We start from the raw sequence: 113,747 nt of genomic DNA, 5'->3' as shown, positions 1-113,747 counted from the left end.
CTGCCGGTAATTACGACTGATTTTTGCATATCTTTACCTGCCTGCCCGCTCACAACCGGGTCACTCATGGTTAACTAAGGGGGTCAGTTGCTTCGCCAGCAGATCGGCGATAAACGGCTGCGCGGCAGGAGCCGGGTGGATACCGTCATCCTGCATCCATTCCGGTTTCAGATAGACCTGCTCCATAAAAAACGGCACCAGTGGAATTGAATAGTGCTGCGCCAGCTCAGGGTAAATCGCCGCAAAGGACTCGGTGTAGCGGCGGCCATAGTTGGCGGGCAGGCGCACCTGCATCAGCAGCGGCTCGGCTTTCGCCGCTTTGACCTGGCTAATTACCTGGTCCAGCGTCTGTTTCAGCTGCTGCGGCGGAAAGCCGCGCAGGCCATCGTTGCCACCGAGTTCAATCAGCACCCAGCGCGGCTGATGCTGCTTCAGCAGCGCGGGCAGGCGCGACAGGCCCTGCGCCGCGGTGTCGCCACTTATGCTACCGTTAACCACGGCAGGGGATTTTTGCCACTTATCATTGAGCAGCGCCGGCCATGCGGCACTGGCCGACATCCGGTAACCGGCGCTCAGGCTGTCACCGAGCACCAGCAGGGTATCTGCTGCCGTCGCACGCAGCGACATCAGCGCTATTAACAACAGGACAGGGTAATGCCAGCGGAAAACATTCTTGAAGTTCATCGTCTTAGTAAGTCCGTCGGTTCGGGTGAGCATCAGCTTTCCATCCTTACCGGAGTTGAGCTGGTTGTCAAACCGGCAGAAACGATTGCCCTGATCGGCGAGTCCGGCTCCGGCAAGTCGACCCTGCTGGGAATTATTGCCGGGCTGGATGACGGCAGCGAAGGCGAGGTGCACCTGCTGGGCCAGCCGCTGCACCAGATGGATGAGGAGCAGCGGGCCGAGCTGCGCGCGCAGAACGTCGGTTTTGTCTTCCAGTCGTTTATGCTGGTTCCCACCCTCAACGCCGTAGAAAACGTGCAACTACCGGCCCTGCTGCGCGGCGACAAAGATCGCCAGAGCCGCGAACAGGCGGCGGCGCTGCTGGCCCAGCTGGGGCTTGGTGAGCGCTTAACCCACCTGCCGGCGCAGCTCTCCGGCGGTGAGCAGCAACGCGTGGCGCTGGCCCGCGCCTTTAACGGCCGCCCGGCGCTGCTGTTTGCCGATGAGCCCACCGGCAACCTCGATCGTAAAACCGGCGATCGCATCGCCGACCTGCTGTTCTCCATGAACCGCGACTTCGCCACCACGCTGATCCTGGTGACCCACGACGAGCAGCTGGCGGCGCGCTGCGACCGCCGCCTGCGGCTGCGCGACGGCAAGCTGTGGGAGGAAGCATGATCTGGCGCTGGTTCTGGCGCGAGTGGAAATCCCCCTCGCTGCTGATCGTCTGGCTGGCGCTGACCCTGGCGGTGGCCTGCGTGCTGGCGCTCGGCTCGCTCAGCGACCGCATGGAGAAGGGGCTGACGCAGCAGAGCCGCGACTTTATGGCCGGCGATCGCACCCTGCAGACCGCGAAGCCGGTACCGGACGCGTGGCTGCAGCAGGCGCGTGATGACGGCCTGCAGGTGGCGCGACAGCTCACCTTTATGACCATGACCTTTGCCGGTGACACGCCACAGCTGGCCTCGGTCAAGGCGGTGGACGACGCCTACCCGATGTTTGGCACGCTGGACACGCAGCCAGCCGGGCTGAAACCGGCGGCGGGCACGGTGCTGGCCGCGCCGCGCCTGCTGGCGCTGCTGGGGCGTAAGGCGGGGGATGAGCTCGACGTGGGAGATACCACGCTGCGTATCAGCGGCGAGGTGATTCAGGAGCCGGATGCCGGCTTTAACCCGTTCCAGACCGCGCCGCGCCTGCTGATGAATCTGGCCGACGTGGAGAAGACCGGGGCGATCCAGCCCGGCAGCCGCGTCACCTGGCGTTACAAATTTGCCGGTAATCCCGACCAGCTGGCGCGTTACGACGGCTGGATCGCCAGCCGCCTGACCGCCGATCAGCGCTGGATCAGCGTCGAGAACTCGGAGGATGCGCTGGGTAAATCGATGCAGCGCGCCCAGCAGTTCCTGCTGCTGTCGGCGCTGCTGACGCTGATGCTGGCGATTGCCGCGGTAACGGTAGCGATGAACCACTACTGCCGCAGCCGCTACGACCTGGTGGCGGTGCTGAAAACGCTCGGCGCCAACCGCCGGGCGCTGCGTAAGCTGATCGTCGGCCAGTGGCTGTCGGTGCTGCTGCTGGCGGCCGTCACCGGCAGCGCCATCGGGCTGGGCTTTGAGGCCTTGCTGTTGCGGATGCTGCGCCCGGTGCTGCCGGGGGAACTGCCCGCCGCCAGCGCCTGGCCGTGGCTGTGGGCGGTCGGCTCACTGTTTGTGATTTCGCTGCTGGTGGGTCTGCGCCCCTACCGCCTGCTGCTGGCTACCCAGCCGCTGCGCGTGCTGCGGCGCGATACGGTGGCTAACCTGTGGCCGCTGAAGTTCTACCTGCCGGTAATGGCGCTGGTGGTGATCGGCCTGCTGGCGCTGCTGGTCGGCGGCAGTAAACTGCTGTGGGCGCTGGTGGCGGGCATCGTGCTGCTGTCGCTGCTGCTGGGGGCGATTGGCTGGGGCGGACTGCTGCTGCTGCGTCGCCTGACCGTGCGTAACCTCGCCTTCCGCCTGGCGGTAAACCGCCTCTTGCGCCAGCCGTGGACCACCCTCAGCCAGCTGGCGGCGTTCTCGCTCTCGTTTATGCTGCTGGCGCTGCTGCTGGTAATGCGCGGCGATCTGCTGGACCGCTGGCAGCAGCAGCTGCCGCCGGGCAGCCCGAACTACTTCCTGCTGAACATCACCACGGAGCAGGTGCCGCAGGTGAAAACCTTCCTTGAACAGCATCAGGTGACACCGGAAACGTTTTATCCGGTGGCGCGGGTGCGCCTGACCGGCATCAACGGTCAGCAGGCTGACCCGGAGAAGGACGAATCGCTGAACCGCGAGCTGAACCTGACCTGGCAACAGGATTTACCGGATCACAACCCGCTCACTGCAGGCCAGTGGCCGCCGAAAGCGGGTGAAGTGTCGATTGAGCAGGAGCTGGCCGGACGGCTGGGGGTGAAACTGGGTGATACGGTGACGTTCACCGGCGATACCCAGCCGTTCAGCGCGAAGATCACCAGCATGCGTAAGGTCGACTGGGAGAGCCTGAAACCGAACTTCTTCTTTATCTTCCCGCCGGGCGCGCTGGACGGTCAGCCGCAAAGCTGGCTGACCAGCTTCCGCATGGAGGGCAACGACGCCGCGCTGGTGCAGCTTAACCGCGCGTTCCCGACCCTCAGCCTGCTGGATATCGGCACTATTCTGAAGCAGATTGGTCAGGTGCTGGCGCAGGTCAGCCAGGCGCTGGAAGTTATGGTGATTCTGGTCACCGCCTGCGGCGTGCTGCTGCTGCTGGCGCAGATCCAGGTCGGCATGCGCCAGCGTCGCCAGGAGCTGGTGGTCTACCGCACGCTCGGTGCCGGCAAAAAGCTGCTGCGCGGCACGCTGTGGTGCGAGTTTGCGCTACTCGGCGTGGTCTCCGGCGTGGCCGCCGCCATCGGCGCGGAAGCGGCGCTGTGGGGCCTGCAGCGTAAGGTGTTCGACTTCCCGTGGCAGCCGGACTGGACGCTGTGGCTGGTGCTGCCGCTCAGCGGCGCGCTGCTGCTGTCGCTGTGCGGCGGCTGGCTCGGCGTACGGCTGCTGAAGGGCAAGGCGCTGTTTCGCGGGTATTATGCGGGATGAGGAGGCTTTTGACGTTGGGAGGCTTCTCTGACAAACTGCCCTAATCGGTTTAGCTGCAATGTAACGGAGACGACAATGACTACACGTTATGACAGCGACTTTTATGGCTGGACTCAGGAGCAGGCGGGTTTGCTGCGTTCGGGTAACCTGCACTTGCTGGACACACGGAACCTGCTTGAGGAAATTGAGAGCATGGGTAACAGTGAGCGACGTGAACTGGAATCACGCCTGGAAGTGCTGTTTCAGCATCTGCTGAAGTGGCAGTATCAGCCTTCTCATCGCGGTCGTAGCTTGCAGCTAACTATTGCGGAGCAACGGCGAAAAATAGTGCGTCGCCTCAGCCGTAACCCGAGTCTTAAAAATGAACTGGGGGAGCTGATGGCAGATGCCTACGGGGATGCTATCCTCTCTGCATCAAGAGAGACGGGCCTGGAAGCGCAGACCTTTCCGGCCGACTGCCCGTGGGACTATGAGCAGCTGACGGACAGCCAGTTTTACCCGCAATAGCCTGCTCACTATAAAAAAACACCGCCGTGGCGGTGTTTTTTTGTTAAGCAGAACGGTGGCCGGATTTACCCCAGCTTCTCCACCGCCCACGCAATGCCGCTGGCGTACTCTTCCGGCAGCATCGGCACCAGCGCGTTCAGCGCGTCGGCCAGCGCGGCCGCGCTGCGATCGGCCAGGTTAAGGTGGCCGACCTTACGGCCCGGGCGCACCTCTTTCTCGTACCAGTGCAGATGCACCAGCGGCTGGTTCAGCCAGTCCCGGTTTACGTCGGTGCCGATCAGGTTAACCATCACCGCCGGCGTATTGGCCACCGGCTGCGGCAGCGGCAGGCCAAGGATCGCCCGCAGGTGCAGCTCGAACTGACCGATCGACGCGCCGTTCTGCGTCCAGTGGCCGCTGTTGTGCACGCGCGGTGCCAGCTCGTTGATCAGCAGGCCTTCCGGCACCACAAAGCACTCCATCGCCATCACGCCGACGTAGCTGAGCTCGTTCATGATCGCCGACAGCATCTTCTCAGCCTGCTGCTGGTGCGCCGCATCCACATCCGGCAGCATTACGCTGGTGCGCAGAATGCCGTCCTGATGCAGGTTATGGGTCAGCGGATAGAACACCGTTTTACCGTCGTGGCCGCGTGCGCCCACCAGCGACACTTCACCGGAGAAGTTAATCCCGCGCTCCACGATGCACTCGCCGTAGCACTCGGCGGGCAGGGTGGCGGTATCCGCCGCGCGCAGCCGCCACTGGCCGCGGCCGTCGTAGCCGCCGGTGCGGCGCTTAACGATCGCCAGCTCGCCGAGGGTGGTGAACACCTGCGCCCACTGGTCAGCGTCAGACAGCAGCTGCCACGGTGCGGTCGCCAGGCCCAACTGATCCAGCAGCTGCTTCTGCGTCAGGCGGTCGGCCAGCCGCGGGAAAATATCGCGGTTCACAAAGGCGCTATGGCTGGCCAGCTCGCGGGTCAGCGCGGTTTCCGGCCAGCGCTCGATCTCGGCGGTGATCACGCTGGAAGCGATCGGCAGCGCGGCCGGATCGGCGTCCAGACCCACCGGATACACGGCGATGCCCAGCGGCTCACCGGCCTGGCGCAGCATACGGCCCAGCTGGCCGTTTCCTAATACGCAGACCGGTTTCATGCCTGCACCTGCGGATCCGGGTTGTTCAGCACCTCATCGGTCTGCGCCTGACGCCAGGCCGCCATGCGGGCCGCCAGCTCAGCGTCGTGCAACGCCAGGATCTGCGCCGCCAGCAGGGCCGCGTTGGCCGCGCCCGCTTTGCCGATCGCCAGCGTACCCACCGGAATGCCGCGCGGCATCTGTACGATGGAGTAGAGGCTGTCGACGCCGCTCAGCGCCGCGCTCTGCACCGGCACGCCCAGCACCGGCACCAGCGTTTTTGCCGCCAGCATGCCCGGCAGGTGCGCCGCGCCGCCCGCGCCCGCAATAATCACCTGATAGCCGTTTTCCGCCGCCGTTTCGGCAAAGCTGAACAGCTTATCCGGCGTGCGGTGCGCGGAAACGACTTCGCAGTGGAACGGCACGGCCAGTTCAGTGAGGATATCCGCGGTGAACTGCATAGTAGCCCAGTCACTTTTGGAACCCATAACGATAGCAATGCGGGCCGGAGCGGCGTTGGATGACATGCGGGTAAACTCCTGTGAATGTAAAACGTCACCGGGAGAGCCGAAACAGCGGCTGACCGGGTGGGAAGGGCAGAGAGAATACCATGACTGATGGCGAAGGAGAACGGTTGCGTAGCGCAAAGTGACCGCCGTTCAGCGGCAACTTTATCGGGACGGGGCCGATAATGGCGCTGGGAGGAACGGCCAGTCTTTTCAGCTGGCAGAGCAACCGGTAAGCCGTCTGTTCAGAGCGGGAAGGCGATCTGCGGACGGTCTGAGCGCAGAAGCCACGGCGATCGAAAATCGCCTGCCATGGCATATCAACGGTGAGGCAAACTGCCTGGCGTCGCAAAGGGGATCGCGAATCGTCTGCCTGGTGCGGCTATCCTGTCAGCAGAGGGGCTGCTCAGAAGGGAAAAGCGATCAGCGCGATGTCGTCTGCACTCACTTTAATCATCGACCCCTGCTCGTGCCAGGCTCCCAGCACCAGCCGTTCGGCGGGATGGCCGTCGATCTCAAGCTGATGTACCGCCGGGCGATGGGTGTGGCCGTGGATCAGGTAAGGCACGTTCCGGCGATGCATGGCTTCAGCCACCGCCTGCGGATTGACGTCCATAATAGCCATATCTTTGCCGCTGTTAGCCGCTTTACTGCCGGCCCGCATTTTGCGCGCAATACGCTGGCGCACAAACAGCGGCAGGGCGAGGAACAGCCGCTGTACCCACGGGTTATGCACCTTGCGGCGAAACCTCTGGTAGCCTTCATCGTCGGTGCAGAGCGTATCGCCGTGCATAATCAGCACCCGCTTACCGTACAGCTCCAGCACCTGTTCTTCCGGCAGCAGCCGCATACCGCTGGCCGCCGCAAAGCGTTTACCGAGCAGGAAGTCGCGGTTGCCGTGAATAAAGTAGCAGGGAATGGTCAGCTGGCGCAGGGCGCGGGCCACCTCCGCGTGCAGCGGATTCGGATCGTCGTCGCCGATCCAGGCTTCAAACAAATCGCCGAGAATATACAGCGCGTCGGCGTGCTGTGCTTCACGGCGTAAAAAATGCAGAAAACCGGCAGTGATTGCCGGTTCTTCAGTACACAGATGGATATCTGCGATAAACAGCGTGTGCGACATTATTCGCTGACGGTGACTTTCTGAACGATCACGTCGTCTTTCGGCACGTCCTGGTGCATGCCGCTGCGGCCGGTAGAGACGGCTTTGATTTTCTCAACCACGTCCATACCTTCAACCACTTCAGCGAACACGCAGTAACCCCAGCCCTGCAGGCTTTCGTCACGGAAGTTCAGGAAGTCGTTGTCGGCAACGTTGATGAAGAACTGTGCGGTGGCCGAGTGAGGAGCCTGAGTACGCGCCATCGCCAGGGTGCCTTTGGTGTTCTTCAGGCCGTTGCTGGCTTCGTTACGGATCTCTTCTTTGGTGTCTTTCTGCTTCATGCCCGGCTCAAAGCCGCCGCCCTGAATCATAAACCCGTTGATCACACGGTGGAAAATGGTGTTGTCGTAGAAACCTTCGCGGCAGTATTCCAGGAAGTTCTTAACGGTTGCAGGGGCTTTATCGTCGAAAGTCTTGATGACGATGTCACCATGGTTAGTCTGGAAAGTGACCATATTCTCATCCTGTCAGGGTTGGAGTTTTTAACGATTGGCGCACGAAACGGTCAGGCAAACGCTTCCCGCGTGCGACAGACGGCTCTTATATCACAAAATGTGATGGTGAGTCAGCCCTGCTGCATATCGCCAGTGTCTGTAGCGGTGCTTTGCGTGGCGCTTCGCTAAAAAATACGTCAGAATACCGGATTCACCTTTTTTATCGTTAACCCGCACACGCCTAAAACGGAATGTCTCAATGCTAAAGATTTACAACACCCTGAGTCGTCAAAAAGAGGAATTTAAACCTATCCATGCTGGCCAGGTCGGCATGTACGTGTGCGGCATTACCGTTTATGACCTCTGTCACATTGGACACGGCAGGACCTTTGTCGCGTTTGACGTGGTGTCACGCTACCTGCGTTACCTTGGCTACTCGCTGAAGTACGTGCGCAACATCACCGATATTGATGACAAGATCATCAAACGTGCCAACGAGAACGGTGAAACCATCGAGCAGCTGACCAACCGCATGATCGCGGAGATGCACACCGACTTCGCGGCGCTGAATATCCTGCCGCCGGACCTGGAGCCGCGCGCCACCCGCCATATCGCTGAAATCATTGAGCTGGTGCAGACGCTGATCGCCCGCGAACACGCCTACGTGGCCAGCAACGGCGACGTGATGTTCTCGACAGACAGCGATCCCAACTACGGCTCGCTGTCGCGCCAGGATCTGGAGCAGCTGCAGGCCGGCGCCCGCGTGGCGGAAGTGGCCGACGTCAAGCGCAACCCGATGGACTTCGTGCTGTGGAAAATGTCGAAAGAGAACGAACCCTTCTGGGAATCGCCGTGGGGCAACGGCCGTCCGGGCTGGCATATCGAGTGCTCGGCGATGAACTGCAAACAGCTGGGGGCGCACTTTGACATCCACGGCGGCGGCTCGGACCTGATGTTCCCGCACCATGAGAACGAAGTGGCGCAGTCGACCTGCGCCCACGACGGCCCGTACGTCAACTACTGGATGCACTCCGGCATGGTGATGATCGACCGCGAGAAGATGTCCAAATCGCTGAACAACTTCTTCACCGTGCGCGACGTGCTGGCGCACTATGACGCGGAAACCGTGCGTTACTTCCTGATGTCCGGCCACTACCGCAGCCAGCTCAACTACGGCGAAGATAACCTGAACCAGGCGCGTTCGGCGCTGGAGCGCCTGTACAACGCGCTGCGTAATACCGATCCTGCGGCAGAACCGGCGGGCGGCGATGAGTTTGAAGCGCGCTTCCGTGAGGCAATGGACGATGACTTCAACACCCCGGTGGCCTACTCGGCGCTGTTCGACCTGGCGCGTGAAGTTAACCGCCTGAAGGGCGAAGACGCGGCGGCGGCCAACGGCCTGGCGGCGCGCCTGCGCCAGCTGGCGGCGGTGCTCGGCCTGCTGGCGCAGGATCCGGAGCAGTTCCTGCAGAGCGGCGTGAACATCAACGACGAAGAAGTGGCGCAGATTGAAGCGCTGATCAAGATGCGTTTCGACGCGCGTCAGGCGAAGGACTGGGCGCAGGCGGACGTGGCGCGCGACCAGCTGAACGCGCTGGGCATTATTCTGGAAGACGGCCCGGCGGGCACCAGCTGGCGTCGTAAGTAACCAGCGGCACGGGAACAGCAGCTCGCGGTTCCCGTGCGGGCTTCGGCCTGGCCACATCAGGGCAGCCGAAGAGTCGCTACCGCCCGCAGCAGAGCCATATGTTGCGGGCGGCAGCATCACACTGCCGCTGACGACCCGCCCGTCGGCACTCTGAGTACGCGGGAGCGGGCACCGCCCCTTTCCTGCCTGTGATCCCCTTTAATACCCTGAGGATCTCACGTTGATCAGACAGATCGCCATCACCAACTTCCGTTCTATCCGCCAGCTGGAACTGCGGCTCGGCCAGCTTAACGTCATCACCGGGCCGAACGGCTGCGGCAAATCCAACCTGTATAAAGCGGTACGGCTGCTGCATGAGGCGGCCTGTGAACGGCTGTCGCCGGCGCTGGCCGAAGAGGGCGGGATCCAGAAAGCGATGTGGGCGGGCGGCGCGCGGCGCGGCGAACGCAACAGCGAACTGAAGCGCATGGTGCTCGCGGCGGAGATGGAAGATTACGACTACCAGCTGGAGATCGGTTACCCGGAGCCGCTGGTCAGCCTATTTAACCTCGATCCGCTGGTGAAAACCGAGCAGCTGTGGCTGAGCGGCCACCGCCGCCGCCCCTCATCGCGGCTGCTGGATCGGCGTAACCAGGTCGCTTTTCTCAACAACGTCGACGGCGAGCGGGTGGCCTATCCGGCTTCGCTGCACGCTGAAGAGTCGGTGTTCGGCCAGCTGTCGGAGCCGCACCTCTATCCCGAAGTGTCGCGGGTGCGGGAAACCCTGCGCGGCTGGCGCTTCTACCACGAATTTGCCATCTGGCCGGGGTCACCGCTGCGCGCGCCGCAGGTGGGCATCCGCTCGCCGATCCTCGCCCATGACGGCAGCAACCTCGCCGCCGCTTTTGAAACTATTCGCGAGCGCGGCCATAGCGAGCTGCTGTTCAGCATTCTCGGCCAGGCCTTCCCGGAGAGTGAGTTCAGCGTGGAGGCGAACAGCGGCCGTTTCCAGATGCTGATGCACCGCCAGGGCATCCTGCGCCCGCTGGAAGCCGCCGAACTCTCCGACGGCACGCTGCGCTTTCTCTGCCTGGTGGTGGCGCTGCTCAGCCCGCGTCCGCCGGCGTTTATGGCGCTGAACGAACCCGAAAACAGCCTGCACCCGGACCTGCTGCCGGCGCTGGCGCAGCTGATCGCCGAAGCCAGCCGCTACAGCCAGCTGTGGATAACCAGCCACTCGCCGCTGCTGGCGGAACTGATCGCCCGCCACACCGATGTCACCCACTACCGGCTGGAGCAGGTGAATGGCGCGACGCAGGTGGCTGCTGAAAAGAGCGACTAGCGTGCAGCGGCAGGCAGGCGAAAACGTTACCTGTCTTCCGCTGGTTCAGACTGCCAACATCCCGGCTCATACCATGAGTGCTATCAGAGAGAGTCAATCCTCCGATAATGCCCCCTGGCTGAACTCATTTTTCTGTCGCTCCCGTGTTCTGTAGCCCCTTCGCCGATCGTCCGGCGCTGAACACCGCCAGCAGCGGTGCCAGCGCCAGCACGCCGAACAGCACATACGCGGCGCTCTGCGCCCCGGCAATGCCGCCCGGCGCGTTCAGCCCGCCCTGATTGGCCAGCATACCGGCCAGCGCAGCCCCCAGCGCGGTAGCCACCAGCTGCACGGTGGTGATCGAGGTGGCGGCAGCGTCCTGCTCCTCTTCCGGCGTCACCTGCAACACCCGGGTCAGCAGATGCGGCCAGCCCAGCCCGATACCGAAACCGACCAGCAGCAGCGCAAGTGAAATCACCAGCAGCAGCCCCAGCGCGCCGTTGCCGTTCACCGGCAGCGCCAGCGTCAGGGCGACCATGCCCGCCAGCACCAGCAGCGGACCGGCTACAATCGCCAGCCTGATGCGCTTACCCTGCCAGCCGGAACTCCAGATCTCCGCCAGCGTCCAGCCGGCCGCCATCAGCGCTGCCAGATATCCCGACAGCAGCGGCGACTGGCCGTGCAGCAGCTGCAGGAAGTAAGGCACAAAGGTCTCACTGGTCATACCCACCACCAGCAGGCCGATGGTCAGGTAGAGCGGCAGCAGCGGCGAGCCCCGGCGCAGCGCGTTGCGCGGCAGCATACGGTACTTACCGTTGCGCTCGCGGCGCACCAGCAACAGCAGCAGTATGGCAGCGAGGGCCACGCTGGCGAGGTTAACGCTAAGGCGCGGATCGGTGCTGCCGAGGCCGATCGCCAGCACGGCAGCGGTCAGCAGCAGCAGCTGTGCCAGCGGCAGCGGTGCGGCGGCAGCCCGGTTGCCGCGACCGGCGGGCAGGGTGCGCAGCACCAGCCAGGCGTAAACCAGCGTCACCGGTACGATAAAGCCGAATGCCAGCCGCCACGCGTGCATATCAGCGAAGATCCCGCCGATCGCCGGGCCGACCAGCGTCGCCACGCCCCACATACCGGAGATCAGCGCGAAGGCGCGCGGCCACAGCCGCTGCTCAAACACCTCGTTAATCATGCAGTAGCCCAGCGCAAACAGAAAACCGCCGCCCAGCCCCTGCACGGCGCGCCCCAGCAGCATCACCGGCATGCCCGGTGCCAGCGCGCAGAGCAGGCTGCCGCAGAGGAAAAAGAGGATGGCAACGGCGTAGGTTCCGCGCGCGCCGGTGCGGCTCAGCGTGGGGCTGGTCAGCGCCGAACCGAGAATGGAAGCAATCACAAACAGCGTGGTGTTCCAGGCATACAGATTCAGCCCGCCAATCTCCTGCACCACCGACGGCAGGACGGTGGTAGCGATATAGATATTAATGGCGTGCAGCGCCACCCCGCCGGAGAGCACCACCGAACACGCGGCGTTTTTCCCCGACAGCAAATCTCCCCAGTTTCCTTCATGCGATGACATAGTGGCTCCTTACCTTATGATAATTTCCCTGCGCGCTGCCCCGGAGGCTGGCCAGGAAAAGATGAAAATCCGGCAGATGGCGAGATAGTAGTCAGCACAGTAAAAACGGGTCAAAAAAACGCGCACTCGGTGAACATACAGCGCACTGCGCGACAAGAAGGCACAGAAAAAGCATGGAAAGGCTGGCAGAGCAGAGCAGAGCAGAGCAGAGCAGAGCAGAGCAGAGCAGAGCAGAGCAGAGCAGAGCAGAGCAGAATAGGCGTTGGATGCGGGATGCGAATTCCAGGTAGTGGATACAGCAGGTCATGCCAGAGAGTGGACGGAGACGATGGTGCGGAGGCAGATACCTGCGTTCTGAACAGTGGAGTAGTGGTCACTCAGCCAGCGGTCATCAGATAATGCCCTCCGGCTGAGTATACCGCAGAGCCTGACGGGCAGGCTCTGCGAAGAGGATCAGGCCGTGACGCTAACGCGCTGGCCGTCGAACTCTACGGTCTGACCGGCGACGATTTTGCAGCGCTTGCGGGTTTCCACCGCGCCGTCCACCGTCACATAGCCATCGGCGATCATATTTTTCGCCATTGCGCCGCTCTCCACCCAGCCTTCCAGCTTCAGCAGGTCACAGAGATCGACGTGGGGAAATTTACCTAAAGAGAAAGTTGCCATTATTCTGCTGCTCCTTCATCGCTGCTCTCGCAGGCCTGCAGGGTGTTTTCAATCAGGGTTGCTACGGTCATCGGACCGACGCCGCCCGGTACCGGGGTGATATACGCAGCGCGTTCGCTGGCAACGTCAAACTCCACGTCACCCACCACTTTGCCGCTCTCCAGACGGTTAATACCGACATCAATCACGATCGCACCCGGCTTGATCCACTCGCCCGGAATAAAGTTCGGCTTACCGACCGCCACCACCAGCAAATCGGCGTGCTCGATATGGTGACGCAGATTTTTGGTAAAGCGGTGGGTCACGGTGGTGGTGCAGCCGGCCAGCAGCAGCTCCATACTCATCGGGCGGCCGACGATATTGGACGCGCCCACCACTACGGCGTTCAGGCCGTAGGTATCAATGTTGTAGCGCTCCAGCAGCGTGACGATGCCGCGCGGCGTGCACGGGCGCAGCGTGGGCGCACGCTGGCACAGGCGGCCAACGTTGTACGGGTGGAAACCATCGACGTCTTTCGCCGGTGAGATATGCTCCAGCACCTTAACGTTGTCGATCCCGGCCGGCAGCGGCAGCTGCACCAGGATACCGTCGATTTCACCGTCGTTGTTCAGCCCGGTGATCAGGTCCAGCAACTCCGCTTCACTGGTGGTGGCGGGCAGATCGTAAGAGCGGGAGATAAAGCCCACCTCTTCGCAGGCGCGACGCTTGCTGCCAACGTAAATCTGCGAAGCCGGGTTCTCACCCACCAGCACTACGGCCAGGCCAGGAGCACGTTTGCCCGCCGCCAGACGCTGCTGAACTTTTTCCGCAACCTCTTGCCGCACCTGCTGCGCAATCGTTTTACCATCGATAATTTTTGCTACCATCAGAGAGGGGATCCATCTGTGTTGAGTTAAATCGGGGATTGCCTCTATTTTGTCAGAAGCGGGCGCTGCTGTCAGGCGGAGAATGGCACCGATTGCCTATAACTTCGGCAACGGGTGCGCTAACCCCTCAAAATCGTTGACTCAGCACCGCCGCGCCGTATAATCCGGGGCACTCACCATGCGCCCTTAGCTCAGTTGGATAGAGCACCGGCCTTCTAAGCCGTAGGTCACAGGTTCGAATCCTGTAGGGCGTACCATTAAGTTTCAACGAATTACCCCTTTTCTTTAGCCTTCAATTTTCCTGCATGGGACAAATTTGGGACATCAACCCTGAAAATCGAGTCAATTTTGCGCGCATGTTCCGTCAGATGGTCAGGGGCAGGGTGAGCGTAAAGAAGGGTGTTGATCCGATCGTGCTCTGACCAGTGCTTGCCCGCGATGCTGCTGATGAATTCAGAGCGGTATCGCCTTGCTACTGAGCGCAAGGCAGTTTTACTGCTGTGGTGTTATTCACCAGTCGCCCTCTGGCTCTGCGCCCACTGATGCACCTGATGATCATGGCGGCAGTCAGCATCGCAATACTGACCTTTGGTAATGCTCTCTTCGCACCAGTAGCAGGCTCCGGTGAATGCCATACTCGGCAATTTCCGGTTGGCCAGTGCCACCTCTAACATCTGCTGTTCACGTGCGCTGGCCTCGTGAGCAATATCTGCATAGTTCATGTCGCTACCTCGCTGAATGCCTTTTCACCCTGCAGGGCGATCCGGTTAAAGTGCTGCTTTCTATAATGAAACGGTCATCGATGGTGATATTTATGGTTTACTCCGTGCTCTGGCAATAAAAAAAGCCACCGGTTGGGTGTACAACCACCGCAGCTCCGTACCCTGCTCATAAGCCCACGGGGCAGGTGCTTTGCAGGAAAATCCCAGCCCCTTGTCATGTCAATATCCCTGCTAATCCGCTTACCAGCTCATTCTGCGCAATACGCGGTTGCCAAACAGTTCATGTTTCACCACCGCGAGGATATGCAGCAGCACCAGGCCTGCCAGAGTAGTGCACGAGATAATATGCTTAACGAAAAACAGGTCAGTGATCAGTTCGCTCTCGATCAGATGCGGGATGGAGAACAGGTTAAAGACGTTAATATCCCTGTCCATCATCAGCACGCCGGTAATCAGTACCACGGCAATGTTGATGTAGAGCAGCATATGCACCCAGTCGGCGGCACGGCTGGCGAAGTATTTTTACCTTCGTGTGGCTTGCCTAATTTTAACAGATAGTAAACCCGCAGAATAAAGAATGGGATAAATACCGTAGTCAGGGAGACGTTAAAGAAACCGATCCACTCTTTGATTTCAGGGGTGGTTTCAAACATTGCCGCATAGAAACCTGTAATTGTCGCCCAGATAATTACGACAGCCGAAAGCCAGTGCAAAACGACCTGCTGCCAGGCATACTTTTTGGTTTTCATTTTTCTCTCTTGAGGGTAATAAATAAAAAAGGTTGTAAATTTATGGTGATAATTCTATCAATGAATGAGGATAATCCTATCGGACTCGTCATCAGTTAATGTAGGCCGTTTCCTACAGCGGCGGCGTGAGTAAGATTGCAGACTCACCCGATTTATCTGACAGAAAAATGGGCTGCACCTGGGAAGTAAAAAAAAGTAAATGGCAATCGGATTAAATAAGAAGGCATCTCTTTTCTTTGTAGGCAGCGGATGACAAAATGCGTGAAATCAGATTTAAACCAGATAGAATAACTGATTTCGGAACGTGGTGGATTTTTGATGATATTTATCATGATGTTATCAAAGTACATTCTGCTGCTGTAACTGTTTTCAGGAAGATCTTTTTATTGCTGACGTTATAAAACAATGGGTTATTGAGAGGTGAAAGTTATCTGGCATGATGAAATGGTGTTGGAAATTACCTGGTCTGTTATTACGTTTAGGTGTCTGAAATAAAAGCCATTCCTGTCAATGTCGTCCATGATGACACGTAAAAATTTACGCAAGACATCCGTTTGTCAGAAGCGTGTAAGCGATAATATCGTGATTCCACCCCTCTTGACGCCAGAATGGTTGATGGTTAAATTTTGCCCGGATATTAACCAAAGAGTGAATCGTTTTTTATGAATGCCCGAAATTTTGCCACCGGCGGTCTGCTGCTTATCGCCCTTTTTAGCTCTGCTCCGCTGTATGCCTCTGACTACAGTAGTATGATGGCTCAGAAATCAGCAAATAAATCGATCGGTGATGCCGGAGTAAAGAAAAAACTTTCTTCTGAGTTTTCCCGCTGGAGTGGCGTGAAGTACCGGTTTGGCGGTACGACGATGAAAGGTATTGACTGTTCAGCGCTAGTGCAGAAAATCTATCATTCGTCCTTTTTCGGCAAAGCGTCATCTCATCTGCCGCGCACCACCGAGCAACAGATCAAGCAAGGGGTGAAAACGAAACGTGAAGATCTGCGGGCCGGTGATCTGGTATTTTTCCAGCTTTCACCTAAGCAGAAACACGTTGGCATTTATATCGGCGGTAAGAAATTTATCCACGCTTCTACCAGTGAAGGCGTGATTATCTCCACGCTGGATAACAGCTACTGGTCTGAGCGTTTTGCCTGACCGGATAAAAATGGCGGTATCTCCCTGCGCGGTTGTTGAAGTCAAGTTTATTAGCCCATCGGGAGGAGGTATTCACATGTTCTCCTCTGCCAGCGGTGATGCAGGTATGGGGCAGATGATGTGAGTGGCTGTAATCAACGAGGCCGTCTTATCCGCGCCGTAAGCGCGCAACACAAAAAAAAGCGTCAGGCAGACTGGCTGCTGACAGAATAGTTATCTCCTTAATCGGTCAAAATAAAACAGATTTGTAGTGAGAAAGCTGTTATCGTGAATCGTTCGTTAAACAAAATAAGAAGGTTTCTATCACAAATTTTAAGCTAAAATGTCCCTCATGCTTCAGCATTCAGTACCGCTTCTCGCATCTCGACATTACAAAACAAAACCCTTACGGTGCCAAATGTATTTTTTGTAAATCAATCATGAAAGACAGCAAGTAACGATTGATTCAGCAGTTTACTTTTCTGCACTTCCCGATAAAAATTCCGCTCTGAACTCAGCACTGCGAATCGTCCCCCTGTAATGACGACGATCGCAGCGTCCTGTGTCCGCAGACCCTGTAAATGGGCTTTAAGCTGCCCGTTGTTTCCAGGCTGACCCTGTTCCCGCTATCATCTTCCCCCACCCTTATCTTAAGAACCGCACAATGTCCGCCATCACCGACCACTTTATCGCTCCCGTATGCCACGATGAAATCCGCATCCTTTACCAGGATGAATACCTGCTGCTGATCGACAAGCCCTCCGGCCTGCTGAGCCTGTCGGGCAAAAATCCGCAGAACCTCGATTCGGTGCACTACCGGCTGGTGCAGGACTTTCCCGGCTGTGCGCTGGTTCACCGCCTCGACTTCGGCACCTCCGGGCTGATGCTGGTGGCGAGAAACAAGGTCATCAACGCCGCGCTGTGTCAGCAGTTTAGTCAGCGTACGGTGAGTAAGCGTTATGAGGCGCTGCTGCTCGGCCATCTGAGGGAGGATGAGGGAGTGATTGATGCGCCGATAGGCCGCGATCCGGCGCTGTTTCCGCTGATGAGCATCTGTGAAATGAGTGGCAAGCCGGCGCGCTCGCGCTATCGGGTGCTTGAACGTCTGCGTCGTGAAGGGGAAGGTGGAGAACCGCTGTTGCTGACCCGCGTAAGGCTGACGCCGGAAACCGGGCGCACCCATCAGCTGCGTATCCACTGCCAGTGGCTGGGGCATCCGATCCTCGGCTGCGATCTGTACGGCGGGCTGCTGCAGCCGGGCACCGCGCAGACCCGGCGGCTGATGCTGCACGCCAGCGCGCTGAACTTTGTGCATCCGCTCAGCGGTGAACCGATGGCGATCCGCTGCGCCGCGCCGTTCTGATCCCTCAGGTTCGAAGGGATATCTGATAGTATCCGGTGCGCAACGTCAGCATGCTGTCTTCGGGGCTTTCGCGTGCCATAGCAGCGGCTGAACTTTCGAAACTTGTTTCATTTCTTTCAAAAGAGATCGCCAGATTAAATCAGCGCGATCCTGTTTGTGCTTCCTGCGGGATTAATAAAAACAATGTGTTAATTATCATAATGTTATAGTGCATATTGCTCCTTTCGTTTTCCAGGGGAAATTGTGACAGCCATCACCTGTTTGCTTTCAGGTTTCATTTATCTTCTCCGCAGCCTGTTTCAACTTTCCTGATTTTATTCGCAGCGTTTTTCCGGAGGCAGTAATGGAGTTTTATCTCGATACCGCAGATGTGGCCACGGTCCGTCGTCTGGCACCGATCTTACCGATCAAAGGCGTCACCACCAATCCGAGCATCGTTGCCCGCAGCAAACGGCCGCTGGCCGACGTGCTGCAGGAGCTGGCATCGCTGCTGCCGGCGGACGGCAGGCTGTTTGCGCAGGTGATGGCCCGCGAGCCGCAGGCGATGATCGACGACGCGCTGCGGCTGCGTGAAATGGTACCGTCACTGGTGGTAAAAGTGCCGGTAACCCACAACGGACTGGTGGTGATTAAGGCGCTGACGCAGCAAAATATTCCTACGCTGGGCACCGCGGTGTACGGCGCGGGGCAGGGACTGTACGCCGCGCTGGCCGGGGCCAGCTACATTGCCCCCTACGTTAACCGTATTGATGCGCAGGGCGGTGACGGTGTGGTGCTGGTGAAGGAGCTGCAAAAGCTTGTCGATCTCCACGCGCCGCAGGCGAAAGTGCTGGCGGCCAGCTTCCGCACCGCACGCCAGGTGCTGGACTGTATGCTGGCGGGCTGCCGGGCGATCACCGTCGATCCGGATGTCGCCGAGTTGTTCCTGCAGGATCCGGCGGTGGATAACGCGCTACAGCGCTTCGATCAGGACTGGTCTGCGGCTTATGGCAGCACGACGTTATAAGAGCGGAAGGGCTATCTGTCGAAGAAGCGGGGCTTAATCCAGCCCGTGTACTTTGCGTACCAGCGCGAAAATCAGAATGAAAACTAGTAATAAGAACAGCACCGATGGCAGGATATTTTTCATAAACGCATCCTTACTGGCTTACTGAATTAAGATCTGAACACCGCCGTCCAGCCTCGCGCTGAACGGCGGTTGATCCCGAAAAAAGCTGCCGACGCTTTCACCCTGAAAACGCAGTAATAAGAATCATCCTACTCCTGCTGCATCCTTTTTCCAGCCTGAAAAAAAATCAGTGTGATACCCGTCCTGAAATCGGGTTCTCAATTCTCTGCCGCTGATGCTCTACTTGATTGCCGCTTCGAAATCCTCTGCCGCTGGTGATAAACGCAGACCGTTGAAACTCAAGGCCAGACAAATCGTTACCGGGCTTTCGCACAATGCTGGCGGTAACGGTGCCTTCACAGCCTGCTTACAGAGAGCCCGACCTACCTCTCTCTGCGCTTTCCCGCCATCGCCCCCTGCACGGCGAACACGCTGGCCAGCACCACGATCAGCCCGATCAGCGCCGTGCCGGTTATCGACTGCCCGAGAAACGCCCAGCCGAGCAGCACGGCGGTCAGCGGGCTGAGCAACCCGAGCGAGGCCACCGCCGCCGTCGGCAGGCGGGCCACGCCGCGAAACCACAGCGCGTAGGCAAGCAGCGCGCCGGCCAGGCAGATCCAGGCGTATGCGAGGAGGTTGGTCAGGGTCAGGGCGGGCAGCGGCGCGTCAACCGTCAACGCCACCGGTGCCAGCATCAGCCCACCCAGCACCAGCTGCCAGCCGGTCAGCGGCAGCACCGTCAGCGACAGCCGCCAGCGGCGGCTCAGCCAGACGCCGGAGGCCATACAGACAGCCCCGAGCAGCGCCGCCGCCATGCCCACCGGCTCAAACACCGTCTGCGGCGACAGCAGCAGTACCGCCATTCCGGCCACCCCGGCGAGGGCGGCCCAGAAGGCGATACGCGACGGTGCCAGGCGATCCACCGTCCAGGCCAGCAGCATTACGATCAACGGCTGGGTCGCGCCCAGCACCGCCGCCAGCCCGCCGGGCAGGCGAAAAGCGGCGACAAACAGCAGCGCCTGAAACAGGCCGATATTCAGCGCGCTGAGCACCAGCAGACGGCCCCACTCGCCGCGTGCCGGCAGCCGGCGGGCGAACAGCAGCAGCAGTAATCCGGCGGGCAGTACGCGGATCAGGGCCGCGGTGAAGGGCCGGTCCGGCGGCAGAAACTCGCTGGAGACGATATAGGTAGAGCCCCAGATTGCCGGGGCCAGCGCGGTTAACACAACGTCGCGCCAGTGGCGCAGGGCGGTATTTGCAGACATGTTATGACATTACCTTTAGTTCAAGATAATATAAGTCTGTTGATTAATTACCTTGAAGTCAAGATATATGCCTGAGAAAACTAACCCAACCCACGACGCGGTCGATACCATTCTTGCCCAGTGGCGGCGCGAGCGCCCGGACCTGGATGCCAGCCCGATGGGGCCGATCGGTCGTCTCAAACGCTGTACGGCGCTGCTGGAACAGCGTCTGGAAGCCTGTTTTAACCACTATGAGCTGACCATGTGGGAGTTCGACATGCTGGCGACGCTGCGGCGTGCCGGCGCGCCCTACTGCCTGAGCCCGACCGCATTGTTCTCCACGCTGATGGTGACTTCAGGCACCATGACGCACCGGCTGAAGCGGCTGGAAACCCGCGAGCTGATTATCCGCGTGGCTAATCCGCACGATGCGCGCAGTATGCTGGTGCAGCTGACGCCCGCCGGGGTGGTGCTGATTAATCAGGTGGTGGAGGCGCACGTCGACAACGAACGGCAGCTGCTCTCGGCCCTGTCGGCCGAAACGCTGACCAGCCTGGATACGCAGCTGCGTGCCCTGTTACGGTCGCTGGAACAGGACGGAGCAGCACAGGCTTAAGTTGCGGCCGGGTTGCGTATGGATGGATTGCAGGGGAATGCCCTGCGGGGATCCATGCTTCCGCAGGGCGATAGATCCTGTTACCGGCGGTCGGTCACCTGAGGCGGCGGGCAGCTTCGTGGCACCAGGGTACTGGCCCGTCGCCCCTTTCAGCTCACAGCGATCCCCGCGCCAGCCACGGGCTCTCCACCCTGACCGTGTCGCGGTGCGTTTCGCCGTTAATGATATGCAGTGCGCTTAACCGGCCAATCTCATAGTGCGGCAGCTGCACGGTGGAGAGCGGCGGCAGAAACAGGTCGCCAATGCCGACCATGTTGTCATAGCCGAGCACGCCGACGTCCTGCGGGATGCGCACGCCGTTCGCCAGCAGCACCTGATAAACCATAAACGCGATGCGGTCGTTACCGCAGACCACCGAATCAAAGTCCGGCTTGCCCTGCGGCATATGTGCTTCGACCATCGCCGGAATGCTGCGGTAGTGCTGGTCGCCGTGCGCCATTTCACAGTGATCCAGCGTCAGCGGGTCGAGGCCGGCTTCGCGGCAGGCGCGTTCCAGCCCGCGGCGGCGGCGCGGCGGCGCCGGCTGGCCGGACGGCAGGTGCAGGCACAGCGGCCGCCGGTAACCCGCCGCCAGCAGGGCTTTCACCCCCTGATGCTGGCCCTGCTCGTCGTCAGGAATATAGCTGGCTACCGCATCATTCAGGCTCTCGCAGTTGGCCAGCACGCAGGGCAGGGTCAGCAGCCGCGGCGGCACCGGCACCCGGCGCAGCCCCATGGTGGTGTAAATAATGCCGGCGGGGCGGTGCGACAGCAGCAGATCGACCATGGTCTCCGGGCTGTCGTCGGAAAACATATTAATCACAAAGCTGTTCCAGCCGTGGGCGCGGGCGGTCTCTTCAATCGACAGGGTCATCTCCACCGAGAACGGCGTGGTCACCGTATCCAGCGCCAGCACGCCGATGGTGTTGGCGGTGCTGCGCGCGCCGCGGATCTTCTTCGCCGACAGGTCCGGCACGTAGTTCAGTTCGTTAATTGCGGCCTGAACGCGGGCCAGCGTCTCGGGTTTCAGCCGCTGCGGGCTGTTCAGCGCCCGGGAAACGGTCATCAGCGACACGTTGGCCAGTTGGGCAACTTCTTTTAGCGATGACATAACGCGTTGTCCTGTCTGGGTAAATGTCCGACCTGTCGGTCAGTTGGCTCAAGATTACCCCACGTGAGCGGGGATGCCAAAGCTCGCGGGCCTGTTTTGTGCGCGGCAGCGTACCACCGCCCCGAGGGATCCTCTTAGCCGTGCTGGTGCCTGACAAAAGTTGATCGCGCTCTCATTTGTATAATGTTAACGTTAACTCTTGTGATTAACATCAACTATCGCGCTGAAAGCAGATGTGGGAATTGTTTTGTTAACGTTACCATTGCGCCCACTATCCCTGTGAGTGTGCCACGATGAAAAAACATCATTCCCGCAGCTACCCGCTGTTAAGTGCATTACTGTTCTTCTTTTTTGTCAGCTGGTCTTCGTCCAGCTCGCTGCTGTCGATCTGGCTGCACCAGGAGGTGGGGCTGCGCGCCAGCGAAACCGGCATTATTTACTCCGTGCTGTCGGTAACCGCGCTCTGCGCTCAGGTGTGTTACGGCTTTATCCAGGACAAGCTGGGCCTGCGCAAGCATATCCTGTGGTGGATGACCGCGCTGCTGATCCTCTCCGGCCCGGCATTTTTGCTGTTCGGCACCCTGCTGAAAATTAACATCCTGCTCGGCAGCGTGTTCGGCGGCCTGTTTATCGGCCTGACCTTTAACGGCGGCATTGGCGTGCTGGAATCCTACACCGAACGCGTCTCGCGTCAGAGCACCTTCGAGTTTGGTAAAGCGCGCATGTGGGGCTCGCTGGGCTGGGCGGCCGCCACCTTCTTTGCCGGGCTGCTGTTTAACCTCAACCCGCACCTTAACTTCCTCGTAGCCTCGTGCGCCGGGCTGGTGTTCTTCATCCTGCTGGCGCAGCTGCGGGTGAATACGCCGGCCAGCCTGGAGAAGGTGGAGCTGGGCGCACGACCGGTCACGCTGCAGGACGCGCTACAGCTGCTGACCCTGCCGCGTTTCTGGGCGCTGGTGCTGTTCGTGATCGGCACCTGCATCTACGGCGTCTACGACCAGCAGTTCCCGGTCTATTTTGCCTCGCAGTTTGCCACCCTGCGCGAAGGCAACGCCATGTACGGCTACCTCAACTCATTCCAGGTCTTTCTGGAAGCGGCGGGCATGTTCTGCGCCCCGTGGCTGGTCAACCGCATCGGCGCCAAAAACGGCCTGATCTTTGCCGGCATGGTGATGGCGCTGCGCATGATCGCCTCCGGGCTGGTGGAAGGGCCGGTGCTGATCTCGGTAACCAAACTGCTGCACGCGCTGGAGCTGCCGGTGCTGCTGGTGGCGATTTTCAAATACAACAGCCTTAACTTCGACAAACGCCTCTCTTCCACGCTGTATCTGGTGGGCTTTGCCTGCACCAGCTCGGTGATCGCCTCGGTGCTGTCGCCGCTGGCAGGCTACAGCTACGAGCGCTTCGGCTTCGCCCCCTCCTATCTGGTGATGGGGCTGCTGGTGTTCTGCACCACCTTTATCTCCATTTTCCTTTTACGCGGCAACAAGCCGTCCTCAGAGGCGCTGCCGGCGCAGCCCTCTGTCGTTTGAAAGCCAAAAGAGTAGAAAACTATGACGTTATTACTGGAACAGGCCGAACGGGCCCTCGGCGAGAAAAGTCAGGATCTGAACCCACGCTGGTACCCGCACTACCACCTGGCGGCCCGCGCGGGCTGGATGAATGACCCGAACGGGCTGGTGTGGTTCGACGGCTGGTATCACGCCTTTTATCAGCACCACCCGTACTCGGTACAGTGGGGGCCGATGCACTGGGGCCACGCGCGCAGCCGCGATCTGCTGCACTGGGAACACCTGCCGGTGGCGCTGGCGCCAGAGGGGCCGGAGGATAAGGACGGCTGTTTCTCCGGGTCGGCGGTGGTCAACGGCGATGAGCTGGCGCTGATCTATACCGGGCATAAGTTCCACGGCGATGCGTCCAGCGAGGATAACCTCTACCAGGTGCAGTGCCTGGCGACCAGCCGCGACGGCGTGCACTTCAGCCGCCAGGGGCAGGTGCTGGACACGCCAGCAGGGATGCACCACTTCCGTGACCCGAAGGTGTGGCGGCAGGACGGGGCGTGGTGGATGGTGGTTGGCGCACGCGATGGCGACATTGGTCAGGTACGGCTCTACCGCTCTGCGGATCTGCGGGAGTGGCAGGACGCAGGCGTGCTGGCGGTGGCCGGAGAGGGGCAGGGCTTTATGTGGGAGTGCCCGGACTTCTTTACCCTGAACGATAAGCAGATGCTGATGTTCTCGCCGCAGGGGATGGCGGCCGACGGTTATGCCAGGCGCAATCTCTACCAGAGCGGCTGCCTGGTGGGCCACTGGCTACCGGGCGAGCCGTTTGCGCAGCAGGGGGCGTTTCAGGAGCTGGATCGCGGCCATGACTTCTACGCGCCGCAGAGTTTCCTCACGCCGGACGGCCGCCGCATCATCATCGGCTGGCTGGCAATGTGGGAGTCGCCGATGCCGGAGCAGCAGGACGGCTGGGCGGGAATGCTGTCGCTGCCGCGCGAGCTGAGCCTGACGGCGGATAACCGGGTGCAGATGCGCCCGGCAGGCGAGGTGGAAGCCATGCGCCAGCAGTGGCAGGGCTGGGGGGTGAACATGCTGAACAACCAGCAGCAGCCGGTGATGGACCACTGTGAAAGCGCCGAAGTGCTGCTGCAGTGGGATCGTACAGCCAGCAGCGCCGAACAGTACGGTATCGCGCTGGGCGAGGGGATGCGCCTGTACGTTGACGCCCAGGCGCAGCGGCTGGTGCTGGAGCGCCACTATCCTCAGCATGGTCTGTGCGGCCAGCGCAGCGTGCCGCTGGGTGACGCGGGTGAACTTGTGCTGCGGGTGTTCTTTGACCGCTCGTCGGTGGAGGTGTTCGTCAACGACGGTGAGGCCTGCCTCAGCAGCCGCATCTATCCCGAACAGCGTCAGCTTAAGGTCTTTGCCTGGTCCGGCAGCGCCACCTTAACTGATTCTGGCAGCTGGTCTTTAAAATAAAAACAACTTTGCCCGCGGCCTGACGGCAGGCGGGCATTTCTCTCCTCTGTGGCTAAAATAATAAAAGGTTTATTCCATGAAGAAACGCATCGGAATCATGCTGTGCGCCGGTCTGTTACCTGCCTCTTTATATGCACAATCCACGTTGACCACCGAACAGCGTTTTGCGCTGCTTGAGCAGCGGCTGCTGGCCGCCGAACGGCGGGCGGATAACGCGGAGTCGGAAATCAGGGCGTTGAAAAAAATGCCGCCAGAACAGGGCGCTGTCGCCTTAGCGGGCCAGGCCTCTCCTCAGGCTGTGCCAACCCACGCCGGGCCACAGGGTAAACCTTCCCCCGCGTTTTCCGCAGAAAATACCCCTGCGCTAGCGGCGAACGTTGCCCCGCTAAGCGCAGCAGAAAATACCCCCGCAGCAGTGACAAATACCGCCACGGCGGCCGGGGGAAATAACACCGGCGCGGTCGGTGAAATTAAAAAACCGCTAACGCTAACCCTCAATGGAAATACCGATCTCAAGCTGTACGGTGACGTGGAGTTTAACGTTGACGCCGCCAGCCGCTCCGGCAGCCTGACCGCCATGAAGGGCAGCGACGGCAAAAGCGTTGCGCTGGGCAGCCAGGAGCGCTGGGACGTCAACGGACGGCTGCTGATCGGGCTGGACGGCTACCGCCGCGGTACGGATGACCGTTTCTCCGGCTTCAGCGTGCAGCCGCTGGCCAACGTCTCCGGCGGCATGGGGCTGGATGATGCGGTGTTCTTCTTCGGCCAGGAGAATAACTGGAAAGCCAAAGTCGGCCGCTATGAAGCCTTCGATATGTTCCCGCTCAACCAGGACACCTTCGTTGAGTACTCCGGTAATACCGCCAACGACCTGTATGACGACGGTTACGGCTACATTTATATGATGAAAGAAGGGCGCGGGCGCAGCAGCTCCGGCGGCGCGCTGCAGCTGAGTAAAACCAGCGGCCCGCTCTATTTCGAACTGAACGCGCTGGCGAAAGACGGCACCACCCTGTTCAACGATGACCAGTACCACGGCTACGGGCTGGAGAATAAAAAGAACGTGGTTTATCTGCGTCCGGTGGCGGCGCTGACGGTTGACGCCTTTACCGCCGCGCTGGCGATGGAGAGCAACGTGGTCAGCAATGCTTACGGCTACTATGACGCCAGCGGACGCTTCCACGATCAGTCGAAGCGTACCGGTTACGGTGCCACCTTCTCGTGGAACGGCCAGCGTAACGATCCGCAGAACGGCACGGTGGTTAACCTGAGCACCGCATACCTGGACGCCGAACAGGAGCAGGACTTCAGCGCCGGCATCAACGCCCTGTGGCGCGATATTGAACTGGGCTATATCTACGCCCATAACGATATTAAAGCCTTTAACTACGGCGACAGCGATAACGCCAGCGGGGAAGCGGCGATCATGGGCAAATACAGCCTGCACACCCTCCACAGCTCATACCGCTTCCGCAACGTAATGGATATGGAGAACTTTAACGTTTACCTTGGCGCTTACTGGTCGCGGATTAATATCGACAATAAACCGGCTGAGCAGAACGACAAGGATCGTTACGGCATGCGCGTGCGCTTTAAGTATTTCTTCTAGGGTTTAGCCCTGGCGGGTCAGTTCTGCGACTCGCCAGGGACAAACTGTCGCTCTCTACGTACAGGGCCGGGTAACGGAGCCAGGATTCATGCGGGTATCCGACCCTGATGTTCCTTATCGGCGGGCATTCGCGCCAGAAAATGGGTAAAGCATAAGCGGAATGGCTTAAACATCCTTAATTCCGCGGTTCTTCCTTGTCGGCGAAAGAGTGCTCACCTACCCTGTGCGCTTCTTTTAACCCTGTCTCTGGTGCCCTGCTAATGCAACGCTCGCTTTATCTTACCTTTGCCGCACTTACCCTGACCTTGCTGACCGGTTGTCAGCACACAGCGAAAATACCTCAGCCACCGGTGGCCACCCAGCTGGATCAGCTGTCCGCACTGCTGGCCGGTACGCAGTTTTTGCGTGAACACTGTTCACGCACCGATATCCCCGGTCAGGATAAACTGCAGCGCACAGCGCTGGAGACCGCAGAGCAGCGCGGCTGGAACACGCGGGTAGCCGATTATCAGCAACTGCCGGCGCAGACCGAGACGCGCTTCCAGGCACTGCTGCAGGACAACACGCCGGAAAATGAGAAATGTGCCACGCTGAACCGCAGCACCGCGCGCTTTATTGCTCAGGCGTCAGCCCGGTAATCATTTACACCACCATCAGCAGACAGAGGCTGAAGCAGGAAAGTCCGCTATTTTTCAGGCGCGCTAACCACGATGGACGGGTGCTATGCGCCGGTCGGGCGTAGGCTTCCTGTGAAGCAGCCGAAGCAGCCGAAGCGGCCGAAGCAGTCGGAACGGTCGAAGCAGTCGAAGCGCTAAGGGGGAGCAGCGCTGGCGAAGGTTCTTCTGCGTCGGGCAATGCCGCGGCGGGCACCGGTTCAGCCTTATCTTCTGCGGCGGTTGTCTGCAGGCCCGGCAGCAGTGGCTCATTAATCCTCACTCCGTAATAGGGTACGGTCAGCACCAGCTGAGCGGGCAGCCGGTGCTGTTTGAACAGGGTGCGCAGCTGGAACACCAGCTGGTGGTAGTTATTGTCGCCAATACGCTGGTGGTATTCGTACCAGACGATATTGATGATCTTGCGTTTACAGGTAATGTTTTTAAACAGGCAGACCAGCAGCCGCTTTTGCGGCTCGCTCAGCGCCAGCGTCTGTCCGGTGGCGTGAAGCGTTAGCTGGTTGATACGGCAATCAAGGGTGGCTGCATCCTGAAATTTCAGCAGACCGGATTCAACGATCTCTTTACATTGTTCATGGGTTAACACAGCCAGAGCCCTCAGTGGTGGATATAAATGACCAGAATTTCGACAAGTTTAGCGAATGCATCCTGCGGCATGAATGGGAGCTTTCCCGGGCGTTTGTAGGAAATTTCCGTAGTCTGAGGGAAGGGGGGGCGGAAGGCAGGGCGTAATGCGTCAGCAGAGTGAATCCCTGGCTGAAGGCACGGCGCAAAGTGAGTGCATACGCCAGTGGATGCGACTGCACTCACCTGCGGTTATACTCCCGGCACTCCGTTCCCGCGACATGGAAGAGAACAATGCGAAATAACCGATCCCGTATCGGGCTGCTGGCCGGCCTTATCGTCGCCAGCCTGCCGGCGGCGGCCTCGTCAGATATTGAAAGCTGCCCGTGGGGTGAGCCGGGCTGCCTGCTGCAGGGCACCCCCTATCTGAGCAGCGGCAATGACTCCCGCGATAACCTGCTGCGCCTGCTCAGTGAAGGTAAGCCGATCGCCTTACCGGTGCAGCAGCCACCGGCCGATCTGACCCGTTCCCGCGACTACTATTTTGACTGGCACCCGCAGTGGGACCTGCCGCCGGCCGTGACGGCAGGCGACGGTAAGTCCGGCGATCCGCTGGCGGCGGTGCCCGCGCTGGCACCACAGATTGCACAGCTGCAACTTGACCCGGAACCCTTTACTGCGGTAGCCGGGCAGCAGGATGAGCGGGCCGACCGGCAGGTCTCTAATAATCTCTACAGCGTCTCGGCGTTTTATGCCGCGCTGCTGGCGGAACCGACGCTGACCACCGAACAGCGGCATCAGCTGGCGCTGGCGCGGCTGGGTATCGCGCAGGGCGTGGAGGCGGAAACCGGTGCTGAACTGGCCAGCCTGGCGCAGAGTTTTCCGGCGAACTCTGCCGCGCGGCAGTTTGCTGACTACCTTGCGGCGGCGGTGCAGTTCTACCTCGGTGACTACACGGCGGCGGCGGCGGATTTCGCGACGCTGGCCGCCGGGGAGCAGCCGTGGCTGGCGGAAACCGCCGGTTATATGCAAATCCGTACCGCGCTGAACCAGAGCAGCGCCAACAGCAGCGGCGAGTACGGGGATTTCGACCCCGACAAAATCGATCAGGCTGCGGTCTCCGACGCCTTAGCCCGCGCACAGGGCTATCTGCAAAAATGGCCCGCCGGGCAGTACGCGACGGCGGTCAACAACCTGCTGCGCCGCATTTACTGGTATCAGCATGAGCCGCAGCCGCTGGCACAGCGCTATGAAGCGGTGCTGACTGCTGCACAGCAAGGCCCGGCGCTGACGCAGCTGATCCTCGAATATGACAACAAACTCGGCAGCCAGTATCTGGAAAAGCCGCGGGTTACCGCCATTCCCGACGCGCCGCTGGTCACCTTTATTGAATCCCTGCGTGCCATTCGCCCGGGCAGTGACGGCAAACCGGTGCTGACGCAGCAGGCGCTGGAAAGCCAGAAGCCGCTGTTTGAGCAGGCAGGAAAAGGGGCCTGGTGGCACTGGCTGCAGCACGAACTGTGGTTTGCACAGGAAGATTACGCTGCCGTGACCGCTGCAATCACTCCGGCTAAAACGCTGCCCGCCAGCGATATCCTCGCCTTCAGCGAGCAGGTGCTGTACGGCAAGGCGCTGATGCAGCAGCAGCAGTGGCCCGCCGCCCGTCAGCACTGGCTGACGCTGCTGTCGCTGAGCAAAGAGGTTGAGCAGCAGCAGTATCTGCAGGCGCAGCTGGCGGCGACGCTGGTGTTCAGCAACCAGGCGGATGCGGTGTTTGCCGCCGACAGCCGGGTGACCAACCTGCGCTTCCGCTCACAGGTTCTGAAAACCCGCGCTTCCCTGGCGACGCTGCGCCAGCAGGCGGAGCACGGGCCGAATGCCGAAGAGCGCACGATTGCCCTGCACACGCTGCTGACCCGTGACCTGACCGAAGGGCACTACGCTGACTGGCTGCAGGATAAAAAGGCCGTGGCGGGCATCACGCCGCCGGTTAGCGGCGAAGACTTTGCCGATGTGAATCTCAGCGTCTTTGACTGGCCGGGCACAGGGGCTGAGAGCGGCTACTACTGTCAGCCGCTGGCGCAGATTGCCACTGCCCTCAGCCAGAAACCAACGGACGGCCACGCGCTCAACTGCCTGGGCGAGTTCTTCCGCACCACCGGCGCGAAGGTGGATCTGTGGAGCGACCAGCCCGGCAATGATGTGCTGAACAGCGCCACCCAGCGCAAAGACCCGCCGGGGCAGCCGGACCGCCAGCGCTACTATCAGCAGATCGTCGCCGATCCGAAGGCGGAGGCCGAGGACAAAAGCTACGCCCTGTATCGCGCGGTGATGTGCTATGCCCCCTCCGGCTATAACGACTGCGGCGGTGCAGAGGTGGATAAGCGCGTGCGCAAAGGCTGGTTTAACCAGCTGAAAGCGGAATACGGGCGATCGCCGTGGGCGGAAAAATTAAAATATTACTGGTAAGCGGGCTGTGGCTGGCCTTCTGTGCGGCTTCGGTGTTAACGACAGCAGCCGGGGCACCGATACCGCGACCGACCACGGCAACGGTATCGGTAAACGGGGCAGAGCGGGTTAACGCTGCCGGTCATCCGGCGTTCTGGCTGTGGTCAGGGGTGAAAACGACACCCGCGCTGCGCAACGCGCGGACGGTTTACCTGCACCAGGGGGAAGTGGTCAGCGGGGCGGGGGGCGTGCGCTTTCAGCCGCTCGGGCTGCCGGTCAGCCGCCTGACCTTTCCGCAGATCTGGCTGACGGTGCGTTTTGACACCCTCGACGTGCCGCCGGCAATGATGGCGCGGCTGGTGCGCCTGCTGCAGCGCTGGCAGGCGGCGGGTAATCAGGTGGCTGGGTTACAGGTGGATTTTGATGCCGCCACGCATCGTCTTGAAGATTACGCCGCCTTTCTGCAACGGCTGCGCGCACAGCTGCCGGCGCAGTTTGCTCTCGGCGTCACCGGGCTGCTCGACTGGGCGCAGACGGGGCGCGTTGCCACGCTCAACCGCCTGCCGGTGGACGAGCTGGTGGTGCAGAGTTACCAGGGCCGTAGCACGGTCAGCAACTATGCTGCCTATCTGCCAGCGCTGGCGCAGCTGCGTATCCCCTTCCGGCTGGGGCTGGTGCAGCACGGAAAATGGCGGGAGCAGGACGAGCAGCGGCTAAGGGCGTCGCCGTGGTATCGCGGTACGGTGGTGTTTATGCTTAATACACCCCCTGAACATCTATCCGGAAAGGAAAATCCGCCGGAATTTCAGTGAGCTTGTTACAGGTTTGAGCGAGACACGGACGTTAATCTCAACACGAATATAATCAGACTAATCAGCCTGTCGCAAGCTCGCCAAAAAGGGCGGTTCGAATGACAGCAACGTTCACACTCCAGGTGCTTTAAGGACGAGCCGGTGGTAGCAACCCCTGACTCAGGTAAAACGAGAGCAGGGGTTAGTTTTGAGCGAAAAGTCGACAACAAATGGCTCGGGAATGGATTAAGATATCCCGCGGTGCTTTTTCAGGTCAGCGCGACCCGCACCTTTAATCCGATAACCAGCGTGGCAGCAAACATGATGCAACCCGCGGTGATGAAAACACCTGTTACGCCACTGAAACCAAACAGTAAGCCACCCAACGCGGCGCCAGCAGCAATTGAGGACTGAACTGCTGCGACGACCATGCCGCCAGCGGTTTCAGCCTGGTCGGGAACGGAACGCGCTACCCAGTTTGACCACGCAACGGGTACGCCACCAAATGCCATCCCCCACAACGCGACGAACAACATCAACCCTGTTTCCCCCAGTGGCAGCAAAATCATGCTCAGTGCCGCTAAACCGACCAGCGCTGGCATCAGTATCAGGGTAAGACGGAGGCTTCTCTCCATCAGCCACCCGGCCAGCAGCGTACCGATAAAATTAGCGACGCCGAATCCAAGCAGTATTAAAGACAAACGATCCACATCAGGTTGGGCAATATTTTCAATAGCCGGACGAATGTAGGTAAACAGCGCATACTGACCGGTATGGGCAATCACGCATCCCGTCATGCCCATTGCAATGCCGGGGCGGCGGAGTAAATCCATAACCGATGCCGTTATCATCATTTTACGCGGAGCCATACCAGGCAGGGTAAATAGCTGAAAGAGCAGCGTAAGCACGCCTACTGCGGTTGCAGCGACAAAAGCGCTACGCCAGCCATAGAGCCCCCCTAAATAGCTCCCCAGCGGGATCGAAACTACGGTACCGACGGCAATACCGCTGAAAATAATGGAGAGAGCACGCGGAACACGTTTCGCAGGCACCAGCCGCATAGCGACGGCTGCCGCCATGCTCCAGAATCCTCCCAGCGCTATGCCCAGCAAAATGCGCATGACTAACAGAACGGCCAGACTGGATGAAAGTGCGACAAGCAGGTTGGAGGCAATCATCAGCACGGTAAAACCAAGCAAAACATTTCGGCGATCGTAATTATGCGTCAGGCGGGGAACGGTCAGACCAGCAAATAAGGCCACCACAGCCGTTACCGTCACGGCCTGACCAGCCAGCGCTTCGGTCACGCCGAGATCGGCAGCCATGGGGGTCAACAGGCTGGCAGGAAGATATTCTGCGGTCAGCAAGCCAAACACGCCCATCGTCAGTGAAATGACGGCCATCCATGCGGATTCTTTGGGTTCAATACTCTGCAAACCAGCGGATAGATCTTCAGTTGCTTCAATTCTCATAACACACTCTTCCTGGGGAAAAATAACAGCTCCTATTCTGGAGTTGAACAACTGGACGATCTATGATGCCACATCCTGATTTTTTACCCGAAAACCCGAATATGCATGAGAATAAACATTTTGCCCTGTCATCTGAGCTGATCGGTGAACTGCTTCTGGAAATGCGCCTGCGTGGTGTTCAGTATCGCCGTTTACAGACGGGCCCTGAGTTTGGCGTCGGCTTTAGCAACAAACCGGGACACGCCTATTTTCATTACATCGCGGTGGGTACTGCTCTGCTTCGCACACACGACGGTACGTTGCACGAGCTAAACGCCGGAAGCATGGTATTCATTCCACAGGGTGAGGATCATCAGCTTCTGTCGGATGTCAGCCGTTCATTTCAGCCTATCGACACGTTAGGCTCTGCTCCTTTAGGCGAGGCCGTCAGCGGAATCAATACTTGTCCGAGTTCGCATCCGACACCCAGCACGGTGCTGTTTTATGGCTGTATGGCGTTCGATCTCGGTGGCATGCAGGGTCTTGGTAAACTGATGCCGCAGGCCATCGTGGTTGAGGCAAATGAACAGCGCTATCCGGGTCTGATTCCTATTCTGGGCGCGATGAAATTTGAAATCTGTTCCGGACGCGTGGGCTTCGCGGGCATTCTTGCACGCCTTGCAGAAGTGGCGGCTGCAATGATCGTGCGTGGATGGATCGAAAATGGCAGTGAGAACGCCGCTGGCCTTATCGCTGCGTTACGTGATCCACGACTTGCCCGGGCTATTCTGGCCATTCATCGCGACACGGGCCGGGAATGGTCTGTTGCTGAGCTTGCCGCCCAGTCGCATGTGTCACGTTCAGTTTTTGCTGAACGCTTTAAGTCAGTCATTGGCACATCTCCCCTGCGCTATGCAAGAGAGGTACGAATGCGCCTCGCAGGCCATTGGATTATTCACGATAAGATCTCCATTGATACCGTCGCTCTGCGCCTCGGCTATGCCTCACAGGCAGCGTTTAGCAGGGCTTTTAAGCGTATCAATGGATATCCGCCCGGCGCTATGCGGCAACGATCGGCCAGACGCAGTGATACAGCCACTGAGTGAACGTTATCTTTAACGTGTGCAGGGTTCGCCCCAGGGGGCGATCTCAACGTTTTACTGCTCCAGCAGTTCGCGCCGCGCCGCTGTCGCCAGAAAGTGGCTGCGGTCACGGTAGACACCGGGCTGGTCGCTGACCCGGCGGTCAATGCGCCCCAGCAGAGTGTCGGGCAGGCTGATATTAATGCGCTGCGGTTTACCGCTAAAGGCCGACAGATCCACCTCAATCACAAACCAGCGGTCGTAGTCAGCATACTCTTCGTCCTGCGCGTAGCGCACTACGCCGCCATCCTCGATCTGTTCGACGGAATAATTCCCGCTCAGCAGCATCTCTTCCACGATCAGCAGGATCGCCTCACGCGCCATCGCGGCGATCTCCTCGTGGGTGTCCGCCGCGGAGACGCAGCCGTAGTCATACGCGGAAAGCGCCGGGACGATAATCCCCCAGGCGCTGTCGCTATTTTCAGGTGTTTCCACACCGATGGAAAACAACATTCTGACCTCCTTGCGCGGGGCTATATTCCCGCCAGTTTCTTAATCGATCTGACCGTGCCGATCGGTAAATCCTTCTTCGGATGCGGCACCGGAAAGGTTTTCCCGCTGAGCGGGGACCACCAGATCTGATGACTGCCGCCGGTATTACGTTTGATCTCGCAGCCGGCCAGCGCCAGTTCCCTGATTAAATCGCTCGACTTCATCACTCCTCCTGAGGACAAACTGATAATACACACGAGTACACACAATCGCCATGCATCTTGTGCTGTTATCAGGCTGATGCTTGCAGCTGCCTGCAGAATTGATCTGGCGCAGGTTTTTTGACGTACTGCCGAACGGGATCACGCTTTTATGCGGCCGCTTCAGAAGCCGGTGTGTTATTGCAGGTAGTGAAGGGTAAGCGTGTGAGCGATGCAACTGCAGAAATGACCGGGTGCCGGGCAGAGAGGCAGCACCCTTTGTGCCCGGCGCCAGGACGTCCGGCACGACCCTCCCGACTATTGTCGCCGCGCGCTTCCTGTCGCCAGGCTGGCGCTGCTCACTGCCAGTACCGCCAGCAGCGCCAGCGCCACCGCCGGGGCCAGCAGCCCCCACCATGCCCGCTCCATATAGGGCATTCCCTCCGCCAGAATACGTCCCCACTCGGGGGCAGGCGGCGCTGCGCCCAAACCGAGAAAACCCAGCGACGCCAGCGCCAGCGCTATGCCCGGCACCCGCAGCATGGTGTGGCGCAGCAGCGGGCCGGCCAGTGCCGGTAACACATAGCACAGGGTCGCCCTCCGCCTGCCAACGCCAATCACCGGCAGCATACGCATATAAGGCCGGGCATTGATCTCTTCGATCAGTGCCGCAGCGTGGGCGGCCAGCGGTGCCCAGCTGACCGCGGCTACCGCAATCATCGCGCCTTCTGCACCCGGCCCGAGGGTGGCGACCACCAGCATGCCGGCAATCACCGGCGGCAGGGCATTGGCTACCTCAATCGGGCCGCTGAACAGGCGCGGAAAACTGCCGGCCAGCAGTCCGAACAGCAGGCAGATAAAGGAGACGGCAACCGCCAGCAGGCAGGTTGAGAGCGTACCGTGCGCCACCCGTGCCAGCAGGTCGCGCCCCATCGCATCCGCGCCAAACGGCAGGGAGAGCGCGGGCGGTTGCAGGCGCAAAAACTGTGAGCTCAGCGGGTCGCGCGGCAGCCCGGCCAGCAGCAGAAGCGCCAGCAGGGCCAGGCACAGCAGCGGCAGCCAGGCGGCCGAGGATGACCGGCGCACCTGCTCCTCTCGCGGCGCGGGCATGCCGTGGCCGCTCAGCGCGCGGCCGACCAGCAGTCGCCGTAAGACACCCGCAGTCAGGCTGGCGGCGGCGGCAAGGCTGAGCAGCAGCAGAATGCCAAACTGCAGGGTGGGCAGGTCCTGCGCCATCGCCGCGCCCAGCGTTGCCCGCCCCAGGCCGGGAATGGCAAACACCTTTTCCACCGCGATAGCCCCACCGGTCAGCGACACCACCACCAGCGCCGCCAGCGGCAGGATGCCCGGCAGCGCCCGTTTCATTACCGCCAGCGCGATGGCCGCCCGGCTGACGCCTGCCACCCGCCACGCCAGTACCCAGGCCTCACTGAAGGCGGAGGTCAGTGCATCAGAGAAGATCCGCCCGAGATAGCCCCCGGCGGGCAAGCCCAGCGCCAGCGCGGGAAGCACCGCATAGCGCAGGCCGTTCCAGCCGTAGGGCGGAAACAGGCCCAGCCACACCGCGCCGACGATCAGCAGCAACGAGGCCAGCAGAAACTCCGGCAGCGCGGTAAACAGCACCGCCAGTACGCCGCTGCTGCGGACGATGCGGCCCTGCAAACCGGCGCGCAGCACCGGTGCGCTGAGCAGTAATGCCACCGTCAGCGCACACAGCAGCGCCAGCGCCATCAGCGTCAGCGACACGCCGGTCGCCTGCAGCATGCCGCCGAGGATCGGGCGGCCGGAAATCCACGACACGCCCGGATCGCCGTGCAGCAGCCCGGTCAGCCAGCGCTGCATCAGCGCCAGCGGCCCCTGCTCCAGCCCCAGCGACTGGCGGATGGCGTGCAGCGTTTCGGCGGTGGCTTCCTGGTCGCCGGAGCGGGCGCGCAGCAGCGCCAGCGCCGGGTCAGAGCCGGAGAGCCACGGCAGAACGGCGGTCAGCAGCAGCACGCCACACAGAGTGACCGCGCGTGACAGCAGCGGCAGCAGGGCAGCGGCGCGCGGCAGCCGCCGCCGGCTGATGCCGTGACACAGGCGGCAGTAAAGGGATTCGCTCATCATGCTTCTGCTTCAGTCGGTTACTGCGCCGGTGCAGCAGGGCTGACGCGGGTCTGTGTGCCGATCAGCGTGCGTTCACGCGGATCGCGGATCGCACCACTCACCGCCGCGCTTTCCCCCTGGATCACCCGCTCATGCAGCAGCGGGATCGCCGCGTCGCTGCGCAGGATCAGGTTTTCGGCCTGCATAATCGCCTGACGGCGTTCGGCACCCGCCGGGATCGCCGCGGCCCGCTGCAGCGCCTGGTCAATCGCCGGCTGGCAGAGCTGGGCGATGTTAAAGGAACCTGCGCAGGCAAAATCGCTGTACATGTAGGCCACCGGATCGCCGGAGTCGAGCACCGTGGCGCGCGACAGGATAAAGGCGTCAAACTTACCGGCCAGCGCGTCGGACTCAATCTGCGAATATTCGCGCACCACCTGATTTACGGTGAAGCCGGCGGCGGTCAGCTGCTGCGCCAGATATACCGCCACTTCCGGCAGCTCGGCGCGGTCGCTAAAGGTCGCCAGCGTAATCGTCTGCCCCTGCGGCTTTACGGCAGATTGCGGGTTTGCCACCGGCTGACGCAGGCCGGCCGCCCACGGCAGCGCCGGGCCCAGCAGGCCGGCGGCTATATCCGCACGTTTTTCATAGACGTTATCCACCAGCTGCTGGCGGTTAACCGCCTCGCGGATCGCGGCGCGGATCGCCGGGTCCTGGGTTACGCCGTGGCGGCTGTTGAGATACAGGGTATTGGTGCGCGGCATCGGCACCTCATGCACCCATTCTGCCTTCAGCAGCGGGGCCTGCGACACCGGGATTGCCTCAACGATATCGGCGGATCCTGTGCGCAGCGCAGCGGCACGGGCGCTGCCGTCCGGCACAAAGCTGACGTCGATGCCGCTGGCCTGCGCTTTCTCACCCCAGTAGCCGTCGAAACGGTCGAGCACCGCGCTGCTGGTGCCGTTCAGCGACCTGAGCACAAAGGCTCCGGTGCCGGCGTTGATCGGGTTAACCACGCCGTTAGCGCCATAGGCATTCGGCGACAGAATCGCCAGCTGCGGGCTGGTCAGGCGCTGCGGCAGCAGCGGATCGGGCTGCGCGCTGGAGACGATCACCGCGCTGTCGCCGTCGGCACGCACGTTCAGCGTTACCCCGTCGAGGATGCGTGGCTTTGGCGCGGCGGCAGCGGCCACGCGCAGCGCGTTGACTACCGCCTCTGCGGTCAGCGGCGTGCCGTCGTGGAAGCTGACGCCCGGCCGCAGGCTGAAGCGCCATGAGGTCGCGTCCAGCGGCTGCCAGCCGGTGGCCAGCGCAGGCTGCAGATCGCCAGCCTTGTCCAGCACCAGCAGCGTTTCGGCGGTGCTCCAGCGCGACAGCTTAAAGGCGTCGTCGCTGAGCGGCGTCAGGCCGGAACGCGGCGGCTGCAGCATCGCCAGCTTAATGCGCGTGCTCTGTGCCTGTGGCGTGGCCGTGTCGTCGGCGTTAAAGCAGCCGCTCAGCAGCAGGCTGGCGGCCAGCAGGCCAAGCGCGGGCAGCAGCGCGTGTTTGAAGGTTTGCAGCGGTAGCATGGTGTTATCCCTGAGATAATAAAAAAGCGTGGTAAGAAAGTTGTCCGGCGTCAGCCGATCGCCGGCACCGCCGCCAGCAGCGCCCGGGCGCGCCGGGCGTGCGGCGCATGCAGCACGTCGCCGGTGGCGAGGTCTTCGTGGATCTGCCCCAATTCCATCACCAGCAGCCGCTGGCAGAGGCCGAACACCATCGAGATATCATGGGTGACCATCAGCAGGCCCATCTGCCGCTGCTCGCAGACCTGCAGCAGCAGCGCCTTAATATTTTCGCGCAGCGCCAGATCCAGCCCGCTGACCGGTTCATCGGCCAGCAGGTAGTCCGGTTCCACCATCAGCGCGCGTGCCAGCGCCACCCGCTGCGCCTGGCCGCCGGAGAGCTCCGCCGCCGTTTTGTCCAGCAGGCGCGGGCTCAGCTCAACCTGCTGCAGCGCGGCGCTGAGCTGTGCCGGTGTTGCCACCGTGGCAGTGAGGCGGCGTACCGGTTCGGCCAGCAGCCGGGCCACCGTCTGCCCCGGTGCCAGAGAGGCCAGCGGATCCTGCGGCACGTACTGCACCCGGCGGCGATACTCACGTAGCGACGACCCACGGGCGATATTGAGCGGCTGGCCGTCGCAGCGGATCTGCCCGCGTTGCGGCGCGGTCAGCCCGAGCAGCAGGCGGAGCAGGGTGCTTTTGCCGCAGCCGGATGCGCCGACCAGGCCGGTGCGCTCGCCGGCGTGCAGCTGCAGCGACAGCTCGCTAAACAGCGGCGGTGCGTGGCGGCGTTCGAAGCCGAACAGCCCGCCGTGCGGCGGCGAGTAGCTCACTGCATCCAGCTGCAGCAGGGGGCAGGGTATGCTGTGCAGATGGGCGTTCATCCGGCCATTGCTCCCCGATCTGCCTGCGGCAACGCCTGGCTCATACGCCGTGCGGCGCTGACCAGCTGGCGGGTAAACGGCTGCTGCGGCGCGTTAAGCAGCTGCGCCATGCTGCCGCGTTCGACGATCTGCCCGCCATCCATCACCATGCCGCGCTGGCAGAGTTGCGCGGCCAGCGCGATATCGTGGGTGATAAACAGCAGCGTCAGCGGTTGTCGCCGCTGCAGCAGGCCGATAACCCGTTGCTGGGTCATCACGTCCAGCGCGGTGGTCGGCTCATCGGCCACCAGCAGCGGCGCGCGGCTCAGCAGCGCCAGCGCCAGGCAGACGCGCTGGCGCTGGCCGCCGGAGAGTTCGGCCGGGTAACGATCGAGCAGGCCGGGAATATCATCGAGTTCGCTCTGCTGCAGGCTCTGCATCAGCGCCGACCGGCATCGGGTGTGCAGAATCAGCGACAGCTGCCTGCCGATGTTCATTAGCGGGTTGAGCGAGGTCAGCGAGTCCTGAAATACCGCCGCCACCCGGGTCTGCGCGCAGCGCTGCATGGCATGCAGCGGCAGTACCGCTTTTCCGGCAACCTCGATGCTGCCCGCGGCCTGAATTCCGCCGGGTAAGGTGCCGGTAATCGCCCTGGCGGTAAGGGATTTACCCGAACCGGAGCGGCCAATCAGACACACCCGCTCCCCCTGATGCAGCTGAAAACTGACGCCCTCGACCAGCCTCTGCCGATCGAGAGTCAGGCTAAGGTTATCGACGCGCAGTAAAGGGGGAATGGCAGAAGGTATCGGGGTCACGGCAGCACAACGCAATGGCATTAAAAGATATGTAATAACATAACAACTCATGCGCGAGTAATGCAAATAATTTCATCAGAAATGTTTCGTCACTGCTTTCTGCCTGAATTTTACCGGAGCGTATAGGAATTTATCGATAAGTGTGGTTGAAAGTTGACCGACTGGAAAAGGGTGATAGGCTGGGATTTCAGGCCCGTAGCTGGCGGGCTTCACCATCGGAAATTGACTAAAAGAGGGGAGCAGGGATGTCAGAAAATCTGTCTGTGCTGCCGTATCCCAGGCTGGCCGCCGCAGCCGGCGGCCAGCCACCAGGAGGAGGTGGAGGTATGCATCAAAGAATCAGCAAACTTGAAGAGCAGGTTGCCACACTGGTGGTCGACGTGGCGGTGATCAAATCCAACTATGCCACGCGACACGATGTGGAGGGGCTGCGGGCAGAGATGCATCAGTCGATGTCCGGGCTGAATGATAAAATTCATATCTCCATGTATGACATGCAAGCGAAAATAGCGTCACAAACCCGCTGGCTGTGTAGCGTAATCTTTGTCGCACTGGGTCTCGGATTGTCGATCGCCAAAATCATTTTTTAAGGTTAATGACCCGCCAGTCAGGCTGGCGGGAACAATTCAGAAGGCGTTGAAGCGATGAACCAACGTATCGCCCTGGCAACCGGCCTCTGGTGCGCTAAGTTGATTTTTTAGCGTCCCGGTCGGGCAGGAGTGCGGGCTTACGGCGTAAGCGTCTGTTCAAAAAACGCGTGGTAACGCCCCTCCGGATGGCCGAAGACGATCAGGTTGCTTTTGGCCCGGGTAATCGCGGTATAGACCAGTTCGGCATCGTCGTCTTTGGTCAGCACAACAAAGGCGGTTTTACACTCCATGCCCTTATAACTGTGCGGCGTAGAGAGTTTCACCAGCCCGGAGTTTTGCATAAAGAAATTTTTCTTTCTGCGCCTGAGCTTATCGCGGGCTTCCCGGAATGACGCTTCTGCCGGATAGAGCTTTTTCAGCGCCTCAATTTCCTGTTCCGTTTCAAACATCACCATGGTTTTCTCATCGGCAGCGATCGCGCTGTTGAGCCGGCTCAGCAGGTCAATCGAGGAGCAGATAATCACCACGTCATTGGGATGCAGGTGCTGTTCACGCATCAGCTTTTGCATGCCGAGCGCCATCGCTTCTGCGTTCTCTTCCGTCAGGCGGGTGTGGTACTCCAGCAGATCGAAATTCATGCTGCTTTGCAGCGGCTCCGACTCAAAAATCTCTGCATCGCTGTATTTACCGATCAGAAATGCTTCCTGAAAACGCTTAAACAGATGGACCAGCGGCGTGTCGAGCCGGGAGCGATAAGAGCGGGTCAGCGTTTCCCAGCGCCCGAAGCCCTGGGTAATCGCCAGTTCACGCTTCTTATCATCGCGCATATATATATTCTGCGAACGATCGCCGTACAGCACCATTTCTCCGTCGTCGGCCAGGAAGTGCTGACGGATAATCTGTACCCATTCCGGTTCGTAATCCTGAATTTCATCGATCAGAATAGTGTGATAACGCCGCGTCTCGCCGTCAGCAAAAAACGCAGCGTGTTTATAGAGCGCATCCAGGGCATCACGCGGATTAAGACCCTGATCCCGCTTTAGCTGAAGAAACGTCTCAACCGAAATATTGAGCTCATTCAGGGCGGCGTTAAAGAACTGGTGATAGTTACTGATTTCAAAACAGTCCCAGCTGAGGGTGCCGCGCAGGGCGCTAACCTTGTCGTGAATAAAGGGTTTTAAGGTCAGGTTAAAGGTCAGGATCAGCACCGCGCTCTGATGCCGCGCGAAGGCATGAACCGCCCGCTGCGCCAGCATGGTGGTTTTACCGCTGCCTGCGATGCCCTTAATTTTACTCAGGCCGGTCTCGCTGAGGGTCAGCCGCAGCTGCTTTTTATCAAATTTAACCGCGATCCCCTGATTCAGCACGCTTTCCGGGGGAGCCAGCCGGCGTTTGAACTCATGATAAATGTCGTCGGTAAATAACGGATCGGGTCTGCTTTGTTGTAACTGGGCTATTTTCTTCGCCAGGTTCTCCGGCGTTACGCTGATTGAACGATCCCGTACCAGCTTTATTTCACGGAGCTTCAGGCCGTTGGCGGTGCGCTCATACACCGCATGTTCGATCGCCCGTTGTCTGAACTGTTGATTGTTCTCGTCACGGCGACGTTTGATCTCTGCCAGCGCCGAATCATACAGGGCGGCCGGTGGCGTATTGCCTGCCGGATGGAAATAGACGGCGGTGTCAATCAGGCGGTAAAAGGCGCGATTAAGCGCCTCTTTCAGCCCCAGTATCGGCAGATGCAGATCGAACAGATTGCTTTTGTAGCGGAAAACCTGCTGATGAGGTGAGCGGATCTTTGCTTCACCGCGTGGGCCATTAACGATCCAGTGGTTCTCAGGCGTGATGCGGTAATGCAGCAGATTCCAGTCTTTGACTTCGAAAATCAGTGCGCCGTAGCCCTGCCTGAGCACGATAATATCGGGCCGGTCACCGTCGAGCCAGGCGTTGAAAAATACCTCAAACCGGTTATCCAGCTTATCGGCCAGCAACCGCAGTAACGCATATTCACCCTCGGTGGGGGCGACGGTCAGACGGGCAATATTGGCAAAGTCAGGGTGAAAAATCGCCATCAGTGGCTCCTGCCGGATAATCGGCCCTCAGTTGCGTTCGGCCGCGGAATATAATGACTTAATGTCAATATGTTACGCAGTTGTCACAGGGTGTACCAGCTTCATTTAAGAACTTTCTTAATTTATTCTGGGGCCCGAAGCGGCTGGATGGCGACCGGGAGCCGCTTAACGTTTATTCCGCCACGCGCCGAACGCCAACAGCGCGCTGGCGCTGGTAAAAAGCGCAATAATCCACGCCATGGTCCACGGCGTACCGTCGCTAAACAGGGCCAGCAGCAGCGACGAGATAATGCCGCTGCCGTACTGTAGTGAACCCATCAACGCGGAGGCGGAACCGGCCATCTGCGGCGCGGCGTCCAGCGCGGCGGCGGTAGCACTGGCGGCGATAATGCCGTTCATGGCGAAGAACACCAGCACCGTCAGCACCACCAGCAGCAGCCCACCAAACCGCAGGCCTGCGCCGGCGGCCAGCCCCAGCGCAGCCAGCGCGGCCAACAGCGTGGCGCACAGCAGGAGTTTCTCCAGCGCGTGGCGCTGCACCAGCCGGCGGTTGATCAGGCTGACGCCCATCAGACCGACGATATTCAGCGCAAACAGCCAGCCGTAATGTTGCGGCTCGACGCCAAACCAGCGGATATACACCTGGGGTGAGCCGGCAATAAAGGCGTACGCCGCCACGTAGTAGCTGGCAACGCAGAGCGTAAAGCGCATAAACTGCGGCTGGCTCAGCAGCGTCATATAGTTGCGAAAAGCCGTGGCTAACGAGGCGTGCTGCCGTTTTTCTGCTGGCAGGGTCTCCGGCAGCCAGCGCAGCGCCAGCAGCATCAGGATGCCGATCGCCGCCAGCAGCCAGAAAATGCTGTGCCATGAGGTGAAAAGGATCAGCTGGCCGCCGAGCAGCGGCCCGGCAATCGGCGCGATCGCCATTACCAGCACCAGGGTGGAGAACATCCGCGCCGCCTCGCTGCGGCTGAACAGATCGCGGATCATCGCCCGCGCCAGCATCGGCCCGGTGCAGGCACCGAACGCCTGAAACACCCGCCAGAACACCAGCTGCGCCATATCCGTCGATAACGCGCAGCCGGCCGAGCCGGCCACAAACAGCAGCATGCCGATCAGCAGCGGCAGCCGACGGCCGAGCCGGTCGCTGATCGGTCCCCACACCAGCTGGGCGAGGCAGAATCCGGCCAGAAATCCGCTGATGGTCAGTTCGGCATCGCCCTGCAGCTCCTGCGCCATCAGCGGCATGGCCGGCAGATAGATGTCGGTCGACAGCGAGGTGAAGGCCATCAGCGCGCTGAGGATCACGATAAAGCTCAGCCCGTGGCGGGCGTGGGTAGAATTCGGGCCAATGGCCGTGGGCAGGGTCATAGTTTCGGGTCTGTAGAGGGGAGAGCCGTGCAGTGTAATGGAAACCGCCCGGCCGATAATCGGGGACAATCGACATGGGCCTGTGAGCGGTATTCATTAATCCGATGCTAAATCGCCACCCGCCCGCGCACGCCGTCCTGCTCCATGGTGCTGCCGCCTTGCGGTGTTATCAGGCCAGGATCACCGTTTTTCCTTTCGCCCTCAGGGCGGCGACCGTCTCTTCCGGCGCCTGCTGGTCGGTGATCACCTGGTCGATTTTCTCCATTGCCAGCACCAGGTTAAACCCTTTACGCCCGAATTTGCTGGAGTCGGTCACCACCACTACCTGCTGTGCCGCCGCAGCCATTACCGCACTGATCGCGTAGCCTTCGTTAAAGGTGGTGATGCCGTTATCACAGTCGAGGCCGTCTGCACCGACAAACATCAGGTTGGCCGAGACGTCGCGCAGCGCGGCTTCGGCGATGTTGCCGTGCAGCGAGGCGGTCTTGTGCCGCACCGTTCCGCCGCATACCACCAGGGTGATATCGGTGTTGTCGATCAGGATTGCCGCCGCCGGCAGGCTGTTGGTGATCACGGTAATGTTCTTCATTGTCACCAGCGCTTCCGCCAGCAGCTTGGTGGTGCTGCCGCTGTCGAGGATCAGCGTATCACCCTCCTTTACCAGCTTTGCGGCGGCCTGGGCAATGCGTCGTTTCGGATCGGCGGCCAGCTGATAGCGGTCGTTGAGGCTGACTTCGGCATCGGCCGACGGCTCGTCCTGCGCGCTGACGCTGTCGATACGCGCTGCACCGCCGTGAAAGCGGGTTAACAGTCCGCGCTCCTCCAGTAAACGCAGGTCGGCACGAACGGTCACCTCGGTCACGCCGAGGCTGGCCGAAATGTCGTTGACCAGCTGGCTGCCGCTGCTGTTAACCATGTCGACGATCTTGTTTCTGCGCTCAAATGAGTTCATGCGGGCTCCTGTGCAAAGTCAGGGCATCCTAAAACGAAAGGATAAGGAAGTAAAACGGAAATGAGTGAAATGTGAAGCGTTACGCAGAGTGTCGGCGAGGCGGGCGCAGCAGCGGGCGGCGAGCGGGCTAATTACGATTAACGCCGTTTAGCTACGGGTTACTCTGCGGATGAAAGTCAAAAACGACATAAAAAGAAAGAATAAGAAAGGTAACGTAAGTATATAGATCATGATCACATAACGAAAGGAAAGGGATTGTGTCGCTTTCGAAAATTGACGATTGTTTATGAAATCTTTCGGAGGACGTTATGAAACACCTAATCGCACAACATAAATCGGGTCTCGACTGTGGTATCTGTTCGGTCTGTTCCGCCCACCCGTTGGTGATTGAAGCCGCGCTGCGGCTGGATCTGCACGGCGATCGTCAGGTGCTGATCGAGGCCACCTCAAACCAGGTAAACCAGTACGGCGGCTACACCGGCATGCGGCCCGCCGACTTTCGTGATTACGTGCTGGCGATTGCACAGCGCGTCGGTTTCCCGCCTCAGCGGCTGATCCTCGGCGGCGATCACCTCGGGCCTAACTGCTGGCAGGACGAAAGCGCCGAGGCGGCGATGGAGAAATCGCGGGTGCTGATCGCCGACTACGTCCGTGCCGGCTTTAGCAAAATTCACCTTGATGCTTCGATGTCCTGCGCCGGCGATCCGCTGCCGCTGCCGCCGGAAGTGGTGGCACAGCGCGCCGCCGAGCTGTGCCGGGTGGCGGAACAGAGCGCCAGCGCCGAACAGCGGGCGGCGCTGACCTATGTTATCGGCACTGAAGTGCCGGTGCCGGGTGGGGAAGCCTCGGCGATCCATGAGGTGCACGTCACCCGCCCTGAAGACGCCGCCCACACCCTGGAGCTGCACTACCAGGCATTCCGCGCGGCGAGGCTTGAGGCAGCGATTGAACGTATTATTGGCCTGGTGGTGCAGCCGGGCGTCGAGTTCGACCACAGCAGCGTGGTGCACTATCAGCCTGCCGGGGCCCGCGAGCTGAGCACCTTTATTACCACCACGCCGGTGGTGTATGAAGCGCACTCCACCGATTATCAGACCCGTAGCGCCTACCGCGCGCTGGTCAAAGACCACTTTGCCATTCTCAAAGTTGGCCCGGCGCTGACCTTCGCCCTGCGCGAGGCGATCTTTGCGCTGGCTGAAATTGAGCAAGCGCTGATCGCGCCGGAAAAACAGAGCCGGATGCTGGCGGTGATTGACCAGGTGATGCTGGACGAGCCGGGCTACTGGAAGAAGTACTACCGCCCGGCCTTCTCTCAGTCGCTGGTGGATATCCACTTCAGCCTGTCGGACCGCATCCGCTACTACTGGCCTAACCCGCGCATCAGCGCCGCGTTTGACGCGCTGATGGCCAACCTTGGCGCTACCGCGATCCCACTCGGCTTACTCAGCCAGTATTTACCAAAGCAGTTTGACCGCGTGCTTGCCGGATCGCTGAACGCCGACGCCCGTGCGCTTATTATCGATAAAATCCAGGACGTCCTGCGCGATTACGCCTTCGGATGTACGCCTGAAGCCACCCATAACCAGGAATTAAGCCATGCATAACACGCGTTTGATCGTCGCCTCCGGGCTGGCGTTCACCACGGCCGCTGAGGTTCTGCAGCATATCGGCGAGAAGATGGTCGGCGAGGGCATCTGCCGCGCCAGCTACCCCGACGCGCTGCGGGAACGTGAAGCCAGCTACCCGACCGGCATTGCGCTGGACGGCCACGCGGTGGCGATCCCGCACTGCGACGCCAGCCACGCTATTGAACCGGCCATCTACCTGATCCGGCCCGCCGCGCCGGTGGCTTTTCTGCAGGCGGATGATGACGGCACCGTGGACGCCGAACTGATTATCGCGCTGGTGGTGACCCATCCGGAGCAACAGCTGACCCTGCTGCGCAGCTTGTTTGGTCAGCTGCAGCAGCCGGACTTTATCGACAGCCTGTTAAGCGTTCCGCAAGAGGCGCTGGCCGACTGCTTTACCTCACGGCTGTTCGCCCCGGCCGTCTGACCGACCCCTGACCCTGCAAACGGAGAATAACAATGAAACGTAAAGTGATCGTCGCCTGCGGAGGCGCTGTCGCCACCTCCACCATGGCCGCAGAAGAGATTAAAGAGCTGTGCGATGAGTACGGTATTCAGGTTGAGCTGGTGCAGTGCCGGGTCAATGAGATTGAAACCTATCTGGACGGCGTCGATCTGATCTGCACCACCGCCCGGGTCGACCGGCAGTTTGGTGACATTCCGGTAGTCCACGGAATGCCGTTTATTTCCGGCGTGGGCATTGATGCACTGCGCCAGAAGATCCTTACGCTGCTGCAGGGGTAGGCTCATGTTTACTGACATCATGCGCTATATCCTCGATCTCGGTCCGACGGTGATGCTGCCGGTGGTGATTATCCTGTTCTCGGTGGGGATGGGGATGAAGGTCGGGGATGCCTTCAAATCGGGCCTGCACATCGGCATCGGTTTTGTCGGCATCGGGCTGGTGATTGGTCTGATGCTCGACTCGATCGGGCCGGCGGCGAAGGCGATGGCGGCCAACTTTGAGATCGGCCTCGACGTGGTTGACGTCGGCTGGCCTGGCTCCTCCCCGATGACCTGGGCCTCGCAGATTGCGCTGGTGGCTATTCCGGTGGCGATCGGCGTCAATATCCTGATGCTGGTGACCCGCATGACGCGGGTGGTCAACGTCGACATCTGGAACATCTGGCATATGACCTTCACCGGCGCGATGCTGCATCTGGCGACCGGATCATACTGGGTAGGCATGCTGGGCGTGGTGGTGCATGCGGCGTTTGCCTACAAGCTCGGTGACTGGTTTGCCCGTGACACGAAGCAGTTTTTCGATCTCGACGGTATTGCGGTGCCGCACGGCTCTTCGGCCTGGATGGGGCCGGTAGCGGTACTGGTTGATGCGGTGATTGAAAAAATCCCCGGCCTGAAACGCATTCACTTTAGCGCCGACGATGTCCAGAAGCGTTTCGGTGCCTTCGGCGAACCGGTCACGGTGGGCTTTATTATGGGCATCCTGATCGGTCTGCTGGCCGGGTATGACGCCAAAGGCGTGCTGCAGCTGGCGGTGAAAACCGCGGCGGTGATGCTGCTGATGCCGCGGGTGATTAAGCCAATTATGGATGGCCTGAATCCGATTGCCAAACAGGCGCGTAAACGTCTGCAGGCGAAGTTTGGCGGCCAGGAGTTCCTGATCGGCCTTGACCCGGCGCTGCTGCTCGGCCACACCGCGGTGGTCTCGGCCAGTCTGATCTTTATCCCGCTGACCATTCTGATTGCGGTGCTGCTGCCGGGTAACCGCGTGCTGCCGTTCGGGGACCTGGCAACCATCGGCTTCTTTGTGGCGATGGCGGTGGCGGTGCACCAGGGCAACCTGTTCCGCACGCTGATCTCCGGCATCATCATTATGGGCATGACGCTGTGGATCGCCACCCAGACTATCGGCCTGCATACCCAGCTGGCGGCCAACGCCGGCGCGCTGAAGGCCGGCGGCCAGGTGGCATCAATGGACCAGGGTGGTTCACCGATTACCTACCTGCTGATCCAGCTGATGACCTGGCAGAACGTGACGGCGCTGACGGTGATTGGCACGATTTATCTGCTCGGGGTGGTACTTACCTGGCGCCGTGCGCGCCGTGCCACCCCTGCCGCGCAGCCCGGCGACACCCGGCTTAACGGGAATCTATCCTGATCTGAAGTTCAGACGGGGGTAACCCCGTCACTCCCGGAGTTAATACCATGAAATCTGTCGTGATCCACGCCGGAGGCAGCGTTACGGTTGAAGAAAGACCGTTGCCTCAGATTGAAACCGCCGATGAGGTCCGGGTCGAGGTGCTCTGTTCCGGGCTCTGCGGCTCGGATATCCCGCGGATCTTTCATCAGGGTGCCCATTTTTACCCGATTACCCTCGGCCACGAGTTCTGTGGCCGGGTGACGGCAACCGGTCCCGACGTCAGCGATCTGGCGGTCGGCGATCTGGTGGCCTGCGTGCCTCTGCAGCCCTGTTTTGAGTGCGATGAGTGTCGTCGTCAGCTGTGGTCGCAGTGCCGCCACTACCGCTTTATCGGTTCACGCAGCGACGGCGGCAACCGCGAAGTCATCGTGCTGCCGCGCCGTAACCTGTTCGCTCTGCCGCCGGGTACCTCGCCGCTGGCCGGCGCCTTCTTTGAACCCCTGACCGTCAGCCTGCATACCCTCGAACTGGCCGGCGGCTGCCGTAACAAAGCGGTGATTGTGGTGGGGGCGGGCACCATCGGCCTGCTGGCGATGCAGGCGGCGAAGGCGCTGGGCGCACGTTCGGTCACCGCCATCGACCTCAACCCCGAGCGGCTGGCGCTGGCGCAACGGCTGGGTGCCGATCGGGTGTTTAACAGCGCGGAGATGGATGCGGCGGCGATCCGCCAGGCGCTGGAGGAGCGCCGTTTCGACCAGCTGATCCTTGAAACCGCCGGCGCGCCGCAGACCGTGGCGCTGAGCATAGAGATTGCCGGCCCGCAGGCGCAGATCGGACTGATCGGCACGCTGCACCGCGATCTGGCCCTCAGCAGCGCCACCTTCGGGCTGATCCTGCGCAAGGAGCTGCGGCTGCTGGGCAGCTGGATGAACTACTCCGGCGACTGGCCCGGCGTGGAGTGGCAGCAGGCCGCGCAGCTGTTCGCGGCCGGCGAGATTGACCTGACCGCGTTGATTGCGGTGCAGGGCGGGCCGGAGGTCTACGCGGCGGCGGTCAGTGAGCTGCAGGGCGGGCCGATGAGCGGCAAAATCATGCTCGATTTTTCACCACAGCAGGCAGGGGAAGCATAATGTATCTGGTCTCTAATCGCGCGATGCTGAACGACGCGCAGCAGCAGGGCTACGCCGTTCCGGCGTTTAATATTCATAACCTGGAAACCGTACAGGTGATTGCCGAAACGGCGGCCGAAATGGGCTCACCGGTGATTATGGCCGGCACCACCGGCACCTATGGCTACGCTGGCCTGCACTATCTGGTGGCGATTTGCCAGCAGGCGGCGCAGCAGTACAATCTGCCGATCGCCCTGCATCTCGATCATCATGAGGTGTTCAGCGATATCGAAACCAAGGTCAAGGCCGGGGTACGATCGGTGATGATCGACGCTTCACACTGTGCCTTCGAGGAGAATATCGCCCGGGTGGCGCAGGTGGTGCAGCTGTGCCATCGCTATGACGCCAGCGTGGAGGCAGAGCTGGGGCGGCTGGGCGGCCAGGAGGACGATCTGGTGGTCGATGAAAAGGACAGCTTCTTTACCGATCCGGACCGCGCCGCCGAGTATATCCACCGCACCGGCATCGACTCGCTGGCGGTGGCGATCGGTTCTGCCCACGGCCTGTATCAGGGCGAACCTAAGCTGGACTTTACCCGGCTGGCGCGCATTCGCGAGCAGGTCAGCGTTCCGCTGGTGCTGCACGGTGCGTCCGGCATTCCGGAGGCGATGCTCAGACGGTCAATTGAGCTGGGGATCTGCAAGGTCAACGTGGCCACCGAGCTGAAGATCGCCTTCTCGGATGCGGTGAAGGCCTGGTTCCAGGATAACCCCGGCTCCAGCGATCCGCGCGACTATCTGGCACCCGGCAAGCGGGCGATGAAGCAGGTGGTGCAGGAAAAAATCCGTATCTGCGGGAGCGCCGGGCGGATTTGATCGCGCCCTGGGGCGCGGCCCGGTGACTGACCGGGCCCACGCTCACGGGCGGCGCGACGCCTGCCCGTGCACCTCTGTGTTATGAACTAGTTCTGCAGCAGCGCCAGCACCGCCTGCGGCTCCAGCTTCGCCTTTGCCAGCAGCTGGCTGCCGGACTGCTGCAGGATCTGCGCCCGGCTCATCGCCGACACTTCGCTGGCGTAGTCGGCATCCTCAATGCGTGAGCGGGCGGCGGCCAGCGCCACGCCGGTGCTGTTTTGCAGGTTCTGTACCGAGCTCAGGCGGTTGGAAATCGCCCCCATCTGGGACCGTTTGCTGTCGACGCGGGCGATGGCGGCATCCAGCGTCGCCAGCGGGTTATCCGGATGGCGCAGGCGGATTTCCGCGCCGACTTCGCGCACCGTCATCACCGTGTAGTTGGTGCTGGTGTCGGTGCTGGCGCTGACGGTGGCCCTGAAGTAAATCTGCACGTCACCGACGCCGTTGCTGGTTTTTAACAGCAGCGTGCCGTCGCTGTCCTGGCTGACCAGCGTGGCGGTTTTGCCCATGTCCGGCAGGTCTAACAGATAGCCGCCGTTGCCGTCGGATCGCAGCACGTCGGTGGCCGTTTCGCCTTTGGCGCTGGTGTAGTTGAGTTGCACCTTTGCCGGGTCAAGGGTCACCGTTGAGGTGCCAGTGATGGTGGTCACCGCGCTAAAGCTGTTGAGATTAATGGCGTCGGTGGCGCGCACCGCCAGCGTCGTGCTGCTGCCGTCGGTCTCCGCCGCGAAGGTGGCGTTAAAGTACTGCGGGTTGCCGCTGCCGTCATCCACCTGCAGCAGGTACTGGCTGCCCGACTTCAGCAGTCTGGCATCCCCTGCGGGCAGCGGATTGCCGCTGGCGTCGCTGTAGCTCAGTGCGGGGCTGGTGGTATCAACGGCCGGCGTGGTGGTGACCTGGGCCGGCAGCGGGGAAAACGCGCTGTCCAGCTGGCCGCCGGCCCCGGTCAGGGTGGCGGTGGCGGCACCGCTGGCGTCAAAACTCAGCGTCGCCGGGTAGTAGATATCATTCTGCTCAACGTAGTACTGACCGTTGCTGAGGGTCAGCGACGGGGCCGGGCTGGCGGGCAGCGCGGCCCCGTTGTCATCAAGGTAGCTGTAGCTGGTGATGCTGCGGGCGGGGATCTGCGGTACGTTTGCGTAGAGCGGGCTGGCGCTACTGGCATCTACGGTAATGTAACCCTGGCCGGTAGCGGTATCCCAGCTGCCGGCACGGACGGCCGGATAGTAAACCGCCTTGCCGTCGCCGTCGTTACCCTGGATATAGAGCTGGTTGTTGGCGCTGCTTCTGACCAGCTGCCTGTCGCTCATCGCGGTCGGCGTGGTGAAATTCACCGCCACGTTAGGATCGGCAAGCGACAGATTGCTGGCGCTGCCGATCACCCTGTTAACCGTGGTGACGGCGCTTTTAATACCGTTGATCACCAGGTCCTTCAGACCCAGTTCGTCAATGCTGAAGCCCGGAGCGGAGAGATCCACACTGACAGAATCGCGATCGTTAGCCCCCACCTGAATAGCCAGTTTACCGGCGCTGCCGTCCAGCACGCTGATGCCGTTAAAGCTGGCGCTGCCGTTCAGTCGGGCAATCTCCTTCAGGTTGAGGTTGATCTCGGCCTGAATGGCGTCGCCATCTTCCAGCGTATTAACGTCGCTCAGCCCCTGTACCGCCAGCTGGCGGATGCGCTGCAGGCGGTTGTTGATCTCGCTCAGCGCCCCTTCGGTGGTCTCCACCAGCGAGATACCGTCGCCGGCGTTACGACTGGCCTGCGCCAGCCCGCTCTGCTGGCTGCTCATGCGGTTGGCGATCGCCTGACCTGCCGCATCATCCTTAGCACCGTTGATACGCATGCCGGAAGATAACCGAAGAATGGCGTCCGCCAGCGAGCTGCCGCTTTTGGCCGCATTGTTTTCGATCTTTAACGCAGAGAGGTTGGTATTAATGCTGAGCATAACGCGATCCACTGAGTGACTCCTGTCGCAGATTATCGGCAGCGGCAGATTTTACTTAAGCCATTTTTTAGTTATGTCACGCGGGCCAGGGCGCTATGCCGCCGCTGCAGCCCCTTTGCCAGCCCGGCCAGCCCGCTGCACAGCAGGTAACAGAGCACGCCGACCAACAGAAACATCTCCGCCGTGTAGATCTGTTCACGGTTGTTCACCAGGCTGCACACGGTGGTCAGTTCCGGCACGTTGACTTATCGCAAACAACGCTATGGCGTAGCGGGGGCGGTGGTGAATATTTTTCAGGGATTTCTTTCAGATAGCATAAGGACAGGGAAATTAATTTTCATTTTTTGTATAAATGGATTTATTACTAGTGACATTTGAAGATTTATTTCAGGTAAGTGCTGATCTCATCGCGCGATCACAGATTTTTTTAAATCATGATTTATGGCAACTTAAGCTCTTGATCTGTTTTTTATACTGATGTATCACGAAATAGCAGGTGAGTTAAAGTAGGTGGCAGGTATCATTTTTGATGGTTTTTAGGGTGGTTTTGCAAGGGGTAAGCTATTAACCGGTCACGGTTATGGAATGACTTAATATTAGTCTCAGGGAGTAAGGAAATGATGAGCAAAATTATTGCAAGCGGCATTACCTGCGGCATTATGTTTTGTGTTATCAGCGCTATGTCGGATGTGTATATCGCTAAAGTGACTCAGGTACTCGACTCTTCAGTGTTTATCACCTGGTGTTTTGCAATGGCAACAATGGTTTTTTTGACTCTGGCACTGATGCGCAATGGTCGTGCTTATCTGACTAAGGTGAACAAGAATAAAAAAAATCTGCTGCTGATTAATGTTGCGGTATTGCTCAACTGGGGTGGGCTTATCATCTCGTTGAAATACCTTGAACCGGCGGTAGTCGGGATTGCTTCTGTGGCATGTGGCCCGGCACTGACGATCATTTTATCGCGATTTTTCTCCGGTTTTACTACCAGGCCGGATAAAGCCGAGTCGGTCATTTCCTGGGCGGTTATGAGCGGCGTAATGATTATGCTGATTAATTCATGGGTTGGCAGTAGCGGAGTGACCTCCACCAGCGCGGCGGAGAGAGCCATCGGTATCATCTGTGTATTACTGAGTGCCGTGGGAACCGTGCTCTATACTTTGTTTTCCAAATCATTAGTAAATAAGAAATGGAGTGCCAGTGAAATCCTCGGCTGCAGGAATGTATTAATTCTTTTTACCGCGTTACTGTATAGTGCAGTTATGCATATATCTCTGCAGCTTGATGTGATTTATTTTTTGATTGTGGTCTTACTGTCTGTTGTTGGTCATATTATTCCTATTTTTCTTATACAAAAATCCATTGGGCACTCAGTCCTCTGCATATTGCCTTTCTGATGTTGTTGATTCCTGTATTTACCCTTGCATTTCAGTTTACCGACAGGCGTATTGCCGTGTCATGGCAGACCATCATTGCGGTGTTAGTTCTTACGGCACTGTTGGCATTGCTTGGTATCAGTAAGTATTTCTCTGCAACACAGTCGGGAGGTGAAAAATGAACAGGATCGTAGTGGTTGATGGTTTTTCTTCAGGTAAATTTATTGCCCGTCATTTAAGCGAGGCGGGCTGTAAAATGATTCATATCGCCTCGGACACCTCACTGGATGACTACTACTACCAGGGATTTGATTCTTCCATTTATCAACACTGTTATTGCCATTCCTCCCCTGGGTTAACACTGGATATTATCCGTGAGTTCGGTGCGGAAGGCGTACTGTGCGGCGCGGAAACGGGCGTCGAACTCACTGACTGGATTAACCAGTCACAGAACTTTAAATACAGAAATGATTTTTCACAGCGTGCTGCCCGCCGTAACAAGTTTGAGATGATTGAAGCGCTGCGTGAAGCCGGTATAACCGCCACGACTCAGTGCAAAGTCTGCCAGTGGCCACAGGCGGTAAACTGGCTGAGCGAACAGCCTTATCCGGTGGTGGTGAAACCGCTGGATAGTGCCGGTTCAGATGGTGTATTTATCTGCAACAGCGAAGACCGGGTCAGGTCGGCGTTTGACCGTCTTATTAATCAAAAAAACCGCATGAACAGCACCAATGATGCCGTTCTGCTGCAGTCCTTTCTGACGGGAACAGAATATGTGGTGAATTTTGTCTCTCTGAATAGCCTCAGGCTGGTCACGGAAGTGGTGCGCTACCATAAACGGCAGCTGGCGGGAGGCAATGTTGTCTATGATATTGATGAAATTATCGAAGCTTCAGCCGGCGAGTTTGCCGGGCTGGTGGCCTACACGCACCGTGTTTGCGACTGCCTGGGTATTGAAAACGGCCCCAGCCATGCAGAAGTGATGTTAACCGCCGACGGGCCCTGCCTGGTCGAAATTGCCGCCCGTAGCGATGGCATACTGCGTCCGGAAATTGTCGACTGCACGACGGGAATGGGGCAACTGCGGGCGACGGCACTCTCACTCTCTCAGCCACAGCGGTTTACGGAGCTGACAAAAGAGCCGGTTTACCGGCTGAAAAACCACGCTTTTAATGTCAGCCTGATCGGTCCGCGAGCCGGGCGCTTTGCCAGCGGGGCGTTTCTGGCACGGCTGCAGGCGTTGCCGTCATTTAAAAAGGTCGAATTCTATCTGGCTGACGGCCAGGCGGTCAGTGAGACCAAAGATGTGTTCAGCCAGCCCGGTACGGTGTATCTGGTCAGTAACGATAAACATCAGTTGTGGCGTGACTATCGGGTCATTCGTGAACTGGAGGCTGAAGGGATTTACTATCAATAGCCTGTCAGCAGTTAAAAGAGGGTCAGTCAGCTCAGGTGATCGAGAGTGAAGTGCGATACCCAGGCCGATTATGCAGTAAAAATTTGGCCTGACGCACAAATCTCCATTTTTCTCTTGTTAGGATTATTCCTGGATCATATTATCGCTCCTGCCCCTCGCAGAGCTAACACCAGTGAGTGCCGGAGATAAGCGCCGGAAGGGGTAAAAAATTAACGGCAAAAGGCCCATCGCCAACGCGGTGGGCCTTTTGTTTTCTGCACCTGCCAGCACCAGCACCAGCACCAGCATCCTCAGTGCATCAACGATTCCAGCTGTTGATAGAGCTGCGCGAAGCGCGCGCGCTGCGGCTGATACGCCTGGTGGCGTGCGGCATCGGGCCGGTGGCGCTGCAGCAGCGGCAGCGCGGGCAGCAGATCCGCCAGCGGCACATCCGGATTCAGCGCCATCCGCGCCAGCTGTGCGGCACCCAGCGCCGGGCCGACCTCGCCTCCCTCTACGTAGTCCAGCGTCTGTCCGCTGACGTCCGCCAGCATCTGCCGCCACAGTTCGCTGCGCGCGCCGCCGCCGATCAGCCGGATGCTCTCCGGCCGTGCGCCGCAGGCGTGAACGGCGTCCATGCCCTCCGCCAGCGCAAAGCTCACCCCTTCCAGCACCGCCCGCGCCAGCTCCGGCCGCCCGTGCTGATGGGTCAGGCCAAAGAACACCCCGCTGGCCGCCGGATTGTTATGCGGCGTGCGCTCGCCGGAGAGGTAGGGCAGAAACAGCGGCAGCGGCCGATCGTCGCTGGCGCGTTCGGCCTCCGCCAGCAGCGCTGCCACGTCGGCACAGCCGGTGAGCCGCGCCGCCCAGTCAAGGCAGGAGGCGGCGCTGAGCATCACCGACATCAGGTGCCAGCGGCCGGGCAGCGCGTGGCAGAAGCTGTGCACCGCCCGCTGCGGGTTGCTGGCAAAGCCGTCGCTGACCACAAAGTAAACCCCGGAGGTGCCGAGCGACAGCATCGCCTGGCCCGGTTCCGTCAGGCCAACGCCGATCGCCCCGGCGGCGTTGTCGCCGCCGCCGGCCACCAGCGGCACCTCGCCGATCCCCCAGCGCGCGGCCAGCGCCGCGCTGAGCCGGCCGGTGAAGGCGTTACCCTCCACCAGCCGCGGCATCTGTGCCCGCGTCAGGCCACAGGCGGCCAGCAGCGGTTCGCTCCAGTCGCGCTGCGCCACGTTCAGCCACAGGGTGCCGGCGGCATCCGACATATCGCTGGCGAACTCGCCGGTCATCCGCCAGCGCAGCCAGTCCTTCGGCAGCAGCACTCTGGCAATGCGGGCAAAGTGCTGCGGTTCGTGTTCTTTAAGCCACAGCAGTTTTGGTGCGGTAAAACCCGGCATCATCAGGTTGCCGGTAATGGCGCGGGCATCCGGCACCGCCTCTTCCAGCGCCGCACACTGGGCGGCGCTGCGCCCGTCATTCCACAGGATCGCCGGGCGAATTGTCCCGCCGTCGGCGTCCAGCAGGGTGGCACCGTGCATCTGGCCGCTCAGACCGATGGCCCGTACGCCGCTAAGGTCATGCTGCTGCGCCAGCCCGCACATCGCCTGGTCGGTGGCCCGCCACCAGCTCTCCGGATCCTGTTCGCTCCACAGCGGCCGCGGGCGTGAGACGTCGAGCGGCGCGCTGTGGCTGGCCAGCAGCCCGCCGTCAGCGTTGAGCAGCACCACCTTCACGCCGGAGGTGCCGAGATCGATGCCTATTACCATGTGCCCATCTCCAGTCAGGTTAACGATCGAACAGATAGCCGTTCACCAGATTTTCCAGCAGCTCCTGGCGGCCGCTCTGGTGCTGCGGCAGGAAGTTGTGCTGGCTGGCGTGCTGCGCCAGGCCGTCGAGGGTGAACTCGCCCTTAAGGATCTGCTGGCCCATCTCGCCGTTCCAGCCGCTGTAGCGGCGCGCCACGCGCTGGTCGAGTTCGCCGCTTTCAATCATCTTCGCCGCCACCTTCAGCGCCAGCGCCATGGTGTCCATCGCGCCGATATGGCCGTAGAACAGATCGTATTTATCGGTGCTCTGGCGGCGCACCTTGGCGTCAAAGTTCAGGCCGCCGGTGGTGAAGCCGCCCGCCTTGAGGATCTCATACATCACCAGCGCGTTCTCCTCCACGCTGTTCGGGAACTGGTCGGTATCCCAGCCCAGCTGCGGATCGCCGCGGTTGGCGTCCACCGAGCCGAAAATGCCGAGGGCGATGGCGGTGGCGATCTCATGGTGGAACGAGTGGCCGGCGAGGGTGGCGTGGTTGGCCTCAACGTTGACCTTGATCTCTTTTTCCAGCCCGAACTGTTTCAGGAAGCCGTACACCGAGGCAACGTCATAGTCGTACTGGTGCTTGGTGGGTTCCTGCGGTTTGGGTTCGATCAGCAGCAGCCCCTGGAAACCGATTTTGTGTTTATGCTCGACCACCATCTGCATAAAGCGGCCGATCTGCTCGCGCTCCTGGCGCAGGTCGGTGTTCAGCAGGGTTTCATAGCCCTCGCGGCCGCCCCACAGCACGTAGTTTTCCCCGCCCAGTTTGTGGGTGGCGTGCATCGCGCTGGTCACCTGGCTGGCGGCCCAGGCAAACACCTCCGGGTCCGGGTTGGTGGCCGCACCGGCACCGTATCGCGGGTGGGTAAAGCAGTTGGCGGTGCCCCACAGCAGCTTCACGCCGCTCTGTTCCTGTTTCTCCAGCAGCACGTCGGTGATCTCCGCCGCGTTGGAGAGGTAGGTGCGCAGCGAGTCACCCTCCGGTGCCACGTCGATGTCGTGGAAGCAGTAGTAGGGCACGTTGAGCTTGTGGAAAAACTCAAAGGCGACGTCGGCTTTCTGCCGCGCCAGCGCCATGCCGTCGCCGTTGCTCAGCCACGGGCGGTCGAACGCGCTGACGCCGAACATATCGGTGCCGCCCCAGCAGAAGGTGTGCCAGTAGCAGGCGGCGAAGCGCAGGTGCTGCGCCATGGTTTTGCCCAGCACCCGCTGGTCAGGATTGTAGTGGCGGAAGGCCAGCGGATTGGTGCTTTGTGGGCCTTCATACTGAATACGGCCGATCTGGTCGAAATAATCCTGCATCTGAAACTCCTTAGTGCGGAAGTAGGGTGAGCGAGAAGATGCGGTGATTGTTACCGGTGACGGCGGGGCGCTCAATTATGTTATTTCACTCTGAGATTAAGATAATTGCTAACTGTGAGTTGCCTCCCGAATGGCAAAAAACATAACGGCAGGAGGAAAATCTGTAATTGCCGCCCCGCCAAAACCCGGTCAACAATTCAGCAGCCCGTCACCCTGTACCCTGATAACAACAACCGCAACTGAAAGGGATCAACGATGAAAATGAAAATCACCCTGCTTGCCGCCTGCGCTGCGCTGGCATTGTTCAGCCAGGCCGCCACGGCGAAAGAGGTAAAAATCGGTATGGCGATCGATGACCTGCGGCTGGAGCGCTGGCAGAAAGATCGCGATATCTTTGTCAGCAAGGCCGAAGCGCTGGGGGCGAAAGTGTTTGTGCAGTCGGCCAACGGCAATGAAGAAACGCAGATGGCGCAGATTGAAAATATGATCAACCGCGGCGTCGACGTGCTGGTGATTATTCCCTATAACGGCCAGGTGCTGAGTAACGTGATAAAAGAGGCCCACCGCGAAGGCATTAAGGTGCTGGCCTACGATCGGCTGATTAATAACGCCGATATTGATTACTATATTTCGTTTGATAATGAGAAGGTCGGTGAACTGCAGGCGCAAAGCCTGGTCAGCCGCGTGCCTTCCGGTAATTATTTTCTGATGGGCGGATCGCCGGTGGATAATAACGCCCGCCTGTTCCGCGCCGGGCAGATGAAGGTGCTGCAGCCGCTGATCGACAGCGGAAAAATCAAGGTGGTGGGCGATCAGTGGGTCGACGCCTGGCTGCCGGAGAATGCGCTGAAGATTATGGAAAATGCCCTGACCGCCAACGGTAATAAGATTGATGCGGTGGTGGCCTCCAATGACGCTACCGCCGGCGGCGCCATTCAGGCGCTGAGCGCCCAGGGGCTGGCGGGTAAGGTGGCGATCTCCGGTCAGGACGCCGACCTGGCGGCGATGAAACGGCTGGAGAACGGCACCCAGACCATGACCGTCTACAAGCCGATTACTAAACTGGCCGCCGAGGCGGCGCGCATTGCCGTCGAGCTGGGCGAAGGCAAGACGCCCGCCGGTAACGCCACGCTGAACAACGGCCTGAAAGAGGTCCCTGCCTGGCTGCTGACGCCGGTTTCGGTGGATAAATCCAATATCGACAGCACCGTGGTGGCCGACGGCTTCCATAAGAAAAGCAGCCTGTAAGCGGAACGCCGCCGCGCCAGCTGGTGCGGCGGCTCAGCAAGTGAGGTGACACCGTGGCAAGACTGCTGGAAATGAACCATATCACCAAGCGTTTTGGCAGCGTTAAGGCGCTGGATGACGTCAGCCTGCAGCTGGACGCCGGGGAAGTGCTGTCGCTGTGCGGCGAAAACGGCTCCGGCAAGTCGACGCTGATGAAGGTGCTGTGCGGGCTCTATCCATATGGCGAGTACGAGGGGGAGGTCCGCTTTGCCGGCGAGGAGCTGCGTGCGGCAACGCTGCGCGACAGCGAACGGCGCGGCATTGTGATTATCCACCAGGAGCTGGCGCTGGTGCGGCAGCTGACGGTGCTGGAGAACATCTTTCTCGGCGCGGAGATTGCCCGCTTCGGCGTGGTCGATGATGAAACCATGACCCTGCGCTGCCGCCAGCTGCTGGCGCGCGTGCGGCTGGACGTCGACCCGGCCACCCGGGTCAGCGAACTGTCGCCCGGCCAGCAGCAGCTGGTGGAGATCGCCCGCGCGCTGAACAAGCAGGTGCGCATTCTGGTGCTCGATGAGCCGACCTCGTCGCTGACCGCGCCGGAGACGGCGGTGCTGCTGGAGATTATCAACAACCTGCGCGAGCACGGCATCGCCTGCATCTATATCTCACACAAGCTCAGCGAGGTGAAAGCTATCTCCGACACCATCTGCGTGATCCGCGACGGTAAGCCGATCGGCAGCCGTCCGGCGGCGGCGATGAGCGAGGATGACATTATCACCATGATGGTCGGGCGCGAGATGAGCGCCATCTACCCGAGCGAACGGCATACGCCGGGAGAGGAGATCCTGCGGGTGGAAAACCTGACCGCCTGGCACCCGCTCAACCGCAATGTTCGCCGGGTGGATAACGTCTCGTTCAGCCTCAGGCGCGGCGAGATCCTCGGCATCGCCGGGCTGGTTGGCGCGGGGCGCAGCGAGACGGTGCGCTGTCTGTATGGTGACTGGCCGGGGCGCTGGCAGGGGCGCATTCTGCTGGACGGCCAGCCGGTGACCATTAACAGCTGCGCGCAGGCGATTGCGCTGGGCATCGCCATGGTGCCGGAAGACCGTAAAAAAGACGGCATCGTGCCGCTGATGGCGGTGGGAAAAAACATCAGCCTGGCGGCGCTGGATCAGTTCAGCGGCCCGCTGACGGTGCTGGACGAGGCCGCCGAGCAGGAGGCGATTCAGCAGGGGCTGGCGCGGCTGCGGGTGAAAACCGCCTCCGCCGATCTGGCGATCGGCCGGCTGAGCGGCGGTAACCAGCAGAAGGCGATTATCGCCCGCTGCCTGCAGCTTAACCCGCGCATTCTGATCCTCGACGAACCAACGCGCGGCATCGATATCGGTGCCCGCGTTGAGATCTACCGGCTGATCGCCGAACTGGTGCGCCAGGGGATTGCCATCATCGTTATCTCCTCGGAGCTGCCGGAGGTGCTGGGGCTCAGCGATCGGGTGCTGGTGATGCACGAAGGGCAGATCAAAGCCGACTTACTCAACCACAATCTGAGCCAGGAGCAGGTGATGGATGCCGCCCTGAGGAGTCCACATCATGCTTAAAACCGATTCTGCCGCCGCACCGGCGGCCGGGCAGCCCGCAGCAATGGGCAAAGGGCGCACGATCAATATGCAGATGCTGGTGATGCTGGCGGCGATCCTGCTGATCGGCCTGTTTTTCAGCTGGATGACCGACGGCGCGTGGCTGAGCGCGCGCAATATCTCCAACCTGCTGCGCCAGACGGCGATCACCGGCATCCTGGCGGTGGGGATGGTGTTCGTCATTATCTCGGCGGAGATCGACCTGTCGGTCGGCTCAATGATGGGGCTGCTGGGCGGCGCGGCGGCAATTTTTGACGTCTGGCTCGGCTGGCCGCTGCCGCTGACCATTGTGGTCACGCTGCTGATGGGCCTGCTGCTCGGCGCGTGGAACGGCTGGTGGGTGGCCTACCGCCGGGTGCCGTCGTTTATCGTCACCCTCGCCGGGATGCTGGCGTTTCGCGGCATCCTGGTGGGGATCACCGACGGCAGCACGGTGGCGCCGACCACGGCGGCGATGTCGCAGATCGGCCAGAGCTATCTGCCGGACGGCATCGGCTTTGGCTGTGGGGTGCTTGGGCTGGGATTGTTTGTGCTCTGGCAGTGGCGGCTGCGGCTGCGGCGCATCGCCATGGGGCTGCCACAGCCGGCGGCGGGCGGCACGATCGGGCGGCAGGCGCTGACCGCGGTGCTGGTACTGGGGGCGATCTGGCTGCTGAACGACTACCGCGGCGTGCCCACCCCGGTGCTGATCCTGACGCTGCTGCTGCTGGCCGGGCTGTTTATGGCTACCCGCACCGCCTTTGGCCGCCGCATCTACGCCATCGGCGGCAACCTCGATGCCGCCCGCCTCTCCGGCATCAACGTGGCGCGCACCAAGCTGGCGGTGTTCGCCATCAACGGCCTGATGGTGGCGATCGCCGGGCTGATCCTCAGCTCGCGACTGGGGGCCGGTTCGCCCTCGGCGGGCAATATTGCCGAGCTGGACGCCATCGCCGCCTGCGTGATCGGCGGCACCAGCCTGGCGGGCGGCGTCGGTTCGGTGGCCGGCGCGGTGATGGGGGCGTTTATTATGGCCTCGCTGGATAACGGCATGAGCATGATGGACGTGCCGACCTTCTGGCAGTACATCGTCAAAGGCGGGATCCTGCTGCTGGCGGTGTGGATGGATGCCGTTACCCGCCGGCGCGCCTGAGCACCGCTGCCCGGCGATGCACAACGCGCCGGGCTGTGCTATTGATGATGCAGGAGCCCCGTGCGGGCAGCAGAAGGAAGAGGCCGCAGTTATGAGTGAAAAGCGTTACCGCATCACGCTGTTATTTAATGCCAACAAGGTCTATGACCGCCAGGTGGTGGAAGGGGTGGGGGAGTATCTGCAGGCCTCACAGAGCGACTGGGATATTTTTATCGAGGAGGATTTTCGCTGTCGCCTCGACAATATCCGCGAGTGGCTGGGCGACGGGGTGATCGCCGACTATGACGACCGGGCGATCGAAAGCGTGCTCAGTCAGGTGGCGGTGCCGGTGGTCGGCGTCGGCGGCTCCTATCACCGGGCGGAGGATTATCCGCCGGTACACTATATCGCTACCGACAACCGCGCGCTGGTCGAGAGCGCCTTTCTGCACCTGAAAGAGAAGGGCATCAACCGCTTTGCCTTCTACGGCCTGCCGGCCGGCAGCGACAAGCGCTGGGCCGCCGAGCGCGAGCACGCCTTCCGCCAGATCGTCGCTTCAGAACGCTATCAGGGGGTGGTTTATCAGGGGATGGAGACCGCGCCGGAGAACTGGCAACACGCGCAGAACCGGCTGGCCGACTGGCTGCAGACGCTGCCGCCGCAAACCGGGATTATCGCGGTGACCGACGCCCGCGCCCGCCATCTGCTGCAGGCCTGTGAGCATCTGAAGATCCCGGTGCCGGAAAAACTCAGCGTGATTGGCATCGATAACGAGGAGCTGACCCGCTACCTGTCGCGGGTGGCGCTGTCGTCGGTGGCGCAGGGCACCCGCCAGATGGGCTATCAGGCGGCGAAACTGCTGCACCGCCTGCTGGAGCCACAGTCGTTACCGCTGCAGCGCATCCTGGTGCCGCCGGTGAAGGTGATCGAGCGGCGCTCCAGCGACTACCGCTCGCTGCGCGATCCGTCGGTGATTCAGGCGATGCACTACATCCGCTTTAACGCCTGTAAAGGCATTAAGGTCGAGCAGGTGCTGGATGCGGTGGGCATTTCGCGCTCCAATCTGGAGAAGCGTTTTAAGGAGGAGACCGGCGAAACCATCCACGCGGCGATCCACACGGAGAAGCTGGAGCGGGCGCGCACGCTGCTGGTCACCTCGTCGCTGTCGATTAACGAGATTTCACAGGTGTGCGGCTACCCGTCGCTGCAGTATTTCTATTCGGTGTTTAAGAAGAGCTATGCCAGCACGCCGAAGGAGCATCGCGATCGCTTCGGTGAGGTGCTGGTTTAGGCCCTAGCGGCACGGGAGGCCAGCCATTACGGGAAGGGGGCGTGTTACAGGCACGGATGCCGATCGGCCTCGCGCGCGGCCTGTTTACGCCGCGCTTTATCCTGATACATCGCCGCGTCGGCTGCGCGCACCGCCTGGTCCGGGGTGAGGTGCGGGTCCACCGCGAGGATGCCAAGGCTGGCCCCGGCGTAGTCAATGGTGCACTCCGCCAGCGGATAGCGCCCGGCGAGAAGCGACGTCAGCTGTTCACGCAGCGCCTGTAGCGCTTCAGCGGCGTCGCTCTGCTGCAGCGGGCCGGGGCAGGCGACGATAAACTCATCGCCACCCAGCCGCCCGAGCACGCTGTCCACCGCCGCAAAGCTCTGCAGCCGCAGCGCAATCGCCTGCAGGAAGGCATCGCCGGTTTCATGGCCGTAGCGGTCGTTAATCTGCTTAAAACCGTCAAGATCGACAAACGCCAGCAGCACCGAGCGGGTCTCCAGGCTGCAGCGGGCGAACAGCCCCGGCAGGCGATGGAACACCGCGCGGCGGTTGGGCAGGCGGGTCAGTTCATCGGTATAGCTGACGGCGGTCAGCGCGTCGTTCGCCTCACTCAACTCCTGCAGCAGCTGTTCGCGGCGGATATGCTGCGCAATCAGCTCGGAGAACAGCATCAGCACCTGATTCGCGCGCTGGGTCAGCGGTTTGCTCTCCGAGCTGGCCGCACACAGGGTGCCGAAGATCGCGCCGTCGGCAAGGGTCACCGGGGTGCTGACGTAGGTGGTGATGCCCAGCGCGCCGGCCGCCTGCGAGTCGCCCCACACTTCCGGCACGTTACAGGTGTAGGTGCGGCCTTCGTCCAGCGCCCGTTTGCACAGCGTGTCCTGCCAGGGCACCGATAAGCCTTCCGGGATCTGCATCTGCTGGCTGTTGCGGGCAAACAGGATGTGTTGCTCAATTCGATCGTCATCAATCCGCGTCAGGTAGGTGGATTCCATCCCGGTGACCAGTTCAAGCATTTCAAGCAGCTGGCGCACAAAGCCTTCCAGCGTTTTTTCTGAACCCAACGCCGTCGAAATGCGTTCGATGAAATTATCGCTCATAGTGTAATTCCTGGCCCCGGATGTTGGTGTTGAGGTAACGAGGCGTAAAACGCAAACGGCAGCCGCCAGGCTGCCCGAAGGTCAATTTTCAGGGCGGTCCACCGCTTTTTTACTACCGGGCAGCGGTACCGCCAGTGGGGGTATCGTAAGAACTTTTTGTCCTAAACTCAAATCAGAAAAGATAATCCGTTACGCGGCTACCTCGTCCGGCCGCCCGTCATCCTCGGTCTGGAAGCGGGTCACCGACTGCTGCAGATGCACCACCTGCTGCTGCAGGGCGCTGGCGGCGGTGGCCACTTCGGAGACCAGCGAGGCGTTCTGCTGGGTGACGCCGTCCATCTGGTTGATGGCGATATTGATCTGCGAAATGCCGCGGGTCTGTTCGCCTGAGGCCAGCATCACCTCATCCATAATGTCGACCACCTTTTTCACGTCGACCATCACCTCATCCATGGTATTGCCGGCGGTTTTGACCAGCCCGGCGCCCTTGCCGATATTGCTCAGCGAGGCGTCGATCATGGTGCCGATCTCTTTGGCCGCCGTAGCGCTGCGCTGCGCCAGCACCCGCACTTCCGAGGCCACCACCGCAAAGCCGCGGCCGGCTTCACCGGCGCGCGCCGCTTCGACGGCGGCGTTCAGCGCCAGCAGGTTGGTCTGGAAGGCGATGCCGTCAATCACGCTGACGATGTCACCGATGCGCGCCGAACTCTGCTCAATGGCCTGCATGGTCTGGATCACTTCGGCCACCACCTCGCCGCCGCGCGACGCCGAGTCAGACGCCTGCTGCGCCAGGTCATTGGCCTTACGGGTGTTGTCTTCGTTGTTTTTCACCGTCGACATAATCTGTTCCATGCTCGAGGCGGTTTCATCCAGCGACGCCGCCTGCTGTTCGGTGCGGCTGGAGAGGTCGATATTGCCGGAGGCAATCTCTTCCACGCCGGAGCCGATCGAGTTGGTGCCGTAGCGCACCGACAGCACCATGCTCTCCAGACCGTCGCGCATACGCTGCACCGAGGAGAACAGCCGGGCGATCTCATTTTTGCCGCTGACGTCGATGCGCGCGCGCAGGTCGCCTTCGGCGATGCGGTCAAACACGCCGATCGCCTGATTCAGTGGTTTTACCACCAGACGGGTCATTACCCACCACGCCAGACCGGCCAGCAGCAGTGCAACCGCGATGGCGAAGGTCAGCGTCAGCTGCATGCTTTTCACCCGCGAGTTAGACTCTTCCCAGGCGAGGTCGATGCTCTGCAGCTTAAAGGCGACCAGCGCTTTAGAGGCCTTATCGAAGGCGGCGTACAGCGTGGTGGACTGGCCGGCGCGCTGGCGATACTCATCAAGGTTGCCCGCTTCCAGCGCGGCAAACGCCGGGGTGATAAAGGTGGTCATCAGCGTGTCACGGTGTGCCGCCATCTCATCGGCAATCACCTTTTCTGCCTCAGACTGCGGGAAGGTCAGGTACTGCTGCCATTTGGCCGAAGCACCCTCGACCTTGCCGCGCGCGCGCTCCAGCGCCACTTTCGCCGTGGCGGTGTCGCCTTTGCCGATCAGCGATTCATACAGGCGCAGATCGAGCCGGCCGCGCAGCAGCAGCTCGGAGCTCTCATTCAGCGCCACCAGCCCCGGCAGCACTTCTTTATCCACGTGGGCAAAGGATTTGTTGCCCGACTGCACGGCAACCAGCCCGAGCAGGCCAACGCAGAGCAGCAGCGCGGTCAGTGAAAAAACCATCAGGCTGAGCGCGGTACGGATTTTTATTCGACGAAGCATAAGGTGTTCCCTGTTGCTGGTTGAGTCAGTAGTCAGACAGTGTGCGTAAGGCGCGCGCGGTGCGATCGGCAAACGCCGGTGCATCGCGCGCGTAATATTATTTTTTATCGTTCTGTTTCAGGAACGCGTTTAATTCTTTTTCATACAGCGCGGCCGACATCATGGTGCCGTGCCCGCTGGTTTGTTTCCCGGTCGGAATTAACAGCAGCTCAGCACGTTTTAATTTTTTCAGATCGGCGGTCAGCGATCCGGTTTCCGGCGGATTACGTTCGTCGTCAGCCGAATTAACGATCAGCAGCGGTGCCTTAATACGCGACAGATCGCGCTGCGCATTATAATTTGCCGACGATCCCCACAGGTAAATAAAGTCATTGGCATCGGCGGTGACCGGCGCGGCCAGCCGTTCCTCAACGCGCTGGTCGGCAGCGGCGCGGGTGGGTGCCTTCTGCTGCCAGCCGAGCGTGCCGCCGGTGGTGGCGACGCTGAACATTGTGCTGGCATATTTCAGGGCCGGTGGTTGCTGTTGATAGTTGCCCTGCTGCCAGGCCGGGTCGCCTTTAATCGACTCAATCAGCAGCCGGCGCATCATCCAGTTGCGGCCGGAAAGTTCGGCAGGCTGAGCGGCCATCGGCACCAGCTGGTCCATCATCGTCGGGTATTTTTCTCCCCACAGCCAGGTCTGCATGCCGCCCATTGAGTAGCCCATCACCAGCCGCAGGTGGCGGATACCCAGCCCCTCTGTTAATAAGCGGTACTGCGCGGTGACCATATCGCCGTAGTCAAACTGCGGAAACGCCATGCGCAGGCCGTCGGAAGGCTTCGACGACTGACCGGAGCCGATACTGTCCGGCATAATGATGAAATATTTATTACTGTCCAGCGGCTGGCCAGGGCCAAATAACCGCCCGCCGAAGTTGTCGGCCAGCAGGGCTTTAATTGGCTGATTGGTTCCGTGAAGTAATAATACCGCTGGTTTATCAGGTGAGCCCAGCGTGGTGTAATGAATGCGCAGGCCTTTCATTTTTTCACCGCTGTTAAACTGAAATTCAGCGGCGGTCCAGTTTCCCTCACTGGGTGTTAACGGCGCGGCCAGCGGTGCAGCAACGGGCGCCAGCGTCAGCAGGGCAAAAATAGCAGCAGAGTAAATTTTCACAGACATAAACCACTCGGGTTACGGGGAGTGCCGGGACGGCGATAATAAGGTTAATCACTATTATCCCCAATGAACCCGGCAATAAAATCGTCTAAAAAAATATAATCTGCTGTCGGTTGTCCTTAGCGCGCCAGGATCTCCAGCCGGTTGCTTTTAGGTAAGCAGAAACGTTATTTCACTTTAGTTTTCTTTCGATACAGGCGCCGCGGATGGCCGATATTGCCGTAGAGCATCTCCACCTGGACCCAATCGCTGGCCACGCAGTACTCCAGATAGCGCCGGGCGGTGGTTTTGCTGATGCCGGCCTGTTCCACCACCTCCTCTACGGTGTGGGCAACGTCCGGCTGCTGTTCAAACAGCTGCTGTACCAGCGCGAGGGTGTTGGCCTCAATGCCTTTTGCCGCCGGTTCAGCGGCAAACTGTTTGGACTGCAGGTTGTAGAGCGCGTCGACGCTGTGCTGGTCGATCACCCGGTAGCTGTGCTGAGTCTGCACAAACTGCATAAAGCGCTCCAGCGAGTTACGCAGCCTTTTGTACGACAGCGGCTTAATAATATAGTCGAAGGCGCCGTTGCGTATCGCCTGGCTGCAGGTGTGCATATCGCTGGCGGCGGTGATAAACACCACCGAGCAGCTGGCGGCTTTGACCGCCGCGCTCTCCATCAGCTCAATGCCCTGACCATCCGGCAGGAAGTTGTCCAGCAGGATCAGCCGCGGCTGATGCAGCGTGGCCAGCCGTTTTGCCTCGGCCAGCGTGGCGGCCGTGGCCACCACCCGCAGGTTGAAATGTTGTTCGATAAACTCGGCGTGCAGGCGGGCCAGCAGCGGTTCATCTTCTACGATCAAAACGTCGAGGGCTTCAGACATAGTCGGGTGCTCGGGAGGGTCGGGTGTTGGGAATAAACAGCGAGAAAATGGTGCCGTGCGGATCGTTGTCCGTCACTTCGATGCTGCCGTGCGCCTGGGTGACGTAACGCGCCACCAGCTGCAGGCCGATGCCGTGATCGCGGGCGTCGGCTTTGGTGGTGATCCCCGGCTGGAACAGCGTATCACGAATGTGTCCGGCGATGCCGCCGCCCTGGTCCGCCACTTCGATCACCAGTTCGCCGCTGGCGTCGCTGAGATAGAGCGCAACTGGCCGGAGCTGCGGGCCGCGCAGCGTGGCCTCGACGGCGTTATCCAGCAGGTTGCCGACCACCGACATCAGCTCGCTCTCATTCAGCCCGTCCGGCAGCGTGCTTAGCTGGCAGGCGGGATCGAAGCGCAGTTCAATGCCTTTTTCGCGCGCGCTGGCGTATTTTCCCAGCAGCAGGCCGCACAGCGCCGGGGGAACAAACCGCGTGGAGATAAAGTCGAGGATCTCCTGCGCGCCTGCCGACTGGGCCTCGACGTAGCGTCGCGCTTCGTCATAGCGCTGCATCTGCAGCAGGCCTGCCAGCGCGGCGGTCCAGTTCAGCTGTTCGTGGCGCATCACCCGCAGGCTGTCGGCGTAGCGTTGCACCTGGCTGAGCTGGCTGCTCAGGGTGTTGATATCGTTTTCGCTGCGGAAGGTCACCACCCAGCCCAGCAGCTCCTGCTGCTGCATAATGCGCACCCGGCTGGCAATCACCCGCAGCGATCCAAACCGGCACACCTCGTCGTGGGTATCCTGCTGCTGCCCGCTGCTGAAAAAGTCGGGCTGGCTGCTCAGTACTTCGCTGACCGGTTTACCGATCGCCGCGTCGGCGCTCTGGCGTAAATCCAGCAGCTCGCGCGCCGCCCGGTTGAGCGTAATAATGCGCCCGCTGGCATCGATGGCGATCACCCCTTCGTAGATCGCTTCCAGCAGCGCGCTTTGCTGGCGCACCAGCAGGGCAATCTCTTTCGGCTCCAGCGAGAACATCTGCCGCTTAAGATTTTTAGACAGCAGCCAGGAGAAAATAAACAGCGCGATAAACAGCAGAATAATCGCGGCGGAAATTTGCAGCAGCGTGCGGGTGGTTAAATTATCAATATGCGACTTTAAATAGCCGACGGAAACAATGCCGATAACCCGGCCATTGTTATCCCGTACTGGCGCTTTACTGCGCAGCGAAACGCCAATGCCACCTTTACGCACGGTAATAATGGTTTTTCCGGCCAGCACCTCGCTGTTATCGCCGCCGACCATCGGCTGGCCAATACGGCCGGCATCTTCAGAGTGATAAAGGTGGCGGCCCTGGCTGTCGCCGACCACGATATAGCTGGCGTCGCTGCTGGCGCGAAAGGGTTTCATTAATGCGGCAACCTGCCGCGGATCGTCGGCCTGCACCGCCGCCACCAGCGGGGGGATCAGCGCAATCTCCCGCGCCTGCACCTGCGCCCTGGCCCCGAGGTCGCGGTGCAGCTGGGCGTCGAGCTGATACCAGCTGTAGCCGGCAATCGCCGCCAGCAGCAGGCAGGAGAAGGCAACCAGGCACAGGAACAGCTTAATCTGAAAAGAGAGTTTTAGGCGCATGGCCGGAATTTACCGCTCACAAGAGTCAGCCATTACCCTACCATGTGCAGGGAATCAGACAAGATTGCGCCCGATCAACTTGTGATCGCTGACACGCGTTTAAGCTGAATTGCGATAACGCTTAAATGCAGCAGAGTCGATAAGATTATCCCGCTAAATAACCTTAACACCATTAACTCCACGCGCTGTTTTACATAATGTCAATTAACACCATAGAAACCATAAGCACCATTAAAAACCCGTTTTAAATTTGAACAGAATCACAGCAGGTTAATAAGGCCTTTCACTATGATGTCGGTGAAACTTAATAAGAGGCCAGACTATGAGCACAACTGATGATTCTTATCTCGTCGCCAGAGAGAAAACCGCCGATATCCCGCTGCGGGAAAAATGGTGGCGGGTTATGGATAATTACAAGGTCGGCATCGTACCGCTGCCGCTGTTTCTGCTGGCCGGTTTTCTGATCCTGCTCGACTGCCTGGCCGGTAAAATGCCGTCTGATATCGTGGTGATGGTCGCCACGCTGGCCTTCTTTGGCTTCGCCTGCGGTGAGTTCGGCAAACGCCTGCCGCTGGTGGGCAAGATGGGCGCGGCGGCGATCTGCGCCACCTTTATCCCCTCCGCGCTGGTGCACTACGGCCTGCTGCCGGACGTGGTGGTGCAGTCCACCACCCAGTTCTACAAAAGCACCAATATTCTCTACCTCTATATCTGCTGCATTATCGTCGGCAGCATTATGAGCATGAACCGTCAGGTGCTGATTCAGGGCTTCCTGCGTATTTTCGTGCCGATGCTGTGCGGTGAGATTGTCGGCATGCTGGCGGGGATGGCGGTCGGTCTGGCGCTGGGGCTGGAGCCGTTCCAGATCTTCTTCTTCCTGATCCTGCCGATCATGGCCGGCGGCGTCGGTGAAGGGGCGATCCCGCTGTCGATGGGCTATGCGGCGATCCTGCATATCGAGCAGGGCGTGGCGCTGGGGCGCATCCTGCCGATCGTAATGCTGGGCAGCCTGACGGCGATCGTGATTGCCGGGCTGCTGAACCAGCTGGGTAAACGCTACCCGCACCTGACCGGCGAAGGCAGCCTGATGCCCGGCGGCCAGGCGGACGGCGAGGCGTCGGCAACGGAGAAATTCAGCGGCAAAATGGAGGTCACCACCCTGGCCTGCGGCGCGCTGCTGGCGATCCTGCTGTATATGGTCGGTATGCTGCTGCACCGGCTGATCGGCCTGCCGGCACCGGTGGGAATGCTGTTTGCGGCGGTCGCGGTCAAGCTGGCACACGGCGTGTCGCCGCGTATTCAGCAGGGATCGCAGATGGTCTATAAATTCTTCCGAACCGCGGTGACCTATCCGATCCTGTTTGCGGTCGGCGTGGCGATTACGCCGTGGCAGGAGCTGGTCGACGCCTTTACCCTGCAGAACCTGCTGGTGATCGTCACCACCGTCAGCGCGCTGGTGGTGACCGGCTTCTTCGTCGGTAAAAAGATCGGCATGCACCCGATCGACGTAGCGATTGTCTCCTGCTGCCAGAGCGGGCAGGGCGGCACCGGCGACGTTGCTATTCTGACCGCCGGTAACCGTATGTCGCTGATGCCGTTTGCGCAGATCGCCACCCGCATCGGCGGTGCGATCAACGTGTCGCTATCGCTGCTGGTGCTGGCGAAGTTTTTTGCGTGATGTCGAAGTATGACGTTTGAAGTCGAAGCCTGAAATCTGTGTACCTTTGCTACGTTGAACTGTCCGAGCTTTATCCCCGCCACGGCGGGGATTTTTTTTATCCGGCAACGGGCGTTACCAGCGGCGTTCGCTGCCTTCCCAGTCGATATAGTGGTGGCCGCTTTTGCCCTGCCACTCCTGCAGCCGGTCGGCGATGCCGTTAACGCTCTGTGCGATGGTCAGCGTTGCCTCCGCACCGCCCATATCGGTCTGCACCCAGCCCGGATGCACGCACAGCAGGGTTTTGCCCTGTGACTGTGCTTCCGGCAGCAGCCCGCGCGCCAGCATATTCAGCGCCGCCTTGCTGGCGGAGTAGAGCGGATAGGTGGCGTGCGGGTTCTCGTTGAGGCTGGCGAGGTCGGAGGACATCAGCGCCATAATTCCGCTCTGCTCTTTTACCAGCGGCAGCAGTTGGGTGGCGCAGCGCACCGGCGAGATGGCGTTACTCAGGAACAGCGCCGCCAGCTCGTCGTCACTGGTCTGCGTCAGATCCTGCGCCGCCGGGCCAAACACGCCGGCGTTGATAAAAATGGTGTCAAACTGCCGGCCGGCCAGCGCCTCGGCCAGCTCGTCACGCTGCTGCTGCCGGTTAATATCCAGCGTCAGCCACGCAATATTCGCGTCGGTGTGCGGCGTTGCACCGCGGGTGGTGGCCGTCACCTGCCAGCCGCGTTCCGCCAGCGTGGTCGCCAGCCCTAAGCCAATGCCGCGCGATGCGCCGATAATCAAAGCCTGTGGTGTGGTCATTGCCGTTCCTTTTCGTCGCCGTTGAGTAGATAAACGAGGTTAGCAAAGAAACGGGCGCAGCCCGTAGACGGTAATGCCTTACCAGCAGCAGGGACATTTGATATGGCCTGCTGTCCTGCCTGAAGTCTGAAGCCTGAAGCCTGAAGCCTGAAGCCTGAAGCCTGAAGCCTGAAGCCTGAAGCCTGAAGCCTGAAGCCTGAAGCCTGAAGCCTGAAGCCTGAAGCCGGGGGGACTTCACGTCACCTTAGCTGCCCGGTGCCGCCGCGCCGGAAGCGATAAACCAGACCAGAAAGGCCATAGCGGCAATAAAAATCACGGTGGGAGCAATGGCTCTTTTATTCACGGCGGGTCACCTCGGCGTTGAGTTTGACAGGGGGCACCGGAGGTTTCCGGGCGGGTGCCGAGTGTAACACAGACCGGGTGCAGCACGGCACCGGTCATCGGGGTGGCAGGGGCGATAAACCGGTAATATGATAGCGCAAACATTTTTCAGGCGGTGGGGCAGTGATGAAAGAACATAGTGAGCTGGGTGGCGTAGCGCCAGTACGTACCGTCACGCTGGAAGACGTGGCGCGGCTGGCGGGCCTGTCGCCGATGACCGTCAGCCGGGCGATCAATAAGCCGCAGGTGGTGCGTCCCGCCACCGTGGCGCGGGTGATGGCGGCGATCCAGGCCACCGGCTATATTCCCAACCTGCTGGCCGGCGGGCTGGCCTCGCGCCGCACCCGGCTGATCGCGGTGGTGGTTCCGCAGATCAACAACAGCATGTTTGTCGACACCGTGCAGGCGATCAGCGACCGGCTGGCCGCGCGCGGCTACCAGATGCTGCTGTGCGTCACCGGCTACTCCAGCGACAACGAGGCGGAAACCGTTAACACCATCCTGTCGCGGCGGCCGGACGGCATGGTGCTGACCGGCATTCACCACCATGCTGAACTGCGTAAAACGCTGCTGAACGCCGCGCTGCCGCTGGTGGAGATCTGGGATCTGACGCCGACGCCGCTGGATATGCTGGTGGGCTTCTCCCATGAAAAAATCGGCCAGCGCATCGGCGAATACTGTCTGCAGCGCGGCTACCGCAGCCTTGGCCTGGTGTGGGCCGGTGACCGGCGCGCTCAGCTGCGGCGCAGGGCGCTGGCCGAGGTGTTGCAGGGGCAGCCGGGCTGCCGCCTGCAGGGGGTGAACGCGCCGGTGCCGACCTCGCTGGGTGCCGGACGTCAGGGGCTGAGCCAGCTGCTGGCAGCGGGGCAGCGCTTCGACGCCATCGTCTGCAGTTCGGACACCCTGGCGCAGGGGGTAATTATGGAGGCGCAGGCGCGCGGGCTGCGCGTGCCGGAAGATCTGGCGGTGATCGGCTTTGGTGACCTGGCCTTTGCGGAACATAACCAGCCGGCGATCACCACCGTCGCCATCGACCGGCTGAAGATGGGCGAGCTGGCCGCCACGCTGCTGGCCGATAAAATCGAGGGGCAGGCCCCGGCGGAGGCGGTGGTCGATCTCGGTTTTACGCTGCGGGTGCGCGAGTCGGGCTGAATTTTACGCTGCGGGTGGGCAAGTCGGGACAGATTTACGCTGCGGGTGCGTGAGTGGGGATAGATTTTACGCCGGGGGTGGGCGAGTCGGCCTGGTTTCAGGCTGCGGGAGCGTGAATCGGGCCAGGTTTTGTCCCCAGGATGCGCAGGGGAATAGACGAATTGTTTGATTTTGTTCAGCCAGGTGACTATTGCAAAAACGCCACGCTCACGGCGTTTTTTTCCCGGTCAGCCTGCTTCAGGTGCCGAAATTTCCCTTAATAGCGGTGTGGTTAACCCTGTGGCTAACCCGGCGAGGAATGGTGGCATTGTTATAAAATGTTAGAGCAATCATCCCTGTTTAACTAAAAATATTATCTCTTCAATTTTTACATTTTGAATCATCTGTATCGCTAACATTGCGGCCATGTAAAAAAATAAAACCATTTTTTAACCTTCGGTTTCCCCCCGTGGCAACCCTTTACTGGCATGTGAGAGTCGTAACGCTATGCTCCTTCAAAAAGAAACCACCCGTCGTAAGTTTTTACTCGGGTCGCTGCTGGCATTACCGCTGGGCCAGATGGTGTTTAAAGGGCTGACCGCAGCCCAGGCCGCAGAGATGGCCGCACCTGAGCTGGCGGATTATCAGCCGATCTTCTTCAGCCCGGCCGAGTGGCGGTTTATCCTCGCCGCCTGCGACCGTCTGATCCCCGCCGGCGGCGAGGGAAAGGCCCCTGGCGCGCTGGAAACTAACGTGCCGGTCTTTATCGATCAGCAGATGCACGGTGATATCGGCAACGAGATCTACATGCAGGGGCCGTTTGATTCTCAGGCCGCCGCCACCCACGGCTACCAGATCCCGTTCCGCCCGCAGCAGATCTACCAGACCGGCATCAAGCTGGCCAACCAGTGGTGCCAGCAGCAGCACCAGCAGGACTTCCATCAGCTGCCGGTGGCAGAGCAGGAAGCGGTGCTGACGCATCTGCAGAAAAACGAGATCAAATTTGCCGATCTCGGTGAGCCGGATCTGAAGGCGTCGCAGTTCTTCAGCGGCCTGCTGAACGATAGCAAACACGGCTACCTCTCCGACCCGATGTACGGCGGCAACAAGGGGATGAAGGCGTGGATCGCCATCGGCTTCCCCGGCGCGCGCGCCAGCTACCTCGAATGGGTAAAGCAGCACAACGTGCCGTATCCGCTGGGTCCGGTGAGCATTCAGGGCCTGCGCGCCTGATTCCATTTTCTCGTTTTAATGCTGCCCGGCAGGGCCGGCGGCAGGGGCGCTCACGTCTCTGCTGCGGCCCTGCGGGGTAAACAGGGTTTAACATGGCACAGATTAATAAAGAAGAAGTCGACGTCGTTGTTGTCGGCCTGGGATGGGCCGGCTCGCTGATGAGCATTGAGCTGGCGCTGGCCGGCCTGAAGGTACGCGCGCTGGAGCGCGGCGGCGATCGCGGCTACGAAGAGTTCGCTTACCCGAAACCGGCGGATGAATTTGCCTATGCGGTGCGCAATAAGGTGATGGCCACCCCGGCGGAAGCGGCGGTGACCGTGCGCTACAACATGAGCCAGACTGCGCTGCCGACCCGTAAGTGGGGGGCGTTCTGCCCCGGCACCGGCGTGGGCGGCTCCGGCCTGCACTGGACGGCGGTGCTGATCCGCCCGACGCCGACCGACCTGAAGCTGAAAACCTACGCCGACCAGGCCTATGGCCCTGGCGTGCTGCAGGACGATATGCGCATTATGGACTTCCCGTTCAGCTGGGAGGAGATCGAGCCTTACTACGAAAAGTTCGAGATGATCTGCGGCCAGTCCGGCAATACCGGCAACCTGCGCGGCCAGATCCTCGAAGGCGGCGATCCGTTCGAAGGTCCGCGCGCCAATCCGATGCCGCTGCCGGCGCTGGACGACACGCTGAACAATACGATGTTTGTGAAGGCGGCGAAAAAGCTTGGCTATCATCCGTTCCCTAACCCGTCGGCCTGCGTCTCCCGCGCCTGGACTAACCCCTACGGTAACCAGATCGCGCCGTGCAACTACTGCGGCTACTGCAGTAAGTATCCGTGCCTGAACTACTCGAAGGCGTCGCCGCAGACCGCGGTGATGGACTCGCTGAAGCGCATGGACAACTTCTCCTATGAAGTGCACGCCAACGTGATGAAAGTGGTGCTGCATGACGATAAGAAGACCGCGAAGGGCGTTGTCTATATCGACAAAGACGGCAACGAGTGCTTCCAGCCGGCCAAAATCGTGGTGCTGAGCAGCTTCCAGTTCTGCAACGTGCGTCTGATGCTGCTCTCCGGCATCGGCAAGCCGTATAACCCGATTACCGAAGAGGGGGTGATTGGCCGTAACTACGCCTTCCTCAGCAACGGCGGCGCAACGCTGTTCTTCAAGGACAAAAACTTTAATCCGTTTGCCACCGCCGGGGCCACCGGGCAGATGTTTAACGATATCTCGCCGGGCAACTTTGACGGCCCGTCGCTGGGCTTTATCGGAGGTGCCAAGATCCACAGCTCGCAGGCCACCGGTACGCCAATCAGCACCGCGCTGCCGAAGGGCACCCCGGCGTGGGGCAACGGCTGGAAGCAGGGGCTGGAGGAGTGGTACGGCCACTCGATGAAGATCAGCATCACCACCACCTGTATGTCGTACCGCGATATCTATCTGGATCTCGACCCGAACTACACCGATGAGTATGGCTACCCGCTGCTGCGCATGACCTTTAACTGGAAGCAGAACGAGCTGAAGCTGCAACAGTATCTGAAGGGCATCGTCGGCAATATCACCAAAGAGCTGAACCCGGACAGCTACAGCGAGAGCTTCCTCGGGATGGATGCCGATTTCGATCTGACCAAATACGTCTCCACCCATAACGTCGGCGGCGCGGTAATGGGCGACGATCCTAAGACCTCGGCGCTGAACCGCTATCTGCAGAGCTGGGACGTGCATAACGTGTTTGTGCCGGGCGGTAACGCCTTCCCGCAAAACTTCCAGGCTAACCCGACCGATACCATCGGCGCGATTACCCTGATGGCGGCGCAGGCAATTAAGGATATCTACCTGAAGAATCCGGGTCCGATGGTGCAGGCATAAGGTGATGAAGATGAAACTGACACGCACGTTAATCGCGTCCGGCCTGCTGGCCGGCATGTCTGCGCTGCCTGCCGCTGCAGCGGACGATCTGGTGAAGCAGGGCGAGTATATTTCACGCCTCGGCGACTGTGGTGCCTGCCACACTATTCCGGGCAAGCCGGCGTTTTCCGGCGGGCTGGCGATTGAGTCGAACCTTGGCACGATCTATTCGACCAACATTACGCCGGATAAAGAACAGGGTATCGGTAAGTACAGCGAGCAGCAGTTCTCGGACGCGGTGCGTAAGGGCGTGCTGCCGGACGGTAAGCGTCTCTACCCGGCGATGCCCTATCCGGACTACGCGAAGATCAGCGATGCCGATATGCACGCGCTGTACGTTTACTTTATGCAGGGCGTGAAGCCGAGCGCGGAGCAGCCGCCGGAGACCGATCTGAGCTTCCCGTTCAGCCAGCGCTGGGGCATGCGTTTCTGGAACTGGGCGTTTACCGGGGATACGCCGTTCCGGCCGATCGGCGGGGCGAGTGCCGAGGTGAATCGCGGTGCCTATCTGGTGGAGAGCCTTGGCCACTGCGGCAGCTGTCATACGCCACGCGGCATCGGTATGAACGAGAAGGCGCTGGACAGCGGCGACGAGAAGTTCCTTGCCGGCGGCAGTCTTAACGGCTGGGAAGTGCCGTCGCTGCGCGGGTTGCCGCACTGGACGGAGCAGGAGACCGTCGATTATCTGGCGACCGGACGTAACGATAAGGCGGCGGTGGGCGGTGAGATGACGTCGGTGGTTGAGCACAGTACGTCGTGGATGACCGATGCCGATCTTAAGGCGATTAGCGCGTATCTGAAGTTCCTCGGCGGGAATCCGCCTGCGCCGGCGAAGGCGGCAGAGGCGGTGAGTGCCACCGAGGCGAAGCTGACGGCGGCGAAGAGTCTGACCACCGGCGAGCGGTTGTATCTGGATAACTGCGGGGCCTGTCATTTTGTGACCGGTAAGGGTGCGCCGCGCATTTTCCCGGAGCTGGACGGGGCGACGATAGTTAACGCGGGCGATCCGACCGGGTTGATCCATACGATTCTGGCCGGGGCGCAGCAGCCTTCAACCGCGAAGGCGCCGTCGACGCTGGCGATGCCGGGCTTTGCGGCGCGGCTGAGTGATGATGAGGTGGCGCAGCTGGCGACCTTTATTCGTCAGGGCTGGGGGAATAAGGCGGATGCGGTGAGTGAGAAGCAGGTGCGGGAAGTGCGGGAGACGCTGAAGCACTGATGCTTTGACATTGTGCACAGGTCGTATTCTGGCACTGTGCACAGGTCGTCTGTTTACTGGCACTGTGGACAGGTCGTCTGTTTGATCGAGATTCCCGGGCCTGTCAGCGGGCGACCCTGCGCGGCATAAGCCGCTCCGGGCTCATCCCGCTGCCCTCCCTAAAATGGGGTGTGTGGTGGCCTGTTTGGGAAGGGCTTAGGGCTTAGAGCTTAGTGCGTAGGGATTTAAGGGCGTGTTGTCTGTTTGATCGAGATTCCCGGGCCTGTCAGCGGGCGACCCTGCGCGGSMTAAGCCGCTCCGGGCTCATCCCGCTGCCCTCCCTAATAATGAGCTGCTCTGTGGCCTGTGGGGGATAAGGGAGCTACTTTGTTTGATGTCTGATGATTAATGAGCCTGCTCTGGTGAAGGTATTACCGGGGCGGGCTTTTTTATTGGAATTTTTGGGGCTGGAGGTGGGGCTGAAAAAGATTGCGTGGGGAGGGGGAACGTTGCAGGATTAAAGTAAATGTGAATCATTATCGTTGACGCGCTGGGCTGGGTGATCCGTTACCGTTTTTTTATCGGCAGTATGCGGTGTGCGGTGGGGAAACTGTTCTGGCACGTGACAGGATTGGCGGGCGGTTAAGGGGGCGGGATGACGTTGGGTGGGCAGGAGCGGGTGCTGGCGGAGTGGCTGGCGGCGGGGGGGAGCGCGGCAGCGGAAGTGCCTGATGCGGCGCGGCGGGCGTCGCTGGCGGCGTTTCTGGCCGAGAGTGCCAGCCTTGCGCCGCAGATTATGTTGTATACGTTACGGCGTAGCGGTTTTAGCGAGGTGGCGGGCTGGCAGGTGGTGGCACGCGGGCGTGAGCTGCGTGTCGCGCCCTGTTTTACGCCGCTGCTGCAGCGCTGGCATCTGCTGCTGGAGGAGGAGGGGTGGCTGGAGTGCGAGGGTGATTGCTGGCAGTTGGCCGGACATGCACCTGAGCCGTGGGCGCTGGAGCAGCGCATCGATGATGCCATTCACCGTCTGAGCCAGTTGATGAGTTGGCTGGATGAGAGCAGCGCGTTGGCGACAGCGCTGTTCAGCGGTCTGGCGCAGCTGGATGAGTGGCTGGTGGCACCGGTGCTGTTGCCGCATTCGCCGCTGGGATTAGATCTGTTGCTGCACGTGCCGGGGATCCTTGACGACTATTTTAGCGGGATTGTGGCGAGCATGGTGCCGCTGTTGCAGGCGGAGCCGGGCGATTGCCAGCCGTTGCTGGTGGGGTGCCAGCGTACGTTAGCGTTTGGCCGCTGCGTATTGCCAGTTTCAGGAACTGGGGTGGCGGTTGATTTAAGGCGGTCTCTTGCCGCGCAGTTGCTGCCGGGCAGCCGTTACGCCGGCGGGCTGTTTAGCGGGCTGTTAAGCGAGGCCGCAGCGCCACGGCTGTTAGCGGAACTGCGGGACTGGCTGAAACCGGGTGCGCCGTTATTGCTGCTGGAGAACAGCGCAGAGCGACCGCTGCACTGGGTGACGCCTGCCGCGCTCTGCGCACACGCCGCCGGAGAGGATAACTGCCCGTTCAGCGCCGCCGCCGATGAAGCCCGCTGCCGCCAGCAGCTGGAGCAGTCTGGCTATCAACTGCTGGCCGTCTGGCCGCAGCCCGCTACGCCGATGGCGTTCTGCGGCCAGCGGCTGTTGCTGGCCCGGGTCCCGCGCGGATGAGGTCTTGTCCCTGGCGCTATTACGTCATGTTGCAGGAGCAGGAGCAGGAGCAGGAGCAGGAGCAGGAGCAGGAGCAGGAGCAGGAGCAGGTGCAGGTGCAGGTGCAGAAGCAGGGTGGGGCACCCGCTTATGCAGGGGCGGAATGTAGCCGGAATCGTCTGTAAAACGGGCGGTCGCCGGTGAGAATATGCAGAGTGTCTATACTGGTAGCTGATGTTAACTAACGGAGGATAACCATGACCATTCATAAGAAAGGCCAGGCACACTGGGAAGGCGATATCAAACGCGGTAAAGGCACCATCAGTACCGAGAGCGGTGCGCTGAGCGCGCAGCCCTATGGCTTTAACACCCGCTTTGAAGGGAAAGCCGGCACCAACCCGGAAGAGCTGGTTGGGGCGGCCCATGCGGCCTGCTTCTCGATGGCGCTGTCGCTGATGCTGGGTGAGGCCGGCCATACGCCTGAAAGCATTGATACCACCGCTGACGTGTCGCTGGATAAAGTGGATGGCGGTTTCGGCATCACCAGAGTGGCGCTGGAGAGCAAAGTGACGCTGCCGGGTATCGATAAAGCCGAGTTTGACAAGATTATTCAGCAGGCCAAAGCCGGCTGCCCGATCTCGAAGCTGCTCAATACTGAGATCTCGCTGGACTATCAGCTGAATAACTAATCTCCACACTGTGCAGGGTGCGTCAGGACTGTGTTAAGCCAGAGCAAAGTTAGTGCTAATCCGGTCGTTTTCGGAGTTGAAGCGATACGGAAGTGTTGACGAATGTCCGATAGTGAGGTGAACGGCAGCGGTCAGGCCGTCGGCCAAACTGAGGACATCAAGATGAAAAAAACAACACTGGCACTGGTTATCAGCATTTTCACAGCAGGCACCCTGTTCTCCTCTCTGTCGCAGGCGGAGGGTCCGGGCAATGGCCCGGATCGCCAGTGGCAGCAGCAGGGCGGTCATGATAATCGCGGTAACGGCGGCGGCCATGATGCCCGCAGCGATCGTGGTGGTCAGGATCGTCATGACGCGCGTAACGATCGCGGCGGCCCGGATCGCCATGATGCCCGTAACGATCGCGGTGGTCCGGATCGTCATGATGCCCGTAATGACCGTGGCCCTTCGCCGCAATTCCACCGCGTGGAACGCGATCACTTTGCCTGGAGCGGCCACGACTTTCGTCGCGGCCACCCGATGCCGCCGCGTTTCCGTGGCGATGATTATCGCGTTAACGACTGGCGCGACCGCGGTCTGTACGAACCGCCACGCGGCGCACACTGGGCCTATGTCGACGGCAACTATGTGCTGATCGCGGCGGCAACCGGGATCATTACCGCTATCCTGCTGAATGGCGTGCTCAGCCAGTAAGGTGTTACCTCTCCGGCAGCGCCCGCTGCCGGATTTATTGCTTTGCCTCTCCCCAGCATTCAGACCCGTTCTCCCCTTTGTTAAAGCAACGCGTAATCGATATTTTTCAATAAATTAGCGTTGCATTGCATTACATTGTTGTTTTCCGTAGCGGCTCGCAGAAAACCGGCTCCTGTATGCTTGTTAATCATCTTGTGGTGGATTTATCATCATGCTGTCAGAACATAATTAAGGATGAGAAAATGGAAAACAGAGTCGAGAAACTGGAAGACAAGTTCACCACGTTGCAGGGAGACGTAAATATTCTTAAGCAGGATGTCACCGTGCTTAAGCAGGATGTGACCGTGCTTAAGCAGGATGTCACTGTGCTCAAGCAGGATGTCACTGTGCTCAAGCAGGATGTCACTGTGCTTAAGCAGGACGTCACCGTGTTGAAGCAGGATGTATCCGTCTTAAAAGAAGACGTTAAAATACTTAAAGAGGATGTTAACGGCATCAAGATAGATGTTGCGGTGATCAAGTCAAACTATGTGACGAAAGAAGAGTTCCATCAGCTGGATAAAAAGTTTGATACTAAATTCGAGATGTTACGCAGCGAGCTGCATCAGTCTCTGGCGTCACAAACAAAATGGTTTGCTGTATCGCAAATGGCGCTGCTGGTGGTTGGCCTGGGTGCCGCCAAAATAATCTTCTGAACGCACTCCTTAACGATGGTCAGCGGATGCCGGCGTGGCCAGTGGTTCTCCGCGGGGCGGCGGAATCGCTACAATCCTGAGCGTTACGCTTCCCCCTTCGCTCATTTCCTGTAGAAGCTTATCGTGATTTAAGCATATAGACGTCTGGACATGTAGCCATCACTTTCTGTAGCATGCTGCCATTAGAAAAATCTTACCGGGAGCAGGCTGATGGCGCATAAAATTGCAATTCTGGATGGTGGTATGGGGCGAGAGCTGGCGCGGGTTGGTGCACCATTCCGTCAGCCGGAGTGGTCGGCGCTGGCGCTGTATGAAGCGCCGGAGCGGGTGCGCGAGGTTCATGACAGCTTTATCGCCGCCGGTGCCGGTACGCTCACCACCAACAGCTATGCCGTGGTGCCGTTCCATATTGGCGACGCACGCTTTGCCGCCGACGGTCAGCGGCTGGCCGCGCTGGCCGGCCGTCTGGCGCGCGAGGCGGCCGACGCCGCCCCTGAGCCGGTGCGCGTTGCCGGCAGCCTGCCGCCGGCCTTAGGCTCCTATCGCCCCGACCTGTTTGACCTGCCGCAGGCACTGGCTATCCACCGCGTGCTGATCGATGCTCAGGCCCCGTTTGTGGACGTCTGGCTGGGCGAAACCGTCAGTTCGATCGCCGAAGCGGAGGCGATTCACCAGGCGCTGGCCGGTCAGCCGCAGCCGCTGTGGCTCTCCTTTACCCTCAATGATGAAGCGGAACAGTATGATGCCGTCAGCACCCTGCGCTCCGGCGAAAGCGTGACGGCGGCGGTAACCCGCGCCGTGGAGCTGGGGGCAGAGAACGTGCTGTTTAACTGCAGCCATCCGGAAGTGATGCTGTCGGCGGTACGGCAGGCCGCCGCCGTGCTGAAGCAGCTGAATGCGTCGGTGGGCATTGGTGTTTATGCCAACGCCTTTGAGCACGGCAGCAACGGCGGCGGGGCCAATGAAGGTCTGAGCGGCCTGCGTAAAGACAGCGATCCGGCAGGCTATCTGCACTGGGCGCAGGAGTGGGTGGCGGCCGGTGCCACGCTGGTTGGCGGCTGCTGCGGCATTGGCCCGCAGCACATTCAGCGGCTGGCGGAAGCGCTTAAGTAAGACGGACACCGGGTCAGTGCCGCTACGGCGGCAATAATAAAAACAGCAGAAACTACAGGACACCACCACATGAACCGTCGCAACTTTATTAAAACGACCGGGGCACTTTCCGTTGCAGCAGCCTGCACCGGCTGGCCGCTGCAGTCAGCATGGGCAGCGGACGCCGCGCCCGCTGCCGCGGATGCCACGCCGAAAAAAGGCGGGCACCTGATTATCGGCATGGATAACGCCTCCAGCACCGATCGGCTCGATCCGGCGTTCTGGTTTGAGTCCTGGATGTATTTCTTTGGTTCGCAGCTGTTTAACTGCCTGGCCGACGTGGATGAAAACGGCAGGATCGTGCCGTCGCTGGCCGAGAGCTGGGAAACCGCCGACGGCAGCAAAACCTGGCTGCTGAATATTCGTCAGGGCGTGCAGTTCCACGACGGCCGTGCACTGACCGCCAGAGACGTGGTCTACTCGCTGAACCACCACCGCGATGAGAGGTCCACTTCGTCGGTGAAAGGTTACCTCGACCCGGTGGTGTCGCTGGAAGCGACCACGCCGCACCAGGTGACCATTAAGCTGAAAGAGCCGAACGTTGAATTTATCGCCCTGCTCAGCGACGTTCACTTTGCCATTACCCCGGAGAATGAAAACTTCGATAAGGGCATCGGCACCGGCGCCTTTATCCTTGAGAGCTTTAAGCCGGGCGTGCGCGGGCTGGTGAAGCGTAACCCGAACCACTGGAACCCCAACCGTGGCCACGTTGATTCGGTGGAAACCCTGGCGATGAACGACTCGACGGCGCGCGTGGCGGCGCTGGCCAGTGGTTCGGCGCACATGATTAACCGCGTGAACCCGCGTATCGTCGATCGCCTGAAGGCGCTGCCGACCATTCAGCTGCTGCGTTCGAAAGACAGCCAGATCTTCACCTTCCCGGGGCTGGCGAACGTCGCGCCGTTTAACACCCTCGACGGCCGCCTGGCGCTGAAATACGCCATCGATCGTGAGCAGATGATCAAAACCGTGCTGGGCGGTTACGGCACCGTCGCTAACGATAACCCGGTTTTCCCGTCCAGCCCGTACTTTGCCAAAGATATTCCGCAGCGCCCTTACGATCCGGAAAAGGCCAGATATCACTGGCAGAAATCCGGCTTCAGCGGCCCGCTGGTGCTGTCGGTGGCGGAGAGCGGTTTCCCGGGCGCGGTGGATGCCGGCCAGCTGTACCAGAACTCGGCGCAGCGCGCCGGCATTCCGCTGCAGGTGGAGCGCGTGGCGGATGATGCCTTCTGGGACAACGTCTGGATGAAGAAACCCTTTGTCTCCTCTAACTGGTCGCTGCGCCCGACCGCCGATGCGCTGCTGTCGCTGGTGTTTACCAGCAACGCGCCGTGGAACGAGTCGCAGTGGAAAGAGCCGGCCTTTGACCAGCTGGTGACCGCCGCCCGTGGCGAGCAGGATGAACAGAAGCGCCGCCAGATTTATCACGATATTCAGGTGATGCTGGTCGAGAAGGGCAGTGAGGTGATCCCGCTCTACGCCGATGCGCTGGATGCGGCCAGCAGCAAAATTAAAGGGTTTGTTGCCATTCCGGGCTTCACCATGAGCGGCAACCGCGCTGCGGAAAAAGTCTGGTTTGCGTAATTGTCGATGAGTGATTCTCCTTCTATCCGCGGGAAAGGCCATTTCCCGCTGCTTAAGATGATCGTCCAGCGTCTGCTGGCCGGGGTGGTGATGCTGCTGGTGGTGTCGGCGCTGATTTTTGTCGGCATCCAGCTGCTGCCGGGCAACGCCGCGACGGCGATCCTCGGCCAGACGGCCACCCCGCAGGCGGTGGCGGCGCTGAATCAGCAGCTCGGCCTCGATCAGCCGGCCCTCAGCCGCTATCTCAGCTGGCTGGGCGGCGTGCTGCAGGGCGACTTCGGCCACAGCTTTACCAGCCGCGAGGCGATCGCGCCGGTGCTGCTGGAGCGGCTGGGTAATACCCTGTCACTGGCGTTCTTCACCGCTATCGTTGCCGTGCCGCTGGCGCTGGCGATCGGCTTTGCTTCCGCCCGCTACCAGGGGCGCTGGCCCGATCGGCTGCTGAACCTGTTTACCCGCGCGGCGGTGTCGCTGCCGGAGTTCTTCTCCGGCTACCTGCTGATTCTGATTTTCTCGATCACCCTGTTCTGGCTGCCGAGCAACAGCAGCATCGCCGACGGCATGCCGCTGGGCGACAGGCTGCTGGCGATTGCGCTGCCGTGCCTGACGCTGATCTTCGCTATTCTTGGTCATATGAGCAATATGACCCGCGCCGCGCTGGTCAGCGCGCAGAATGCGGCCTGGGTGGATACCGCGCTGATGAAGGGGCTGTCGCCGTCGGCGATCCTGTTCCGCCACGTGCTGCCCAACGTCTGGGGGCCGGTGATTAACGTGATCGTGCTCAACCTGGCCTGGCTGATGGTAGGGGTGGTGATCGTCGAGAACGTGTTTGTTTACCCGGGCCTCGGCCAGTACATGGTGGACAGCATCAGCAAACGCGATATCCCGGTGATCCAGGACTGCGCGCTGCTGCTGGCCGGGATCTATATTCTGCTCAATCTGCTGGCCGATGTGGTCACCCTGCTGGCTAACCCGCGCCTGCGCCACGCCCGTTAATCCCTTTTAGAGGCCAGCCTGGCGTACCGCGAAGGCACGCCGGGCTGACAAGGAACTGATGTTGATGTTAAGGCTGAAACTTGCCGTGCTCCCCGGTGCTATCGGGCTGAGCCTGTTTATTCTGGTGGCGCTGCTGGCCCCGCTGCTGTCGCCCTATGCGCCCGATCAGGTGGTGGGCAGTGCCTGGGCGGGGGTCTCACCGCAGAACTGGCTGGGCACCGATAACCTCGGCCGCGACCTGCTGTCGCGGCTGATCTGGGGCACCCGCACATCGATCGGCGTTAGCGTGGTGGCGACCCTGCTGGCGTTTGCCATCGGTATTTTCCTCGGTTTCCTCGCCGGCTTCTGCCGTGGCTGGGTCGATCAGCTGATTTCACGGGTGAACGACGTGCTGATGGCGATCCCTACGCTGATCCTCGCGCTGGTGGTGCTGGCGATGCTGCCGAAAACCATTCCGGTGATCGTACTGGTGCTCGGCCTGCTGGAGTCGACGCGGGTGCTGCGCGTGGCGCGTTCGCTGGCGCTGGATATTGCGGCGCAGGAGTTTATCGAAGTCGCCCGACTGCGCGGGGAGCGCCTCGGCTGGATCCTGTGGCGCGAGATCCTGCCCAACGCCCTGACCACGCTGGTGGCGGAGTTTGCGTTGCGCTTTATCTTTATTCTGCTGTTCCTGTCGGCGCTGTCGTTCCTTGGGCTGGGCATTCAGCCGCCAACCGCCGACTGGGGCGGGCTGGCGCGGGATAACAAAGACGGCATTCTGTTTGGCGTGTGGGCCGCGCTGATCCCGGGGGCGGCGATTGCGCTGCTGGCACTGGCGCTGAACAGCGTCGCCGACTGGCTGATGAGCCAGCACAGCCGCAGCTGGCAGGAGTAATTAATGCAGTCACAACCGTTGTTAAGCGTGCAGCAGCTGCGCGTCACCGCCGGCAGCGCGGTGCTGGTGGACGATATTTCTTTCACCCTGAATAAAGGCGAAGTGCTGGGGCTGATCGGCGAGTCCGGTGCCGGTAAATCCACCATCGGTCAGGCGATCCTCGGCCACTGCCGCCACGGGATGAAAATCAGCGGCGGGCAAATTATCTTCGCCGGACAGCCGCTGAACGGGCTCTCCGAACGGCAGATGCGCAGCGTGCGCGGCGTACAAATCGCCTACGTGGCGCAGTCGGCCAGCGCTTCGTTCAACCCGGCGAAAACCATCGGTGAACAGGTGATTGAGGTGGCGGTGCGCCACCGGGTGCTGGACCGCCGGGCGGCGATCCAGCGCGCGATGGCGCTGTTTGTACAGCTGCAGCTGCCGCAGCCGCAGCAGTTTTTCCACCGTTATCCGCATCAGGTCTCCGGCGGCCAGCTGCAGCGGGCGATGATTGCGATGGCGATCTGCGCCGGGCCGCAGCTGATTATCTTCGACGAACCGACCACCGCGCTGGACGTGACTACCCAGCTGGAAGTGCTGAAGGCGATTCAGCAGGTGATTGCGCAGAGCGGCGTGGCCGCACTCTATATCAGCCACGATCTGGCGGTGGTGGCGCAGCTCAGCCAGCGAATTATGGTGCTGCGGCACGGCCGTCAGGTAGAGACAGGTGCTACCCCGGCGCTACTGGATCAACCGCAGCAGGCTTATACCCGTGAGCTTCTGCACAGCCACGCGCAGCCGCATACGCCGCGCGGTTCCACTCTGCCGCTGCTGGCCGCGCGTGAGGTCAGCGTTGATTATCAGGGGGAGCGGGTGCTGCACAATGTGTCGCTGACCGTCGGCCGCGGCCGTACCCTGGCGCTGATCGGCGAGTCAGGTGCCGGCAAGTCAACCCTCGGCCGGGCGATCTGTGGGCTGGTCTCCCCGGCGGAGGGCGAGGTGCGCTTTAACGGCCAGCTGTTGCCGCCGGCGCTGCGCCGGCGCAGCCGCCAGCAGCTGCAGTGGGTGCAGATGATCCACCAGCACCCGGACACCGCGCTCAACCCGCGCCTGACCATCCGGCTGCAGCTGGAGCGGGCGATGGTCTGCCTGACCGCGCTGACCGCCCAGCAGCGTAAAGCGCGGGTGGAGACGCTGCTGGAGCAGGTCGGGCTGCCGGTACAGCTGGCGGACCGCTATCCGCACGCGCTCTCCGGCGGTCAGAAGCAGCGCGTCTGTATTGCCCGCGCGCTGGCGGTGGAGCCGCTGCTGATCGTCTGTGATGAACCAACGTCGGCGCTCGATCCGCTGGTCGGGCGTGAGGTGCTGGCGCTGCTGAAGAGGTTACAGGAGCAGACCGGCGTCTCGCTGCTGTTTATCACCCACGATCTGCACGTGGTGAACGCCGTTGCCGATGAGGTCATGGTGCTGCGCCACGGCAGAACGGTGCGCCAGGGAGCGTTAGATCTGGTGTTTAACGCGCCGCTGGACGACTATACCGCCCAGCTGCTGCGCGCGGTGCCGCAGATGCGTGCCGGTTGGTTAGAGGAAGTCAGTGCGGTAGTCTGAGCAAATTCAAACAACGGAACAGATCCGGAGGGAAACAATGAGCGTGTTCTTTATTCTGGCAGTGGTGTTTGGCGCGGCAGCCTTGCCGATGCTGGTGCTGAGCGTCACCCAGCGGCGGCGCAGCCCGTGGCTGGCGGCGGGGATGGTCAATCTGCTGCTGGCGCTGGTGTTTGCCGCCAGCGCCCTGTTTGCCTGAGGCAGCCGTTACTGATGGGCTACCACCGAGGCAATCACCCCGGTCGCTACGGCAATTAGCACGTAGTTACCGTTGACGTTATGCCAGCGGTGCCCGGCCGGCGGTGCCTTCAGACCGTGTTTTTTCCAGTCATTTACCTGATAGCCCGCCCCGCGATACTGCCCCGGCAGGGCGTGGCCCTTGCGGAAATCCGGCTTTACGGAAAACTGTCACAGTGCATCAATCGTGTACGCTGAACGCCTGCTCCAGCAGCCAGCGCTGCTGCGCCTCGCTGTAGCTGACCCACGAATTTTTGCTGTTGGCGCGGGCGAGGATCCAGGCGACATCCTGCTGGCTGAGCGACGGCGGATCCTGCCAGAACGGCGTGATGGCGTGTTCGCGCAGCCAGTCCGCCAGCTGTAGTGCCGCAGGCTGCCCGCCGTGCGGGAACAGGGTCTGTTGCAACTGCTGCATCAGCGCCCGCTGCTGCGGGTTTTCGCTTTCACTGAGCAGAGTCAGGAACGGCAGCAGCAGGCGACCGCATACTTCACCGTGATGATAGTCACGGATCGCCCCCAGCTCCCCGGCGATGCCGTGGATCACCCCCAGCCCGGCCATACTCAGGCACTGCCCGCCGAGCCAGGAGGCCAGCAGCATCTGTTCCCGCGCCTCATCCCCTGACGCATCATCACGGTTCAGCCCCGGCCAGCCGTTGATAAACGCCTGCAGCCCGCTCAGCGCCGTCTGGCGGCTCAGCGCGCTGCCTTTCGCTGACAGATACGCTTCAAACAGATGGGTAAAGGCATCGATGGCGCAGCAGGCCAGCACCCGATCCGGTGTGCCGCGCAGCAGGTCGGCGTCGAGGATCGCCACCTCAGGAACAAACGCCGGATGGCGCAGTGAGGCCTTCACCCTGATGTGCTGTTTGTCGGTGATCACCGCATTCTGCGTTACCTCACTGCCGGTGCCGGCGGTGGTCGGCACCGCGATCAGCGGCAGGGTGGCGGCGGTCACTGCGCTATCGCCAACCTTCTCCAGGTAGCGCAGGGTGTTGAGCGGGTGCTGGCTCAGCGCCGCCACCGCCTTGGCGGCGTCGATCACGCTACCGCCGCCAATCGCCACCACGCGGCCAATCCGGCCGCGCCAGCGTGCCACCCAGCCGTCGATCTCATCGGGTGAAGCTTCATGGCTGACTATCTCAATACCGCACAGCAGCGGTTCAAGCTGTGGCTGCAGAGCCTGCCAGGCCGGGCCGTTGAGGAAGGAGTTGCCGCAGAACAGCAGCGTCGGCAGCGCGGGCTGCTGCAGCAGTGGGATCAGCTGCGGCAGGGTGCCGCGGCCAAACAGGGTCTTTCGGTTGGCAATTAACTGGGTAGGATTCATCGGTCACTTATCTTAACGGTTACAGGCTGCCCGGGCCTGGGCAGGTGAAGGTGATGGCCCGATCCTGCGGCGAATTAATGATGCTGAAGCGGGTGTCGGAGACGCGCTGTGCCAGCCAGCCGTCACGGGTGACGGCCGAGGGAATATAGAGCTGACGGTCGCCCGACCACAGTGGGCCGCTGTCGAGGGTGCGGTCAGGAAGCGTCACGGAAAAGGCGCTGACCCGGTCAATAATTTTTCCCTCAACCGTGCCCAGCGGCTGGCCGCTCAGGGTGGTCACCTCGCCATTGCAGGTTGTCCCCTGGTATTTTCCGGCGCAACCGGCCAGCAGCAGCAGGGCAGCACACAGCAGCGGCCTGATGGCCAGCGGGGAGGTAGGGATGATAGGGGAGAGTCGTGGACATCCGGAAACGGGCATGGTGCATCCTGTCACTGTCACAACGGTTTAACAATCCGTTGAGTATAGCCTGACGGTGATGGCGCGTGTTAGTGGCGCGTGGATTTTGCGGGGTGCCGCCAGAAAGCCTTAAAAACCCCTTAAAAACGCAGGTTAATTATCTGAAACCGGTTACTGAATCAATTCAGCAAAATTGTTAACAACTCTGATAAGCGGTGCTACAATCCGCGCACATTGTGATTTGTATCACATATTTTCGGTAGGGATTCGTGATCCTGGTCAGCGACAAATGTTAAATATTATGAATTATAAAACATAACGCGGTGGCTGACTGCGTAATCCTGTTACATACCGATATACTTTGACAGGTCTGCCTGGCAGCGCATGTAGCGCACTTTGTCAGGGAAAGGCGGGCGCCTGAAATTTCCGTTCTGCATCATTATTGCCGGGCGAAAACGGGCCTGAAACGTTGCTCACTAATGATGAATCACTCCCGTGAATAATAAAAAAACCTCTGCTTATCTTCTGACGCCGCTGTTTGCCCTCTCTGCGGTTGCTGCCAGCTGCGCACAGGCGGCTACCGCCGCCTCTCAGTCAGACTCCTCCACCCTGATGGTCGTCAGACACGTCAGCGGGCTTTCGGAGCTGGATACCCCCGCCGCCGTCAGCGTGGTGGACGGCGACGATCTGCGTAACAGTACGGCGCAGGTCAATCTGTCGGAAACGCTCGGCAGCGTGCCGGGCCTGCAGCTGCAGAACCGCCAGAACTATGCCCAGGATCTGCAGCTGTCGGTGCGCGGCTTCGGCAGCCGTTCGACCTTTGGCGTGCGCGGCGTGCGCATGTACGTGGACGGTATTCCTGCCACCATGCCGGATGGCCAGGGGCAGACCTCCAATATCGATATTAACTCGGTAGGCAGGGTGGACGTGCTGCGCGGCCCTTACTCGGCGCTGTACGGCAACGCCTCCGGCGGCGTGGTGAATATTGAGACCGAGACCGGCACCCAGCCGCCCACCCTGGAAGCGGGCACCTACTTTGGCAGCTTCGGCAGCTGGCGTAACAGCGTTAAGGCCAGCGGCGCGACCGGTGACGGCACTCAGGCCGGCGACGTGAATTACACGATTTCCGGCTCGCGTTTTACCACCCACGGCTACCGTGACCACAGCGGCACGCAGAAAAGCCTCGGTAACGGTAAGCTGGGCGTGCGTATTGATGACGTCAGCACCCTGACGCTGATGCTGAACAGCGTGTCGGTGGATGCGAATGACCCGGGCGGTCTGACGGCGGCGGAGTATCAGGCTAACCCGCGCCAGTCGCCGCGTGGCGACCAGTACAACACCCGCAAGAGCCTCGATCAGACCCAGTTCGGCCTGCGCTACCAGCGTGAAATGAGTGAGAACGACCAGCTGACGCTGACCACCTGGCACGGCGAACGCCACACGACTCAGTACCAGTCAATTCCGGTCGGCACCCAGGCTAACCCGGCCTATCCGGGCGGGGTGATCGTGCTGGAGCGTAAGTATCAGGGGATCGACACCCGCTGGAAGCATGACGGCAAGCTGGGCTCCATGCCGGTGACGCTGATCGGCGGGCTGGACTACGAAACCATGACCGAACGTCGTCAGGGATTCCTTAACTACAACACGGTGAACGGTGTTAATCAGCTCGGCGAGAAGGGCGACCAGCGCCGTAACGAAAAGAACACCATGTGGAACCTCGATCCTTACCTGCAGAGCAGCTGGCAGCTGAGCGATAAGTGGTCACTGGACGCCGGTCTGCGTTACAGCACCGTCAGCTTTGACTCCACCGACTACTACATCACCACCGGTAACGGCGATGACAGCGGCAGCGCGCGCTACCATAAGCTGCTGCCGATGGGCTCAGTCAACTATGCGGCGACCGATGCATGGAACCTCTACTTCTCCGCCGGTCGTGGTTTTGAAACGCCAACCATTAACGAACTCTCCTACCGCTCGACCGACGGTACGCAAACCGGCATGAACCTCGGCCTGAAGCCGGCCACCAGCGACACCTTTGAGCTGGGCAGCAAAACGCGTATTGGTTATGGCCTGCTGACGGCGGCGATTTTCCAGACCAGTACCGATAACGAGCTGGTGGTTGAAAGCAGCAGCAACGGCCGTGCGGTGTATAAAAACGCCGGTGAAACCCGCCGTCGCGGCCTGGAGCTGGGCTTCGACCAGCAGTTCGCTCAGGACTGGAAAATGAAGCTGGCGTGGACGCTGCTGGACGCCACCTACCGTAATGAAACCTGTAATGCTGCCGCGACGTCCTGTACGCCCGCAGGTAACCGCCTGCCGGGCATCGCCCGCAATATGGGCTACGCTTCGCTGCAGTATGCGCCGGAAAGCGGTTTCCACGCCGGTGCGGATATCCGCTATATGAGCAGTATCAAGGCTAACGACGCCAATGACGCCGAAGCCGGCGCATATGCGGTGACCAGCCTGAACAGCGGCTACCGCTTTAACTGGAGCCAGTGGTCGCTGGATCTGTTTGGCCGCGTCGATAACCTGTTCGATCGCCAGTACGCCGGATCGGTGATCGTCAACGAAGGCAACAAGCGTTACTACGAATCGGCCCCTGGCCGTAACTGGGGCGGCGGTGCCACCCTGGCGTATCAGTTTTAAGCGTTAAGCGGATCGTCTCCCGGCCCTCTGGTGAGGGGGGCAGCCCGGCAGCCTGCCCCTGATCTCATTCCGGGCAGAGCGTCAGGCTGATTCGCCGGGCAGATTGCGCGCACCGCGTGCCAGACTTATGCACCGGGCAAAGCCCGGTCACAGAATCCAGCAGTAACCGGCCAGCGGGAAGGGGAGCTTCCCGCTGGCCGGCACGGAACACCGGATGGATGGTTAAAACAAAACCGGGTGTTTCAAAAGATTAAGCCTACGCTTAATCGGTGACTTTTCATTTTTGGTAAGGTTCAAACTATGCAAAGTAAAGCATCAAGAGTGCTTCTGCTGCTAACGGCGATATTTGCCGCGCTGAGCGGCCTGTATCTGTTAATTGGCGGCATCTGGCTCGCTAAATTAGGTGGTTCGCTGTACTACATCATTGCTGGTGTGGTGCTGCTGATTACTGCTGTGCTGCTGCAGCGTAAGCGCGGTGCCGCGCTGACGCTCTACGCCCTGTTCCTGCTGGCCACCACCGTGTGGGCGCTGTGGGAAGTGGGTTCCGACTTCTGGGCGCTGACCCCGCGTCTTGACGTCACCTTCTTCTTCGGCCTGTGGCTGGTGCTGCCGTTTATCTGGCGCGGCCTGGTGTCGAAGGGCGCGTTCCCACGCGCTGCGCTGAGCGCGGTGCTGGTGTTCGTCGTCGCGGTACTGGCGTACTCGGTGTTTAACGACCCGCAGGAGATCAACGGTACCCTGAGCCCGGATCAGGCGGCAGAAGCCACCCCGGCAGATGACGGTATCCCTGCCGGTGACTGGCCGGCCTACGGCCGTACCCAGGGCGGCACCCGCTACTCGCCGCTGAAGCAGATCACCGACCAGAACGTCGGCGAGCTGAAGCAGGCGTGGTCGTTCCAGACCGGCGACCTGAAACTGCCAAGCGATCCGGGTGAGATCACCAACGAAGCCACGCCGATCAAAATTGGCAACGCGCTCTACCTGTGTACCGCGCACCAGAAGCTGTTCGCGCTGGATGCGGCCACCGGTAAAGAGAAGTGGCACTTCGACCCGAAAATGAAGACCGACCCGACGTTCCAGCACGTGACCTGTCGCGGCGTCTCTTACTATCAGACCCCGGAAGCGGCAACGGCACCTGCCGGTACGCAGCTGGCGCTCTGCTCACGCCGCGTGCTGCTGCCGGTCAATGACGGCAGCCTCTACGCGCTGGACGCGGAAACCGGCGCGCTGTGCCCGGAATTTGGCGACAACGGTAAGCTGAACCTGCAGAGCAATCTGCCGTACAACAAGGTCGGTTCTTACGAGCCAACCTCGCCGCCGATCGTTACCGATAAGGTGATTGTGATGGCCGGTGCGGTGACCGATAACTACTCGACCAAAGAGCCTTCCGGGGTGATCCGCGGCTTCGACGTCAACAGCGGTAAACTGCTGTGGGCCTTCGATACCGGCGCGAAAGATCCGAACGTGATTGCCGAAGGCGAGCAGAACTACACCGCCAACTCGCCAAACTCATGGGCGCCTGCGGCCTATGATGCGAAGCTGGATCTGGTTTACCTGCCGATCGGCGTGTCGACGCCGGATATCTGGGGCGGTCACCGTACCCCGGAGATGGAGCGTTTTGCCACCGGCGTGCTGGCGCTGAACGCCACCACCGGCAAGCTGGGCTGGTTCTACCAGACCGTGCACCACGATCTGTGGGATATGGACGTACCGGCACAGCCGACGCTGGCGGATATCAACGATAAAGACGGCAACAAGGTTCCGGTCATTTATGTACCGACCAAAACCGGCGATCTGTTCGTGCTGGACCGTCGCGACGGTAAGCCGGTGGTGCCTGCACCAGAGATGAAGGTGCCGGGCGGTGCGGCGAAGGGCGATCGCGTGTCGCCAACCCAGCCGTACTCTGAGCTGAGCTTCCGTCCGAAAGAGCATCTGGCCGGTAAGGATATGTGGGGCGCCACCATCTATGACCAGCTGATCTGCCGCGTGATGTTCCATCAGCTGCGTTATGAAGGCCCGTTCACCCCGCCATCTGAGCAGGGTACGCTGGTGTTCCCGGGTAACCTGGGGATGTTTGAGTGGGGCGGCATTTCGGTGAACACCGATCGTCAGGTGGCGGTTGCCAACCCGATGGCGCTGCCGTTTGTGTCACGTCTGATCCCACGCGGTCCGGGTAACCCGATCGAGCCGGATGAGAACGATAAGGGCGGTACCGGTACCGAGTCCGGCGTGCAGCCGCAGTACGGCCTGCCGTACGGCGTGACGCTGAACCCGTTCCTGTCGCCGTTAGGTTTCCCGTGCAAGCAGCCTTCATGGGGCTATATTTCGGCGATCGATCTGAAGACCAACGATATCGTGTGGAAGAAACGTATCGGTACCGTGCGCGACAGCTCACCGGTTCCGCTGCCGTTTAAGATGGGGATGCCGATGCTGGGCGGCCCGGTGTCTACCGCCGGTAACGTGTTCTTTATTGCGGCCACCGCGGATAACTACCTGCGCGCGTTTAACCAGTCTAACGGTAAGCAGCTGTGGGAAGCCCGTCTGCCGGCCGGTGGTCAGGCGACGCCGATGACCTATGAGGTTAACGGTAAGCAGTACGTGGTGATCGTGGCCGGTGGTCATGGTTCCTTCGGGACTAAGCTGGGCGATCACGTGATTGCTTATGCGTTGCCGGACAGCAAATAAGTTTTAACGCTGTGGCAGAAGGGGGCGACTTTAGGGTCGCCCCCTTTTTTTGTGCCTGCGCTTTGGGGCCGGGGCGCTTTGGGTTTGGGGGCCTGGCTTATCGGTGCGTGGCTTTGGGGCCGGGTCGCTTTGAGGTTGGGTGCCTGGCTTAATCGGGGTTATCCGGATCGCGGACACGCCAATAACGTCCCTGGGCTCTGCCGGGCGCATCCCTGCGCCCGAAGGTCCGCTAACCCGGATAACCCCGATTGCCTGTAATTACTGGTGTTGCTGTCCTGAAATATTCTATATCTGCGCTCAAACGTCAAAACATCAAAACATTAATACGGGTCTTTAATACGGGTCTTTTTGGCTTTTAAGGCAGCAACTCAATTGCTGAAAAGGGAGGCCGTTGGCGAGCAGGTTAGCCGGGCGTATGCCGCACGGATGCGGCATCCGAGCCTCCAGGGATGGATTATTTTTTAAAGCCCGGATTTTTGGGCTTTAAAAAATTAACGGCGTCCCGGCGTTCTGTCGCCAACGGCCGAACCCGTCATCGAAACTAAACGCGATGCCCTTAACAGCAACACAATCGCCGAATCCGCCCCGAAACAAAAAGCCGCGTCAGCCCTGGCGTAAGCCAGCGGTGGCCGCCAGCGCCTGCAGGGCGGCGATCTGCTCGTGCCAGCGGGCGAGGGCGCTGGCTTCGTCGTTGAGGCTGAAGGTCAGGCCGTGGGTGACGGTGGCGTAGGGCGCGCGGTGGGCGATGACCTGGTGAACGGTGGCGCTGAACACGCTCAGGTTGAGATCGGTCAGCGTCTCGTCGCGCTGCACAACCAGCAGCTGAATCTCCCAGATAGCCCCGTCAAGCACCAGCGCCAGCGTGGCCTTGCCGTCACGCTGCAGATTGCGGGTAGTAGTGGAGTGCGGCCAGATGGCGAACAGCAGCTGCCGGGGTGTGAGGGCGAGGATTTCACCGAGGCTGAGCTGAGCGGCGTAGGGCCAGCCGTTATCGCCGACGCTGGACAGGCGAATCGCCTGGTGCAGGTGGCTGGCCGGCAGCGAGCCGTCGAGCAGCGCCAGCAGCGCCGGAGGTAAGAGGGTGTCAGTCATGATCGATTCCTTGATGTCTGGGCGGTCAGTGTAGCCCGCCTGCCCGCAGGCCACCACCTGAGATGTTGCTGACAAAGTAAAGTGACAAAATGATGAAATTTTGCTTATGTTTAAGTGCTGTTGATGTTGTGCGATGAACGGCAGCGTTCTGAACATAAACGGCGATTAAACCTGCGTCAGGTTGCCCTGCACGACATGCTGTTCTTAATCTTTCCCTAATAATTTTCGTTTAACGTGCATATATCCGGGTATTGCTATGCTCTTTTGGGTAATAAGTAGCGCTTTGTCGTTGTTTTTTTAATCTCACGGGCCCTGTGAGGAATAATCTGCTGGTCAGCATCGTTAACGCAGCAGGTTGATTTATTTTTAATCACAACCGTCGTTTTCGATCTTCTTCAGCTAACGTTATTGCTATCAATAGTTTATTGGGATTAATCAATGTCTGAGTTTTTGCCTTTCTCACGCCCGGCAATGGGTGACGCAGAGCTGGCCGCGGTCGACGAGGTCCTGCGCTCCGGCTGGATCACCACCGGACCGAAAAATCAGCAGCTTGAACAGGCATTCTGCCAGCTTACCGGCAATCGCCACGCCATTGCCGTCAGTTCGGCCACGGCCGGGATGCACGTCACGCTGATGGCGCTGGGGATCGGGCCAGGCGATGAGGTGATCACCCCGTCGCTGACCTGGGTCTCCACCCTGAATATGATCGTCCTGCTGGGGGCTACGCCAGTAATGATCGACGTCGATCGCGATACGCTGATGGTCACGCCTGAGCTGATTGAAGCGGCGATTACGCCACGGACCAAAGCGATTATTCCGGTGCACTATGCCGGCGCACCGGCGGATATCGACGCCATCCACGCGCTGGGCGCGCGTCACGGCATCGCGGTCATTGACGATGCCGCCCATGCGGCCGGTACTTACTATCGCGAGCGCCATGTCGGCAGCAGCGGTACCGCCATTTTCTCGTTCCACGCGATTAAAAATATGAGCTGCGCCGAGGGCGGGCTGGTGGTCACCGACGACGCTGCGCTGGCGGGCCGGGTGCGCAGCCTGAAGTTCCACGGGCTGGGCGTTGATGCCTTCGATCGCCAGACCCACGGCCGCGCGCCGCAGGCGGAAGTGATTATGCCTGGCTACAAGTACAACCTGGCCGACATCAACGCGGCGATTGCGCTGGTGCAGCTGGATAAGCTGGCGGCCAACAACGCCCGCCGGGCGGAGATTGCCGGCCGCTATCTCACCGAACTGGCGGATACGCCCTTCCTGCCGCTGCGTCAGCCCGACTGGCCGCATCACCACGCCTGGCATCTGTTTATTCTGCGTATTGACCCGCAGCGTTGCGGCATCGGCCGCGATGAGCTGATGCAGGCGCTGAAAGATCAGGGCATCGGCAGCGGCCTGCACTTCCGTGCCGCCCATACGCAGAAATACTACCGCGAGCGCTTCCCGCAGCTGTCGCTGCCGCACACCGAGTGGAACTCGCAGCGCATCTGCTCCATTCCGCTGTTCCCCGGCATGCACGACGGCGACGTCGATCGGGTGATCGGCGCGCTGCTTACGCTGGCAGGAAAATAACCATGTTTGAACAAGCCATTACTAAAGTATCGGTAGTGATCCCGGTCTGGAACGAGCAGGAGAGCCTGCCGGAGCTGATCCGCCGTACCGACGCCGCCTGCGCCACCCTGGCGCTTGATTATGAGATCCTGCTGGTGGATGACGGCAGCAGCGACCGTTCGGCGGAGATGATGGTCGCCGCGGCTGAAGCGCCAGGCAGCCACGTGGTGGCGGTGCTGCTTAATCGTAACTACGGCCAGCACTCGGCGATTATGGCCGGCTTCAGCCACGTCAGCGGCGACCTGGTGATCACCCTCGACGCCGATCTGCAGAACCCGCCGGAGGAGATCCCCCGGCTGGTTGCCGCCGCGCAGGAGGGATATGACGTGGTCGGCACCGTGCGGCAGAACCGCCAGGACAGCGGGTTCCGCCGGCATGCGTCGAAGCTGATCAACCATCTGATCCAGCGCACCACCGGCAAGGCGATGGGCGACTACGGCTGCATGCTGCGCGCCTACCGTCGCCATATCGTCGACGCCATGCTGCACTGCCACGAACGCAGCACCTTTATTCCGATCCTCGCCAACACCTTTGCCCGCCGGGCGATTGAGATCCCGGTGCTGCACGCCGAACGCGAGTTTGGTGATTCGAAATACAGCCTGATGCGGCTGATTAACCTGATGTATGACCTGATCACCTGCCTGACCACCACGCCGCTGCGCCTGCTGAGCGTGTTCGGCAGCGTGATTGCGCTGTGCGGCTTTGTGCTGTCGCTGGTGCTGATCCTGATGCGGCTGTTTCTCGGGCCCGAGTGGTCGGCGGAAGGGGTATTTATGCTGTTTGCCGTGCTGTTTATCTTTGTCGGCGCGCAGTTTATCGGCATGGGCCTGCTCGGCGAATATATCGGCCGCATCTATAACGACGTGCGTGCGCGTCCCCGCTACTTTATTCAGCGCGTGGTCAGCCGTGACGACGCATCTTCCTCTCAGGATAAATCATTATGAAAGCTGTGGTCTTTGCCTACCATGATATTGGCTGCGCCGGCGTGCGTGCGCTGAACGACGCGGGTTTCACCATCGAGGCGATCTTTACCCACGCCGACCAGCCCGGTGAGAATCACTTTTTTGCCTCGGTGGCGCGCACCGCGTCCCGCATGGGTATTCCGGTCTATGCCCCCGATGACGTTAACCACCCGCTGTGGATTGACCGCATTCAGGGCATGCAGCCGGAGGTGATCTTCTCGTTCCACTACCGCGATATGCTCGGTGAGGCGCTGCTGGCCTGCGCCCCGCAGGGGGCCTTCAACCTGCACGCCTCGCTGCTGCCGAAGTACCGCGGCCGCGCGCCGCTTAACTGGGTGCTGGTCAACGGCGAGCAGGAGACCGGGGTCACGCTGCACCGCATGGTGCAGCGGGCCGATGCCGGGGCGATCGTCGCCCAGCGGCAGGTGGCGATTGCGCCGGAAGACGATGCGCTCAACCTGCACCACAAGGTGTGCCAGGCGGCGGAGCAGCTGCTGACCGACGCGCTGCCGGGCATTCTCCGCGGTGATTATCCGCAGCGCGAACAGGACGAGCGCGAGGCAACGGTGGTTGGCCGCCGCACGCCGGAAGACGGTCGCCTTGACTGGCAGTGGCCGGCCACCCGCAACCACAATCTGGTGCGGGCGGTCAGCGATCCCTGGCCTGGGGCGTTCAGCTGGGTGGGCAGCAGCAAATTTATCGTCTGGCAGTCGAAGGTGCGCAGCGACCTGCCGGCGGCGAAGCCGGGCACCGTTCTCTCGGTGAACCCGCTGACTATCGCCTGTGGCGAGGGCGCGCTGGAAGTGGTCACCGGCCAGAGCGAGAGCGGCATCTATATGCAGGGCAGCCAGCTGGCGCAGACCCTCGGCCTGGTGGCCGGCGCGCTGCTGCACAATCAGCCGGTGTCGGTGATTAAACGCCGCACCCGCGTGCTGATCCTCGGCGTAAACGGCTTTATCGGTAACCATCTGACCGAGCGCCTGCTGGCCGACGATAACTTCGAAATCTTCGGCCTGGATATCGGCTCCGACGCTATCAGCCGCTTTGTCGGCCACCCGCGCTTCCACTTTGTTGAGGGTGATATCAGCATCCACTCCGAGTGGATCGAGTATCACATTAAGAAGTGCGACGTGGTGCTGCCGCTGGTGGCGATTGCCACGCCGATCGAGTACACCCGTAACCCGCTGCGGGTGTTTGAGCTCGATTTTGAAGAGAACCTGAAAATCATCCGCGACTGCGTGAAGTACAAAAAGCGCATTATATTCCCGTCCACCTCCGAGGTGTACGGCATGTGTACCGACGACACCTTCGATGAGGATCGCTCCAGTCTGGTGGTCGGGCCGATTAACAAGCAGCGCTGGATCTATTCGGTGTCGAAACAGCTGCTGGACCGGGTGATCTGGGCCTACGGTGAGAAAGAGGGGCTGCGCTTTACGCTGTTCCGGCCGTTTAACTGGATGGGGCCGCGGCTGGATAACCTTAACGCCGCGCGCATCGGCAGCTCACGCGCCATCACCCAGCTGATCCTTAACCTGGTTGAAGGCTCGCCGATCAAGCTGATCGACGGCGGCCGGCAGAAGCGCTGCTTTACCGATATCCGTGACGGCATCGAGGCGCTGTTCCTGATTATCGAGAATAAGCAGGGCAACTGCGACGGCCAGATTATCAATATCGGCAACCCGGAGAACGAAGCCAGTATTGCCGAGCTGGCGGAGCAGCTGCTGGCCAGCTTTGAGCGTCATCCGCTGCGCGGGCAGTTCCCGCCGTTTGCCGGGTTCCGCGAGGTGGAGAGCAGCAGCTATTACGGCAAGGGTTATCAGGACGTGGAACACCGCAAGCCGTCGATCCGTAACGCGAAGCGCCTGCTCGGCTGGCAGCCGACGGTGGAGATGGGGCTGACCATTGACGCCACGCTCGACTTCTTCCTGCGCACCGTTGAGCCGGGAGTGACGGAGGAATGATCGACGTCGGTCTGCGTATTGACGTGGATACCTGGCGCGGCACCCGCGACGGCGTGCCGCGCCTGCTGACGATACTGGCACAGCAGCAGGTGCGGGCGACGTTCTTCTTCAGCGTCGGGCCGGACAATATGGGCCGCCACCTGTGGCGGCTGCTGAAGCCGCGCTTTCTGTGGAAGATGCTGCGATCGAACGCCGCCTCGCTGTACGGCTGGGATATTCTGCTGGCCGGCACCGCCTGGCCTGGCCGGCGCATCGGTGCCGGGCAGGCGCGGGTGATTCGTGCGGCGGCGGAAGCGCATGAGATCGGGCTGCACGCCTGGGATCACTTCGCCTGGCAAACCTGGGCGGGCGTCTGGCCTGCGGCGACGATGACGCAGCAGATCCAGCGCGGGCTGGACGAACTGGTCGCGATCACCGGCCAGCCGGTCAGCTGCTCGGCGGTCGCGGGCTGGCGGGCCGACGGGCGGGTGGTGGTGGTGAAGCAGCCGTTTCACTTTGCCTACAACAGCGACTGCCGGGGAACGCGGCCGTTTCGCCCCAGGCTGCCCGACGGCAGCCTGGGCACGGTGCAGATCCCGGTGACGTTGCCGACCTGGGATGAGGCGATCGGCAGCCGGGTCAGCCGTGAAGGCTACAATGCGTATATTCTCGACCGCATCGTCAGCCAGCATGAAAAGGAAAACCAGGTGCCGGTCTATACCATTCATGCCGAAGCGGAAGGCGGCGTGCTGAGCGAGCTGTTTGCTGAACTGCTGGAGATGGCGCGCCAGCGCGGCATCCGTTTCTGCCCGCTGGGCGAGCTGCTGCCGCAGGATCTGACGCAGCTGCCGCTCGGGGAAATTGTTCGGGGTAGCCTCCCCGGCCGGGAAGGCTGGCTGGGATGCCAACGGTTATCAGGGTCGGAGTGAATGAAAATAACCCGTTATGCGCTGGCGCTGCCGGTACTCTACGCGCTCTATTATCTGATCCCGTTAGAGTTTCGCGCCCTGTGGCAGCCGGATGAGGTGCGTTACGCGGAGATCAGCCGCGAAATGCTGCTCAGTGGCAACTGGATTGTGCCGCACTTCCTCGACCTGCGCTATTTTGAGAAGCCGGTGGCCGGTTACTGGATCAATAACCTGAGCCAGTGGCTGCTGGGCGGCAATAACTTCTCGGTGCGCTTCGGTTCGGTGTTCTCCATTACCCTCAGCGCGCTGCTGGTGTACTGGCTGGCGCTGCGCCTGTGGCGGCAGCGGGCGACCGCGCTGCTGGCCGCGGTGATGTTCCTCACCTGCCTGCTGGTGTACGCCATCGGCACCTATGCGGTGCTCGACCCGATGATCACCCTGTGGCTGGTGGCGGCGATGTGCAGTTTCTGGCTGGCGGCCGAGGCGGACAAGCGCTGGCACAGGGCCGGCGGCTGGCTGCTGCTGGGGCTGGCCTGCGGCATGGGCTTTATGACCAAGGGCTTTCTGGCGCTGGCGGTGCCGGTGGTGGCGATTGTGCCGTGGATGATCGCTCAGCGGCGCTTCAGGGAGCTGCTGCTGTATGGCCCGCTGGCGCTGCTCTCATGCGCGCTGATTTCGGCCCCCTGGGCGCTGAGCATCGCGCGGCAGGAGCCTGATTTCTGGCACTATTTCTTCTGGGTTGAGCATATTCAGCGCTTTGCCGAGCAGGATGCCCAGCACAAAGCGCCGTTCTGGTACTACATCCCGGTGCTGATCGCCGGCACGGTGCCGTGGCTGGGGCTGCTGCCGGGGGCGCTGCGGCGCGGCTGGAACGGGCCGGAGAGCGCGAAGAGCCGCTATCTGCTGAGCTGGGTGGTAATGCCGCTGCTGTTTTTCAGCATCGCCAAAGGCAAGCTGCCGACCTATATTCTGCCCTGTTTTGCGCCGCTGGCGCTGTTGCTGGCGCACCATGCGCGTCACCTTGCGCTGAACGGCGGCCGCGGGCTGAAGGCCAACGCGGTGATAAATATCGCTTTTGGTACCCTGCTGGCGCTGGTTGTGCTGCTGGTGCTGGCCCCCTGGGGCTGGGCGCATCATCCGGTCTACGATCGCGACGAGGGGGGCAAGGTGTTGCTGGCCGCCAGCGCATTTCTGTTCTGGGCGCTGATCGGCGTGGTGACGCTGGTATCCGGCGCCTGCCGCTGGCGGCTGGCGGCGCTGTGCCCGCTCGGGCTGGCGCTGGTGCTCGGCGCGGTGTTGCCGGATAAGGTGATTAACTCCAAGCAGCCGCAGTCGTTCCTGACGGCGATTGGCCCGGACCTGCCGGACAGCCGCTGGCTGCTGGCGAATAATACCGGCATGGCTTCGGCGCTGGCATGGCAGCTTAAACGCAGCGACGTGCGGCTGCTCGGCGAGCCGGGTGAACTGAGCTACGGCGTTAGCTATGCCGACGGTGCCGACCGGCGCGTGACCAACCAGAAATTTGCCGACTGGCTGAGCGTGCACCGCCGCCAGGGCAGCGTGTCGCTGGTGATGAAGCTGACGGATGAGCAGCGCCCGGATGACCCGACGCTGCCGCCGCCCGATCGGGTTTACCAGCAGGGCCGCATGCTCTGGTACCTGTATGAACAGCGCCCATGACGCTGCTGCTGATCGTACTGACCAGCCTGCTCAGCTGCGCCGGACAGCTGTGCCAGAAGCAGGCGATGAGCAAGCCCGCCACGCCAGCGTCCGGCCACCTGCTGCGCTGGCTGGCCGCCAGCGTGCTGCTGTTGGGGCTGGCGATGCTGGTATGGCTGCGGGTATTACAGACCACACCGATCGGCGTGGCTTATCCGATGATGAGCCTGAACTTTATCCTGGTGGCGATTGCCGCCCGCTGGCTGTGGCATGAACCGGTCAGCCTGCGTCACGGGCTGGGGATCGCGCTGATCGTTGCCGGCGTGGCATTGATAGGGAGCTACACCTGATGGGCTGGCTGTTGGCTTTTTCCAGCGTGTTTCTGGTCAGCGCAGCGCAGCTGCTGCTGAAGTGGGCGATGGTGCAACTGCCCGCCGTCGGCCAGCTGCTGCCGTTTTTAAACGTGCTGCGCCAGTTTTCCCCGCCGGTGCTGGCGCTGCTGGCCGGGCTGCTGGCCTACGCGCTGTCGATGCTGTGCTGGCTGCTGGCGCTGCGACGGCTGCCGCTGGGCCGCGCCTATCCGCTGCTCAGCCTGAGCTATGTGCTGGTGTGGGCCGCCGCGCTGTGGCTGCCGGGGCTTAACGAATGCTTTTACTGGGGCTCGCTGGCGGGGGTGGCGCTGATCGTCGCCGGGCTGTTGCTGATCGGCTGGCCGCAGAAAAAGTCGCGCTGAGGGTGTTATCATCTGTCCCTCGGCCTTTACCCACCGGATATCGCCTTTGAACGCATTCCCCCTGCTGCAGGTTAGCGGCATTACCTTTAGCCGCGGGCCTCAACGCCTGCTGGCACCGATCACCTTCACCCTGCAGCGCGGCGAATTTGTCTGGCTGACCGGGCCGTCCGGTGCCGGCAAAACCACGCTGCTGAAAATCCTCGCCAGCCTGCTGGAACCCACGGCGGGTGAAGTCCGTTATAACGGCCAGCCGCAGACGGCGCTGTCGCCGGAGGTGTGGCGCCAGCGCGTCTCCTACGTGTTCCAGACGCCGCAGCTGTTCGGCACCAGCGTGTATGACAATCTGGCGCTGCCTTATCAGATCCGTCAGCAGCCGGTGCCGCGTGCACGTCTGGCAGAGACGCTGGCGTGGCTGAATCTGCCCGCCGACCTGCTGGATAAAGCGGTGGATACGCTCTCCGGCGGTGAGAAGCAGCGGGTGGCGCTGTTGCGTAATCTGCAGTTTCCGCCAGAGGTGCTGCTGCTGGATGAGGTGACCAGCGCGCTGGATGAGGAGAACAAGCACCGGGTGCGCCAGCTGATTGCGCAGCAGGCGGCGGCGGGCGTGGCGGTGCTGTGGATCAGCCATGACCGGGAAGAGCTGAACGGCGGGCAGCGGGTGCTGACCCTCACGGCGGCGGGGGAGGAACAGCATGAATCAGCATAACATCAGCAGTGGGTCTCTGATGCTGGCGGCGGCGGCGGGGGAGGAACAGCATGAATCAGCATAACATCAGCAATGAGTCTCTGATGCTGGCGCTGGGGCTGGTACTGATCGCACTGATAGTGAGCCGTAAAGAGCGGCTGGGGCTGGAGAAGGATATCGTCTGGAGCGTGGCGCGGGCGATCGTGCAGCTGACGCTGATCGGCTACGTGCTGAAGTTTATCTTCGACCTGAACAACAATGTGCTGACGGTGCTGATGGTGCTGTTTATCTGCGTCAACGCCGCGCTGAATGCGAAAAAGCGCAGCAAAGCGATCGATCGCGGCTTCCTGATTTCGTTTATCGCCATCACCACCGGCACCACGCTGACGCTGACGATTCTGGTCAGCAGCGGTGCCATCGCGTTTTTGCCGATGCAGGTAATCCCAGTCTGCGGCATGATCGCCGGTAACGCGATGGTGGCGGTGGGGTTGTGCTTTACCAGTCTCAATCAGCGCTTTCACGACAACCGGCAGCAGGTGGAGGAGATGCTCAGCCTCGGTGCCAGCGCCAGACTGGCCAGCGGCAGCATCGTGCGCGGGAGCATCCGTGCGGCGATGATCCCCAGTATTGATGCGGCAAAGACCGTCGGGCTGGTCAGCCTGCCGGGGATGATGTCCGGGCTGATCTTCGCCGGTATCGATCCGGTGAAGGCGATCAGGTATCAGATTATGGTCACCTTTATGCTGATCGGTACCGCCAGCCTGGCGACCATTATCGCCGCTTACCTCGCCGCGCGGCGTTTTTACACCGCGCGGGTACAGCTGAAGTAAGCCGGCCGGCAGGGTGCCCGTCGGTGATCAGAAGTTGACGTTGGCGCTGATGCCGCCGATAAACGCGTCTTTTACACCGCTGACCGCGCCAGGTGAGGCGACATACTGCAGGCTGGGGCGCAGATTGAGCCAGCGGGTGGCTGCCACGTTGTAGTAGAGCTCGTAGTTCCACTCTGCGCCGTGCTGGATCGGCAGATAGCGCGGGTCGTCGTAGCGGCTGACGTCGTGAAAATCGTTGGCGGCACGCTGCATGCGGCCGTAGTCGCTGTTGACGTGGATGCGCGCGATGCCGAAACCGATCTCATCCCCAACGCGGCTGGCGAACGGCCCCTTCCATACCAGCTGAAATGCCTGATAGTTGTCGGTTTTTGCGGTTTTATCGTCGTTAAGCACCGTCTGCAGCGCCAGCACCAGCCCGCGAGACGCGTCACCATTGGTGGCCGTCACCTGCTGTTGCAGCAGCAGATAACCCCCGTACGCGTGATCCTGGCGGCCATAGTCTCCCCGGTTATAGCTGGAGTAGCGTGGCCCGTTGACCGAGGAGAAGTAGCCGCCAATGCGGTAATTGCCCGGTAGTTTTTGATCGCCCAGCAGCGGCTTCCAGCCGAATTCCACCGGCAGCAGATTGCCGAGGGTCGGGCTGCCGTCGAGGTAGAAACCGTTGCCGCGATCGTAGTTATTGCGGTTCTGATTGTAAAAACCGACCTGGAAGAAGAGATCCTGCGGCAGGTTAAGTTTAATACGCCCACCCCACTGGGAAACCGGCCAGTTAAACCAGCGGTCGCCGCGCCAGTTACCGGCCTGGCCGCCGCCAAAGGCCAGGTTTTCGAACTTGCTGTCGAGGGTATCGAAGTCCTCGCCGACGGTGACGCGCCCCGCCTTGACCTCAACCTGATGATTAAAAAGCCCTTTGTTCAACCAGAACTGGGTCAGCCGCCAGGTCTGGCCACGGCCCCACACCTCTTCCACCGAGGAGAGCCCGCCGCTGCGCGGATCGTTTATGTACGGCGTCAGGTCCTGCCCGTTACGGCTGGTAAGGGTGAGCTGAAACTGCGCGTCGTCGACGTTCAGCAGTTTTTCCAGATCGAGAGTGGTGCCAAACGCCCACTGGTCGGTGTAGCGCATGCTGGTGGCGCTGTGATAGCCGCCGGCAAGGTTAGCCGCGGACTCCATGGTGTAGTTGAGCTGGAAATCTGCTCCCCGATCTTTCAGCCGGCTGCGATAACCGTCCCAGTCGCCGAACAGGTAGTCGGAGTCCACCGCCAGCGGCGCCATCTCCGCGTGCACCGTCGCCGACAACAGGAACAACGCGCTGCTGCAGAGCAGCATTCCGGAGGTTGACTGCCGTTTGCCGTCTATTTTTCTGTTCATTTCTGATTTCCTTTTAGCGTTATTACCCATCGTCTGACGTTAATATTCAGCGTAATGATGGGCGTAACTTTTTATGTGTGCTGAAGTAGCCTCTGCCTGCTGCTCATAAAAAACAGCGGAGCTATGTCAGCACGGCAGGAAATTAAACCGATTATGGCTTTGTGCCAGATTTGAAGAGAAGAGGTAATAAACGGTATGTAAATAGCGGAAGCTGTTAAGAGTTGTATCAATCTTGTCTGTGCAGGTTAATTATTATCAGGCATAAAAAAACGCCCCGCAGGGCGTTAGTTATCAAAACCGGGTAACGTTAACGGCGACCCAGAATTTTTGCGGCCAGGAAGCCCACGCCAGCAGCAATTGCCAGTGAAACCAGCGGTGAGTCTTTAGTCTTACTTTTCACGCAGTCAAGCGCGTCGTCGATGGCATAAGAGGCGCGTGCGGCCTGCTGGCGCGCTTTGCCCTTGAATTCATGCTCAGGGGAGTCGAAGGCTTTGCCCAGTTCTTCCTGACCTTTGCCGATCGCTTCTTCTGCTTTGTCGTTCGCTTTATCAAACAGACTCATACTTTCTCCTTAGATGGCATGATTTCCTCAATCAGAACCTAAAGCGTAGACCATCTGCGCCGCAACGGGGCGTGACCGCGTCGAAAAAAGGTTTTTACAGATAATTCTGTAACCGGCGGCGGTAATTAACGCCGGGTGGCAGGTTCGCTCAGTAAGCCGATAAAAAAAGGGCGCAGAGTGCGCCCTTTAACAGGTTCAGGAGCTCAGGCCGGTTAGCCTTACCGCCTGAAAATCAGTGATAACCTTCGTCCGGCTTAATTTTTCCGCGGAACACGTAGTAGCTCCAGAAGGTGTAACCGAGGATCACCGGAATAATCAGCAGGCCACCGACCAGCATAAAGCCCTGGCTCTGCGGCGGCGAGGCCGCCTGCCAGATGGTGATCGACGGCGGAATGATATTCGGCCAGATGCTGATGCCCAGACCGGTAAAGCCGAGGAACACCAGCGCCAGCGTCAGCAGGAACGGCGTGTAGTGCGCGTGGCGTTTCAGCGCGCGCAGCAGGCCCCAGGCCACCACCAGCACCAGCACCGGCACCGGCAGGAACCAGAACAGGTTAGGCAGCGTGAACCAGCGCGCCATAATGTCGGCGTGGGCCAGCGGCGTCCAGATGCTGACGATGGCGATCACCAGCAGCAGCGCCAGCAGCAGCGGTTTGGTCAGCGCGGTCATTTTGCGGTGCAGGTCATTTTCGGTTTTCATGATAAGCCAGGTGCTGCCGAGCAGCGCATAGGCCAGCACCAGACCGACGCCACAGAACAGCGAGAACGGCGTCAGCCACGCCATATACGGGCCGCTGTAGGTGCGGTTGGTCACTTCAAAACCGTTGATGAACGCGCCCAGCACCACGCCCTGGCTGAAGGTGGCGATTACCGAACCCCAGATAAAGGCTTTGTCCCAGAACGGGCGGTGCTCTTCGGTAGCCTTAAAGCGGAACTCAAAGGCCACGCCGCGGAAGATCAGCCCGATCAGCATAATGGTCAGCGGTGCGGCCAGCGCGGTGGTAATCACCGCATAGGCCAGCGGAAACGCGCCGAACAACGCCGCGCCGCCGAGGATCAGCCAGGTTTCGTTACCGTCCCACACCGGCGCGACGGTGTTGACCATCATATCGCGCTCGGTGGGATCTTTGATAAACGGGAACAGAATGCCGATCCCCAGGTCAAACCCGTCCATAATGATGTACATCAGGGTCGAGAAGATAATGATGGTAAACCAGATAATAGAGAGATCGATGCCCATCTTATTTTCCCTCATCCGACGGGGTTAATTTTTCCTTCACGGCCGACAGCGGGCGTGCAGGCGTGTGCGTGGTGCCCGGGCCGCCTTCGCCATGGTCGTCGCCTTCGCCGGTCTGCGGGCCTTTCTTAATCAGGTTCGCAAGATAGGTGTAACCGACGCCGAACACCGAGATATAGACCACGAAGAACACTGCCAGGCTGATGGCCATCTGCAGCGTGCTGTGCAGCGAAACCGCGTCGCGGGTGCGCAGCAGGCCGTAGATCACCCACGGCTGACGGCCGATTTCGGTGGTGATCCAGCCGGCGACCAGCGCAATCAGGCCGGAAGGCCCCATCAGCAGCACAAACCACAGGAACGGACGCGAAGTGTAGAGGCGCTTTTTATGACGCATCCACAGGCTGACCACGCCGGTGAGGATCATCAGCATGCCGAGGCCGACCATAATGCGGAACGACCAGAACACCACCGGTGAGTACGGGCGGTCCTCTTTCGGGAAGCTTTTCAGCGCCGGCACCTGTTTGTCGAGGCTGTGGGTGAGGATCAGGCTGCCGAGGTACGGGATCTCCAGCGCGTATTTGGTGCGCTCTTCCTGCATATCCGGCAGGCCGAACAGGATCAGCGGCGTCGCTTCACCCGGCGGGTTCTCCCAGTGCCCTTCGATCGCGGCAATTTTCGCCGGCTGGTGTTCAAGGGTGTTCAGGCCGTGGGCATCGCCGATCATCGCCTGAATCGGCGAGACGATCAGCGCCATCCACAGCGCCATCGACAGCATTTTGCGGATTGCCGGGGTGTCGTTGTGACGCAGCAGGTGCCAGGCGGCCGAGGCGCCGACGAAGAAGGCGGTGACCAGGAACGCGGCAACGGACATGTGCAACAGGCGGTACGGGAACGACGGGTTAAAGATAATCGCCAGCCAGTCCGCCGGCACCACGATGCCGTTTTCCAGCGCATAGCCCTGCGGCGTCTGCATCCAGCTGTTAGAAGCGAGGATCCAGAAGGTGGAGATGATAGTGCCGAGGGCGACCATGCAGGTGGCGAAGAAGTGCATGCCACGACTGACGCGGTTCCAGCCAAACAGCATCACGCCAAGGAAGCCCGCTTCGAGGAAGAATGCGGTCAGCACCTCATAGGTCAACAGCGGGCCGGTGATACTGCCGGCAAACTGCGAGAACCCGGCCCAGTTGGTACCGAACTGATAGGCCATCACCAGGCCGGATACCACGCCCATACCAAAGTTCACGGCGAAGATTTTCGACCAGAAATGGTAGAGATCGCGGTACACGTCATTTTTGGTTTTCAGCCACAGGCCTTCGAGCACGGCCAGGAAGCTGGCCAGGCCGATGGTGATGGCCGGGAAGAGAATGTGGAAGGCTACGGTGAAACCAAACTGTATCCTTGCCAGATGGAACGCATCTAATCCGAACATTGCTTACCTCGAGCGAACATAAAAGAGCTGCCTTTTATTTTTTTTACCCACTATTAACAAATAGACCACATTTGCGGCGGTGGCCGATCGGTTAAGCGCAGGCTTTCAGCGAAAATTCGATCCTAAGATCAAACCAGATGAAGAAGAAGCAACAGTAATATTGATCTGGCATATAACAGTAGCGATTAATTTTAGCTTTTGTTTCGTCGGCAGGTTAAATCGACGGTGGGAAATGTTAAACCAGGCTAGTGAAATGATACTCGCATGTAAAATCCATGTAACACCATGTCCGAAAAGAACTTTTTATGCGTCAGAGGTCAGGTCTCCTGCCGGATTAGGCTAACACTACCGGCCCATTCAGGACGCCAGGTAACCTGTTTTTATATAGCAAAATTAAGCGTGAAGATCTGCTTTAATAAACGTAAAGATATAATAACCTTGCAAAATATGACGTTTTTGTAGGTATTTGTGAAGGTTATGTTATCTGCAGGAAAAAATAGCCCTTAAGCGAGTGCCGCATACATTCCAGACCCCTGATGTATGTCACGTGACAGGGGATGATGAGGTGATGCGCCAAAAAGATGTTAAAGATGTAAGCGTCTGCAGCAGGCTTTTTGAAATATTTAGTTACACTCTTTGTTCGGATATCATCCTGTTAGCTGTCTGAAATCAAAAGCTGAACCAACGTCGCGTGCTGTAGCGGCCGGAAATCTGCCTGTGCTATAACAGCCCTTTATGAAAAAACGTTACGGGTGATGACCCAAAGGAGAGAGTATGGAAACCCTGTTAGCGCTTGTGCCCGTCTGGGGCGCTTACCTGCTGGGTACCGCCAGCCCGGGGCCGAGCAATATGGCAATTATGGCTACCGCAATGAGCCAGGGGCGCAGGCCGGCGCTGCTGCTGGCAGCCGGCGTGATCAGTGGCTCTCTCTGCTGGGCGCTGCTGGTCGCCACCGGTCTCTCCACGCTGCTGCTGGCCTGGGCAGAAGCGGTCACCCTGATCAAGGTGGTGGGTGGCCTCTATCTGCTGTGGCTGGCCGTGAAGGCCGCGCGCAGCGCAGCCAGGAGCGACTCGCCAGCCCTGCAGCAGGACGCGAGGGTATCTGTTTCAGGAGCGGCGCTCTATCGCCGTGGTTTGATGATGCACCTGAGTAACCCGAAAGCCATTATGGTGTGGATGGCGATTATGTCGCTGGGCCTGCAGCCGGGGGCGGCTACCTCTGTGCTGCCGGCGATCGTCGGCGGCTGTGCCCTGCTGGGTATGGCGGTATTCAGCGGCTATGCGTTGCTGTTTTCTACGCCAGTGATGGTACGGGGCTACCGCAGATGCCGCCGTGGTATTGAAGGGATACTGGCGCTGTGCTTTACCGCTGCCGGGCTGAAGCTGCTGTTCTCGCGTTGAGCAGGCTTAAACCCCGATCCTCCCTGTTCCACCGGCAGCTTGCGGGATAATTAATCGGGCATGTTGCCAGGTCGCCCGAAGCAATCGTATACTATTACCTTGATTCTTATTGATTTTTTGACTAAAGCCAAATTTTTATAAACAGCATCCGCGGTGTTTCAGCCGGGAGGGATGCTTTACCGTTACGCGTTCTGCGGCGGTATTTTCCTTATTTATTAGCAGGTTTCCCCTGCTTAATTTCTATGGTTACGGGCGATATTCTTGGGGTGAGCAGCAGTATGGAAAGTGAACAGAGCGAAGTCAGGACCCTGCCGTTGCTGGATATGTCGGCGATCCCGCAGGAGATTATGCAGCTTGGCAAGCGGCTGGCGGACACCAAATACCAGATTGACCTGCTGGGCAAGGCCGGCTGGGGGGATCTGACCGCCAATCTGCACGGCCTTGAGGCCAGCGGTGAGTGGCACGGCCCGGACGATGCACTGACCTTTTTCAGCAAGATTTTTCCGTTTGCCATCCTGCCTTCCGAAACGGAACCCGTCGGCGTTTTTCAGGTGCCGACTGAGCAGGTCATCGGCCGCAGCTGGCGCTGGTGGCCGGAGCATCTCAACGGCAACAGCGAGAAGAAGCTGCATGAGCACCTGAACGGGCCTTACGCGGCCGACAGCACCTCCTACTATTTCATCTCTGCGCTGGCCGTGTTGCTGGCCGTACAGGGGCAGAGCCGGGTCACCTACTGCCGCCAGCGGCATATTCCGTTGATTGCGGCCAGAGTCACCTATCTGGCCTACCCACCGGCTGACCGTCTGAAGCTCTATCACGTCAGTAAAGGCAAAACGCGGCAGAGCTGGGTGGTGCTGCAGGATCGTTATCTGCAGGCGGTGCAGTGGCCGCGCATTACGCTGCCGGCGCTGGCTACCTACGGCGTACACGGCGGCAGTTGGCCGGCGCATTTCCCGCCGATTGACCAGGTGTTTGAAGAGCTGCACGATCCGCAACCCGCTGAGGACTTTGTTGCCCCCTGCGTCGATCTGCAGACCTTAATGCAGCGGGTGGTTGAGGAACAGCAGCAGCAGCAGCTGGCGGCTAAACCGGTAAAAATGGCGCTGAGCGACATGGATATCGCCAACCTCTGGCCGATCAGTATGACGCTGATGTTCTTCTTCCTGGTATCGCTGGTGGCCGCGGGGGTCAGTGCCGGACAGGGCTGGCTCGGTGCCGTCAGTATGCTGATCTGCGGCATGTCAGGCAGCGTGCTGCTGTTTCTCGCCGCACCCATTTTTCAGGCCAGCCAGCGCCTGCGCAGCCAGCGGCGGCAGGTGAGCGAACAGCCGGAAGAGGCGGAAGCCGAACCGACGCCGCCGGTTTCCTGAGGGTAAAAAAAAGCCCACGCACGAGTGGGCAAGTGTTAACTATTAGCGACTTTGCGGTCGGTGATTCCGCTAAATGATTGCATAATTTCCGTATAAATAATAAATGGTTATATCGATCGATAGCGTTAAATTGATCGCCTGAACCGATTTTGCCTCGCGCCACGCGGTGTGAGCGCGATCGCCGTTTCGCTGTACCACTGGCCTGGTCTGCCGGCTACACGGCAAGGATCACATCCAGATCGCGCTGCGCCAGTTCCTGACGTGCCGGGCCCGGTAACTGCGGGTCGGTGATGATGCAGTCGAAAGAGGTCACCGGCAGTGCGAGGAAGGAGGCGATCTTATTGTATTTGGAACTGTCCGCCAGCAGCACCCGTTTGCCGCTGACCTCACAGGCGGCTCGTTTAACCGCGATTTTCTCTTCGTCCGGGGTGAAAATACCGCGCTGGCTCCAGCATGATGCCGAGATAAAGGCGATATCCACCGACAGCCCGCGCAGCGTCTGCGCTGCCGCATCACCCGCGCAGGAGCGGTTTTCCCGATACAGGGTGCCGCCGGTGTGGATCATCCGGCACTGGCTGTTGTCGATAATAAAATTAGCGATGACGAAGTCATTGGTCACGATCAGCAGGTCGTCGCGCGGCTCCAGCTCGCGCGCCAGCGCCAGCGTGGTGGTGCCGGCATCAAGGTAGATACAGCTGTTGCGTGGGATGTGCCGTGCGGCCATCGCACCAATCGCGCGTTTTTCTTCGCTGAACAGGCTGGTTTTATCAAAATGCGAGGGCTCGCTGGCCAGCCGCTCGGTGGAACGCACGCCGCCGGAGACCAGCAGCACCGCGCCATTCTCTTCCAGTTTCTGCAAATCACGACGGATGGTCATA

103 protein-coding genes, 1 tRNA gene and 1 pseudogene (2 of these 105 only partly in view) are annotated in these 113,747 nt (G+C 60.6%); 59 read left to right on the top strand and 46 right to left on the bottom strand.

Going from position 1 to position 113,747, the window contains the following annotated elements; translation table 11 throughout:
- Positions 1–29: the start of an SDR family oxidoreductase gene (locus tag ASF13_RS19495; RefSeq protein ID WP_056240564.1), read on the bottom strand. Its footprint begins 745 nt before the window's first position; 29 of the gene's 774 nt are visible here — the first part of the coding sequence; it begins with the start codon at positions 27–29; the stop codon falls past the left edge of the window.
- Positions 30–60: 31 nt separating this feature from the next.
- The gene (gene tesA, locus ASF13_RS19490; RefSeq protein WP_056240562.1) at positions 61–684 is read right to left on the bottom strand and encodes a multifunctional acyl-CoA thioesterase I/protease I/lysophospholipase L1; all 624 of its coding nucleotides are present in this window, start codon (positions 682–684) and stop codon (positions 61–63) included.
- On the opposite strand from tesA, the gene ybbA reads away from it, so the two are divergent.
- The 3 genes from ybbA to ASF13_RS19475 all read left to right on the top strand — a co-directional run bounded on the left by ybbA (position 655) and on the right by ASF13_RS19475 (position 4,262).
- A complete protein-coding gene (gene ybbA / locus ASF13_RS19485) occupies positions 655–1,341 on the top strand; it encodes a putative ABC transporter ATP-binding protein YbbA (protein ID WP_056240329.1) in 687 nt (228 codons plus the stop codon). The genes tesA and ybbA overlap by 30 nt on opposite strands.
- Entirely contained in the window at positions 1,338–3,755 is a 2,418-nt protein-coding gene (gene ybbP, locus ASF13_RS19480; protein ID WP_056240326.1) for a putative ABC transporter permease subunit YbbP, read from the top strand. The genes ybbA and ybbP overlap by 4 nt, the downstream gene beginning before the upstream one ends.
- Positions 3,756–3,830: 75 nt before the next feature.
- The gene (locus ASF13_RS19475; RefSeq protein ID WP_056240324.1) at positions 3,831–4,262 is read left to right on the top strand and encodes a DUF29 domain-containing protein; all 432 of its coding nucleotides are present in this window, start codon (positions 3,831–3,833) and stop codon (positions 4,260–4,262) included.
- A gap of 65 nt (positions 4,263–4,327) precedes the next feature.
- On the opposite strand, the gene purK is transcribed toward ASF13_RS19475, so the two are convergent.
- The 4 genes from purK to ppiB all read right to left on the bottom strand — a co-directional run bounded on the left by purK (position 4,328) and on the right by ppiB (position 7,497).
- Complete coding sequence (gene purK / locus ASF13_RS19470) at positions 4,328–5,395, bottom strand: 5-(carboxyamino)imidazole ribonucleotide synthase (protein ID WP_056240319.1); 1,068 nt, start codon at positions 5,393–5,395, stop codon at positions 4,328–4,330.
- Positions 5,392–5,901 carry a 5-(carboxyamino)imidazole ribonucleotide mutase gene (gene purE, locus ASF13_RS19465; RefSeq protein ID WP_056240316.1) on the bottom strand — a complete coding sequence of 170 codons (510 nt, stop codon included), beginning with the start codon at positions 5,899–5,901 and terminating at the stop codon, positions 5,392–5,394. The genes purK and purE overlap by 4 nt, the downstream gene beginning before the upstream one ends.
- Positions 5,902–6,286: 385 nt before the next feature.
- Positions 6,287–7,003, bottom strand: a complete 717-nt coding sequence (gene lpxH, locus ASF13_RS19460; RefSeq protein ID WP_056240312.1) for a UDP-2,3-diacylglucosamine diphosphatase — start codon at positions 7,001–7,003, stop codon at positions 6,287–6,289.
- A complete protein-coding gene (gene ppiB, locus ASF13_RS19455) occupies positions 7,003–7,497 on the bottom strand; it encodes a peptidylprolyl isomerase B (protein WP_056240310.1) in 495 nt (164 codons plus the stop codon). The genes lpxH and ppiB overlap by 1 nt, the downstream gene beginning before the upstream one ends.
- 238 nt (positions 7,498–7,735) lie before the next feature.
- Here ppiB and cysS point away from each other — a divergent pair, with 238 nt between their 5' ends.
- Both cysS and ASF13_RS19445 read left to right on the top strand, forming a co-directional pair.
- Positions 7,736–9,124 carry a cysteine--tRNA ligase gene (cysS, locus tag ASF13_RS19450; protein ID WP_056240308.1) on the top strand — a complete coding sequence of 463 codons (1,389 nt, stop codon included), beginning with the start codon at positions 7,736–7,738 and terminating at the stop codon, positions 9,122–9,124.
- 220 nt (positions 9,125–9,344) lie between these two features.
- Positions 9,345–10,445, top strand: coding sequence for an AAA family ATPase (locus tag ASF13_RS19445; RefSeq protein ID WP_056240306.1), 1,101 nt, complete (start codon positions 9,345–9,347; stop codon positions 10,443–10,445).
- 124 nt (positions 10,446–10,569) lie between these two features.
- On the opposite strand, the gene ASF13_RS19440 is transcribed toward ASF13_RS19445, so the two are convergent.
- From ASF13_RS19440 to folD, 3 genes are all read right to left on the bottom strand, one after another.
- Positions 10,570–11,994: an MFS transporter gene (locus tag ASF13_RS19440; protein WP_056240303.1), complete on the bottom strand. Its 1,425-nt coding sequence runs from the start codon at positions 11,992–11,994 to the stop codon at positions 10,570–10,572.
- Positions 11,995–12,447: 453 nt separating this feature from the next.
- A complete protein-coding gene (gene ybcJ / locus ASF13_RS19435) occupies positions 12,448–12,660 on the bottom strand; it encodes a ribosome-associated protein YbcJ (protein ID WP_056240300.1) in 213 nt (70 codons plus the stop codon).
- Positions 12,660–13,526, bottom strand: a complete 867-nt coding sequence (gene folD, locus ASF13_RS19430; protein ID WP_056240298.1) for a bifunctional methylenetetrahydrofolate dehydrogenase/methenyltetrahydrofolate cyclohydrolase FolD — start codon at positions 13,524–13,526, stop codon at positions 12,660–12,662. The genes ybcJ and folD overlap by 1 nt, the downstream gene beginning before the upstream one ends.
- 180 nt (positions 13,527–13,706) lie before the next feature.
- On the opposite strand from folD, the gene ASF13_RS19425 reads away from it, so the two are divergent.
- Positions 13,707–13,783: transfer RNA gene (locus ASF13_RS19425), tRNA-Arg, on the top strand.
- A gap of 15 nt (positions 13,784–13,798) precedes the next feature.
- On the opposite strand, the pseudogene ASF13_RS25070 reads toward ASF13_RS19425, so the two are convergent.
- The 4 genes and pseudogenes from ASF13_RS25070 to ASF13_RS25060 all read right to left on the bottom strand — a co-directional run.
- Positions 13,799–13,918, bottom strand: a pseudogene (locus ASF13_RS25070) (hypothetical protein); the annotation flags it as partial.
- A gap of 114 nt (positions 13,919–14,032) precedes the next feature.
- Positions 14,033–14,248, bottom strand: coding sequence for a hypothetical protein (locus ASF13_RS19420; protein ID WP_056240296.1), 216 nt, complete (start codon positions 14,246–14,248; stop codon positions 14,033–14,035).
- A gap of 240 nt (positions 14,249–14,488) precedes the next feature.
- Positions 14,489–14,734, bottom strand: a complete 246-nt coding sequence (locus tag ASF13_RS25065; protein WP_235515072.1) for a cytochrome b — start codon at positions 14,732–14,734, stop codon at positions 14,489–14,491.
- The gene (locus tag ASF13_RS25060) at positions 14,701–14,997 is read right to left on the bottom strand and encodes a cytochrome b/b6 domain-containing protein (protein WP_235515057.1); all 297 of its coding nucleotides are present in this window, start codon (positions 14,995–14,997) and stop codon (positions 14,701–14,703) included. Before ASF13_RS25060 ends, ASF13_RS25065 begins: the two co-directional genes overlap by 34 nt.
- A 662-nt stretch (positions 14,998–15,659) precedes the next feature.
- On the opposite strand from ASF13_RS25060, the gene ASF13_RS19410 reads away from it, so the two are divergent.
- From ASF13_RS19410 to fsa, 3 genes are all read left to right on the top strand, one after another.
- Complete coding sequence (locus ASF13_RS19410; protein WP_056240293.1) at positions 15,660–16,148, top strand: NlpC/P60 family protein; 489 nt, start codon at positions 15,660–15,662, stop codon at positions 16,146–16,148.
- A gap of 643 nt (positions 16,149–16,791) precedes the next feature.
- The gene (locus ASF13_RS19405) at positions 16,792–17,490 is read left to right on the top strand and encodes an RluA family pseudouridine synthase (protein WP_056240291.1); all 699 of its coding nucleotides are present in this window, start codon (positions 16,792–16,794) and stop codon (positions 17,488–17,490) included.
- A gap of 343 nt (positions 17,491–17,833) precedes the next feature.
- Positions 17,834–18,496 carry a fructose-6-phosphate aldolase gene (gene fsa, locus ASF13_RS19400; protein ID WP_056240289.1) on the top strand — a complete coding sequence of 221 codons (663 nt, stop codon included), beginning with the start codon at positions 17,834–17,836 and terminating at the stop codon, positions 18,494–18,496.
- Positions 18,497–18,981: 485 nt separating this feature from the next.
- On the opposite strand, the gene ASF13_RS19395 is transcribed toward fsa, so the two are convergent.
- On the bottom strand, positions 18,982–19,863 hold the full coding sequence (locus tag ASF13_RS19395; protein ID WP_056240286.1) for an EamA family transporter: 882 nt from the start codon (positions 19,861–19,863) through the stop codon (positions 18,982–18,984).
- Between the two features lie 67 nt (positions 19,864–19,930).
- Between ASF13_RS19395 and ASF13_RS19390 the strand changes: the two genes are divergently transcribed.
- The gene (locus ASF13_RS19390; RefSeq protein WP_056240284.1) at positions 19,931–20,458 is read left to right on the top strand and encodes a MarR family winged helix-turn-helix transcriptional regulator; all 528 of its coding nucleotides are present in this window, start codon (positions 19,931–19,933) and stop codon (positions 20,456–20,458) included.
- Positions 20,459–20,612: 154 nt separating this feature from the next.
- Here the strand turns inward: ASF13_RS19390 and ASF13_RS19385 are convergent, their stop codons facing one another.
- A complete protein-coding gene (locus ASF13_RS19385; RefSeq protein WP_056240281.1) occupies positions 20,613–21,608 on the bottom strand; it encodes a LacI family DNA-binding transcriptional regulator in 996 nt (331 codons plus the stop codon).
- A gap of 293 nt (positions 21,609–21,901) precedes the next feature.
- Here ASF13_RS19385 and ASF13_RS19380 point away from each other — a divergent pair, with 293 nt between their 5' ends.
- From ASF13_RS19380 to gspS, 4 genes are all read left to right on the top strand, one after another.
- On the top strand, positions 21,902–23,140 hold the full coding sequence (locus ASF13_RS19380; RefSeq protein WP_056240277.1) for an MFS transporter: 1,239 nt from the start codon (positions 21,902–21,904) through the stop codon (positions 23,138–23,140).
- 21 nt (positions 23,141–23,161) lie between these two features.
- The gene (locus ASF13_RS19375) at positions 23,162–24,589 is read left to right on the top strand and encodes a glycoside hydrolase family 32 protein (protein WP_056240273.1); all 1,428 of its coding nucleotides are present in this window, start codon (positions 23,162–23,164) and stop codon (positions 24,587–24,589) included.
- 76 nt (positions 24,590–24,665) lie between these two features.
- The gene (locus ASF13_RS19370) at positions 24,666–26,198 is read left to right on the top strand and encodes a carbohydrate porin (protein WP_056240270.1); all 1,533 of its coding nucleotides are present in this window, start codon (positions 24,666–24,668) and stop codon (positions 26,196–26,198) included.
- A gap of 260 nt (positions 26,199–26,458) precedes the next feature.
- Positions 26,459–26,836, top strand: coding sequence for a type II secretion system pilot lipoprotein GspS (gspS, locus tag ASF13_RS19365; protein ID WP_056240268.1), 378 nt, complete (start codon positions 26,459–26,461; stop codon positions 26,834–26,836).
- 4 nt (positions 26,837–26,840) lie between these two features.
- On the opposite strand, the gene ASF13_RS19360 is transcribed toward gspS, so the two are convergent.
- Entirely contained in the window at positions 26,841–27,458 is a 618-nt protein-coding gene (locus tag ASF13_RS19360; protein ID WP_056240265.1) for a hypothetical protein, read from the bottom strand.
- A 272-nt stretch (positions 27,459–27,730) separates the two neighbouring features.
- Here ASF13_RS19360 and ASF13_RS19355 point away from each other — a divergent pair, with 272 nt between their 5' ends.
- A complete protein-coding gene (locus ASF13_RS19355) occupies positions 27,731–29,905 on the top strand; it encodes a hypothetical protein (RefSeq protein ID WP_056240263.1) in 2,175 nt (724 codons plus the stop codon).
- Entirely contained in the window at positions 29,875–30,696 is an 822-nt protein-coding gene (locus tag ASF13_RS19350) for a DUF3142 domain-containing protein (RefSeq protein ID WP_369814402.1), read from the top strand. Before ASF13_RS19355 ends, ASF13_RS19350 begins: the two co-directional genes overlap by 31 nt.
- A 248-nt stretch (positions 30,697–30,944) precedes the next feature.
- Here the strand turns inward: ASF13_RS19350 and ASF13_RS19345 are convergent, their stop codons facing one another.
- On the bottom strand, positions 30,945–32,147 hold the full coding sequence (locus ASF13_RS19345; RefSeq protein WP_056240260.1) for an MFS transporter: 1,203 nt from the start codon (positions 32,145–32,147) through the stop codon (positions 30,945–30,947).
- Between the two features lie 62 nt (positions 32,148–32,209).
- Between ASF13_RS19345 and ASF13_RS19340 the strand changes: the two genes are divergently transcribed.
- Positions 32,210–33,232 carry an AraC family transcriptional regulator gene (locus ASF13_RS19340; protein ID WP_056240257.1) on the top strand — a complete coding sequence of 341 codons (1,023 nt, stop codon included), beginning with the start codon at positions 32,210–32,212 and terminating at the stop codon, positions 33,230–33,232.
- 51 nt (positions 33,233–33,283) lie between these two features.
- Here ASF13_RS19340 and ASF13_RS19335 read toward each other — a convergent pair whose 3' ends face one another.
- The 6 genes from ASF13_RS19335 to ASF13_RS19310 all read right to left on the bottom strand — a co-directional run bounded on the left by ASF13_RS19335 (position 33,284) and on the right by ASF13_RS19310 (position 39,204).
- Positions 33,284–33,721, bottom strand: coding sequence for a type II toxin-antitoxin system HicB family antitoxin (locus ASF13_RS19335; RefSeq protein WP_056240255.1), 438 nt, complete (start codon positions 33,719–33,721; stop codon positions 33,284–33,286).
- A 20-nt stretch (positions 33,722–33,741) separates the two neighbouring features.
- Positions 33,742–33,924, bottom strand: a complete 183-nt coding sequence (locus tag ASF13_RS19330) for a type II toxin-antitoxin system HicA family toxin (RefSeq protein WP_056240251.1) — start codon at positions 33,922–33,924, stop codon at positions 33,742–33,744.
- A gap of 294 nt (positions 33,925–34,218) precedes the next feature.
- The gene (locus ASF13_RS19325) at positions 34,219–36,003 is read right to left on the bottom strand and encodes an ABC transporter permease subunit (protein ID WP_056240248.1); all 1,785 of its coding nucleotides are present in this window, start codon (positions 36,001–36,003) and stop codon (positions 34,219–34,221) included.
- 20 nt (positions 36,004–36,023) lie between these two features.
- Entirely contained in the window at positions 36,024–37,553 is a 1,530-nt protein-coding gene (locus ASF13_RS19320) for an ABC transporter substrate-binding protein (RefSeq protein WP_056240246.1), read from the bottom strand.
- A 50-nt stretch (positions 37,554–37,603) separates the two neighbouring features.
- Positions 37,604–38,410, bottom strand: a complete 807-nt coding sequence (locus ASF13_RS19315) for an ATP-binding cassette domain-containing protein (protein WP_056240243.1) — start codon at positions 38,408–38,410, stop codon at positions 37,604–37,606.
- Positions 38,407–39,204 carry an ABC transporter ATP-binding protein gene (locus tag ASF13_RS19310; protein ID WP_235515055.1) on the bottom strand — a complete coding sequence of 266 codons (798 nt, stop codon included), beginning with the start codon at positions 39,202–39,204 and terminating at the stop codon, positions 38,407–38,409. The genes ASF13_RS19315 and ASF13_RS19310 overlap by 4 nt, the downstream gene beginning before the upstream one ends.
- Before the next feature lie 245 nt (positions 39,205–39,449).
- Here ASF13_RS19310 and ASF13_RS19305 point away from each other — a divergent pair, with 245 nt between their 5' ends.
- A complete protein-coding gene (locus ASF13_RS19305; RefSeq protein ID WP_233209041.1) occupies positions 39,450–39,794 on the top strand; it encodes a hypothetical protein in 345 nt (114 codons plus the stop codon).
- Between the two features lie 137 nt (positions 39,795–39,931).
- On the opposite strand, the gene ASF13_RS19300 is transcribed toward ASF13_RS19305, so the two are convergent.
- The 3 genes from ASF13_RS19300 to ASF13_RS19290 form a co-directional block, all read right to left on the bottom strand.
- Positions 39,932–41,866: a nuclease-related domain-containing DEAD/DEAH box helicase gene (locus ASF13_RS19300; protein ID WP_056240235.1), complete on the bottom strand. Its 1,935-nt coding sequence runs from the start codon at positions 41,864–41,866 to the stop codon at positions 39,932–39,934.
- A 165-nt stretch (positions 41,867–42,031) separates the two neighbouring features.
- Positions 42,032–43,237, bottom strand: coding sequence for a multidrug effflux MFS transporter (locus ASF13_RS19295; protein WP_056240233.1), 1,206 nt, complete (start codon positions 43,235–43,237; stop codon positions 42,032–42,034).
- A 169-nt stretch (positions 43,238–43,406) separates the two neighbouring features.
- On the bottom strand, positions 43,407–44,189 hold the full coding sequence (locus ASF13_RS19290; protein WP_056240232.1) for a DeoR/GlpR family DNA-binding transcription regulator: 783 nt from the start codon (positions 44,187–44,189) through the stop codon (positions 43,407–43,409).
- Positions 44,190–44,497: 308 nt separating this feature from the next.
- Between ASF13_RS19290 and gatZ the strand changes: the two genes are divergently transcribed.
- From gatZ to ASF13_RS19260, 6 genes are read left to right on the top strand one after another with little or no spacing between them, the layout of a single operon-like run.
- A complete protein-coding gene (gene gatZ, locus ASF13_RS19285) occupies positions 44,498–45,793 on the top strand; it encodes a tagatose-bisphosphate aldolase subunit GatZ (protein ID WP_056240231.1) in 1,296 nt (431 codons plus the stop codon).
- Positions 45,786–46,244, top strand: coding sequence for a PTS galactitol transporter subunit IIA (gene gatA, locus ASF13_RS19280; RefSeq protein WP_056240228.1), 459 nt, complete (start codon positions 45,786–45,788; stop codon positions 46,242–46,244). Before gatZ ends, gatA begins: the two co-directional genes overlap by 8 nt.
- Positions 46,245–46,276: 32 nt before the next feature.
- A complete protein-coding gene (gene gatB / locus ASF13_RS19275) occupies positions 46,277–46,561 on the top strand; it encodes a PTS galactitol transporter subunit IIB (protein ID WP_056240225.1) in 285 nt (94 codons plus the stop codon).
- 4 nt (positions 46,562–46,565) lie between these two features.
- Positions 46,566–47,939 carry a galactitol-specific PTS transporter subunit IIC gene (locus tag ASF13_RS19270; protein WP_056240222.1) on the top strand — a complete coding sequence of 458 codons (1,374 nt, stop codon included), beginning with the start codon at positions 46,566–46,568 and terminating at the stop codon, positions 47,937–47,939.
- A gap of 47 nt (positions 47,940–47,986) precedes the next feature.
- The gene (locus ASF13_RS19265) at positions 47,987–49,051 is read left to right on the top strand and encodes an alcohol dehydrogenase catalytic domain-containing protein (protein WP_056240219.1); all 1,065 of its coding nucleotides are present in this window, start codon (positions 47,987–47,989) and stop codon (positions 49,049–49,051) included.
- Positions 49,051–49,905 carry a tagatose bisphosphate family class II aldolase gene (locus ASF13_RS19260; RefSeq protein WP_056240216.1) on the top strand — a complete coding sequence of 285 codons (855 nt, stop codon included), beginning with the start codon at positions 49,051–49,053 and terminating at the stop codon, positions 49,903–49,905. The genes ASF13_RS19265 and ASF13_RS19260 overlap by 1 nt, the downstream gene beginning before the upstream one ends.
- Before the next feature lie 86 nt (positions 49,906–49,991).
- On the opposite strand, the gene ASF13_RS19255 is transcribed toward ASF13_RS19260, so the two are convergent.
- Both ASF13_RS19255 and ASF13_RS23785 read right to left on the bottom strand, forming a co-directional pair.
- Positions 49,992–51,905: a flagellin gene (locus tag ASF13_RS19255; RefSeq protein ID WP_056240213.1), complete on the bottom strand. Its 1,914-nt coding sequence runs from the start codon at positions 51,903–51,905 to the stop codon at positions 49,992–49,994.
- Positions 51,906–51,964: 59 nt separating this feature from the next.
- Positions 51,965–52,132, bottom strand: coding sequence for a hypothetical protein (locus tag ASF13_RS23785; RefSeq protein ID WP_369814401.1), 168 nt, complete (start codon positions 52,130–52,132; stop codon positions 51,965–51,967).
- A 378-nt stretch (positions 52,133–52,510) separates the two neighbouring features.
- Here ASF13_RS23785 and ASF13_RS19250 point away from each other — a divergent pair, with 378 nt between their 5' ends.
- Both ASF13_RS19250 and ASF13_RS19245 read left to right on the top strand, forming a co-directional pair.
- Positions 52,511–53,290: a DMT family transporter gene (locus tag ASF13_RS19250; RefSeq protein ID WP_233209040.1), complete on the top strand. Its 780-nt coding sequence runs from the start codon at positions 52,511–52,513 to the stop codon at positions 53,288–53,290.
- Positions 53,291–53,447: 157 nt separating this feature from the next.
- Positions 53,448–54,686 (top strand): ATP-grasp domain-containing protein, encoded by a 1,239-nt coding sequence (locus ASF13_RS19245; protein WP_056240210.1) that lies wholly within the window; start codon positions 53,448–53,450, stop codon positions 54,684–54,686.
- Between the two features lie 290 nt (positions 54,687–54,976).
- On the opposite strand, the gene xylB is transcribed toward ASF13_RS19245, so the two are convergent.
- Together xylB and xylA are read right to left on the bottom strand one after the other, a co-directional pair.
- Positions 54,977–56,431: a xylulokinase gene (gene xylB / locus ASF13_RS19240; RefSeq protein WP_056240207.1), complete on the bottom strand. Its 1,455-nt coding sequence runs from the start codon at positions 56,429–56,431 to the stop codon at positions 54,977–54,979.
- A 19-nt stretch (positions 56,432–56,450) separates the two neighbouring features.
- A complete protein-coding gene (gene xylA / locus ASF13_RS19235) occupies positions 56,451–57,773 on the bottom strand; it encodes a xylose isomerase (protein ID WP_056240205.1) in 1,323 nt (440 codons plus the stop codon).
- A 255-nt stretch (positions 57,774–58,028) separates the two neighbouring features.
- On the opposite strand from xylA, the gene xylF reads away from it, so the two are divergent.
- The 4 genes from xylF to xylR all read left to right on the top strand — a co-directional run bounded on the left by xylF (position 58,029) and on the right by xylR (position 63,042).
- Complete coding sequence (xylF, locus tag ASF13_RS19230) at positions 58,029–59,021, top strand: D-xylose ABC transporter substrate-binding protein (protein WP_056240203.1); 993 nt, start codon at positions 58,029–58,031, stop codon at positions 59,019–59,021.
- A gap of 53 nt (positions 59,022–59,074) precedes the next feature.
- Complete coding sequence (locus ASF13_RS19225; protein ID WP_101506535.1) at positions 59,075–60,601, top strand: xylose ABC transporter ATP-binding protein; 1,527 nt, start codon at positions 59,075–59,077, stop codon at positions 60,599–60,601.
- A gap of 43 nt (positions 60,602–60,644) precedes the next feature.
- Positions 60,645–61,772 (top strand): xylose ABC transporter permease XylH, encoded by a 1,128-nt coding sequence (xylH, locus tag ASF13_RS19220; protein ID WP_235515074.1) that lies wholly within the window; start codon positions 60,645–60,647, stop codon positions 61,770–61,772.
- Between the two features lie 91 nt (positions 61,773–61,863).
- Positions 61,864–63,042 (top strand): D-xylose utilization transcriptional activator XylR, encoded by a 1,179-nt coding sequence (gene xylR / locus ASF13_RS19215; RefSeq protein WP_056240556.1) that lies wholly within the window; start codon positions 61,864–61,866, stop codon positions 63,040–63,042.
- Between the two features lie 44 nt (positions 63,043–63,086).
- Here xylR and ASF13_RS19210 read toward each other — a convergent pair whose 3' ends face one another.
- The 5 genes from ASF13_RS19210 to ASF13_RS19190 form a co-directional block, all read right to left on the bottom strand.
- Complete coding sequence (locus ASF13_RS19210; RefSeq protein ID WP_056240193.1) at positions 63,087–64,124, bottom strand: sensor domain-containing diguanylate cyclase; 1,038 nt, start codon at positions 64,122–64,124, stop codon at positions 63,087–63,089.
- Positions 64,125–64,313: 189 nt separating this feature from the next.
- On the bottom strand, positions 64,314–65,894 hold the full coding sequence (locus tag ASF13_RS19205; protein ID WP_056240189.1) for a methyl-accepting chemotaxis protein: 1,581 nt from the start codon (positions 65,892–65,894) through the stop codon (positions 64,314–64,316).
- 97 nt (positions 65,895–65,991) lie between these two features.
- Entirely contained in the window at positions 65,992–67,053 is a 1,062-nt protein-coding gene (locus tag ASF13_RS19200) for an alpha/beta fold hydrolase (RefSeq protein ID WP_056240186.1), read from the bottom strand.
- 164 nt (positions 67,054–67,217) lie between these two features.
- On the bottom strand, positions 67,218–67,913 hold the full coding sequence (locus tag ASF13_RS19195) for a response regulator (RefSeq protein WP_056240183.1): 696 nt from the start codon (positions 67,911–67,913) through the stop codon (positions 67,218–67,220).
- Positions 67,906–69,522 carry a sensor histidine kinase gene (locus ASF13_RS19190; protein ID WP_056240180.1) on the bottom strand — a complete coding sequence of 539 codons (1,617 nt, stop codon included), beginning with the start codon at positions 69,520–69,522 and terminating at the stop codon, positions 67,906–67,908. Before ASF13_RS19190 ends, ASF13_RS19195 begins: the two co-directional genes overlap by 8 nt.
- Before the next feature lie 322 nt (positions 69,523–69,844).
- On the opposite strand from ASF13_RS19190, the gene ASF13_RS19185 reads away from it, so the two are divergent.
- A complete protein-coding gene (locus ASF13_RS19185) occupies positions 69,845–71,200 on the top strand; it encodes a 2-hydroxycarboxylate transporter family protein (RefSeq protein WP_056240178.1) in 1,356 nt (451 codons plus the stop codon).
- A 114-nt stretch (positions 71,201–71,314) separates the two neighbouring features.
- Here ASF13_RS19185 and ASF13_RS19180 read toward each other — a convergent pair whose 3' ends face one another.
- Together ASF13_RS19180 and ASF13_RS24520 are read right to left on the bottom strand one after the other, a co-directional pair.
- Positions 71,315–71,986, bottom strand: a complete 672-nt coding sequence (locus ASF13_RS19180) for an SDR family oxidoreductase (protein ID WP_056240176.1) — start codon at positions 71,984–71,986, stop codon at positions 71,315–71,317.
- Between the two features lie 244 nt (positions 71,987–72,230).
- On the bottom strand, positions 72,231–72,329 hold the full coding sequence (locus ASF13_RS24520; RefSeq protein WP_199177707.1) for a YoaK family small membrane protein: 99 nt from the start codon (positions 72,327–72,329) through the stop codon (positions 72,231–72,233).
- 164 nt (positions 72,330–72,493) lie between these two features.
- Between ASF13_RS24520 and ASF13_RS19175 the strand changes: the two genes are divergently transcribed.
- The 15 genes from ASF13_RS19175 (at position 72,494) to ASF13_RS24510 (ending at position 87,983) form a co-directional block, all read left to right on the top strand.
- Positions 72,494–73,519: a LacI family DNA-binding transcriptional regulator gene (locus ASF13_RS19175; protein WP_056240173.1), complete on the top strand. Its 1,026-nt coding sequence runs from the start codon at positions 72,494–72,496 to the stop codon at positions 73,517–73,519.
- A gap of 486 nt (positions 73,520–74,005) precedes the next feature.
- Positions 74,006–74,731 (top strand): gluconate 2-dehydrogenase subunit 3 family protein, encoded by a 726-nt coding sequence (locus ASF13_RS19170; RefSeq protein WP_056240170.1) that lies wholly within the window; start codon positions 74,006–74,008, stop codon positions 74,729–74,731.
- 92 nt (positions 74,732–74,823) lie between these two features.
- Complete coding sequence (locus ASF13_RS19165) at positions 74,824–76,593, top strand: GMC family oxidoreductase (RefSeq protein WP_056240168.1); 1,770 nt, start codon at positions 74,824–74,826, stop codon at positions 76,591–76,593.
- Between the two features lie 4 nt (positions 76,594–76,597).
- Entirely contained in the window at positions 76,598–77,851 is a 1,254-nt protein-coding gene (locus ASF13_RS19160) for a cytochrome c (protein ID WP_369814400.1), read from the top strand.
- Positions 77,852–78,485: 634 nt separating this feature from the next.
- The gene (locus tag ASF13_RS19155; protein WP_056240163.1) at positions 78,486–79,535 is read left to right on the top strand and encodes a hypothetical protein; all 1,050 of its coding nucleotides are present in this window, start codon (positions 78,486–78,488) and stop codon (positions 79,533–79,535) included.
- Positions 79,532–79,699, top strand: coding sequence for a hypothetical protein (locus tag ASF13_RS24810; RefSeq protein ID WP_156365624.1), 168 nt, complete (start codon positions 79,532–79,534; stop codon positions 79,697–79,699). Before ASF13_RS19155 ends, ASF13_RS24810 begins: the two co-directional genes overlap by 4 nt.
- Positions 79,700–79,771: 72 nt before the next feature.
- Positions 79,772–80,203 (top strand): OsmC family protein, encoded by a 432-nt coding sequence (locus tag ASF13_RS19150; protein ID WP_056240160.1) that lies wholly within the window; start codon positions 79,772–79,774, stop codon positions 80,201–80,203.
- A 162-nt stretch (positions 80,204–80,365) separates the two neighbouring features.
- On the top strand, positions 80,366–80,896 hold the full coding sequence (locus ASF13_RS19145) for an RcnB family protein (RefSeq protein WP_056240553.1): 531 nt from the start codon (positions 80,366–80,368) through the stop codon (positions 80,894–80,896).
- Between the two features lie 242 nt (positions 80,897–81,138).
- Positions 81,139–81,591 (top strand): hypothetical protein, encoded by a 453-nt coding sequence (locus tag ASF13_RS19140; RefSeq protein WP_235515054.1) that lies wholly within the window; start codon positions 81,139–81,141, stop codon positions 81,589–81,591.
- Between the two features lie 210 nt (positions 81,592–81,801).
- Positions 81,802–82,704, top strand: coding sequence for a homocysteine S-methyltransferase family protein (locus ASF13_RS19135; RefSeq protein WP_056240157.1), 903 nt, complete (start codon positions 81,802–81,804; stop codon positions 82,702–82,704).
- A gap of 69 nt (positions 82,705–82,773) precedes the next feature.
- Positions 82,774–84,330, top strand: a complete 1,557-nt coding sequence (locus tag ASF13_RS19130; RefSeq protein WP_056240153.1) for an ABC transporter substrate-binding protein — start codon at positions 82,774–82,776, stop codon at positions 84,328–84,330.
- Positions 84,331–84,336: 6 nt separating this feature from the next.
- The gene (locus ASF13_RS19125) at positions 84,337–85,326 is read left to right on the top strand and encodes an ABC transporter permease (protein WP_369814399.1); all 990 of its coding nucleotides are present in this window, start codon (positions 84,337–84,339) and stop codon (positions 85,324–85,326) included.
- A gap of 64 nt (positions 85,327–85,390) precedes the next feature.
- Positions 85,391–86,200 (top strand): ABC transporter permease, encoded by an 810-nt coding sequence (locus ASF13_RS19120; RefSeq protein WP_056240146.1) that lies wholly within the window; start codon positions 85,391–85,393, stop codon positions 86,198–86,200.
- Positions 86,201–86,203: 3 nt separating this feature from the next.
- Positions 86,204–87,787 (top strand): ABC transporter ATP-binding protein, encoded by a 1,584-nt coding sequence (locus ASF13_RS19115; RefSeq protein WP_056240143.1) that lies wholly within the window; start codon positions 86,204–86,206, stop codon positions 87,785–87,787.
- Positions 87,788–87,824: 37 nt separating this feature from the next.
- Complete coding sequence (locus tag ASF13_RS24510; protein WP_156365623.1) at positions 87,825–87,983, top strand: hypothetical protein; 159 nt, start codon at positions 87,825–87,827, stop codon at positions 87,981–87,983.
- An 8-nt stretch (positions 87,984–87,991) separates the two neighbouring features.
- Here ASF13_RS24510 and ASF13_RS25410 read toward each other — a convergent pair whose 3' ends face one another.
- The 3 genes from ASF13_RS25410 to ASF13_RS19105 are packed head-to-tail and all read right to left on the bottom strand — an operon-like array spanning position 87,992 to position 89,763.
- Entirely contained in the window at positions 87,992–88,153 is a 162-nt protein-coding gene (locus ASF13_RS25410) for an RcnB family protein (RefSeq protein WP_082502389.1), read from the bottom strand.
- Between the two features lie 49 nt (positions 88,154–88,202).
- A complete protein-coding gene (locus ASF13_RS19110) occupies positions 88,203–89,345 on the bottom strand; it encodes an iron-containing alcohol dehydrogenase (protein ID WP_056240141.1) in 1,143 nt (380 codons plus the stop codon).
- A gap of 19 nt (positions 89,346–89,364) precedes the next feature.
- Positions 89,365–89,763: a hypothetical protein gene (locus ASF13_RS19105; protein WP_233209037.1), complete on the bottom strand. Its 399-nt coding sequence runs from the start codon at positions 89,761–89,763 to the stop codon at positions 89,365–89,367.
- A gap of 474 nt (positions 89,764–90,237) precedes the next feature.
- Between ASF13_RS19105 and pqqU the strand changes: the two genes are divergently transcribed.
- On the top strand, positions 90,238–92,388 hold the full coding sequence (gene pqqU, locus ASF13_RS19100) for a TonB-dependent receptor PqqU (RefSeq protein WP_369814398.1): 2,151 nt from the start codon (positions 90,238–90,240) through the stop codon (positions 92,386–92,388).
- A 300-nt stretch (positions 92,389–92,688) separates the two neighbouring features.
- Positions 92,689–95,073: a glucose/quinate/shikimate family membrane-bound PQQ-dependent dehydrogenase gene (locus tag ASF13_RS19095; RefSeq protein WP_056240138.1), complete on the top strand. Its 2,385-nt coding sequence runs from the start codon at positions 92,689–92,691 to the stop codon at positions 95,071–95,073.
- Positions 95,074–95,676: 603 nt separating this feature from the next.
- On the opposite strand, the gene ASF13_RS19090 is transcribed toward ASF13_RS19095, so the two are convergent.
- Complete coding sequence (locus ASF13_RS19090; RefSeq protein ID WP_056240135.1) at positions 95,677–96,165, bottom strand: hypothetical protein; 489 nt, start codon at positions 96,163–96,165, stop codon at positions 95,677–95,679.
- A 438-nt stretch (positions 96,166–96,603) separates the two neighbouring features.
- Here ASF13_RS19090 and arnB point away from each other — a divergent pair, with 438 nt between their 5' ends.
- From arnB to fetB, 9 genes are read left to right on the top strand one after another with little or no spacing between them, the layout of a single operon-like run.
- Positions 96,604–97,743 (top strand): UDP-4-amino-4-deoxy-L-arabinose aminotransferase, encoded by a 1,140-nt coding sequence (gene arnB, locus ASF13_RS19085; protein ID WP_056240132.1) that lies wholly within the window; start codon positions 96,604–96,606, stop codon positions 97,741–97,743.
- 2 nt (positions 97,744–97,745) lie between these two features.
- Positions 97,746–98,726 carry an undecaprenyl-phosphate 4-deoxy-4-formamido-L-arabinose transferase gene (gene arnC / locus ASF13_RS19080; protein ID WP_056240129.1) on the top strand — a complete coding sequence of 327 codons (981 nt, stop codon included), beginning with the start codon at positions 97,746–97,748 and terminating at the stop codon, positions 98,724–98,726.
- On the top strand, positions 98,723–100,705 hold the full coding sequence (gene arnA, locus ASF13_RS19075; protein ID WP_056240126.1) for a bifunctional UDP-4-amino-4-deoxy-L-arabinose formyltransferase/UDP-glucuronic acid oxidase ArnA: 1,983 nt from the start codon (positions 98,723–98,725) through the stop codon (positions 100,703–100,705). Before arnC ends, arnA begins: the two co-directional genes overlap by 4 nt.
- Entirely contained in the window at positions 100,702–101,613 is a 912-nt protein-coding gene (arnD, locus tag ASF13_RS19070) for a 4-deoxy-4-formamido-L-arabinose-phosphoundecaprenol deformylase (protein WP_056240123.1), read from the top strand. Before arnA ends, arnD begins: the two co-directional genes overlap by 4 nt.
- Positions 101,614–103,272 carry a lipid IV(A) 4-amino-4-deoxy-L-arabinosyltransferase gene (gene arnT / locus ASF13_RS19065; protein WP_056240120.1) on the top strand — a complete coding sequence of 553 codons (1,659 nt, stop codon included), beginning with the start codon at positions 101,614–101,616 and terminating at the stop codon, positions 103,270–103,272. It begins immediately after the preceding gene.
- Positions 103,269–103,601 carry a 4-amino-4-deoxy-L-arabinose-phosphoundecaprenol flippase subunit ArnE gene (arnE, locus tag ASF13_RS19060; protein WP_056240116.1) on the top strand — a complete coding sequence of 111 codons (333 nt, stop codon included), beginning with the start codon at positions 103,269–103,271 and terminating at the stop codon, positions 103,599–103,601. Before arnT ends, arnE begins: the two co-directional genes overlap by 4 nt.
- Positions 103,601–103,984, top strand: a complete 384-nt coding sequence (gene arnF, locus ASF13_RS19055) for a 4-amino-4-deoxy-L-arabinose-phosphoundecaprenol flippase subunit ArnF (protein ID WP_056240113.1) — start codon at positions 103,601–103,603, stop codon at positions 103,982–103,984. Before arnE ends, arnF begins: the two co-directional genes overlap by 1 nt.
- Positions 103,985–104,030: 46 nt before the next feature.
- The gene (locus ASF13_RS19050; protein WP_056240111.1) at positions 104,031–104,690 is read left to right on the top strand and encodes an ATP-binding cassette domain-containing protein; all 660 of its coding nucleotides are present in this window, start codon (positions 104,031–104,033) and stop codon (positions 104,688–104,690) included.
- 50 nt (positions 104,691–104,740) lie between these two features.
- Positions 104,741–105,499: an iron export ABC transporter permease subunit FetB gene (gene fetB, locus ASF13_RS19045; protein ID WP_056240109.1), complete on the top strand. Its 759-nt coding sequence runs from the start codon at positions 104,741–104,743 to the stop codon at positions 105,497–105,499.
- Positions 105,500–105,526: 27 nt separating this feature from the next.
- On the opposite strand, the gene ASF13_RS19040 is transcribed toward fetB, so the two are convergent.
- The 4 genes from ASF13_RS19040 to ASF13_RS19025 form a co-directional block, all read right to left on the bottom strand.
- Positions 105,527–106,828, bottom strand: coding sequence for a carbohydrate porin (locus tag ASF13_RS19040; RefSeq protein ID WP_056240539.1), 1,302 nt, complete (start codon positions 106,826–106,828; stop codon positions 105,527–105,529).
- Between the two features lie 349 nt (positions 106,829–107,177).
- Positions 107,178–107,432: a hypothetical protein gene (locus ASF13_RS19035; RefSeq protein ID WP_056240104.1), complete on the bottom strand. Its 255-nt coding sequence runs from the start codon at positions 107,430–107,432 to the stop codon at positions 107,178–107,180.
- Between the two features lie 232 nt (positions 107,433–107,664).
- Positions 107,665–108,672 carry a cytochrome d ubiquinol oxidase subunit II gene (gene cydB / locus ASF13_RS19030; protein ID WP_056240099.1) on the bottom strand — a complete coding sequence of 336 codons (1,008 nt, stop codon included), beginning with the start codon at positions 108,670–108,672 and terminating at the stop codon, positions 107,665–107,667.
- Between the two features lies 1 nt (position 108,673).
- Positions 108,674–110,098: a cytochrome ubiquinol oxidase subunit I gene (locus tag ASF13_RS19025; RefSeq protein WP_056240095.1), complete on the bottom strand. Its 1,425-nt coding sequence runs from the start codon at positions 110,096–110,098 to the stop codon at positions 108,674–108,676.
- 774 nt (positions 110,099–110,872) lie between these two features.
- Between ASF13_RS19025 and ASF13_RS19020 the strand changes: the two genes are divergently transcribed.
- Together ASF13_RS19020 and ASF13_RS19015 are read left to right on the top strand one after the other, a co-directional pair.
- Positions 110,873–111,499 (top strand): LysE family translocator, encoded by a 627-nt coding sequence (locus ASF13_RS19020; RefSeq protein ID WP_056240093.1) that lies wholly within the window; start codon positions 110,873–110,875, stop codon positions 111,497–111,499.
- A gap of 278 nt (positions 111,500–111,777) precedes the next feature.
- The gene (locus ASF13_RS19015; protein WP_056240089.1) at positions 111,778–112,869 is read left to right on the top strand and encodes a hypothetical protein; all 1,092 of its coding nucleotides are present in this window, start codon (positions 111,778–111,780) and stop codon (positions 112,867–112,869) included.
- A gap of 214 nt (positions 112,870–113,083) precedes the next feature.
- Here the strand turns inward: ASF13_RS19015 and ygbI are convergent, their stop codons facing one another.
- On the bottom strand, positions 113,084–113,747 hold the 3' portion of the coding sequence (gene ygbI, locus ASF13_RS19010) for a DNA-binding transcriptional repressor YgbI (RefSeq protein WP_056240086.1). It continues 98 nt past the right edge of the window; the window shows 664 of its 762 coding nt (coding positions 99–762); the start codon falls outside the window, past its right edge; its stop codon occupies positions 113,084–113,086.

The organism is Erwinia sp. Leaf53 (genome assembly GCF_001422605.1).
GTDB lineage: Bacteria > Pseudomonadota > Gammaproteobacteria > Enterobacterales > Enterobacteriaceae > Erwinia.
This window is presented reverse-complemented; position numbering and strand designations above follow the sequence as displayed.

What these genes read in the sequence shown, in the direction of transcription:
- ASF13_RS19195 (WP_056240183.1), bottom strand. Translation starts at nt 67,913, where the DNA reads ATGTCTGAAGCCCTCGACGTTTTGATCGTAGAAGATGAACCGCTGCTG.
- ASF13_RS19325 (WP_056240248.1), bottom strand. Translation starts at nt 36,003, where the DNA reads ATGAGCGAATCCCTTTACTGCCGCCTGTGTCACGGCATCAGCCGGCGG.
- ASF13_RS19330 (WP_056240251.1), bottom strand. Translation starts at nt 33,924, where the DNA reads ATGAAGTCGAGCGATTTAATCAGGGAACTGGCGCTGGCCGGCTGCGAG.
- ASF13_RS24510 (WP_156365623.1), top strand. Translation starts at nt 87,825, where the DNA reads ATGAGCGTGTTCTTTATTCTGGCAGTGGTGTTTGGCGCGGCAGCCTTG.
- ASF13_RS19405 (WP_056240291.1), top strand. Translation starts at nt 16,792, where the DNA reads ATGTCCGCCATCACCGACCACTTTATCGCTCCCGTATGCCACGATGAA.
- ASF13_RS24810 (WP_156365624.1), top strand. Translation starts at nt 79,532, where the DNA reads ATGAGGTCTTGTCCCTGGCGCTATTACGTCATGTTGCAGGAGCAGGAG.
- lpxH (WP_056240312.1), bottom strand. Translation starts at nt 7,003, where the DNA reads ATGTCGCACACGCTGTTTATCGCAGATATCCATCTGTGTACTGAAGAA.
- ASF13_RS19105 (WP_233209037.1), bottom strand. Translation starts at nt 89,763, where the DNA reads ATGCCCGTTTCCGGATGTCCACGACTCTCCCCTATCATCCCTACCTCC.
- ASF13_RS19165 (WP_056240168.1), top strand. Translation starts at nt 74,824, where the DNA reads ATGGCACAGATTAATAAAGAAGAAGTCGACGTCGTTGTTGTCGGCCTG.
- ASF13_RS19110 (WP_056240141.1), bottom strand. Translation starts at nt 89,345, where the DNA reads ATGAATCCTACCCAGTTAATTGCCAACCGAAAGACCCTGTTTGGCCGC.
- ASF13_RS19380 (WP_056240277.1), top strand. Translation starts at nt 21,902, where the DNA reads ATGAAAAAACATCATTCCCGCAGCTACCCGCTGTTAAGTGCATTACTG.
- ASF13_RS19170 (WP_056240170.1), top strand. Translation starts at nt 74,006, where the DNA reads ATGCTCCTTCAAAAAGAAACCACCCGTCGTAAGTTTTTACTCGGGTCG.
- ASF13_RS25060 (WP_235515057.1), bottom strand. Translation starts at nt 14,997, where the DNA reads ATGAAAACCAAAAAGTATGCCTGGCAGCAGGTCGTTTTGCACTGGCTT.
- ASF13_RS19180 (WP_056240176.1), bottom strand. Translation starts at nt 71,986, where the DNA reads ATGACCACACCACAGGCTTTGATTATCGGCGCATCGCGCGGCATTGGC.
- ASF13_RS19150 (WP_056240160.1), top strand. Translation starts at nt 79,772, where the DNA reads ATGACCATTCATAAGAAAGGCCAGGCACACTGGGAAGGCGATATCAAA.
- arnE (WP_056240116.1), top strand. Translation starts at nt 103,269, where the DNA reads ATGACGCTGCTGCTGATCGTACTGACCAGCCTGCTCAGCTGCGCCGGA.
- ASF13_RS19115 (WP_056240143.1), top strand. Translation starts at nt 86,204, where the DNA reads ATGCAGTCACAACCGTTGTTAAGCGTGCAGCAGCTGCGCGTCACCGCC.
- ASF13_RS19175 (WP_056240173.1), top strand. Translation starts at nt 72,494, where the DNA reads ATGAAAGAACATAGTGAGCTGGGTGGCGTAGCGCCAGTACGTACCGTC.
- ybbP (WP_056240326.1), top strand. Translation starts at nt 1,338, where the DNA reads ATGATCTGGCGCTGGTTCTGGCGCGAGTGGAAATCCCCCTCGCTGCTG.
- ASF13_RS19260 (WP_056240216.1), top strand. Translation starts at nt 49,051, where the DNA reads ATGTATCTGGTCTCTAATCGCGCGATGCTGAACGACGCGCAGCAGCAG.
- ASF13_RS19300 (WP_056240235.1), bottom strand. Translation starts at nt 41,866, where the DNA reads ATGGCGATTTTTCACCCTGACTTTGCCAATATTGCCCGTCTGACCGTC.
- ASF13_RS19375 (WP_056240273.1), top strand. Translation starts at nt 23,162, where the DNA reads ATGACGTTATTACTGGAACAGGCCGAACGGGCCCTCGGCGAGAAAAGT.
- ASF13_RS19440 (WP_056240303.1), bottom strand. Translation starts at nt 11,994, where the DNA reads ATGTCATCGCATGAAGGAAACTGGGGAGATTTGCTGTCGGGGAAAAAC.
- ASF13_RS19385 (WP_056240281.1), bottom strand. Translation starts at nt 21,608, where the DNA reads ATGTCATCGCTAAAAGAAGTTGCCCAACTGGCCAACGTGTCGCTGATG.
- ASF13_RS19095 (WP_056240138.1), top strand. Translation starts at nt 92,689, where the DNA reads ATGCAAAGTAAAGCATCAAGAGTGCTTCTGCTGCTAACGGCGATATTT.
- purK (WP_056240319.1), bottom strand. Translation starts at nt 5,395, where the DNA reads ATGAAACCGGTCTGCGTATTAGGAAACGGCCAGCTGGGCCGTATGCTG.
- ASF13_RS19200 (WP_056240186.1), bottom strand. Translation starts at nt 67,053, where the DNA reads ATGTCTGTGAAAATTTACTCTGCTGCTATTTTTGCCCTGCTGACGCTG.
- ASF13_RS19265 (WP_056240219.1), top strand. Translation starts at nt 47,987, where the DNA reads ATGAAATCTGTCGTGATCCACGCCGGAGGCAGCGTTACGGTTGAAGAA.
- ASF13_RS19335 (WP_056240255.1), bottom strand. Translation starts at nt 33,721, where the DNA reads ATGTTGTTTTCCATCGGTGTGGAAACACCTGAAAATAGCGACAGCGCC.
- ASF13_RS19250 (WP_233209040.1), top strand. Translation starts at nt 52,511, where the DNA reads ATGATGAGCAAAATTATTGCAAGCGGCATTACCTGCGGCATTATGTTT.
- xylB (WP_056240207.1), bottom strand. Translation starts at nt 56,431, where the DNA reads ATGGTAATAGGCATCGATCTCGGCACCTCCGGCGTGAAGGTGGTGCTG.
- gatB (WP_056240225.1), top strand. Translation starts at nt 46,277, where the DNA reads ATGAAACGTAAAGTGATCGTCGCCTGCGGAGGCGCTGTCGCCACCTCC.
- xylF (WP_056240203.1), top strand. Translation starts at nt 58,029, where the DNA reads ATGAAAATGAAAATCACCCTGCTTGCCGCCTGCGCTGCGCTGGCATTG.
- gatA (WP_056240228.1), top strand. Translation starts at nt 45,786, where the DNA reads ATGCATAACACGCGTTTGATCGTCGCCTCCGGGCTGGCGTTCACCACG.
- arnB (WP_056240132.1), top strand. Translation starts at nt 96,604, where the DNA reads ATGTCTGAGTTTTTGCCTTTCTCACGCCCGGCAATGGGTGACGCAGAG.
- cydB (WP_056240099.1), bottom strand. Translation starts at nt 108,672, where the DNA reads ATGGGCATCGATCTCTCTATTATCTGGTTTACCATCATTATCTTCTCG.
- ASF13_RS19205 (WP_056240189.1), bottom strand. Translation starts at nt 65,894, where the DNA reads ATGCTTCGTCGAATAAAAATCCGTACCGCGCTCAGCCTGATGGTTTTT.
- ASF13_RS19340 (WP_056240257.1), top strand. Translation starts at nt 32,210, where the DNA reads ATGATGCCACATCCTGATTTTTTACCCGAAAACCCGAATATGCATGAG.
- ASF13_RS19025 (WP_056240095.1), bottom strand. Translation starts at nt 110,098, where the DNA reads ATGTTCGGATTAGATGCGTTCCATCTGGCAAGGATACAGTTTGGTTTC.
- xylA (WP_056240205.1), bottom strand. Translation starts at nt 57,773, where the DNA reads ATGCAGGATTATTTCGACCAGATCGGCCGTATTCAGTATGAAGGCCCA.
- ASF13_RS19345 (WP_056240260.1), bottom strand. Translation starts at nt 32,147, where the DNA reads ATGAGAATTGAAGCAACTGAAGATCTATCCGCTGGTTTGCAGAGTATT.
- arnF (WP_056240113.1), top strand. Translation starts at nt 103,601, where the DNA reads ATGGGCTGGCTGTTGGCTTTTTCCAGCGTGTTTCTGGTCAGCGCAGCG.
- fsa (WP_056240289.1), top strand. Translation starts at nt 17,834, where the DNA reads ATGGAGTTTTATCTCGATACCGCAGATGTGGCCACGGTCCGTCGTCTG.
- ASF13_RS19015 (WP_056240089.1), top strand. Translation starts at nt 111,778, where the DNA reads ATGGAAAGTGAACAGAGCGAAGTCAGGACCCTGCCGTTGCTGGATATG.
- arnA (WP_056240126.1), top strand. Translation starts at nt 98,723, where the DNA reads ATGAAAGCTGTGGTCTTTGCCTACCATGATATTGGCTGCGCCGGCGTG.
- xylR (WP_056240556.1), top strand. Translation starts at nt 61,864, where the DNA reads ATGAGTGAAAAGCGTTACCGCATCACGCTGTTATTTAATGCCAACAAG.
- ASF13_RS19355 (WP_056240263.1), top strand. Translation starts at nt 27,731, where the DNA reads ATGCGAAATAACCGATCCCGTATCGGGCTGCTGGCCGGCCTTATCGTC.
- ASF13_RS19420 (WP_056240296.1), bottom strand. Translation starts at nt 14,248, where the DNA reads ATGAACTATGCAGATATTGCTCACGAGGCCAGCGCACGTGAACAGCAG.
- gatZ (WP_056240231.1), top strand. Translation starts at nt 44,498, where the DNA reads ATGAAACACCTAATCGCACAACATAAATCGGGTCTCGACTGTGGTATC.
- ASF13_RS25065 (WP_235515072.1), bottom strand. Translation starts at nt 14,734, where the DNA reads ATGCTGCTCTACATCAACATTGCCGTGGTACTGATTACCGGCGTGCTG.
- ASF13_RS19160 (WP_369814400.1), top strand. Translation starts at nt 76,598, where the DNA reads ATGAAGATGAAACTGACACGCACGTTAATCGCGTCCGGCCTGCTGGCC.
- ASF13_RS19475 (WP_056240324.1), top strand. Translation starts at nt 3,831, where the DNA reads ATGACTACACGTTATGACAGCGACTTTTATGGCTGGACTCAGGAGCAG.
- ASF13_RS19295 (WP_056240233.1), bottom strand. Translation starts at nt 43,237, where the DNA reads ATGACCCTGCCCACGGCCATTGGCCCGAATTCTACCCACGCCCGCCAC.
- ASF13_RS19245 (WP_056240210.1), top strand. Translation starts at nt 53,448, where the DNA reads ATGAACAGGATCGTAGTGGTTGATGGTTTTTCTTCAGGTAAATTTATT.
- ASF13_RS19035 (WP_056240104.1), bottom strand. Translation starts at nt 107,432, where the DNA reads ATGAGTCTGTTTGATAAAGCGAACGACAAAGCAGAAGAAGCGATCGGC.
- ASF13_RS19145 (WP_056240553.1), top strand. Translation starts at nt 80,366, where the DNA reads ATGAAAAAAACAACACTGGCACTGGTTATCAGCATTTTCACAGCAGGC.
- ASF13_RS19020 (WP_056240093.1), top strand. Translation starts at nt 110,873, where the DNA reads ATGGAAACCCTGTTAGCGCTTGTGCCCGTCTGGGGCGCTTACCTGCTG.
- arnD (WP_056240123.1), top strand. Translation starts at nt 100,702, where the DNA reads ATGATCGACGTCGGTCTGCGTATTGACGTGGATACCTGGCGCGGCACC.
- ASF13_RS19120 (WP_056240146.1), top strand. Translation starts at nt 85,391, where the DNA reads ATGTTAAGGCTGAAACTTGCCGTGCTCCCCGGTGCTATCGGGCTGAGC.
- ASF13_RS19040 (WP_056240539.1), bottom strand. Translation starts at nt 106,828, where the DNA reads ATGCTGCTCTGCAGCAGCGCGTTGTTCCTGTTGTCGGCGACGGTGCAC.
- ASF13_RS19290 (WP_056240232.1), bottom strand. Translation starts at nt 44,189, where the DNA reads ATGAACTCATTTGAGCGCAGAAACAAGATCGTCGACATGGTTAACAGC.
- ASF13_RS19370 (WP_056240270.1), top strand. Translation starts at nt 24,666, where the DNA reads ATGAAGAAACGCATCGGAATCATGCTGTGCGCCGGTCTGTTACCTGCC.
- tesA (WP_056240562.1), bottom strand. Translation starts at nt 684, where the DNA reads ATGAACTTCAAGAATGTTTTCCGCTGGCATTACCCTGTCCTGTTGTTA.
- ASF13_RS19135 (WP_056240157.1), top strand. Translation starts at nt 81,802, where the DNA reads ATGGCGCATAAAATTGCAATTCTGGATGGTGGTATGGGGCGAGAGCTG.
- ASF13_RS19270 (WP_056240222.1), top strand. Translation starts at nt 46,566, where the DNA reads ATGTTTACTGACATCATGCGCTATATCCTCGATCTCGGTCCGACGGTG.
- ybcJ (WP_056240300.1), bottom strand. Translation starts at nt 12,660, where the DNA reads ATGGCAACTTTCTCTTTAGGTAAATTTCCCCACGTCGATCTCTGTGAC.
- ASF13_RS19125 (WP_369814399.1), top strand. Translation starts at nt 84,337, where the DNA reads ATGAGTGATTCTCCTTCTATCCGCGGGAAAGGCCATTTCCCGCTGCTT.
- ybbA (WP_056240329.1), top strand. Translation starts at nt 655, where the DNA reads ATGCCAGCGGAAAACATTCTTGAAGTTCATCGTCTTAGTAAGTCCGTC.
- ASF13_RS19410 (WP_056240293.1), top strand. Translation starts at nt 15,660, where the DNA reads ATGAATGCCCGAAATTTTGCCACCGGCGGTCTGCTGCTTATCGCCCTT.
- gspS (WP_056240268.1), top strand. Translation starts at nt 26,459, where the DNA reads ATGCAACGCTCGCTTTATCTTACCTTTGCCGCACTTACCCTGACCTTG.
- ASF13_RS19090 (WP_056240135.1), bottom strand. Translation starts at nt 96,165, where the DNA reads ATGACTGACACCCTCTTACCTCCGGCGCTGCTGGCGCTGCTCGACGGC.
- ASF13_RS19185 (WP_056240178.1), top strand. Translation starts at nt 69,845, where the DNA reads ATGAGCACAACTGATGATTCTTATCTCGTCGCCAGAGAGAAAACCGCC.
- arnC (WP_056240129.1), top strand. Translation starts at nt 97,746, where the DNA reads ATGTTTGAACAAGCCATTACTAAAGTATCGGTAGTGATCCCGGTCTGG.
- folD (WP_056240298.1), bottom strand. Translation starts at nt 13,526, where the DNA reads ATGGTAGCAAAAATTATCGATGGTAAAACGATTGCGCAGCAGGTGCGG.
- cysS (WP_056240308.1), top strand. Translation starts at nt 7,736, where the DNA reads ATGCTAAAGATTTACAACACCCTGAGTCGTCAAAAAGAGGAATTTAAA.
- purE (WP_056240316.1), bottom strand. Translation starts at nt 5,901, where the DNA reads ATGTCATCCAACGCCGCTCCGGCCCGCATTGCTATCGTTATGGGTTCC.
- fetB (WP_056240109.1), top strand. Translation starts at nt 104,741, where the DNA reads ATGAATCAGCATAACATCAGCAATGAGTCTCTGATGCTGGCGCTGGGG.
- ASF13_RS19320 (WP_056240246.1), bottom strand. Translation starts at nt 37,553, where the DNA reads ATGCTACCGCTGCAAACCTTCAAACACGCGCTGCTGCCCGCGCTTGGC.
- xylH (WP_235515074.1), top strand. Translation starts at nt 60,645, where the DNA reads ATGGGCAAAGGGCGCACGATCAATATGCAGATGCTGGTGATGCTGGCG.
- arnT (WP_056240120.1), top strand. Translation starts at nt 101,614, where the DNA reads ATGAAAATAACCCGTTATGCGCTGGCGCTGCCGGTACTCTACGCGCTC.
- ASF13_RS19305 (WP_233209041.1), top strand. Translation starts at nt 39,450, where the DNA reads ATGTCAGAAAATCTGTCTGTGCTGCCGTATCCCAGGCTGGCCGCCGCA.
- ASF13_RS19395 (WP_056240286.1), bottom strand. Translation starts at nt 19,863, where the DNA reads ATGTCTGCAAATACCGCCCTGCGCCACTGGCGCGACGTTGTGTTAACC.
- ASF13_RS19155 (WP_056240163.1), top strand. Translation starts at nt 78,486, where the DNA reads ATGACGTTGGGTGGGCAGGAGCGGGTGCTGGCGGAGTGGCTGGCGGCG.
- ASF13_RS19390 (WP_056240284.1), top strand. Translation starts at nt 19,931, where the DNA reads ATGCCTGAGAAAACTAACCCAACCCACGACGCGGTCGATACCATTCTT.
- ASF13_RS19210 (WP_056240193.1), bottom strand. Translation starts at nt 64,124, where the DNA reads ATGAGCGATAATTTCATCGAACGCATTTCGACGGCGTTGGGTTCAGAA.
- ASF13_RS19190 (WP_056240180.1), bottom strand. Translation starts at nt 69,522, where the DNA reads ATGCGCCTAAAACTCTCTTTTCAGATTAAGCTGTTCCTGTGCCTGGTT.
- ASF13_RS19315 (WP_056240243.1), bottom strand. Translation starts at nt 38,410, where the DNA reads ATGAACGCCCATCTGCACAGCATACCCTGCCCCCTGCTGCAGCTGGAT.
- ppiB (WP_056240310.1), bottom strand. Translation starts at nt 7,497, where the DNA reads ATGGTCACTTTCCAGACTAACCATGGTGACATCGTCATCAAGACTTTC.
- ASF13_RS19140 (WP_235515054.1), top strand. Translation starts at nt 81,139, where the DNA reads ATGGAAAACAGAGTCGAGAAACTGGAAGACAAGTTCACCACGTTGCAG.
- ASF13_RS19130 (WP_056240153.1), top strand. Translation starts at nt 82,774, where the DNA reads ATGAACCGTCGCAACTTTATTAAAACGACCGGGGCACTTTCCGTTGCA.